The 114,250-nt window shown below is 70.1% G+C and carries 101 protein-coding genes (1 of these 101 cut by a window edge); 47 read left to right on the top strand and 54 right to left on the bottom strand.

All coding sequences use genetic code 11. The features are described 5' to 3' along the window. Positions 1 to 170: 170 nt before the first annotated feature. From NK718_RS13710 to NK718_RS13730, 5 genes are all read right to left on the bottom strand, one after another. On the bottom strand, positions 171 to 1,055 hold the full coding sequence (locus NK718_RS13710; RefSeq protein WP_254743326.1) for an NAD(P)-dependent oxidoreductase: 885 nt from the start codon (positions 1,053 to 1,055) through the stop codon (positions 171 to 173). Positions 1,056 to 1,059: 4 nt separating this feature from the next. Then, entirely contained in the window at positions 1,060 to 1,956 is an 897-nt protein-coding gene (locus tag NK718_RS13715) for a carbohydrate ABC transporter permease (protein WP_254743328.1), read from the bottom strand. Continuing rightward, positions 1,949 to 2,923, bottom strand: a complete 975-nt coding sequence (locus NK718_RS13720) for a carbohydrate ABC transporter permease (protein ID WP_254743330.1) — start codon at positions 2,921 to 2,923, stop codon at positions 1,949 to 1,951. Before NK718_RS13720 ends, NK718_RS13715 begins: the two co-directional genes overlap by 8 nt. Before the next feature lie 100 nt (positions 2,924 to 3,023). Then, positions 3,024 to 4,331 carry an ABC transporter substrate-binding protein gene (locus NK718_RS13725; RefSeq protein ID WP_254743332.1) on the bottom strand — a complete coding sequence of 436 codons (1,308 nt, stop codon included), beginning with the start codon at positions 4,329 to 4,331 and terminating at the stop codon, positions 3,024 to 3,026. Between the two features lie 90 nt (positions 4,332 to 4,421). Then, positions 4,422 to 5,486, bottom strand: coding sequence for an ABC transporter ATP-binding protein (locus tag NK718_RS13730; protein ID WP_254743334.1), 1,065 nt, complete (start codon positions 5,484 to 5,486; stop codon positions 4,422 to 4,424). 209 nt (positions 5,487 to 5,695) lie between these two features. Between NK718_RS13730 and NK718_RS13735 the strand changes: the two genes are divergently transcribed. Both NK718_RS13735 and NK718_RS13740 read left to right on the top strand, forming a co-directional pair. Further along, positions 5,696 to 6,658, top strand: a complete 963-nt coding sequence (locus NK718_RS13735; protein WP_256515622.1) for a 2-hydroxyacid dehydrogenase — start codon at positions 5,696 to 5,698, stop codon at positions 6,656 to 6,658. Between the two features lie 166 nt (positions 6,659 to 6,824). Further along, positions 6,825 to 7,628 (top strand): AprI/Inh family metalloprotease inhibitor, encoded by an 804-nt coding sequence (locus NK718_RS13740; protein WP_254743336.1) that lies wholly within the window; start codon positions 6,825 to 6,827, stop codon positions 7,626 to 7,628. A gap of 33 nt (positions 7,629 to 7,661) precedes the next feature. Here the strand turns inward: NK718_RS13740 and denD are convergent, their stop codons facing one another. Genes denD through NK718_RS13760 form a run of 4 tightly spaced genes read right to left on the bottom strand, consistent with a single transcriptional unit; the run spans position 7,662 to position 12,317 of the window. Next, positions 7,662 to 8,642 (bottom strand): D-erythronate dehydrogenase, encoded by a 981-nt coding sequence (gene denD, locus NK718_RS13745; protein ID WP_254743338.1) that lies wholly within the window; start codon positions 8,640 to 8,642, stop codon positions 7,662 to 7,664. A 23-nt stretch (positions 8,643 to 8,665) separates the two neighbouring features. Next, complete coding sequence (locus NK718_RS13750) at positions 8,666 to 9,412, bottom strand: SDR family oxidoreductase (protein WP_254743340.1); 747 nt, start codon at positions 9,410 to 9,412, stop codon at positions 8,666 to 8,668. Between the two features lie 51 nt (positions 9,413 to 9,463). Further along, the gene (locus NK718_RS13755) at positions 9,464 to 10,195 is read right to left on the bottom strand and encodes a GNAT family N-acetyltransferase (RefSeq protein WP_254743342.1); all 732 of its coding nucleotides are present in this window, start codon (positions 10,193 to 10,195) and stop codon (positions 9,464 to 9,466) included. Positions 10,196 to 10,250: 55 nt separating this feature from the next. After that, on the bottom strand, positions 10,251 to 12,317 hold the full coding sequence (locus tag NK718_RS13760) for an IlvD/Edd family dehydratase (protein ID WP_254743344.1): 2,067 nt from the start codon (positions 12,315 to 12,317) through the stop codon (positions 10,251 to 10,253). Between the two features lie 169 nt (positions 12,318 to 12,486). Between NK718_RS13760 and NK718_RS13765 the strand changes: the two genes are divergently transcribed. Both NK718_RS13765 and NK718_RS13770 read left to right on the top strand, forming a co-directional pair. Then, positions 12,487 to 13,668: a pyridoxal phosphate-dependent aminotransferase gene (locus NK718_RS13765; RefSeq protein WP_254743346.1), complete on the top strand. Its 1,182-nt coding sequence runs from the start codon at positions 12,487 to 12,489 to the stop codon at positions 13,666 to 13,668. Between the two features lie 81 nt (positions 13,669 to 13,749). Further along, entirely contained in the window at positions 13,750 to 14,700 is a 951-nt protein-coding gene (locus NK718_RS13770; protein ID WP_254743348.1) for a hypothetical protein, read from the top strand. Between the two features lie 19 nt (positions 14,701 to 14,719). On the opposite strand, the gene eda is transcribed toward NK718_RS13770, so the two are convergent. From eda to NK718_RS13785, 3 genes are all read right to left on the bottom strand, one after another. After that, a complete protein-coding gene (gene eda / locus NK718_RS13775) occupies positions 14,720 to 15,361 on the bottom strand; it encodes a bifunctional 4-hydroxy-2-oxoglutarate aldolase/2-dehydro-3-deoxy-phosphogluconate aldolase (protein WP_254743350.1) in 642 nt (213 codons plus the stop codon). A gap of 72 nt (positions 15,362 to 15,433) precedes the next feature. Continuing rightward, a complete protein-coding gene (locus NK718_RS13780; protein ID WP_254743352.1) occupies positions 15,434 to 18,595 on the bottom strand; it encodes an efflux RND transporter permease subunit in 3,162 nt (1,053 codons plus the stop codon). Between the two features lie 4 nt (positions 18,596 to 18,599). Next, positions 18,600 to 19,685 carry an efflux RND transporter periplasmic adaptor subunit gene (locus tag NK718_RS13785; protein WP_254743354.1) on the bottom strand — a complete coding sequence of 362 codons (1,086 nt, stop codon included), beginning with the start codon at positions 19,683 to 19,685 and terminating at the stop codon, positions 18,600 to 18,602. A 236-nt stretch (positions 19,686 to 19,921) separates the two neighbouring features. Between NK718_RS13785 and NK718_RS13790 the strand changes: the two genes are divergently transcribed. From NK718_RS13790 to NK718_RS13805, 4 genes are all read left to right on the top strand, one after another. Continuing rightward, entirely contained in the window at positions 19,922 to 21,040 is a 1,119-nt protein-coding gene (locus NK718_RS13790) for a YihY/virulence factor BrkB family protein (RefSeq protein WP_254743356.1), read from the top strand. Between the two features lie 167 nt (positions 21,041 to 21,207). Next, the gene (locus NK718_RS13795; protein ID WP_254743358.1) at positions 21,208 to 21,381 is read left to right on the top strand and encodes a DUF1328 domain-containing protein; all 174 of its coding nucleotides are present in this window, start codon (positions 21,208 to 21,210) and stop codon (positions 21,379 to 21,381) included. Positions 21,382 to 21,567: 186 nt separating this feature from the next. Continuing rightward, positions 21,568 to 21,783 (top strand): hypothetical protein, encoded by a 216-nt coding sequence (locus NK718_RS13800; RefSeq protein ID WP_254743360.1) that lies wholly within the window; start codon positions 21,568 to 21,570, stop codon positions 21,781 to 21,783. A gap of 22 nt (positions 21,784 to 21,805) precedes the next feature. Further along, positions 21,806 to 22,252 (top strand): hypothetical protein, encoded by a 447-nt coding sequence (locus NK718_RS13805; protein ID WP_254743362.1) that lies wholly within the window; start codon positions 21,806 to 21,808, stop codon positions 22,250 to 22,252. 86 nt (positions 22,253 to 22,338) lie between these two features. Here NK718_RS13805 and NK718_RS13810 read toward each other — a convergent pair whose 3' ends face one another. The 15 genes from NK718_RS13810 to NK718_RS13880 form a co-directional block, all read right to left on the bottom strand. Beyond that, a complete protein-coding gene (locus tag NK718_RS13810; protein ID WP_254743364.1) occupies positions 22,339 to 22,761 on the bottom strand; it encodes a potassium channel family protein in 423 nt (140 codons plus the stop codon). A 63-nt stretch (positions 22,762 to 22,824) separates the two neighbouring features. After that, complete coding sequence (locus NK718_RS13815) at positions 22,825 to 24,018, bottom strand: UxaA family hydrolase (RefSeq protein WP_254743366.1); 1,194 nt, start codon at positions 24,016 to 24,018, stop codon at positions 22,825 to 22,827. Continuing rightward, positions 24,015 to 24,329, bottom strand: a complete 315-nt coding sequence (locus tag NK718_RS13820) for a UxaA family hydrolase (protein WP_254743368.1) — start codon at positions 24,327 to 24,329, stop codon at positions 24,015 to 24,017. The genes NK718_RS13815 and NK718_RS13820 overlap by 4 nt, the downstream gene beginning before the upstream one ends. A gap of 10 nt (positions 24,330 to 24,339) precedes the next feature. Further along, a complete protein-coding gene (locus NK718_RS13825; protein WP_254743370.1) occupies positions 24,340 to 25,425 on the bottom strand; it encodes a D-TA family PLP-dependent enzyme in 1,086 nt (361 codons plus the stop codon). A gap of 100 nt (positions 25,426 to 25,525) precedes the next feature. Continuing rightward, positions 25,526 to 25,705, bottom strand: a complete 180-nt coding sequence (locus tag NK718_RS13830; protein ID WP_254743372.1) for a CsbD family protein — start codon at positions 25,703 to 25,705, stop codon at positions 25,526 to 25,528. An 85-nt stretch (positions 25,706 to 25,790) separates the two neighbouring features. Continuing rightward, on the bottom strand, positions 25,791 to 28,886 hold the full coding sequence (locus NK718_RS13835; RefSeq protein ID WP_254743374.1) for an efflux RND transporter permease subunit: 3,096 nt from the start codon (positions 28,884 to 28,886) through the stop codon (positions 25,791 to 25,793). A gap of 3 nt (positions 28,887 to 28,889) precedes the next feature. Continuing rightward, positions 28,890 to 32,009: an efflux RND transporter permease subunit gene (locus tag NK718_RS13840; protein ID WP_254743376.1), complete on the bottom strand. Its 3,120-nt coding sequence runs from the start codon at positions 32,007 to 32,009 to the stop codon at positions 28,890 to 28,892. Further along, a complete protein-coding gene (locus tag NK718_RS13845) occupies positions 32,006 to 33,316 on the bottom strand; it encodes an efflux RND transporter periplasmic adaptor subunit (protein WP_254743378.1) in 1,311 nt (436 codons plus the stop codon). The genes NK718_RS13840 and NK718_RS13845 overlap by 4 nt, the downstream gene beginning before the upstream one ends. Before the next feature lie 61 nt (positions 33,317 to 33,377). Next, entirely contained in the window at positions 33,378 to 34,796 is a 1,419-nt protein-coding gene (locus NK718_RS13850; RefSeq protein WP_371877286.1) for an efflux transporter outer membrane subunit, read from the bottom strand. Between the two features lie 73 nt (positions 34,797 to 34,869). Further along, positions 34,870 to 36,078 carry an MFS transporter gene (locus NK718_RS13855; protein ID WP_254743382.1) on the bottom strand — a complete coding sequence of 403 codons (1,209 nt, stop codon included), beginning with the start codon at positions 36,076 to 36,078 and terminating at the stop codon, positions 34,870 to 34,872. Between the two features lie 102 nt (positions 36,079 to 36,180). Further along, complete coding sequence (locus tag NK718_RS13860; RefSeq protein ID WP_254743384.1) at positions 36,181 to 36,510, bottom strand: hypothetical protein; 330 nt, start codon at positions 36,508 to 36,510, stop codon at positions 36,181 to 36,183. 298 nt (positions 36,511 to 36,808) lie between these two features. Further along, positions 36,809 to 37,591, bottom strand: coding sequence for an NUDIX hydrolase (locus NK718_RS13865; RefSeq protein WP_254743386.1), 783 nt, complete (start codon positions 37,589 to 37,591; stop codon positions 36,809 to 36,811). Positions 37,592 to 37,637: 46 nt separating this feature from the next. Beyond that, the gene (locus NK718_RS13870; RefSeq protein WP_254743388.1) at positions 37,638 to 37,916 is read right to left on the bottom strand and encodes a hypothetical protein; all 279 of its coding nucleotides are present in this window, start codon (positions 37,914 to 37,916) and stop codon (positions 37,638 to 37,640) included. An 80-nt stretch (positions 37,917 to 37,996) separates the two neighbouring features. Then, a complete protein-coding gene (locus NK718_RS13875) occupies positions 37,997 to 39,616 on the bottom strand; it encodes a pentapeptide repeat-containing protein (protein ID WP_254743390.1) in 1,620 nt (539 codons plus the stop codon). Between the two features lie 66 nt (positions 39,617 to 39,682). Further along, entirely contained in the window at positions 39,683 to 41,440 is a 1,758-nt protein-coding gene (locus NK718_RS13880) for an outer membrane protein assembly factor BamB family protein (protein ID WP_254743392.1), read from the bottom strand. A 285-nt stretch (positions 41,441 to 41,725) separates the two neighbouring features. Between NK718_RS13880 and NK718_RS13885 the strand changes: the two genes are divergently transcribed. After that, positions 41,726 to 42,211 carry a c-type cytochrome gene (locus tag NK718_RS13885; RefSeq protein WP_254743395.1) on the top strand — a complete coding sequence of 162 codons (486 nt, stop codon included), beginning with the start codon at positions 41,726 to 41,728 and terminating at the stop codon, positions 42,209 to 42,211. Between the two features lie 12 nt (positions 42,212 to 42,223). Here NK718_RS13885 and NK718_RS13890 read toward each other — a convergent pair whose 3' ends face one another. The 3 genes from NK718_RS13890 to NK718_RS13900 all read right to left on the bottom strand — a co-directional run bounded on the left by NK718_RS13890 (position 42,224) and on the right by NK718_RS13900 (position 45,861). Then, entirely contained in the window at positions 42,224 to 43,465 is a 1,242-nt protein-coding gene (locus tag NK718_RS13890) for a DUF1501 domain-containing protein (RefSeq protein ID WP_254743397.1), read from the bottom strand. A gap of 14 nt (positions 43,466 to 43,479) precedes the next feature. Then, positions 43,480 to 45,273: a DUF1800 domain-containing protein gene (locus NK718_RS13895; RefSeq protein ID WP_254743399.1), complete on the bottom strand. Its 1,794-nt coding sequence runs from the start codon at positions 45,271 to 45,273 to the stop codon at positions 43,480 to 43,482. A gap of 93 nt (positions 45,274 to 45,366) precedes the next feature. Beyond that, complete coding sequence (locus tag NK718_RS13900; RefSeq protein ID WP_254743401.1) at positions 45,367 to 45,861, bottom strand: thermonuclease family protein; 495 nt, start codon at positions 45,859 to 45,861, stop codon at positions 45,367 to 45,369. Positions 45,862 to 45,885: 24 nt separating this feature from the next. On the opposite strand from NK718_RS13900, the gene NK718_RS13905 reads away from it, so the two are divergent. Beyond that, positions 45,886 to 46,668 carry a pentapeptide repeat-containing protein gene (locus NK718_RS13905; protein ID WP_254743404.1) on the top strand — a complete coding sequence of 261 codons (783 nt, stop codon included), beginning with the start codon at positions 45,886 to 45,888 and terminating at the stop codon, positions 46,666 to 46,668. Between the two features lie 40 nt (positions 46,669 to 46,708). On the opposite strand, the gene NK718_RS13910 is transcribed toward NK718_RS13905, so the two are convergent. The 3 genes from NK718_RS13910 to NK718_RS13920 all read right to left on the bottom strand — a co-directional run bounded on the left by NK718_RS13910 (position 46,709) and on the right by NK718_RS13920 (position 49,865). Next, positions 46,709 to 47,440 carry a hypothetical protein gene (locus NK718_RS13910; RefSeq protein WP_254743406.1) on the bottom strand — a complete coding sequence of 244 codons (732 nt, stop codon included), beginning with the start codon at positions 47,438 to 47,440 and terminating at the stop codon, positions 46,709 to 46,711. Beyond that, positions 47,440 to 47,961, bottom strand: a complete 522-nt coding sequence (locus tag NK718_RS13915) for a c-type cytochrome (protein ID WP_254743407.1) — start codon at positions 47,959 to 47,961, stop codon at positions 47,440 to 47,442. The genes NK718_RS13910 and NK718_RS13915 overlap by 1 nt, the downstream gene beginning before the upstream one ends. 104 nt (positions 47,962 to 48,065) lie before the next feature. Continuing rightward, positions 48,066 to 49,865: a pyrroloquinoline quinone-dependent dehydrogenase gene (locus tag NK718_RS13920; protein ID WP_254743408.1), complete on the bottom strand. Its 1,800-nt coding sequence runs from the start codon at positions 49,863 to 49,865 to the stop codon at positions 48,066 to 48,068. Between the two features lie 493 nt (positions 49,866 to 50,358). On the opposite strand from NK718_RS13920, the gene NK718_RS13925 reads away from it, so the two are divergent. From NK718_RS13925 to NK718_RS13950, 6 genes are read left to right on the top strand one after another with little or no spacing between them, the layout of a single operon-like run. Then, a complete protein-coding gene (locus NK718_RS13925; protein WP_254743409.1) occupies positions 50,359 to 51,135 on the top strand; it encodes a MotA/TolQ/ExbB proton channel family protein in 777 nt (258 codons plus the stop codon). After that, entirely contained in the window at positions 51,128 to 51,772 is a 645-nt protein-coding gene (locus NK718_RS13930) for a hypothetical protein (protein ID WP_254743410.1), read from the top strand. The genes NK718_RS13925 and NK718_RS13930 overlap by 8 nt, the downstream gene beginning before the upstream one ends. Positions 51,773 to 51,785: 13 nt before the next feature. After that, complete coding sequence (locus NK718_RS13935) at positions 51,786 to 52,370, top strand: hypothetical protein (RefSeq protein ID WP_254743411.1); 585 nt, start codon at positions 51,786 to 51,788, stop codon at positions 52,368 to 52,370. Beyond that, positions 52,370 to 52,813, top strand: a complete 444-nt coding sequence (locus NK718_RS13940; protein WP_254743413.1) for a cupredoxin domain-containing protein — start codon at positions 52,370 to 52,372, stop codon at positions 52,811 to 52,813. Before NK718_RS13935 ends, NK718_RS13940 begins: the two co-directional genes overlap by 1 nt. A 20-nt stretch (positions 52,814 to 52,833) precedes the next feature. Further along, positions 52,834 to 53,847 carry a PQQ-dependent catabolism-associated beta-propeller protein gene (locus NK718_RS13945; protein WP_254743415.1) on the top strand — a complete coding sequence of 338 codons (1,014 nt, stop codon included), beginning with the start codon at positions 52,834 to 52,836 and terminating at the stop codon, positions 53,845 to 53,847. Beyond that, positions 53,840 to 55,042, top strand: coding sequence for a lanthanide ABC transporter ABC transporter substrate-binding protein PedA1 (locus NK718_RS13950; protein ID WP_254743417.1), 1,203 nt, complete (start codon positions 53,840 to 53,842; stop codon positions 55,040 to 55,042). Before NK718_RS13945 ends, NK718_RS13950 begins: the two co-directional genes overlap by 8 nt. 69 nt (positions 55,043 to 55,111) lie before the next feature. Here the strand turns inward: NK718_RS13950 and NK718_RS13955 are convergent, their stop codons facing one another. The 5 genes from NK718_RS13955 to NK718_RS13975 all read right to left on the bottom strand — a co-directional run bounded on the left by NK718_RS13955 (position 55,112) and on the right by NK718_RS13975 (position 59,654). Beyond that, positions 55,112 to 55,978: an ABC transporter ATP-binding protein gene (locus tag NK718_RS13955; protein WP_254743419.1), complete on the bottom strand. Its 867-nt coding sequence runs from the start codon at positions 55,976 to 55,978 to the stop codon at positions 55,112 to 55,114. Positions 55,979 to 55,982: 4 nt separating this feature from the next. Further along, positions 55,983 to 57,035, bottom strand: coding sequence for an ABC transporter substrate-binding protein (locus tag NK718_RS13960; protein ID WP_254743421.1), 1,053 nt, complete (start codon positions 57,033 to 57,035; stop codon positions 55,983 to 55,985). A 39-nt stretch (positions 57,036 to 57,074) separates the two neighbouring features. Next, positions 57,075 to 57,917 (bottom strand): ABC transporter permease, encoded by an 843-nt coding sequence (locus NK718_RS13965; protein WP_254743423.1) that lies wholly within the window; start codon positions 57,915 to 57,917, stop codon positions 57,075 to 57,077. Between the two features lie 151 nt (positions 57,918 to 58,068). Then, positions 58,069 to 58,881: a lanthanide ABC transporter permease protein PedC gene (locus NK718_RS13970; protein WP_254743425.1), complete on the bottom strand. Its 813-nt coding sequence runs from the start codon at positions 58,879 to 58,881 to the stop codon at positions 58,069 to 58,071. Next, positions 58,878 to 59,654 (bottom strand): lanthanide ABC transporter ATP-binding protein PedB/LutE, encoded by a 777-nt coding sequence (locus tag NK718_RS13975; protein WP_254743427.1) that lies wholly within the window; start codon positions 59,652 to 59,654, stop codon positions 58,878 to 58,880. Before NK718_RS13975 ends, NK718_RS13970 begins: the two co-directional genes overlap by 4 nt. Positions 59,655 to 59,807: 153 nt before the next feature. Between NK718_RS13975 and NK718_RS13980 the strand changes: the two genes are divergently transcribed. Beyond that, entirely contained in the window at positions 59,808 to 60,851 is a 1,044-nt protein-coding gene (locus NK718_RS13980; protein WP_254743429.1) for a LysR family transcriptional regulator, read from the top strand. Positions 60,852 to 60,854: 3 nt separating this feature from the next. Here NK718_RS13980 and NK718_RS13985 read toward each other — a convergent pair whose 3' ends face one another. After that, entirely contained in the window at positions 60,855 to 61,133 is a 279-nt protein-coding gene (locus tag NK718_RS13985; RefSeq protein WP_254743431.1) for a hypothetical protein, read from the bottom strand. Between the two features lie 56 nt (positions 61,134 to 61,189). Beyond that, positions 61,190 to 62,359 (bottom strand): polyphosphate kinase 2, encoded by a 1,170-nt coding sequence (gene ppk2 / locus NK718_RS13990; protein WP_254743433.1) that lies wholly within the window; start codon positions 62,357 to 62,359, stop codon positions 61,190 to 61,192. 226 nt (positions 62,360 to 62,585) lie between these two features. Here ppk2 and NK718_RS13995 point away from each other — a divergent pair, with 226 nt between their 5' ends. The 7 genes from NK718_RS13995 to NK718_RS14025 all read left to right on the top strand — a co-directional run bounded on the left by NK718_RS13995 (position 62,586) and on the right by NK718_RS14025 (position 71,008). Then, positions 62,586 to 63,485 (top strand): LysR family transcriptional regulator, encoded by a 900-nt coding sequence (locus NK718_RS13995; RefSeq protein ID WP_254743435.1) that lies wholly within the window; start codon positions 62,586 to 62,588, stop codon positions 63,483 to 63,485. Between the two features lie 98 nt (positions 63,486 to 63,583). Then, complete coding sequence (locus NK718_RS14000) at positions 63,584 to 64,558, top strand: ABC transporter permease (RefSeq protein WP_254743437.1); 975 nt, start codon at positions 63,584 to 63,586, stop codon at positions 64,556 to 64,558. Further along, a complete protein-coding gene (locus tag NK718_RS14005; RefSeq protein WP_254743439.1) occupies positions 64,555 to 65,475 on the top strand; it encodes an ABC transporter permease in 921 nt (306 codons plus the stop codon). The genes NK718_RS14000 and NK718_RS14005 overlap by 4 nt, the downstream gene beginning before the upstream one ends. 2 nt (positions 65,476 to 65,477) lie before the next feature. Next, positions 65,478 to 66,452, top strand: coding sequence for an ABC transporter ATP-binding protein (locus tag NK718_RS14010; RefSeq protein WP_254743441.1), 975 nt, complete (start codon positions 65,478 to 65,480; stop codon positions 66,450 to 66,452). Next, the gene (locus NK718_RS14015) at positions 66,449 to 67,474 is read left to right on the top strand and encodes an ABC transporter ATP-binding protein (protein ID WP_254743446.1); all 1,026 of its coding nucleotides are present in this window, start codon (positions 66,449 to 66,451) and stop codon (positions 67,472 to 67,474) included. The genes NK718_RS14010 and NK718_RS14015 overlap by 4 nt, the downstream gene beginning before the upstream one ends. Before the next feature lie 13 nt (positions 67,475 to 67,487). Continuing rightward, the gene (locus NK718_RS14020; protein WP_254743449.1) at positions 67,488 to 69,065 is read left to right on the top strand and encodes an ABC transporter substrate-binding protein; all 1,578 of its coding nucleotides are present in this window, start codon (positions 67,488 to 67,490) and stop codon (positions 69,063 to 69,065) included. After that, a complete protein-coding gene (locus tag NK718_RS14025; RefSeq protein ID WP_254743454.1) occupies positions 69,062 to 71,008 on the top strand; it encodes a CocE/NonD family hydrolase in 1,947 nt (648 codons plus the stop codon). Before NK718_RS14020 ends, NK718_RS14025 begins: the two co-directional genes overlap by 4 nt. On the opposite strand, the gene NK718_RS14030 is transcribed toward NK718_RS14025, so the two are convergent. After that, complete coding sequence (locus tag NK718_RS14030) at positions 71,009 to 72,178, bottom strand: CapA family protein (protein ID WP_254743458.1); 1,170 nt, start codon at positions 72,176 to 72,178, stop codon at positions 71,009 to 71,011. Between the two features lie 42 nt (positions 72,179 to 72,220). After that, complete coding sequence (locus NK718_RS14035; protein ID WP_254743460.1) at positions 72,221 to 73,153, bottom strand: LysR family transcriptional regulator; 933 nt, start codon at positions 73,151 to 73,153, stop codon at positions 72,221 to 72,223. Between the two features lie 103 nt (positions 73,154 to 73,256). On the opposite strand from NK718_RS14035, the gene NK718_RS14040 reads away from it, so the two are divergent. The 4 genes from NK718_RS14040 to NK718_RS14055 all read left to right on the top strand — a co-directional run bounded on the left by NK718_RS14040 (position 73,257) and on the right by NK718_RS14055 (position 77,098). Beyond that, positions 73,257 to 73,679: a DoxX family protein gene (locus NK718_RS14040; RefSeq protein WP_254743462.1), complete on the top strand. Its 423-nt coding sequence runs from the start codon at positions 73,257 to 73,259 to the stop codon at positions 73,677 to 73,679. Positions 73,680 to 73,705: 26 nt separating this feature from the next. Then, complete coding sequence (locus NK718_RS14045; RefSeq protein WP_254743464.1) at positions 73,706 to 74,620, top strand: VOC family protein; 915 nt, start codon at positions 73,706 to 73,708, stop codon at positions 74,618 to 74,620. After that, the gene (locus NK718_RS14050; RefSeq protein WP_254743467.1) at positions 74,620 to 75,579 is read left to right on the top strand and encodes a glutathione S-transferase family protein; all 960 of its coding nucleotides are present in this window, start codon (positions 74,620 to 74,622) and stop codon (positions 75,577 to 75,579) included. The genes NK718_RS14045 and NK718_RS14050 overlap by 1 nt, the downstream gene beginning before the upstream one ends. Positions 75,580 to 75,829: 250 nt before the next feature. Beyond that, entirely contained in the window at positions 75,830 to 77,098 is a 1,269-nt protein-coding gene (locus NK718_RS14055; protein ID WP_254743469.1) for a hypothetical protein, read from the top strand. A gap of 552 nt (positions 77,099 to 77,650) precedes the next feature. Here NK718_RS14055 and NK718_RS14060 read toward each other — a convergent pair. Continuing rightward, on the bottom strand, positions 77,651 to 78,064 hold the full coding sequence (locus tag NK718_RS14060; protein ID WP_254743471.1) for a DUF3830 family protein: 414 nt from the start codon (positions 78,062 to 78,064) through the stop codon (positions 77,651 to 77,653). A 108-nt stretch (positions 78,065 to 78,172) separates the two neighbouring features. Continuing rightward, positions 78,173 to 78,760 carry a L,D-transpeptidase gene (locus NK718_RS14065; RefSeq protein WP_503826999.1) on the bottom strand — a complete coding sequence of 196 codons (588 nt, stop codon included), beginning with the start codon at positions 78,758 to 78,760 and terminating at the stop codon, positions 78,173 to 78,175. A 498-nt stretch (positions 78,761 to 79,258) separates the two neighbouring features. On the opposite strand from NK718_RS14065, the gene NK718_RS14070 reads away from it, so the two are divergent. The 5 genes from NK718_RS14070 to NK718_RS14090 all read left to right on the top strand — a co-directional run bounded on the left by NK718_RS14070 (position 79,259) and on the right by NK718_RS14090 (position 84,446). Then, complete coding sequence (locus tag NK718_RS14070) at positions 79,259 to 80,845, top strand: ABC transporter substrate-binding protein (RefSeq protein ID WP_254743473.1); 1,587 nt, start codon at positions 79,259 to 79,261, stop codon at positions 80,843 to 80,845. A gap of 74 nt (positions 80,846 to 80,919) precedes the next feature. Beyond that, positions 80,920 to 81,930 (top strand): ABC transporter permease, encoded by a 1,011-nt coding sequence (locus NK718_RS14075; RefSeq protein WP_256515628.1) that lies wholly within the window; start codon positions 80,920 to 80,922, stop codon positions 81,928 to 81,930. A 2-nt stretch (positions 81,931 to 81,932) separates the two neighbouring features. Then, the gene (locus tag NK718_RS14080) at positions 81,933 to 82,844 is read left to right on the top strand and encodes an ABC transporter permease (protein WP_371877288.1); all 912 of its coding nucleotides are present in this window, start codon (positions 81,933 to 81,935) and stop codon (positions 82,842 to 82,844) included. A gap of 4 nt (positions 82,845 to 82,848) precedes the next feature. Next, positions 82,849 to 83,697, top strand: a complete 849-nt coding sequence (locus NK718_RS14085; protein ID WP_254743477.1) for an ABC transporter ATP-binding protein — start codon at positions 82,849 to 82,851, stop codon at positions 83,695 to 83,697. Further along, a complete protein-coding gene (locus NK718_RS14090) occupies positions 83,694 to 84,446 on the top strand; it encodes an ABC transporter ATP-binding protein (RefSeq protein WP_254743479.1) in 753 nt (250 codons plus the stop codon). Before NK718_RS14085 ends, NK718_RS14090 begins: the two co-directional genes overlap by 4 nt. A gap of 15 nt (positions 84,447 to 84,461) precedes the next feature. On the opposite strand, the gene NK718_RS14095 is transcribed toward NK718_RS14090, so the two are convergent. Both NK718_RS14095 and NK718_RS14100 read right to left on the bottom strand, forming a co-directional pair. Next, entirely contained in the window at positions 84,462 to 86,474 is a 2,013-nt protein-coding gene (locus NK718_RS14095; protein WP_254743481.1) for a glutaminase domain-containing protein, read from the bottom strand. Between the two features lie 42 nt (positions 86,475 to 86,516). Further along, entirely contained in the window at positions 86,517 to 87,251 is a 735-nt protein-coding gene (locus NK718_RS14100) for a FadR/GntR family transcriptional regulator (RefSeq protein ID WP_254743483.1), read from the bottom strand. A gap of 111 nt (positions 87,252 to 87,362) precedes the next feature. On the opposite strand from NK718_RS14100, the gene NK718_RS14105 reads away from it, so the two are divergent. From NK718_RS14105 to NK718_RS14165, 13 genes are all read left to right on the top strand, one after another. Then, positions 87,363 to 88,463 (top strand): ABC transporter ATP-binding protein, encoded by a 1,101-nt coding sequence (locus NK718_RS14105; protein WP_254743485.1) that lies wholly within the window; start codon positions 87,363 to 87,365, stop codon positions 88,461 to 88,463. Beyond that, positions 88,456 to 89,361 carry a carbohydrate ABC transporter permease gene (locus NK718_RS14110; protein ID WP_254743487.1) on the top strand — a complete coding sequence of 302 codons (906 nt, stop codon included), beginning with the start codon at positions 88,456 to 88,458 and terminating at the stop codon, positions 89,359 to 89,361. The genes NK718_RS14105 and NK718_RS14110 overlap by 8 nt, the downstream gene beginning before the upstream one ends. A gap of 2 nt (positions 89,362 to 89,363) precedes the next feature. After that, positions 89,364 to 90,200 carry a carbohydrate ABC transporter permease gene (locus NK718_RS14115; RefSeq protein WP_254743489.1) on the top strand — a complete coding sequence of 279 codons (837 nt, stop codon included), beginning with the start codon at positions 89,364 to 89,366 and terminating at the stop codon, positions 90,198 to 90,200. Positions 90,201 to 90,278: 78 nt separating this feature from the next. Then, positions 90,279 to 91,598, top strand: coding sequence for an extracellular solute-binding protein (locus NK718_RS14120; RefSeq protein WP_254743491.1), 1,320 nt, complete (start codon positions 90,279 to 90,281; stop codon positions 91,596 to 91,598). Between the two features lie 163 nt (positions 91,599 to 91,761). After that, on the top strand, positions 91,762 to 93,306 hold the full coding sequence (arfA, locus tag NK718_RS14125) for an arabinosylfuranosidase ArfA (protein ID WP_254743493.1): 1,545 nt from the start codon (positions 91,762 to 91,764) through the stop codon (positions 93,304 to 93,306). Between the two features lie 304 nt (positions 93,307 to 93,610). Beyond that, the gene (locus tag NK718_RS14130) at positions 93,611 to 94,840 is read left to right on the top strand and encodes an ABC transporter substrate-binding protein (protein ID WP_254743495.1); all 1,230 of its coding nucleotides are present in this window, start codon (positions 93,611 to 93,613) and stop codon (positions 94,838 to 94,840) included. A gap of 88 nt (positions 94,841 to 94,928) precedes the next feature. After that, entirely contained in the window at positions 94,929 to 95,813 is an 885-nt protein-coding gene (locus tag NK718_RS14135; protein ID WP_254743497.1) for a carbohydrate ABC transporter permease, read from the top strand. Beyond that, positions 95,810 to 96,661, top strand: a complete 852-nt coding sequence (locus tag NK718_RS14140) for a carbohydrate ABC transporter permease (protein ID WP_254743499.1) — start codon at positions 95,810 to 95,812, stop codon at positions 96,659 to 96,661. Before NK718_RS14135 ends, NK718_RS14140 begins: the two co-directional genes overlap by 4 nt. Positions 96,662 to 96,681: 20 nt before the next feature. Continuing rightward, positions 96,682 to 98,643, top strand: a complete 1,962-nt coding sequence (locus NK718_RS14145) for a glycoside hydrolase family 127 protein (protein WP_254743501.1) — start codon at positions 96,682 to 96,684, stop codon at positions 98,641 to 98,643. Positions 98,644 to 98,683: 40 nt separating this feature from the next. Then, entirely contained in the window at positions 98,684 to 99,403 is a 720-nt protein-coding gene (locus NK718_RS14150; protein ID WP_254743503.1) for a ThuA domain-containing protein, read from the top strand. A 12-nt stretch (positions 99,404 to 99,415) separates the two neighbouring features. After that, on the top strand, positions 99,416 to 100,636 hold the full coding sequence (locus NK718_RS14155) for a Tm-1-like ATP-binding domain-containing protein (protein ID WP_254743505.1): 1,221 nt from the start codon (positions 99,416 to 99,418) through the stop codon (positions 100,634 to 100,636). A gap of 2 nt (positions 100,637 to 100,638) precedes the next feature. Further along, entirely contained in the window at positions 100,639 to 101,475 is an 837-nt protein-coding gene (locus NK718_RS14160) for a phosphoenolpyruvate hydrolase family protein (RefSeq protein ID WP_254743507.1), read from the top strand. Positions 101,476 to 101,501: 26 nt separating this feature from the next. Continuing rightward, positions 101,502 to 101,945 carry an SRPBCC family protein gene (locus tag NK718_RS14165; RefSeq protein ID WP_254743509.1) on the top strand — a complete coding sequence of 148 codons (444 nt, stop codon included), beginning with the start codon at positions 101,502 to 101,504 and terminating at the stop codon, positions 101,943 to 101,945. On the opposite strand, the gene NK718_RS14170 is transcribed toward NK718_RS14165, so the two are convergent. The 3 genes from NK718_RS14170 to NK718_RS14180 are packed head-to-tail and all read right to left on the bottom strand — an operon-like array spanning position 101,929 to position 105,491. Further along, a complete protein-coding gene (locus tag NK718_RS14170; protein WP_254743511.1) occupies positions 101,929 to 103,827 on the bottom strand; it encodes a phosphoenolpyruvate hydrolase family protein in 1,899 nt (632 codons plus the stop codon). The two genes, NK718_RS14165 and NK718_RS14170, sit on opposite strands and share 17 nt — an antisense overlap. After that, complete coding sequence (locus NK718_RS14175; protein WP_254743513.1) at positions 103,793 to 104,857, bottom strand: Gfo/Idh/MocA family protein; 1,065 nt, start codon at positions 104,855 to 104,857, stop codon at positions 103,793 to 103,795. Before NK718_RS14175 ends, NK718_RS14170 begins: the two co-directional genes overlap by 35 nt. A gap of 1 nt (position 104,858) precedes the next feature. Then, a complete protein-coding gene (locus NK718_RS14180; protein ID WP_254743515.1) occupies positions 104,859 to 105,491 on the bottom strand; it encodes a cupin domain-containing protein in 633 nt (210 codons plus the stop codon). 196 nt (positions 105,492 to 105,687) lie between these two features. On the opposite strand from NK718_RS14180, the gene NK718_RS14185 reads away from it, so the two are divergent. Beyond that, positions 105,688 to 106,233, top strand: coding sequence for a phosphoenolpyruvate hydrolase family protein (locus NK718_RS14185; protein ID WP_254743517.1), 546 nt, complete (start codon positions 105,688 to 105,690; stop codon positions 106,231 to 106,233). A gap of 23 nt (positions 106,234 to 106,256) precedes the next feature. On the opposite strand, the gene NK718_RS14190 is transcribed toward NK718_RS14185, so the two are convergent. The 5 genes from NK718_RS14190 to NK718_RS14210 all read right to left on the bottom strand — a co-directional run. Next, positions 106,257 to 108,758: a cation-translocating P-type ATPase gene (locus NK718_RS14190; protein WP_254743519.1), complete on the bottom strand. Its 2,502-nt coding sequence runs from the start codon at positions 108,756 to 108,758 to the stop codon at positions 106,257 to 106,259. 29 nt (positions 108,759 to 108,787) lie between these two features. Continuing rightward, on the bottom strand, positions 108,788 to 109,771 hold the full coding sequence (locus NK718_RS14195) for an ABC transporter permease (protein ID WP_254743521.1): 984 nt from the start codon (positions 109,769 to 109,771) through the stop codon (positions 108,788 to 108,790). 105 nt (positions 109,772 to 109,876) lie between these two features. Next, on the bottom strand, positions 109,877 to 111,382 hold the full coding sequence (locus NK718_RS14200) for a sugar ABC transporter ATP-binding protein (protein WP_254743552.1): 1,506 nt from the start codon (positions 111,380 to 111,382) through the stop codon (positions 109,877 to 109,879). Between the two features lie 79 nt (positions 111,383 to 111,461). Continuing rightward, complete coding sequence (locus NK718_RS14205; protein ID WP_254743554.1) at positions 111,462 to 112,493, bottom strand: sugar ABC transporter substrate-binding protein; 1,032 nt, start codon at positions 112,491 to 112,493, stop codon at positions 111,462 to 111,464. A gap of 212 nt (positions 112,494 to 112,705) precedes the next feature. Next, positions 112,706 to 114,250, bottom strand: partial view of a penicillin acylase family protein gene (locus NK718_RS14210; protein WP_254743556.1) — the 3' portion only. The gene runs 768 nt beyond the window's last position; the window shows 1,545 of its 2,313 coding nt (coding positions 769–2,313); its start codon lies beyond the right edge, outside the window; the stop codon is at positions 112,706 to 112,708.

Genomic DNA, 114,250 nt, shown 5'->3' on the forward strand with positions numbered 1-114,250 from the left:
CACCCTCACCTCCGGCATCCGCCGGCGGGACGAGGCCCCCGCCGTTCCGCGCCGCCCTTCCGGGCATCGCAGAACAAGCCAAGCCCCGCATCCGGAAGGATGGCGGGCTATAGGCGCGTGGGACGGGCGGACTGGCGTCCGCCCTTTGGGCGCGTGGGGACGGCGAACCCTCAGTCTCCGAGGCCCGCCAGGTCGCGGTAGATCTCGACGACCTGGCTGTCGTCCTTGCCGCCGAGCCCGCCGGCGGAGGCGGCGAGGAACATCTGGTGGGCGACGGCGGCGAGCGGGGTCGTCACCTTCGAAGCGCGGCCGGCGTCGAGCACGATGCCCAGGTCCTTGACGAAGATGTCGACGGCGCTCGATACGACCGGGTCGTCCTCCAGCATGCGCGGCCCGCGGTCGTGCAGCATCCAGCTCGACGCCGCCGCGCCGCCGAGGATCTCCAGCGCGACCTTGCCCTCGATGCCGGCCTTCTCGGCCAGCACCAGCGCCTCGGCGCAGGCCGCGATATGGACGCCGCACAGGAGCTGGTTGACGGTCTTCACCGCCGCGCCCTGCCCCGGCGTCTCGCCGACGTGGAACAGCTTGTCCCCCAGCGCCTCCAGCACCGGCCGGGCGCGGGCGAAGATCTTGGACGGAGCCGCGGCCATGATGGTCAGCGTGCCGGCGGTCGCCCCCTTGGTGCCGCCCGAGACCGGCGCGTCCACCAGCGCGCAGCCGGCCTCGGCAACGCGCTCGGCCAGCGCCTTCACAGCCGCCGGCGGGCAGGTCGCCATCAGCACCACCACCGCGCCGGACGGCAGCGCGGCGAGCGCCCCGCCGTCGATGAGCACGGCCTCCGCCTGGGCGGCGTTGACCACCATCAGGATCAGCATGTCGGCCCCGCGCGCGGCCTCGGCCGCCGAGCCGGCGGCGTGGCCGCCCGCGTCGGGCAGGGCGTCGAGCGCGTCGCGGCGCATGTCGTAGCCCTGCACCCGGAACTGCCGCGCCACGAGGTTGCGCGCCATCGGCAGCCCCATGGCGCCGAGGCCGACGAATCCGACAGTCACGCTCATAGATTCATTCCTTCACCGCGCCGGTCATGGCCGACACGTAGTGCTCGACGAAGAACGAGTAGAGGATCACCAGCGGCAGCGAGCCGAGCAGCGCGCCCGCCATCAGCGAGCCCCAGCGGTAGATGTCGCCGTCCACGAACTCGCTGACGATGGCCACTGGCACCGTCTTGTTCTCTGTCGAGGACAGGAACGTGAGCGCGTAGATGAACTCGTTCCAGCACAGCGTCAGCGAGAAGATGCCGGCCGAGATCAGCCCCGGCACGGCGAGCGGCAGGATGATCTTGGTGAGGATCTGCATGCGCGACGCCCCGTCGATCAGCGCGCATTCCTCCAGCTCGTAGGGGATGGTCTTGAAGTAGCCCATCAGCAGCCAGGTCGAGAACGGAATCAGGATCGTGGGGTAGACCAGCACCAGCGCCATCGGGCTGTCGAACAGGCCGTAGGCCTGCACGATCGTCGCCAGCGGGATGAACAGGATCGACGGCGGCACCAGATAGGCGAGGAAGATCGCCGCGCCGACCCACTGCGCGCCCCGGTAGCGGATGCGCACGATGGCGTAGGCGGCCAGCACGCTCGCCACCAGCGACAGCGCCGTCGCCAGCACCGAGACGTACATCGTGTTCCACAGCCAGACCGGATAGTTCGACTCGAACAGGAGCTTGTTGATGTGCTTCAGCGTCGGGTTGACGACGAAGAACGGGTTGTAGGTGTCGAGGTCGATCAGCTGCTCGTCCGGTTTGATGGCGGTCAGCACCATCCAGTAGAATGGAAAGATCAGCACCACCATGATGAGGAAGAGGGGCACGTACACCGTCACGGCGCGGCGGGACGCGGTGTCCAGGTAGGTCATGCCCTCCGAGGCGTCCGTCAGGTGCGGGCGCGGCGCGGTCGCTTCAGTCATCCTGGCCTCCCTGCTGCCACTTGCGCCGTTGCAGGCCGAACCACGAGATCATGATCGCAACCAGCAGGAACGGCACCATCGAGATCGCGATGGCCGCCCCTTCGCCGAGATTCCCGGCCAGGATGGCGCGCTGGTAGGACAGCGTCGCCATGAGGTGCGTCGAGTTGACCGGGCCGCCGCGCGTCATCGCCCAGACCAACTGGAAGTCGGTGAAGGTGAGCAGCACCGAGAAGGTCATCACCACCGCGATGATCGGTGTGAGGATGGGGAAGGTGACGTAGCGGAAATTCTGCCAGCGGTTGGCCCCGTCCAGCGTCGCCGCCTCGTAGAGCGAGGGCGAGACGGTCTGCAGGCCGGCCAGCAGCGTGATGGCGATGAACGGCACGCCGCGCCAGACATTGGCGAAGATCAGCGACATGCGCGCGTTGTTGGGATCGCCGAGGAAGTTGATGTTGTGGTCGAGCAGCCCAAGATGGCGCAGCGACCATGAGATGATCGAGAACTGGCTGTCGAAGATCCACCAGAACGCGATGGCCGAGAGCACGGTCGGCACCACGAAGGGGATCAGCACGATCGACCGGATGAGCGCCTTGAAGGGCAGGTTCTCGTTGAGCAGCAACGCCAGATAGAGGCCGATCACGAACTTCAGGATCGACGCCACCACCGTGTAGAGCAGCGTGTTGAACACCGACAGCCAGAACACGTTGTCGGCGTCGTCCCACCACGGCAGGCCCAGCCACTCGTAGTTCTCGATGCCGATCCACGCGCCCTCTCGCCCGATCTTGGCGTCCGTGAAGGACAGCCAGAATCCCTTGCCCAGCGGATAGGCGAGGAACAGCATCAGGATCAGCGCGGCCGGCAGCATGAACCAGAAGCCGAGCCAGTTCCGGTTGATCTTGAGGCGGTCGTAGAACCCCGGCCTGTGCAAGTCCGCCCCGGCCAGGCGCCCTGCTGTGTTTTCGGTCATTTCGGACGTCCCCGGCCTGCGGCGATCCGGACGCGGTTCCCCTCCCGCGCCGACGAAAACGGCCGCGCCCCGAAAGGCGCGGCCGCGCATGTCCTCGGCCTCAGCGGAACAGGCGCTTGGCCTGGCGTTCCGCCTGGGCGATGGCGCCCTTCACGTCCTCGCGGCCGGTGCAGTAGTTGGCCACCATGTCCACGAGGATGAAATCGGAGATGGCGGCGGCCGCCTTCTCCGTCACCGGGCCGATGCCGCTGGCCGGCAGGGTGCGCTTGCCGGCGTCGCGGAACACGGTGTTCTTGGGGTCCTTGGTCCAGACCGGGTTGTTGTCGTAGGCGTTCAGCGGCTGGGTGAGATAGCCGGCCGCGGCCTCGAGCCACGGATTGTAGTTCTCGGCCTCCATCAGGAAGGTCACGAACGCCTTCGAGGCCTTCGGGTTCTTCGAGTACTTGAAGATCAGCAGCGGGAAGAGCAGCTGCAGTTCCTGCGGCTTGCCCACCGGGCCCACCGGCCACGCCGCGTGGTCCATGTCCTCGGCGATGGCGGTCATGTTCTGCGCCTTGGCGGCGGCGTAGATCGAGATGCCGTTGGCGGTGAGGTAGAGCTCGCCGGCGAGGAAGGCCTTGTTGTTGGAGGAGTCGTTCCACGACGCCGTGCCGGGCACGAAGGTCTCGTAGAGCTGCTTGGCGTAATCCAGCGCCTTGGCCGTCTCGGGCGAGTTGATGATGACCTTCTCATCCTTGTCGATGAGGTAGGAGCCGTGCGACCACAGCAGCCAGTGGATCCAGCCATTGGCGTCGCCCGTGGCGTGGCCGAGCGCAAAGCCGGACGGCGTGTTGTTCTTCTTCAGCGCGCGGCACAGCTCGAGGAAGCCGGCGGTGTCGCCGGGCACGCCCTTGAAGCCCGCCTTCTGCACGGCGCTGATGCGGTAGTTGATGTAGCCGCCGTTGAACGCCACCGGAACGGCGATCCACTTGCCCTTGCTCTGGCCGGTGGCGACAGCCGCCGGCACCCAGCCGCCGTATTTCTTGCCGAGATAGTCGGCGACGTCGGAGACGTCGGTGCACTTGTCGGGGAACAGGTGCGGCAGCGAGTGCAGGCCCCACACCATGTCGGGGCCCTGCCCCGTGTTGGCGGCGACGGACGCCTTGGGCTGAATGTCGTCGAAGGACTCGTTGGACACGTTCACCTTGACGCCGGTCGCCTTGGTGAAGGCCTCGACGATCTTCATGAACTGCGCGTCCTCGGCCTCGACGAAGCGCTTCCACCGGAGGATCGAGATCGTCGCGTTGGGCTCGGGCTTGAACGGCGACTGCTGCGCCCATGCCTTGGCGAAGTCGAGCAGGCCCGTGGCGCCGGCCGCGCCGAGCGCCGCGCCGGTCTTGATCAGTTTACGGCGATCCATGGAGAACATTGAGCGTATTCCTCCGATGTTGTGAGGCGGCGCATTCGGGGCGCCGCCCTTGCGAAGACGCCGCGCGGCAAGCCGCGCGGCGTCGAAACCTCAGCCGAGGCGCTTGCCCGTCTCGGCATCGAAAACGTGGACCAGCTTGGGGTCCGGGGAGATGCGAATCGTCTCGCCCGGGCCGGCCGTGATGCGCTCGCGGAACACGCACACCAGCTCGGAGCCGGCGACGCGGACGACGACCTGCGTCTCCGAACCGGTCGGCTCCACCACCACCACCTCGGCGGGCAGGCCGTTGGGGTCGAGATGGATGTGCTCGGGACGCATGCCGTAGACGACCGGGCGGCCGTCCGAGCCCTGCGGCGCGATGGCGAGCGGGAAGGCCCCGCCGGCGTCCGTGACCACCGAGGCCGGCGCGCCGGCGCGCACCTTGCCGCGAATGAAGTTCATCGCCGGCGAGCCGATGAAGCCTGCCACGAAGAGGTTGGCGGGGCGGTCATAGAGCTCCAGAGGCGCGCCCATCTGCTCGACGATGCCGTCGTGCATCACGACGATCTTGTCGGCCATGGTCATGGCCTCGATCTGGTCGTGGGTGACGTAGACCGTCGTGGTCTTCAGGCGCTGGTGAAGCTCCTTGATCTCGGTGCGCATCTGCACGCGCAGCTTGGCGTCGAGGTTGGACAGCGGCTCGTCGAAGAGAAAGACCTGCGGGTCGCGCACGATGGCGCGGCCCATGGCGACGCGCTGGCGCTGGCCGCCGGAGAGCTGGCGGGGATAGCGGTCCAGCAGCTTCTCGAGCCCGAGAATGCCGGCCGCCTTGTTGACCCGCGCCTCGATCTCCGACTTCGGCGCGCCGCGCAGCTTCATCGAGAACGCCATGTTGTCGGCGACCGTCATGTGCGGATAGAGCGCGTAGTTCTGGAACACCATCGCGATGTCGCGCTCCTTCGGCGGAACGTCGTTGACGACGCGATCGCCGATGCGGATGTCGCCGCCGCTGATGTTCTCCAGCCCCGCGATCATGCGCAGCAGCGTGGACTTGCCGCAGCCCGAAGGCCCGACCAGGATGACGAACTCGCCGTCGTTGATGTCGATGTTGACCCCGTGAATGACCTGGGTCGAGCCGAATGCCTTCCGCACGTCGCGGATGCCCACTGATGCCATTGAGTCCTCCCTGCTCGCCACGGGCCATGCCACGTTTCGGTCGAGCGTGTTGGAATTGACGGGCGGAGGAGGCCCGCTCGCGCTTGCCGCCTCCGAACCCGCCATGCATCATTGCATGCCGGTCAGGTAAATCAAGAAGCGACCTTGAACCGATTGAAAAGCCGTGTGAAGCAAGGCCAACGTGCAGGCCTATCTCCCGGAGGACCATCTTGAAGACGATCGACGTACTGGCGACCGGCAAGCTCATGCCGCTCGTCATGGAGCAGCTCGAAGCCAACTTCACGCTTCACCATCTCCCGGCCGAGGGCCGGGACGCGTTCCTCGCCGAGGTCGGCCCGCGCATTCGCGGCGTCGCCATGGGCGGCCACGCCAAGGTGGACGGCGCCTTCATGGGCAAGCTGCCGAAGCTGGAGATCGTCGCCAATTTCGGCGTCGGCTACGACTCGGTCGACGCCAAATGGGCCGGCGAGCACAAGATCGTGGTGACCAATACGCCGGACGTGCTGACGGAGGAGGTCGCCGACACGGCGCTCGGCCTGCTGCTGATGACGGCGCGCGACCTGTCGCGGTCGGAGCGCTATCTGCGGGCCGGCCTGTGGGAGAAGCAGGGTCCGTTCCCGCTCAGCACCTCCACCCTGCGCGACAAGACCGTCGGCATCCTGGCGCTCGGGCGCATCGGCAAGGCGATCGCCACGCGCTGCGAGGCGTTCGGCCTGAAGATCGTCTATCACGGCCGGTCCCCGCAGAAGGACGTGCCCTATCGCTACTACGCCAGCCTCGTCGAGATGGCGAAGGATGTCGACATCCTGATCAGCGTCGCGCCCGGCGGGCCCGACACGTTCCACATCGTCGACGCCGAAGTGCTGCGCGCGCTCGGCCCGGCCGGCATCCTCGTCAATATCGGCCGCGGCAGCGTGGTGGACGAGGGCGCGCTCATCAGCGCGCTGCAGAACAAGGTCATTCATTCCGCTGGCCTCGACGTGTTCGAGCACGAGCCGCACGTCCCCTCCGAGCTGATGGCGATGGACCATGTCGTACTGCTGCCGCATGTCGGCTCCGGCTCGGTCCACACCCGTCGCCTGATGGGCCAGCTCATGGTCGACAACCTGACCTCCTGGTTCGCCGGCAAGGGCCCGCTGACGCCGGTGTCCGAGACGCCCTGGCCGCGCTGAGCGCGGCCCTTCGCCCGGGCCGGGCGGCTCGGGCGCATTCGGCCGACGGTCCGACGCACTCGCCCCGCGCGCATCCCCCCAACGGATGGCGCGATTGCGTCGGCGGCTTCATTCGGAGCATTGTTCGGCGAAGGGCGACGCTGTCGCGAAAAGGCGGGGTGAAGGCATGACGGTGGCTTGCGCGCGCGGAACCTGGCGCTGGGCGGTGAGCGCCCTGGGCGCGCTCGTCGTCGCGGGGCTGGCGCTTCCGGCGTTCGCCCAGGAGGCCGCGCGCGGCCAGCCCGTGGCGGGCGACCTGCCGGCCAACGTGATGGACGCGCTCGCCGGCCCGTGGGACCTCACCAATCCGAGGACGCGGAAAACCTGCCGGGTCCAGTTCGGGGCGGGACGCGCCACGCACGGCTACGTGCTCGGCGTGCCGCCGGCCTGCCGCGCAACCGCGCCGGCGCTGGCCCAGATCTCCGGATGGGCGGTGACGCAGGACCGCCGCATCGCTTTTCTCGACGCCTCGGGCCAGGTCGCGACCGAGTTCCGCGCCGAGAAGGAAGGCCGCTACGCCTCGCCCGATCCGGACCGCATGGTGCTGGCGCCCGTCGGCGGGCAGGCCGGCGACCGCGCCAACGCCGTGTCCACCGCGCTCGCCAAGGCGGTGATGACGGACCTTCCGGCGCTCACCCCCGACGTGGTGTTCGGCCTCTATGGCGTGGCGCGCGACAAGTACAAGCCGATCTGCTCGATCGAGCTGACGTCGCGCCCGGCGCCGCGGCGCGGCCAGTACGTGGCGATCCTCTCCGGCGGCTGTCTCGATTCGGGGCTCAAGCTGTTCGACCCCACCTCCTGGTACACCGAGCGCGGCCGTCTGCACCTCGTCGCCCGCAAGGGCCACGAGCAGAGCTTCGCGCAGGGGCCGGACAGGATCTTCGAGAAGAACCCACCGAGCGGCGCGCAGATCTATTTGAAGAAGCAGTGAGGCCGGCCGGCGGCGCGGCCGGCCCCAATCCGCTCAGGCGATCTTGCCGCCCAGCTCGTCCTCGAGATGGACGCGGATGATCTCGTCGAAGGTCGTTTCCGCCACGAAGCCGAGTTCGGTGGCGCGGCGCGCGTCGAAATTGCGCGGCCAGCCTTCGACGATCTTCATGATGGTCGTGTCGGGCTCGCGGCGGATGCGCGCCACGACCTTGTCGCCGCCGACGCGGCGCAGCGCCTCGATCTGCTCGCCCACCGTCGCCGACAGGCCCGGCATCGTCAGCGCGCGGCGCGGGCCGATGCGGGACGTGTCCATGGTCGCGGCATGGACGAGGAAGCCCACGGCGGAGCGCGGCGAGGCATGCCAGTGGCGCACGTCCTCCGGCACCGGCAGCACCGCCTCGTGGCCGGCCAGCGGCTCGCGGATGATGTTCGAGAAAAAGCCGGACGCCGCCTTGTTGGGCGCGCCGGGCCGCACGCAGATGGTCGGCAGGCGGATGCCGACGCCGTCGAAGAAGCCCTTGCGGGTATAGTCGGAGAGTAGCAGCTCCCCCACGGCCTTCTGGGTGCCGTAGGAGGTGAGCGGCGTCGTGAAGAACTCGTCGCCGATCGCCGCCGGGAAGGGCGCGCCGAACACCGCGATGGACGAGGTGAACACCACACGCGGCTTGTAGCCGTCGCCCACCGCCCGGATCGCCTCGAACAGCTTCCACGCGCCGTCGAGATTGATGCGGTAGCCCTTCTCAAAGTCCTGTTCCGCCTCGCCGGACACGATGGCGGCGAGATGGAAAATGATGTCGGGGCGGCCGGCCACCAGCTTCGCCGCCTCGCCGGGCAGGGAGAAGTCCGACGCCACGGTCGTCGTCGCGAATGGGGCGCCCTCCGGCGCGCTCGGCTGGACGATATCGTGCAGCGTCGCCTTGTCGATGGGCTTGCCGCCCAGCCCGCCGTCCCTGACGAGGCGCTGGGTGAGCTTGCGGCCGACCATGCCGGCCGCGCCGATGATGAGGATGTGCATCGTCTGCCTCCCTGCCGCGCCGCTCAGAGCGCGAAGCCGCCGTCGACCAGGAAGATCTGGCCCGTCGTGTAGGCGGCCTCATCGCCGGCGAGATAGACCGCCATGGCGGCGATCTCCTCGGGCTTGCCGAGGCGGCCGATCGGCTGGCGGTCGATGAACGCCTGCCGCACCGCATCGACCGACTGGCCCGAGGTGCTGGCCAGCGTCGAAATGCGGTCGTCCAGCGACGGCGATTCGATGGTGCCCGGGCAGATGGCGTTGGCGCGCACGCCCTTGCGGATGAAGTCGGCCGCGACCGCCTTGGTGAGGCCGATCACCGCCGCCTTGGTCGCTCCGTAGACGTAGCGGTTCGGGATGCCGCGCACCGAGCCCGCGCCGGAGGCGATGTTGACGATGGCGCCGCCGCCCTTTGCCAGCATGCCGGGGAGGAACGCCTTGATGGTGCGGTGCATCGACTTGACGTTGATGTCGAACGAGAAGTCCCAGGCCTTGTCGTCGCACTCGAGCACGGTGCCGTGGTGCACGAAGCCGGCGGCGTTGCACAGGATGTCGATGGGGCCGGTCTCGCGCGCCAGCGCGGCGACGGCCTCGTCGGAGAGCACGTCGAGCTTGCGGACCGTCGCGCCCGACAGTCCGGCGAGCTTGTCGACCGCGATGTCGGTGGCCCACACCGTCGCGCCCTCGCGCACATAGGCCTCGGCGATGGCCCGCCCGATGCCCTGCGCCGCCGCGGTCACGACCGCGACCTTTCCATTCAGCCGTCCTGCCATGGGAGTGTCCCTTTCGATGTCGTTGAGGGCGGGCCGGGCCCGCCGGGCTTGTCAGGTGAGCGGCGCGCCGGCGAAATCGGACAGGCTCCGGCGCTGCCGTCCGTCGGCGTCGAAATTGTCGGGATTCAGCCAGGCCTCGAAGGCGGCGCGCCGCGCCGGCCATTCGTGATCGAGCATGGAGAACCAGGCGGTGTCCCGGTTGCGACCCTTGACGATCATGTGCTGCCGGAACAGGCCCTCGTAGGAGAAGCCGAAGCGCCGCGCAGCGCGCTGGGAGGGCGCGTTGCAGGCGTTGCACTTCCACTCGTAGCGCCGGTAGCCGAGGTCGTCGAAGACGTGGCGGGCGAACAGGTACTGCGCCTCGGTCGCGCCCGGCGTGCGCTGAAGCGAGCGGCCGTAGACGATGTTGCCGACCTCGACGACGCGGTTCGGCGCGTCGATGCGCATCAGCGTCTGGTAGCCGAGCGCGCGCCCGCTGGCGGCGTCAAGAATGGCGAAGAAGAGCGGGTCCGCCGACGCCGCCTTGGCGCGCAGGCTGGCCGTGAACGCCGAGAGATCGGCGAACGGGCCGTCGCCGAGATATTGCCACATCGCGCCTTCGCCCTCGCCGTGCGTCTCGGCGAACAGCTCCGCCGCGTGGCGCTCGGGATCGAGCGGCGCGAGCGTGACGTAGCGCCCGGCGAGCGTCGTGCGTTCCGGCCGCCGGGCGGCGTGCGACGCCACCTCCGGCCCGATCGGCAGACCGGTGCGGGGGTCGGGGACGGAGGCGGTGGACGCGGTCATGAGCAGTCCGGAAGCTCCGGCGCGCCCCTCCCGGCGGGAGAGGCGCACGCGGGGGTCAGTGGTTGTCGCGCGGCGCGCCCTTGGTGTGGGCGACGTCCTGATACTTCACCGCCGGCTTGAGCACCATGCCGGCGCCGAGCTGGTCGACCATCGAGCGCTGGATTTCCTGCCAGGGCGTCTGGCTCTCGGGGTACTTGTAGCCGCCGCGCTTCTGCAGGTCGGCGCGGCGCTTCGCCAGCTCCTCGTCCGAGATGAGGATGTCGGCGGTGCCCTTGCGCAGGTCGATGCGCACGCGGTCGCCCGTCTTCAGCAGCGCCAGGCCTCCGCCCGCCGCCGCCTCCGGCGAGGCGTTGAGGATGGAGGGCGAGCCCGAGGTTCCCGACTGGCGGCCGTCGCCGATGCAGGGAAGGGAATGGATGCCCTTCTTGATCAGCGCTGCCGGCGGCTGCATGTTCACCACCTCAGCCGCGCCGGGATAGCCGATTGGACCGGCGCCGCGCATGAACAGCATGCAGTTTTCGTCGATCTTCAGCTTCGGATCGTCGATGCGGTGGTGGTAGTCCTCCGGCCCGTCGAACACGATGGCGCGGCCCTCGAACGCCTCGGGGTCCTTGGGGTTGGACAGGTAGCGATTGCGGAACTCGTCGGAGATCACGCTGGTCTTCATCACCGCGTTGTCGAACAGGTTCCCCTTCAGCACGATGAACCCGGCGTCCTTCATCATCGGCTTGTCGATGGGATAGATGACGTCGTGGTCCTGCACCGGCCGGTTGCGGCAGTTCTCGCCCATGGTGCGGCCGTTGACGGTCAGCGCGTTCTCGTGGATGAGCCGCTTCTTCATCAGCTCGTTGACCACGGCGGGAATCCCGCCGGCGCGGTGGTACTCCTCGCAGAGATAGTGGCCGGCCGGCTGCACGTTTGCGATCAGCGGGACCTTGTGGCCCACCTTCTCCCAGTCCTCGACGGTGAGCTTGACGCCGATGTGGCGGGCGATGGCGTTGATATGGATCGGCGCGTTGGTCGAGCCGCCGATGGCCGAGTTGACGACGATGGCGTTCTCGAACGCCTCGCGGGTCAGGATGTCGGAGGGCTTGAGGTCCTCCCACACCATCTGGACGGCGCGCTTGCCGGTCTCGTAGGCGATCTGGCCGCGCTCGCGATAGGGAGCCGGGATGGCCGCGCAGCCCGGCAGCGACATGCCGAGCGCTTCCGCCAGGCCGTTCATCGTCGAGGCCGTGCCCATCGTGTTGCAGTGGCCGACCGACGGCGCGGACGAGGCCACGATGTCGATGAACTCGTTGTAGTCGATCTCGCCGGCGGCCAGCCGCTCGCGCGACTTCCACACGATGGTGCCGGAGCCAGAGAGCTCGCCCTTCCAGTAGCCGTTCAGCATCGGGCCGCCGGAGAGCACGATGGCGGGGATGTTCACCGTCGCCGCCGCCATGATGCAGGCCGGCGTCGTCTTGTCGCAGCCGGTGGTGAGCACCACGCCGTCGAGGGGGTAGCCGTAAAGCAGCTCGACGAGGCCGAGATAGGCGAGGTTGCGGTCGAGCGAGGCGGTGGGACGCTTGCCGGTCTCCTGAATCGGATGGACCGGAAACTCGAAGCACACGCCGCCGGCCGCCGTGATGCCCTCGCGCACCCGCTTGGCGAGGTCGAGGTGATGGCGGTTGCAGGGCGACAGGTCGGAGCCGGTCTGGGCGATGCCGATGATCGGCTTGCCGGACATCAGCTCTTCGCGGGTGAGCCCGAAGTTGAGGTAGCGCTCGAGGTAGAGCGCCGTCATGCCGGGATTGTCGGGGTTGTCGAACCAGAGCTGCGAGCGCAGCTTGCGCTCTCCGCCGCCGAGCGCCGCCTTGGAAGGACGCTGCGGGCCGCGCGCCGGGGCCTTGCCGGCTGCGCCCTTGGCGGAAGCCGACGCCTTCGCGACCTTCGACGCCGCGCCGGGCGCGACGACGCCGCCGCCCTTGGCGGGCTTCGCCGCGGCCGCGCGGGCCGGAGCCGCCTTGGCCGGAGTGCTGGCGGACGCACCGCCGGCGGACGCCTTCGCGGCCTTGGCGTTGACGCCCGGCTTGGCGGCCTTGCCGCCCGGCTTTCCGGTTCCCTTGCCCTTGACGGCCATGTCGTCCCCCTTATGCGTTTCCTCGCCTCACCGGTCATTCGAACCGATTTGATTTCGGCGTGACATCAGCCTAAATGCGCGCCGAAATCAATCGTCCGCTGGCGTCGAGCATTGTTCTGAGCGCATGTCAGACAACGCCAAGACCACCGACGTACGCAGGGGGAGCGCCATGTTGCACACCGTCAAGTCGTTCGACCGCATCGGCGAGGAAAACGCCTTCGCGGTGCTCGCCCGCGCCACCGAGCTTCAGCGCCAGGGCCGCGACGTCATCAACCTGGGCATCGGCCAGCCGGATTTCCGCACGCCGGACCACATCGTCGAGGCCGCCATCAAGGCGCTGCGCGACGGCCACCACGGCTACACGCCGGCGACCGGCATCCTGCCGCTGCGCGAGGCGGTGGCGGCGGACCTGCACAAGCGGCTCGGCGTCGAGGTCGATCCCGAACTGGTGCTGATCGTGCCGGGCGGCAAGGTGACCATGTTCATGGCCATCCTGATGTTCGGCGAGCCCGGCGCGGAGATCCTGTATCCTGACCCTGGCTTCCCGATCTATCGCTCGATGATCGAGTTCACCGGCGCGACCCCGGTTCCGGTGCCGATCCGCGAGGCCAACGGCTTCGCCTTCTCCGCCGAGGAGACGCTGTCGCTGATCACGCCGCGCACGCGGCTGCTGATCGTCAACTCGCCGGCCAACCCCACCGGCGGCGTCACCCCGAAGGCGGAGATCGACAAGCTGGTCGAGGGTCTTCGCCGGCATCCCGATGTGGCGATCATGTCGGACGAGATCTATGGCCAGATGACCTATGACGGCCTCGCCCACCAGACGCTGCTCGCCTATCCCGACATCCGCGACCGCCTGATCCTGCTCGACGGCTGGTCCAAGACCTACGCCATGACCGGCTGGCGCATGGGGTTCTCGGTGTGGCCGAAGCGCCTCTATGAGAACGCCCGCAAGCTGGCGGTGAACTCCTACAGCTGCGTCAACGCCTCGGCGCAGTTCGCGGGCCTCGCCGCCCTCACCGGCCCGCAGGACGCGGTGCGCGACATGGTCGCCGAGTTCGACCGCCGCCGGAAGGTGGTGACGGAAGGGCTCAATGCGCTGCCGAACGTGTCGGCGGCCGTGCCGAAGGGCGCGTTCTACGCGTTTCCGAACATCTCCAAGACCGGCTGGAAGGCCAAGCGCCTCGCCTCCGCGCTGCTCGAGCAGGCCGGCGTCGCCACCATCGGCGGGCCGGACTTCGGCGTCCACGGCGAGGGCTATATCCGGCTCAGCTACGCCAACTCGACCGAGAACATCCGCAAGGCCCTGGCCCGGATGGGCGAATTCCTGGCGACGGCGAAGCCGGACTGACGCGGGGGCTTGCGGAAGACGCCGGGCGGCTTCACAAAGCCGCCACCGCCCGCCGTTCCCTCGCCTCCCCGGAGCTCCCGCGTGTCCGCCATCCAGCGCGCCGTCCGCCTCGTCCTCGCCGCCGCGCTCGCGCTGCCGCCGCTCGCCGCCATGGCGCAGCAGAAGGACATGGGCGTCAACGTCGCCGGGCGCAGCAAGCCGACCTTGTGCGCCGAGGACGACAACGTCTACCTCACCTTCTCGAACCCGCGCGTCCGCTACTTCAAGCTGGAGGCCCGGCCGCCGGCGGTGATCGGCTCCATCGCGCAGGACTCGCGCGCGCCGGACTTCACCGACTGCACCATCAAGGACCAGCCGCCCGGGCCCGAGGACAAGGTCGAGCGCCTCGTGCTGTACGAGGACGACGAGCTGATGCTCGTCGGCTACCGGCACTCCGAGTTCTGGCGCAAGGGCGACGTGCCGGTCACGGTCGGCGACCGCATGGAACGCGCGCTCCACCTCGTGCAGCTCTTCGCCAAGACGCCGCGCGGTCCCTACGAATACCTCGTGCTCTACCCGCTCGACGGCTACTGGCGGCTGCGCCCGTTGCCGCCGGCGCGGCTCGACGAGATCGCCTACGGCACGTCGTTCCTGGTCGGCCCAGTCGAGGAGAAGGAGCGCCCGTTCGTGTCTCTGCGCGCGGTCCGCTTCATGCCGAAGATCAAGAGCTTCGAGCTCACCTTCGCCAAGGGGGAGGCCGGCACGGTGCGCGTCGCCGAGCTCGGCGAGAGCGCGGCCTCCGTCGAGGTGAAGCTGGAGGCGGGGACGCGCGGCCGACCCTTCGCCGCGCTGCGCTCGATGTTCGTGATGGAGACCAACGCCGACGCCGCCCACGTCGCCTGGAAGGAGCCGCGCGGCAAGGGCTGGGTGTCGCGCCCCGTGATGGACTTCTACGGCAGCTACGCCACGGAGTTCTGGCTGGGACGCACCGCGCCCTCGCGCCACAACACCAGCGCGCCCGACACGCTGCTGAAGGGCTTCGCGCCCGAGTGAGGCGCGGGACCGGAGCCGGCTAGCCGCGCAGCCCGGCCGCCTCGCGCGACAGCCGCGTCACCGTCGCCCAGTCGCCCGCCTTCACGGCGGCGGCCGGCAGCACCCACGAGCCGCCCACGCACGCCACGTTGGGCAGCGCCAGGTAGGCGCGGGCCTTGGCGGCGTCGATGCCGCCGGTCGGGCAGAAGGTCAGGTGCGGCAGCGGAGCCGCCAACGACTTGAGATAGGCGACGCCGCCCGCCGCCTCGGCCGGAAAGAACTTCAGCACGTGGTGGCCCATCTCGGCCATCGCCATGGCCTCGCTGGCCGTGGCGACGCCGGGCAGCAGCGGCGCCGGGCCGCGCGCCGCGGCCTCCGCGAGCTTCGTCGTGGCCCCCGGGCTGACCAGGAACCGCGCCCCCGCCGACGCCGCCTCCGACACCTGGGAGGGCGTCAGCACCGTGCCCGCTCCCACCACCGCGCCCGGCACGTGCCGGGCCATCGCCTCGATCGCCTCGAGCGCGCTGTCGGTGCGCAGCGTCACCTCGAGCACCGGCAGCCCGCCCGCCACCAGCGCGGTCGCCATCTCCACCGCCTGCGCGGGGTGGTCGACGGTGATGACCGGCACCACGGGCGCGAGCCGAAGGGTGGACAGCAGGAACTCGGTGCGGGCGTCGCTCATCGGGGGCGTCCTTGGTGCGGTCGGTTCCGTCGTGTGGTGAACCGGGATGCGGCCGGCGTCAACCCGCGCGGCTCACTCCGCCGCGGCGGCGGCGGCGCCCTCGGCCCCGACATCCCGCGCCGGCGCGGCCCGCGCGGCCCGGCGCGCGGCGCGGGCCTGCCTGCGCCGCGCGCGCCACGCCGAAAGGTTGGCCAGCGCCATCAGCGCCGCCGGCGTCACCACCAGCGTCAGCACCGTCGCAAAGCCCAGGCCGAACACGATCGCGGTCGACAAATGGATCCACCACTGCGTCGACGGCGCGCCGACCGCGACCTCGCGGTTGACGAAGTCCAGATTGACGCCGAAGGCGATGGCGAGCACGCCGAGCACCGCCGTCACCGCCGTCAGCACCACGGGGCGGGCGCGCTCCCGGCAAGTCTCCACGATGGCGTCGTAGGCCTCCATGCCTTCGCGGCGCAGCCTGTCGTAGGTGTCGATCAGCACGATGTTGTTGTTCACGATGACGCCGGCGTTGGCGATGACGCCGATGCCGGTCATCACCACGCCGAACGCCTGGCCCATCGTCATCAGGCCGATCAGCACGCCGATGGTCGACAGCACGACGGCCGACAGCACCAGCATGACGCTGGAGAACTTGTTGAACTGCGCCAGCAGGATCGCGAAGATCAGGAACAGCGCCGTGCCGAACGCCTTCATCAGGAAGGCGCCCGCCTTCTCGCGCTCCTCGTCCTCGCCCTTCATCCGGAACACCACGCCCGGCCCGAGGTCCATGGCGCGCAGGTCCTTCACCAGCGCCTGCTGCACGGCCGCGCTCTGCACCCCCTCCGCGAGGTTGGCGGAGACGGTGATGACGCGCTGGCCGGCGACGCGGTTGATCTGCCCGACGCGCGGCGTCGCGATGCGCTCGACGAAGTTGCCGACGGGCACGGAGCCGACCGGCGTGTTCATGCGCAGCTCCTCCAGCTCGTCGAGGTTGCGCATGTTTTCCGGGAAACGGACAATGAGGTCGACCGACTTGTCGGTCTCGTTCGGGCGGTACTCGGTGATCTTCAGCCCGTTGGTGACGAGCTGCACGGCGGTGCCGACCGTCGCCGCACTGGCGCCGTACTTGGCCGCCTCGGTCTTGTTGACGCGGATGGTCCAGTCGATGCCCGGCAGCGGCAGGCCGTTGTCGAGGTCGCGGATGTCGGGCCGCTTCTCCAGCAGCGCCGCGACCTTGACGGCGGCCGCGGGCAGCAGGTCGGGGTCGAGCGCGGTGAGCTGCACCTGCACAGGCTTGCCGGTGGGCGGGCCGCCCTTCGGCGCCGTCACCTCGACATTGACGCCCGGAATGTCGGCCGAGGCGGCGCGGATCTCGTCCATGATCTCGTGCGCCGGCCGCCGGTGCTGCCAGTCGACGAACTCGAACTGGATGGTGCCGACCGTGTCTTCGGAGATTTCGCTCGAGCCCTTCTGGCCTTCGCCCGCCCGGGCGTAGACCGTGCGGATCTCCTTCATCGGCAGGATGCGGTCCTCGACGATGCGCACCAGCCGATCCTTCTCGACGAGCGAGAGATTGCCGCGCGCGTGGACCTGAACGAGCCCGTAGTCCGGCTCCACATTCGGGAAGAACTCGACCCCGTTGCCGAAGCGGCCATAGGCGTACTGCACGCCGACCAGCAGCAGCGCGGTCGCGAACAGCGTCGAGAGCGGTCGGCGCAGCGTGGCGCGCACCACGGTCATGTAGACACCGCGCTCGGCGGCGCGCTCGTCGTGCGGCTTGTCGCTGGCCCGGCCCAGCAGCGCCCCGAGCGTCGGCGTGAAGAACAGCGCCACGACCAGCGAGGCCGAGAGCGTCGCGATCAGCGTCAGGGGCAGGTACTTCATGAACTGGCCGACGATGCCTGGCCAGAACATCAGCGGCGAGAACGCGGCGACGCGCGTCGCGGTGGCGGCGATCACCGGGCCCGCCATGCGGCGCGCCGCCAGCGAATAGGCCTGCTTGGGCTGCATGCCCTCCGCCATGCGGCGCTCGGCGAACTCCGAGACGATGATGGCATCGTCGACCAGCATGCCGACGGCGAGGATCAGCGCGAACAGCACGACGATGTTGACCGTCAGCCCCGCCATCTGCAGGCCGAGGATGCCGGTGAGAAACGAGGCGGGGATGGCGATGCCGATGAACAGCGAGGCGCGCCCGCCGAGCACGACGAGCATGATGACGAACACGAGCAGCACCGCCGTGATGACGCTGTTCTGCAGCTCGTGCAGCATGTCCCGGATGGTCTTCGACTTGTCCTGGGTGAACGACACGTCGATGGCGCCCGGCCACGCCTGTCGCAGCTGCGCGACGACGTACTTCACGCCGTCGACCGTCTCGATCAGGTTGGCGCCGGTGCGCTTGGAGACCTCGATGGCGATGGCCGGCTTGCCGTTGACGCGGGTGATCGAGGTCGCGTCCTTGAAGGTGGGGCGCACCTCGGCGACGTCGCCGAGCGCGACGCTGGCCCCGGGCGTCGCCGCCAGCGGCAGCGACAGCACGTCCTGCGGCTTCTCGATGAGGCCGGGCACCTTGACGGCGAAGCGGCCGCTGCCGCCCTCCAGCGCGCCGGCGGTGACCAGCGTGTTGCCCTGCGTGGTGGCGGCGATCAGTTCGGGCAGCGAGATGCCGTAGCTCTTCAGCAGCATCGGCTCGGCGATCACCTCGACCACCTCGTCCCGCGCGCCGCGCAATTCGGCGGAGAGCACGCCGGGAATCTGCTCGATCGCCGTCTTGGCGGACCGGGCGACGCGCAGCAGCGTCCGTTCCGGCACCTCGCCGGTCAGCGCGACGACGAGGATCGGGAACAGCGACAGATTGACCTCGCGCACCGCCGGCTGGTCGGCGTCGCGGGGCAGGTCGCGCTTGGCGTCATCGACCTTGGCGCGCACGTCGGCGAGCGCCTTGGCGGCGTTGAAGCCGGCCTCGAATTCGAGCAGCACGAAGCCGCCGCCCTCGAACGCGGTGGAGCGCATCTCCTTGACGTTGGCGACGGACTTGAGCTGCGTCTCCACCGGCCGCAGCAGCAGGCGCTCGGAATCCTCCGGGCTGATGCCCCGCTGCGACAGCTGCACGTAGACGATCGGCACCTGGACGTCCGGCTCCGCCTCCTTGGGGATCGTGATATAGGCCGAGAAGCCCGCCACGAGCAGGAAGAGCAGCAGCGCCAGCGTCAGCCGCGCGTGCGAGATGGCGAAGTCGACGGGGTTGCGCATCGGTTCAGCTCGCCGCCTGGCCCGTCGCCGGGACCGGCTCGACGTGCTGGCCTTCCTTCACGAAGTCCTGGCCCTGCACGATGATGCGCGCGCCGGCCTTGATGCCGGAGACCCACAGGAATTCCGCCTCGTCCTCGACGAGCGACACCGGCACGAAGGCGACCACGTCGCCCTCGCCCACCACGCGCACGCCAAGCCGCCCCTCGGCCGAGAAGGTCAGCGCCGAGCGCGTGATGCGCGTCGCCGGCGTCGGCGCGAGCCGCAGCGACACTTCGGCGGTGACGCCGTCCGGGATGGCGCCGTCCTGGTTGGGGATGCGGACCTCGACGCGGTAGGTGCGGGTCTGGGCGCTCGCCTTGCTGGAGATGAAGCGCACCGCGCCCTCCACGTTGACGCCCGTGGCCAGGCGAACCGCGGCCCCGTCCCCGACCTTGACCCCGCTCAGCCGGCGCTCGGAGATCTCCACCACGGCCAGCATCGGGTCGAGCGCGATGACCTCGGCCACCGGCGCGCCGGGCTGCATGGCCTGGCCGATGACCGCCGGCAATTCATTGACGATGCCGGTGATGGGAGCCAGCACGGTGCCGCGGTCGCGCTCGGCGATGGCCTGGGCCAACGCCGCCTCGGCGGAGCGCAGGTCCGCCTCGAGCTGCACGAGGTTCAGCCGCGGCAGGTTGCCCGCGTCGATGAGCTTGCGGCGGGCGTCGAACTCGGCATTGCGCTGCTCCAGCCGGGCCCGCGCCTGCAGCACGTTGGCCTCGCGCGCCTCGTCCGAGAGAACGGCGATCGGGTCGCCTTCCGCCACCTTCGAGCCGCGCTGCACCTTGATGTGGGTGACGAAGCCGTTGGCGCGCGCCACCGCCATGGTGCGCTGGTCGGCCTCGGTGCGCCCGGACAGCGTCAGGCGGCGGGCGCGCTCGACGACGTCCGCCGTCGCGACGGCGACGCGGAACGGCTTCGCTTCGGCGGATGGCGTCAGGGCCGACGCCGGCCGTGCGCGTTCGGCCTTGCCCAGGCCGTAATGGCCGGAAGCGATCCACGCGCCGGCGGCGAGCACCAGCAGGACGGCGATCAGGCGGCTCCAGGTCATGGTCGGTCCTTCGGGCGCAAAGGCGCTCGGGCCCGGCCTCGCCGTTCCCGCCGCCACGGCCGCGTCTTTTGAACCCGCGCCGGGCAAACCGCAAGGCCGGCCTCCAAATTCGCCGCCCCGCGACGTGCGCGATGTGCGCCTTCGCTCCCGCGCCCCGCAAGGAAAGCCCCAGGAACAAGGGGAGCGGGCGCACGTTTGGCAGCACGAGACTTTTCAACACTTTGCGGGCCGAACCCATGACCGACCGACCCATCAATTCCCCGCGCGGCCGCCACGGCGGACATTCGTGGCTCACCTCGCTGATCGTCGGGCTCGGGGCCGCGACGCTGTTTTCGCGCGGCGGGGCCGCCCGCCCGGCCCGCCCGGCGCGCAAGGGCCGCGGCGACGCGCACGAGGCCCGCGGCGAGGGCGACCGCGGCCGCTCGGCGACGACTCCGGCGCAGATCCCCGCTCCGGGGTGGAAGGACATCCTGTTTCGCGTCTGGAGCGAGATGCAGGAGGACCGCCTGCTGTCGGTGGCGGCGGGCGTGACGTTCTACAGCCTGCTGGCGCTGTTCCCGGCTATCGCGGCCTTCGTCTCCATCTACGGCCTGGTGGCGGACGCCAGCACCATCCAACAGCATCTCCAGAGCCTCTCCTTCCTGCTGCCGGGCGGCGCCATCGATGTCATCGGCGAGCAGGTCAAGCGCATCGCCAGTCAGGGCAACGACAAGCTTTCCATGGCGCTCGCCTTCAGCGTGCTGCTGTCGCTGTGGAGCGCCAACGCCGGGATGAAGGCGCTCTTCGATGCGCTGAACGTCGTCTACGAGGAGGAGGAGAAGCGCAGCTTCATCCGCCTCAACGCGACCTCGCTGGCGTTCACGGTCGGGGCGATCGTGTTCATGATGCTGGCGATCGCGGGCATCGTGGCGGTGCCCATCGTGCTGAAGTTCGTGGGCCTGGGCGCCATGGCGGAAGCGCTGATCAAGCTCGCGCGCTGGCCGGTGCTGCTGGTCGTCATCGCGCTGGCCCTGTCGGTGATCTACCGCTACGGCCCCAGCCGCGAGCGGGCGCAGTGGCGCTGGGTGACGTGGGGGAGCGCCTTCGCGTCGGTGGCCTGGATCGTCGTCTCGATCCTGTTCTCGTGGTACGCCGCCAATTTCGGCAGCTACAACGAGACCTACGGTTCGCTCGGCGCGGTGATCGGCTTCATGACGTGGATCTGGCTGTCGACGACGGTGATCCTGCTCGGCGCCGAGCTGAACGCCGAGATCGAACACCAGACGGCGGCCGACACCACCACGGACGCGCCGCGTCCGCTGGGCGCGCGAGGCGCGCGGATGGCCGACACGGTGGGCGCGCCCAAGGCAAGCTGACGGAACCTTCGCCGGCGCGGCACGATTGTTCCTCGCGACAGGCGCCGTCGCGCCGAAACGGATCGCGCCCGCCCCGCACGGGGTCGGCGCGGTCTTCCATCAGTCCGCTGCATGCGTCGCGCGAGACGCTTCCCGGTCCCGCGGCATGCCCGAGCGAGGAGACGTCCATGCTGCGTTGGGCCCTGATCTTCTTCGTCATTTCCATCGTCGCCGGCTTTTTCGGATTCTCCGGCGTCTCGGTCGCCACGGCCCGGATCGCCAAGATCCTGTTCGTCGTCGCGCTGATCCTCCTGCTGGTCACGCTCGTGATGGCGCTGATCGCCGGCCAGGCCGTGTTCTGAACCGGAACCCGGACCGCGCGGCCGAGTTGGTGTTGCATACGTCAAGAGAGGGAGAACGACGATGGGTCTTGGAAAATCCGCCCTGCTTTGGCTTATCGGAGTGCCGATCCCGGTGATCGTGCTTCTCTGGCTGTTCATGCGCTGAGCGGGTTCATCCCGCCCCATCGAATTCATCGGGAGACGCATGTGCTGGAGGAAAAGCTGACCACGCACAGGTTCCAGATCGGCCAGGATGTTCGCATCGTGAGCTCGACGGACCTGCGCCTTCAGATGCGGCAGAGCCGGTTCAAGGTGATCCGTCTGCTGCCCGAAACGCCGGAAGGCCAGCCCGAATATCGCATCAAGGGCGAGCACGAGGCGTTCGAGAGACTGGTGCTCGAGCGCGACATCGCGCCGTGCTGACCGGCCGCGACGGAGGCTCGCAATGACCACGTCCACCCATCCCAAGAACGACGCCCTGGAGCAGTGCCTCCGCGAGGCGGAAAGGCACGGACGCGGCGACGCCCAGGCGGGCGCCAAGCAGCGCTCGATGGACGCGCTGATGGAGGTGCTCGACCACTCCGACAACGGTCCGGTGCCGGGCGACGCCCGGCAACGCGTCTACGAAGCCTATACAACCGCGTTCCAGCGCGTCACCAAGCGCGAGAGCCTTGTCGACGCGGCGTCCGAGATGTCGTTCCCGGCAAGCGATCCGCCGTCCTACATGGCCGGCGCGTCGGTGGCCGGGCGGCCGGACAACGATACGCCGACCGAAACCCCCAGCCACAAGCTCAGCGACCCGAAGGTCGCCGAGGAGGTGTCGCCGAGCGACGGCACCGGCACGGGAGCGCAGACGCAGGGCCGCACCGTCCGCAAGGTCGGCAAGGACTGAACCGGTTCGTCACGGATACGGCGCCCGCGCGTCCCCCGCGCCGGGCGCCGTTTTCATTTGGAAAAGTCGGGGGGAAGCGGCGCGGTTCAACCCCGCCCAAACGCCGCGCCGTGGCGCGCCAGCACCCACATCATCACCGCCGTCGACCAGCCGAGCATCAGCACGCCGTTGATGGCGGTGGCGGGACCGATGAGCCGCCATCCCTCCGCCGGAACGATGTCGCCGTATCCGAGCGTCGCGAAATTCACGAAAGCGAAATAGAACGCCAGGTCTGCATCGACGACCACGCCAAACATTCGGTAGGCGGTCGCCCAGAGCGCGATTTGCGCAAGGTGGGCCAGGTTCAGCACTGTCACAACGCCGACCATGCGAACGGCGAAGGCGAGCACCGGCCGCCGCCGCCGCGACAGGTCGCCTTGATCGACCGCCATGACCCCGAGCATGGCCAGGGCCTGCACGACGATGTTGATGGAGGTGACGACCCCACCGAGGAGGATCTGAGCCAGCATGGTCCCCGCGTCCGCTACGCGGCCAGCATAAGCGCGGCGGCCGCGCGCCAGAAGAGGGTCGCCTCACCGGCCAGGCAGGCACTCCGGGCCGAGAGGAGCGAAGCTCTTGTAGGTGAGGATGAACTCCTGGTGGCCCAGCGCTTCCGACCGGGTGGGCTCGCCGGCCGCGACCCGCTTGACGAACTCGTGGATCTCGCGCCCGACCTCGTCCACGGTCGCCCGCCCCTCCAGGATGCGGCCGGCGTCGACGTCCATGTCGTCGCCCATGCGCCGGAAGGTCGCCGGGTTGGCGCACACCTTGATGACGGGCGCCAGGGCCGAGCCGACCACCGAGCCCCGCCCGGTCGAAAACAGGATGACGTGGCTGCCGCAGGCGATCAGCTCGGCGATCTCGGCGTTGTCGTTGATGTTGGGAAAGCCGAAGCGCACTTCGCCATCCGGGATCACGTCGAGCAGATAGAGGCCGCCCGCCGGCGGGACGTCGCCCGGCTTCAGCAGGCCGGCGATGGCGGAATGGCCGCTCTTGGCGTACGCCCCCAGCGACTTCTCCTCGATCGTGGTGAGCCCGCCGTCGGCGTTGCCCGGCGCGAAGCTGGCGTGCCCGAGCGTGGCGTAGTAGCGGGCCGTCTTCTCCATGCACGCGCCGATGGCCGCGCCGAGCGCCGGCGTGCGGGCGCGCTCCGCCATCAGCGACTCGAGGCCGATCAGCTCGCCCGTTTCCTCGAAGATGGCCGCGCCGCCCTCCTCGACGAGGTAGTCGAAGGCGCGGCCCATGGCAGGGTTGGCGGTGAGTCCGCTGGTCGCGTCGGAGCCGCCGCAGATCGTGCCGACCACCAGCTCCGAAGCGCTCATCGGCGCGCGCGGCGTCGCCTTCAGCGTCTCCAGCGCGTCGGCCACCCAGGCCCGGCCTTCCTCGACGGAGCGCCGCGTGCCGCCGGCGGCCTGGATGCCGATCAGGCGCACGGGCCGGCCGCTCTCCCGCACCGCCTCGTAGAGCTCGTGCCGGTTGAAGCCCTCGCAGCCGAGCGACACCATCAGCACCGCCCCGACATTCGGGTGGGTGCACAACGCCTTCAGCATGCGCAGCGAGTAGTCGTTCGGGTAGCAGCCCGGAAAGCCGATGACGTGGACGCCGCGATCGCGATACGGGGCCTGGATCTCCCGCGCAACGTGGTGCGCGCATTCGACGAGATAGACCACCGCGACGTGGTTGCGGATGCCCTTGCGCCCGTCCTGGCGAAGATAGCCCTGGATCATGCCCGCTCGCTCCCCGCCGCCGACGCGTCGAGCGTGTAGGTGGCGATGTAGTCGCTCTTGAGGTTGTGGAGATGGACATAGTCGCCGGGACGAATGTCGCGCGTCGCGGAGCCGATCGGCACGCGGAACTTGACGACCTTCTCGCCGGCCCGGATGGGCCGCACCGCCACCTTGTGGCCGGTGGCGGTGGCGCGCTCCAGCGTCAGGGCGATGTCCCCGGCGCGGACGCTTTCGCCCGCCGCGAGGTCGCGGGTGGCGACCGCGATGTTGTCGCCCGGATCGAGCACGAGCAGTCCGGGATGCGTGTCCATGGATCCTCCCTCAGCGCACGAGGCCGCGCGCGGCGACCGGCAGTTCGCCGACGATCTCGCCGCCCCGCACCGTGACGTAGCGGTCATGCATGTTGGCGACGACGCAGACATGGTTCGGGACGATGCGCACCAGGTCGCCGACCTTCGGCCTGTCGTTGCAGGCGGCGAGGTCCAGGAACCCATGCTCCTCGGCGAAGCTCGCGATGCGGGCCTGCGGATGCTCCAGGATGAGGCCGTACCCGTCGAGCCCGCCGCCGGTGTCGCTCGTCAGCGTCTTGGAGCCGGCGTCCAGAATGCCGCGCTCGGGGCCCGCGCGGCTGACCACCATCGCCAGAACCGTCAGCGCGCAGTCGGCCAGCGTGGCGACGCCGGCCCGCATCATCATGCGGTCGTTGAAGATCGAGGTGCCGGCGCGGTGCTCGGTCACGCCGCGCAGTTGGCCCAGCGTGAGCAGGTTCGGCGTGCCGCCGGAGGACAGGATCTCGATGCCGAGCCCCTCCGCGCGCAGCCCCGCTCCCGCCGTGTCCACGAAGCGCTGCGTCGCCTCGATCCCGCCCTCGGGGGGATAGGCCAGGAACCCGGCGAAGCGCAGGCCGGGGCGCGACGCGATGTCGCGGGCCAGGGCGACGGCCTCGCCCGGCGTCTCTACCCCGGCGCGCTTGCGCCCGGTGTCGATCTCGACCAGCACTTTCAGCTCGCGTCCCGCGATCTCGGCGGCGCGCGGCAGGCCGGCGACGGTGACCGGGTTGTCGGCCGCGACGATGACGTCGGCGCGCCGGAGCAATGCGCCCAGCCGGCCGGTCTTCTCCTCGCCGATCAAATTGTAGCTGATGAGGATGTCGTCGAGGCCGGCCTCGGCCATGATCTCGGCCTCGCCGAGCTTCTGGCACGTGATGCCTCGGGCTCCGGCGTCGCGCTGCATCTTCGCGATCACCGGGCTTTTGTGCGTTTTGATGTGGGGCCGGTTGGCGACGCCGGCTGCGTCGCACAGCGCCTGGACGCGCGCGATGTTGCGCTCAACGACGTCGAGGTCGACGACGAGCGAGGGCGTGCCGTAGCGGCGCGCGATTTCGGACTTGAGCTGGTCTGGAGACATTCGCCGATTCCGCCGGGGGGAGCGGAACCGGACCACAGGGCGCGGCGCGGATCAAGCGCCGGCTAAGTCCCCGGGGCGCGCGGCCCCGGGGACACCCGCCTCAGCGGGTCGACTTGCGGACGGCGTCCTTGACGTCGCCGACGGCCTGGCGGGCTTCGCCCTTGGCCTTGTCCATCTTGCCTTCGGCCTGCATGCGGTCGTCGCCGGTCACCTTGCCGACGGCGTCCTTGGCCGCGCCCTTGGCCTTGTCCATGGCGCCCTTGATGTGCTGCTTGTCCATCGTGTCGTCCTCCTTCGGCTATCCAGCCTCGGCAACGCCTTGGGAGGCCCGTTGTTTCGCGGGTTTGTTCGATTTTGCGCGATGGTCACTCCGCCGGGACGGGCGCTGGCGCGCGGCGCCTCCCCAGCCGTGCGCGGAGCCGGTCGAACAGCACGTAGACGACCGGGGTCGTGTACAGCGTCAGCACCTGCGACAAAGCGAGGCCTCCGACGATGGTGATGCCGAGCGGGCGGCGCAGCTCCGAGCCCGCGCCGGTCGCCAGCACCAGGGGCAGCGCGCCCAGCATTGCCGCCAGGGTCGTCATCAGGATGGGCCGGAAGCGCTCCAGGCAGGCCGCGTAGACGGCGTCCGCCGCGTCGAGCCCGCGCTCGCGCTCGGCCTCCAGCGCGAAATCGACGAGAATGATGCCGTTCTTCTTGACGATTCCGATCAGCATGATGATGCCGATGAACGCGATGATCGACAGTTCCGATCCTGTCGCCTGCAATGCGAGCAGCGCGCCGAGGCCGGCCGCCGGCAGCGTCGAGACGATCGTCAGCGGGTGGATCAGGCTCTCGTAGAGCACCCCCAGCACGATGTAGACGGCGATCAGCGCGGCCAGGATCAGCACGGGCTGGTTGCCCGCCGCCTGCCGGAACGCCTTCGCGTCGCCGGCGAAGTCGGCGCGGATCGACTCCGGCAGGTGCATCTCCTCCACCGCCTTGCGGACGCGCTCCGCGGCGTCGTCCATCGAGACGCCCGGACGCAGCGCGTAGGTCACAGTCACCGACGGGAACTGGCCCTGGTGGTTGACGGAGACCGGCGCCGTGCCGCGCTCGACCCTCGCCACGGCGGCGAGCGGGATCTCCTTGCCGCCCGCGCCGGTGACGTGGATGGCATCGAGGTCCGACGGGTCGCTTCGGTAGTCCTGCCCCACCTCCAGCACCACGCGGTACTGGTTGCGCGGGGTGTAGACGGTCGAGATCTGCCGCTGCGCGAAGGCGTTGTTGAGCGCGTTGCTGATGTCCTGCATGCGCACGCCGAGCCGCGCCGCGGTCGGCCTGTCGATCACCACGTTGGCCTGGAGCCCGCTGGGCTGCGCGTCGGAATTGACGTCGACCAGCCCCTCCAGCCCTTGCAGCCGCGTCGCCACCAGCGGCCCGATGCGCTGCAACTCCTCGAAATCCGGTCCCCACAGCGTGAACTGCAAGGGCGAGCGGCCGCTGCGCGCGCCGATGCGCAGCTCCTGCACCGGCGACATCCAAACCGACAGCCCCGATACCGCGTTGAGCGACTTGCGAAGGCGCTCGACCACTTGCAGCGAGGTCAGCTTGCGCTCCGCCAGCGGCTTGAGGCTGATCCACATGCGGCCGGTGTTGACCGCGCCGCTCCAGCCGCCGCCGCCGACCGACGAGCCCACCCCCGAAACGGCCGGGTCGGCGCGCACGATCTCCGCCGCGCGCTGCTGCAGCTCGGCCATCGCCTGGAACGAGACGTCCGTCGACGACTCGGTGAAGCCGAACACCAGCCCGGTGTCGTCCTGCGGGAAGAAGCCCTTCGGCGTCACGATGTAGAGCTGCACCGCCGCGACCACGGTGGCGGCGAACACGATCATCGCGGCGGGACGGTGGTTCAGCACGGCGCGCAGCGTGCGCGCGTAGAAGCGCAGCAGCGCGGCGAGCGCCGCGTCGGCGATCCGGTCCAGCCGGTTCGGCGGGCGCGGCCGGCGCGGCGTCCAGCGGGCGCAGATCATCGGCGTCAGCGTCAGCGACACCAGCGTCGAGATGGCGATGGCGAAGGCCAGCACCATCGAGAACTCGCGGAAATAGCGGCCCTGGACGCCGCCCATCAGCAGCAGCGGGATGAACGCGGCGACCAGCGACAGGCTGATCGCGACGAGCGTGAAGCCGATCTGCCGGGAGCCGTCCTTGGCCGCCTGCATCGGCGTCATCCCGGCAGCGATGTTGCGGTCGATGTTCTCGACCATGACGATGGCGTCGTCGACGACGAAGCCGACCGCGATGGCCAGCGCCATCAGCGAGAGATTGTCGATCGAGTAGCCGACCGCCCACATCAGCGCGAAGGTCCCGGCCAGCGACAGCGGCACGGTGACGCCGGCGGCCACCGTCGGCGTCAGCCGCCGCATGAAGACGAACACCACGCCCATCACCAGCGCGATGGTGGCGCCCAGCGTCCACTCCATGTCCTCGACGCTGGCGCGGATCGTGCCGGTGCGGTCGGCCAGCACCGAGACCTCGATGCCGGCCGGGATCCAGCGGTCGAGCTGGGGCATCAGCTCGCGGATCTCGTGCACCGTGTCGATGACGTTGGCGTCGGCCTGCTTGGTCACGTTGATGAGGATGGACGGCTCGCCGTTGAACCACGCGGCCGAGCGCGTGTTGCGCACCCCCTCCTCCACCTGCGCCACCGAGGACAGGCGCACGGGATCGCCGTTCTTGCTGCGCACCACCAGATTGCCGAACTGCGGCGGCCGGCGAAGCTGCTCGTTGGTGTCGATCGACCATGACCGTTCCGGCCCGTCGATGGAGCCGACCGGGCCGAGCGCGTTGGTGTTGGCGATGGCGGTGCGGACGGTCTCCAGGCTCAGCCCCATGGCGGCGGCCTGCGCGGGGTTGACGCGCACGCGCACCGCCGGCTGCTCCGCGCCGCTGACGCTGACTTCCCCGACCCCCGCCACCTGCGAAATGCGCTGGGCCAGCACCGAGTCGGCGATGTCGTAGAGGGCGCTCGGCGGCACGGTCTTCGAGGTCAGCGCGAGGATCAGGATGGGCGACGAGTTGGGGTTCGCCTTGCGGAAGCTCGGCCGAGACGGCAGGTCGCTCGGCAGGTCCGTCATCGCCGCGTTGAGCGCGGCCTGCACGTCGCGCGCCGCGCTGTCGATGCCGCGCGACAGGTCGAACTGGATGTAGATGCCGGTCTGCCCCAGCGAGCTGGACGAGCTGATCTCGGTGACGCCGGCGATGGCCCCGAGCCGGCGCTCCAGCGGCGCGGCGATGGTGGTCGCCATCGTCACCGGGTCCGCCCCCGGGCGCGAGGCGGTGACGAAGATGGTCGGCAGCTCCACCGTGGGCAGGCTCGCCACCGGCAGCGCGTGGTAGGCGACGACGCCCACGAGCACGATCCAGATGGCGATCAGCGTCGCCCCCACGGGCCTGTGGACGAAGGTTTCCGAGAGGCGCATGGCCTACTCCGCCGCGTCCCGGGCCGGTCGCGCCGGCCCGTGCGCGTCCGGCAGCTGCGGCCGCAGCCGGCGCTTCAGGCCCTCCATCGCGAGGTAGACGGCCGGCGTGGTGTAGAGCGTCAGCAACTGGCTCAGCAGCAGCCCGCCGACGATGCTGACGCCGAGCGGCACGCGCAGCTCCGCCCCCTGGCCCGCGCCGAGCGCCAGCGGCAGCGCGCCGAACAGGGCGGCCAGGGTGGTCATCATGATCGGCCGGAAACGCAGCAGGCACGCCTGCGCGATCGCCTCGCGCGGGGACAGCCCCTGCTCGCGCTCCGCGTCGAGCGCGAAGTCGATCATCATGATCGCGTTCTTCTTCACGATGCCCATCAGCAGCACGATGCCGATCAGCGCGATCACCGACAGGTCCAGCCCGGTGAGGATCAGCGCCAGCAGCGCGCCGACGCCGGCCGAGGGCAGCGTCGACAGGATGGTCAGCGGGTGGATGGCGCTCTCGTAGAGCACGCCCAGCACGATGTAGATGGTGATCACCGCGGCCAGGATCAGCCACGGCTCGCCGGCCAGCGAGCGCGCGAACTCCGCCGCGTCGCCGGTGAAGCGGCGGATGATCGTGTCGGGCATGCCGATGGCGCGCTCGGCATCCGCGATCTCCGCCACCGCTTCGCCCAGCGACGCATCCGGCGCGACGTTGAAGCTGACCGTGACCGCGGGGAACTGCGCGTCGTGGCCGATCACCAGCGGCGCAGAGACCTGCGTTACTTCGGCGAAGGCGCTCAGCGGCACCTGCGCGCCGCTCGACGACGCCACGAAGAGCTGCGCCAGCGACCCGGTGTCGGACTGGTAGCGCGGCTGCGCCTCCAGGATCACCCGGTACTGGTTGGCCTGCCCGTAGATGGTGGAAATCTGCCGCTGGCCGTAGGCGCTGTTGAGCGTGTCGTTGACCGCCTGCACCGACACGCCGAGCCGCGCCGCCTTCTCGCGGTCGATCTTAACGAACAGCCGCGCCCCGCCCGCCTGCGCCTCCGAGGCGACGTCGCGCAGCGCCGGGCGGCGGCCGAGCTCGCGCGCCAGCCGGTCCGCCCAGTCGGTGACCTCGGCCGTGCTGGCCCCGGTCAGGCTGTACTGGTACTGCGCCCGGCTGGTGCGCGTGGTGATCTGCACGTCCTGCACGGGCTGGAAGGTCACCGACACGCCCGGAATGCCGGCCACCCGCCGCTGCAGCCGGCCGATCAGCTCCGGGCCGGCGGCGTCGCGCTCGCCGCGCGGCTTCAGCACCACGGTGAGCCGCCCGGTGTTCGCGGTGAGGTTGGCGGGCCCGACGCCGATCACCGAAGCGACCGCCTGCACGGCCGGATCGGCGCGCACCGCGTCGGCGACCCGCGTCTGCACGGCGCGCATCCCTTCGAAGGAGACCGTGGGCTCGGCCAGCGTGACGGCGGTGATCAGGCCGGTGTCCTGGACGGGCATGAAGCCCTTGGGCATGGCGACGTAGAGCCACACCGTGGCGGCGAGCGTCGCCGCGAGCGAGGCGAGCATGACGCCCTGGTGGCGCATCGTCCAGCCGAGGCTGGCGCGATAGGCCTCCGTCATGGCTTCGAACGCGCGGTCGAAGGCGCGCAGCGGAAGCCAGCGGCGGCCGTCATGGCCGGCGCGCAGGATGTGCGCGCACAGCATCGGCGTCAGCGTCAGCGACACCACCATCGAGGCCACCACGGCGATGGTCAGCGTCAGCGCGAACTCCCGGAACATGCGGCCGACCAGCCCGGTCATGAACAGCAGCGGGATGAACACGGCGACGAGCGAGGCGGTGAGCGACACCACGGTGAAGCCGATCTCCCGCGCGCCCTCCAGCGCCGCCTGCCGCGGGCTCTCGCCCGCCTCGATGTGGCGGACGATGTTCTCGATCATCACGATGGCGTCGTCGACGACGAAGCCGGTTCCGATGGTCAGCGCCATCAGGGAGAGGTTGTCGATGCTGAAGCCGGCGAGCCACATCAGCCCGAACGTCGCGACCAGCGACAGCGGCAGCGTGACGCCGGCGATCAGCGTGGCCCGCGCGGTGCGCAGGAACAGCAGCACGACGAGGATGACGAGCGCGACGCTCAGCGCGAGGGTGAACTGCACCTCCTCGATGGAGGCGCGGATCGCGCCGGTGCGGTCGTGCACCACGTCGAGCGCCACGGCGGCGGGGATCATCCGCTCGAGCCGGGGCAGCTCCTGCTGGATGCGCTCCACCGTCTCAATGACGTTGGCGCCGGGCTGGCGCAGGATGTCGAGGATGACCGCCGGCTGGCCCTTGTACCAGCCGCCGACGCGGGCGTTCTCCAGCCCCTCCACAATGTCGGCCACGTCGGCGAGCAGCACCGGGGCGTTGTTGCGGTAGGCCACGACGATCTGCCGGTAGGCGTCGGCCGCGCCGATCTGGTCGTTGGCGGCGATGGTGTAGGACTGGTGGACGCCGTCGAGCGCGCCCTTCGGCCCGGCCACGTTGGCGTTGACGATGGCGGTGCGGATGTCCTCCAGCCCGATGCCGTAGCTGGCCAGGCGCGACAGGTCCGCCTGCACGCGCACGGCCGGGCGCACGCCGCCCTGGACGGCGACATGGCCGACGCCGGTCACCTCGCTCAGCCGCTGCACGATCAGCGTGTCGGCCATGTCGCTGAGCTGGCGCAGGGAGTAGGTCGAGGACGACAGCGCCAGCGTCACGATGGGCGCGTCGGCGGGATTCACCTTGGCGTAGGTGGGCGGATAAGGCAGCGTGCGCGGAAGCGTCGAGGCGGCGGCGTTGATGGCCGCCTGCACGTCCTGCGAGGCGGCGTCGATGTCCCGGCCGAGCTGGAACTGCAGCGTGATCTGGCTGATGCCGAAGGCGCTCTGCGAGGTCATCGCCGCCAGCGAGGGGATCTGCCCGAGCGGGCGTTCCAGCGGCGCGGTGACCAGCGCGGCCATCGTGTCCGGGTTGGCGCCGGGCAGTTGCGTCGTCACCTGGATGGTCGGGAAATCGACCTGCGGCAGCGACGAGACGGGCAGCAGCCAGTATCCGATCAGACCGCCCAGCATCACCGCCACGCCGATCAGCGAGGTCGCGACCGGCCGGCGGATGAAGGGCGAGGAAATGCTCACCGCACCGTTCCGGCGCTCGGCGCGGGGGTCGCCTCCGCTCGCGGGCCCGCGTCGGCGGGACGGGCCGGCTGGCCCTGCGCGGCGTCGGGCCGGCGCTGGCCCTGCCCGGACTGGCGCTGCTGGCGCTGCTGGCGGCGCGAGACGGTCGGCGTGGCGTTGGGCTCGGGCAGCGGCTCCGGCGCCGCCACCGTCACCGGCGTGCCCTCGGCCAGACGCGCGAAGCCGGTCGTGACCACCTTCTCGTCGGCGGCGAGCCCCGACGCGATTACCGTCTGCACGTCGTCCTGCTGGCCGACCATCACCGGGCTAACGGTCACCGTCGAGTCCGGCTTCACCACGTAGACGAACGCGCCCTTCGGCCCGCGCTGCACGGCGGCGGTCGGCACCACCACCACGCCCTCCAGCGTGTCGACCAGAAGGCGGACATTGGCGAACGCGCCCGGCCACAGCGCCATGTCGCGGTTGGGGAACTCGGCCTTCAGCCGCACCGTGCCGGTGGTCTGGTCGACGAGGTTGTCGATCACCTGCAGTTCGCCGGATTCGAGCGGGGCCTTGTTGTCGGCGTCCATCGCATCCACCGGCACCTTGCCGGCGCTCCACGCCTTGGTGATGCGCGGCAATTGCTGTTGCGGCACGCTGAACACCACGGCGATGGGGCTGACCTGCGAGATGGTGACGAGGCCGGCCGCGTCCGACTGCTTGACCAGGTTGCCCTCGTCCAGGGCGCGGATGCCGGTCCGCCCGTCGATGGGCGCGACGATCCTGGTGTAGGCGAGGTAGGCCCGGGCGCTGTCGATCGCGGCCTGGTCGGACTTCAGCTGCGCCTCGAGTTGCGCCACCGTCGAGCGCTGCGTGTCGGCCTGTTGGCGGGTGACGGAGTTGGTCTCGGCGAGGCGCACGTAGCGTTCGAGGTCCCGCTTGGCGTTTTCGAGCAGCGCCTCGTTCTGCGCCTTCTTGGCGAGCGCTTGGTCGAGCTGGGCCTGGTAGATCGCGGGGTCGATCTGCGCGAGCACGTCGCCCTTCTTGACGTCCTGCCCTTCGCGGAACAGCACCTTCTGGAGCAGGCCGTCCACCTGCGGGCGCACGGTGACCGTGGCGGCGGGCCGGGCCGTGCCGACGCCGTCGATATAGACAGGGACGTCCGCCAGTCGCGCCGGCGTGGCGAGCACGGACACGGGGTCCTGCGCCTCGCGGCGGCGGTTCTGGCGCTGCGGGCCGAAACCGGTATCGACGAATAGCGGCGTCAGCAGCGCGCCCGCCACGACCAGCGTGACGAGCGGGATGGTGACGCGCCAGGTCCTGGCCATGCGGTTGCGCCCTCCGGGCGAATGGCGGTCGCCCCGGCCGGGTCCGCCTCGATTGGGTATATCACCGAGCCGCGGTTTCCGCGCGCCCCTGCGCGACGGTCCAGCCGCCGCCCAGCGCCTGGTAAAGCGAGACCGAGGCGAGGAAGCGCGCCAGCCGCACCCGCGTCAGCGCATCCTGCGCCTGGAACAGAGTGGTCTGCGTGTTCAGCACGGTGACCAGGTCGACGGTGCCCTCGCGCAGCCGCTGCTCCGCGATATCGTAGGCGCGGCGCGAACTTGCAAGGGACTCGCGCTGCAGCCGCTCCTGCTCGGCGAGCTGGCGCACGGCGATCAGCGCGCGCTCGACGTCGGCGAAGGCGTTGAGAACGGCGGCGCGGTAGGCCTGCAGCAACTCTTCCTGCGCCGCCTCCTGGATGTCGAACTGGCCCTGCAGCCGGCCGCCGTCGAAGATCGGCTGCGCGAGGCCCGCCCCGATGGCGTAGAACGCCGCGCCCGGCTGGAACAGCGAGGTGAGCGCCAGGCTCTCGATGCCGCCCGCCGCAGTGAGGCTGATGGTGGGGAAGAACGCCGCGCGCGCCGCGTTCACATTGGCGTGCGCGGCCTCGAGGCGCGCCTCCGCGGCGGCGATGTCGGGCCGGCGGGCGAGCAGCGCCGAGGGCACGCCCGCCCCCACGCGCGGCACCGCCAGCGCGTCCATGCTGGCGCCGCGCACGCTCAGCCGCTCGGGCGCGCGGCCGACCAGCACCGCCAGCGTGGCGATCTCCTGCTCGATGATCTGGTCGAGCGGCGGGATCTCGGCCCGCAGGCTGGCGACGACGCTCTCCTGCTGGGCGAGGTCCAGCGCCGTGGCGGTGCCCACGGCGAGGCGCTCGCGGATGATGGTGAGGACGCGCGTCGCGCTCTCCAGGTTGAGACGGGCGATCGCCTTGCGGTCGCGCGCGGCGACGATGCGCATGTAGCTCCCGGCCGCCGAGGATGTCGCCGTCAGCGCCACGGTGTCGCGGTCGAACCGGCTGGCGCGGGCGAGCTGGTCGGCGGCCTCCGTCTCGCTGCGGGCACGGCCCCAGAAGTCCAGCTCGTAGCGCGCGGCGAGCGACGTGCCGAAGCGGTTGGCGCCCTCGCTGCCGCGTCCGCTGAGATCGGCCGAACGGCTGCGCGCCGCCGAGGCGGAGAGGTCGAGCGTCGGCAGCAGCGCCGCTCCCACGACGCGGGCCTGCGCGTCCGCCTGGCGGATGCGCGCCACCGCGACCGCGATGTCGAGATTGCCCGCCTCCGCCGCCTCGGCGATGCGCGTCAGCTCGGCCGAGCGGAACGCCGTCCACCACGCCGCGCGCGGCAACGGCGCGCTCGTGTCCCGCGCGGCGCGATACGCGGCTGGCACGTCGAGGGCCGGATCGGGGCGCGGCGTCTCGACGCAGCCGGCCAGGGCCGGCGCGAGGCCGAGCAGGATCGCAAGGACGAAAGGGCGCACGGAACTCATCGCGACTCGGAACAGGCGGGCGTCGGCTCCGATCAATGGGCCGGGAGGCCCGCCGGAGCAAGCCCCGCCACGGTCACGATCGGGCGGGGCGCGCCTTCACCTGGCGCTTCACCGCGAACGCGCTCGTCACCGTCGCGAGCAGCGCGGCGGCGATGAAGGCGAAGGCGAGCGGAATGCGCCCGTGGTCGATGAACAGGCCGATCGCCAGCGGCGAGATCGTGGCGCCGATGTCGAGGCCCGAATAGACGAACCCGAACACCTTGCCGGTCGCGCCCGGCGGCGCGGCGGCGCGCACCAGCATGTCGCGCGAGGGGATGGTCATGCCGGTGAAGAAGCCGGCGATCAGAACGGCGGCGACCAGCACGCTTTGCGGCAGCGCCACGAAGCCGATCAGCAGGGTGAGAACGCCGGCGCTCGCCAGTCCCGCGCCGACGATGCGCTCGTGGCCGGCCGTGCGGTCGGCGAGCCAGCCGCCGAACAGCGCTCCCACGGCGCTGGCGCTGAGATAGATCGTCGTCGCGGCGGCGGCGAAGGCGTAGGTCACCTCCTGCGCGCCGGGCAGCAGCGAGGGCAGGAAGTTCTGCGTCCCCACCTGGGCGACGGACAGCAGGGCGAAATAGAGCAGGCAGGCGAGGATCGGCGCGCTCAGCAGCAGCGACCGGCTCGACTGGCCGTCCTGCCCGAGGTGGCGCGCCGCGGCGCCCACCGTCAGCTCGCGGCGGTCGAGGGCGACCAGCGCCGCGACCACAAGGCCGGCGAGACTCACGGCGAGCAGCGCCGCGCGCCAGCCGAAGCTCGAGGCCAGCAGCAGCATGGTCACGGGCGCGGCGGCCCAGCCGATCGTGCCGGTGACCGTGTGGACGCTGTAGGCGCGGCCGATCCGGCGCGGCGAAATGCGCGCGGTCATCACCGCGTAATCGGCGGGGTGGAAGACGCTGTTGCCCGCGCCCGACAACGCGGCGGCGGGCACGAGAAGCCAGAAGGCCGGCGCGACGGAGGCCAGCAGCATGCCGCCGGCCAGCATGGCGATCCCGGCGGGAAGGACGAGCTGCGGCCCGACGCGGTCCACCACGAAGCCGGCGACGACCTGGCCGACGCCGGACGTCGCGTAGAACGCCGCCACCACCAGGCCCAGCTCGGTGAAGCTGACGCCGAGGTCGGCCCGCATCAGGGGGAACAAAGGCGGCAGCACGAGCTGAAAAAAGTGGCTGACGAAGTGCGCGCCGCCGACCAGCGTCATGATCCGCAGGTCGCCTCGCGCGCCCGCCACCGCCTGGCTCATTCCGATCCTCTGTCTCTTCGTGCGTTCGCCCCCGGCGGAGGTTCTAATGCGAACAAGGCCGCGCAGCCATGCTCTTTCCGCAGGGCGGACGCGCTTTCGAGGTCAGAACGCCATGGGCGGCGCGAACAGGCAGACGAGCGGGCCGGGGAAGCGCTGCTCCTTCCAGCCACCCTTCCGGCAAAGGTGGAAGTCCCGGTCCTCGGAGCGCAGCGCCTCGCGATAGGGCACGATTTCGCCGGTCTCGACCACCATCCAGCCCTTCGGCGTCGAGCGCACCGCGTCGGACGCGACGGGCTTGCAGTCGTCGACATTGCAGCAGGGCTCGCCCGTGAGCGGATGCGAAAAGCCGGTGTACCAGTCGTGGGCGCTGACCGGCGCGGCCGGCCCGGCCAGCGCGGCCGCGACGGCCAGAACGGCGATCGGTCTCGTCATGCGCTCCCCCGGCAGGCGAAGCGAAAGCCGCGCCGAACCGCCACGCTAGAGGATCGGCCGGGAAAGGAAAGACGCCCTTCGCGGGCCGCCCCAAAAAAGAAGGCCGCCCGAAGGCGGCCTGACAAGTCAAGGGAGGAAACGCCCAAAGAGGGCAAGCGACGTCGAAACGTCACTGACGCTTACCTAGTTTGTGCGCTGCGATATTGCAAGCCAAATCGTTTGCAGAGCCGCCCTGCGCAGGGCGATGACCGAAAAATCCGCAGTTCATGCCCGTTTTGGCGTCAGATCGAAGGCGGCCTCAACCCTGGCGTGCAGCCCGTTTCTTCGCCTTCGGCTTACGCTTGGCGGGCTTCGGCCGGGCCGCGCGCTTTTTGCCGGCCTTCGGCTTGCCGGGCTTGGCCTTGGCCTCTGCCGGTCCCGGCGCCGCCTTCGCCCGGGCTTTCGCCTTCTTCGCTCCGGGCTTGACCTTGGTCTTGGCCTTTTGTTCGGTCCCAATGCCGGGCTTGGCGTCCGGCTTTGGCTTGCCCTTCGCCTTCGCCTTCACCTTGACCTTCGACTTCAACCTGGCTTTCGGCTTAGCCTTCGGCTTGGCCTTTGCCTTGGTCTTGACCTTGGGCGCGCGCTTTTTCCGCTTGGCCGGTCCGCGAGCCCGGACGGCGCGCGCGATGATGTCCGTCAGCGTCGGGTCGGCCTCGCAGCGGCGGATGATGTCGCCGAGCAGCGCGTCGTCGACCCGCTCGACCGCCTCGTCCGGCGTGAACCAGGCGCGACGCCGCTGCCGCTGCTCCGGCCATTTCGCCAGTTCCTCGGTCACGAGCAGCGGATAGACGAGGACGGTGCAGAGCAGGCGCTTGCCGCCGCTCAGAATCTTCCAGTAGGTGAACCCGCCCACGGGCCGGGAGCTGACGACGCCGAGCAGCCCGGCTTCCTCGAACGCCTCGCGCGCCGCCGCCCGTTCGGGGGACAAGCCCGCCATGGGCCACCCCTTCGGGGTCACCCAGCGCGCCGTCTCCCGCGAGGTGACCATCATCACCTCGAACTTCCCCTCGCGCCAGCGGAAGGGGAGCACGGCGAACTGCATCGCCGTCACGGCGCGGCCTCTCCGGCGCGAGCCGAGCCGGCGTCGCTCACCTGGCCCGCCGGGAAGCGGCCTTCTGGGCGTCCTCGATACGGCCCAGCTTGTCCTCGATCTTGTCGAGCTTTGCCAGGATCTGGGTCAGGATGTCGGGCACCACGCGCGAGTAGTCGACGTTCTCGCGCGCCGCCTGCGCGGTGGCGCGGGTCGCCTCCACCAGGGCGCGCAGTTCGTCCGTCGAAAGGGTCGCCGCGGGGGGCGTGGTCGTCTGCGCCGTCGCCGCGCCCGCCAGTCCCGCGAGAAAGATCGCCGCAACCCACGCGCGCCTCATGTCAGCCCCCTGATTCGTTTCCGCGAAACGAGCATGGGGCCGGTGGCGGCGGCTCGGCAAGCACGGCTTGCCGCCAGGGATCACTCGTGGATGTCGCCGTCCGGCATTTCGGCCCGGGTGAGTTTCGCGCCCTCGAGCTTCGCCTCGCCGATGAACGCCCGGCGCAGCACCGCGCCGGAGAGGTCGGCCCGGCTCAGGTCCGCGGTGCGCAGGTCCGCCTTGTAGAAATTGGCCTCGACGAGATTGGCGTCGGACAGGTCCGCTTCCCGCAGGTCCGCCCACGGCATCTTCGCCTCGCGCATGGCGGCGTGGACGAACCGCGCGCCGCGCAGATTGGACTTCTCCAGGAAAACGCCGTCGAGCGTCGCGCCGTCCAGCGTCGCCCCGGTCAGGTCAGTCTCGTGCAGGTCGGCCTCCTGCGCTGCCGCCCCGGCGAGATTGGCCTGACGCAGCCGCGCCTGCCCGGCCATGACACGCGGCAGGCGCGCGCCCGAGACATCCGCGCCCGCGAGATCGGCGGCGTAGGCCATCGCCTCCGTCAGTGTCGCGCCGGAGAAGCGGGCGCGCACCGCCTGCACCCTGTTGAGGTTGGCGCGCGACAGGTCCGCGCCGGAGAAATCCGCCTCGCGCAGAACCGCGGCGTGGAGGATGGCGTCGCTCAGGTCGGCCCGCGAAAAATTCGCGCCGGCGGCCTCGGTGCGCTTCAACCGGGCCCCGCGCAGGTCGCAGCCGCTGCAGTCCGCGCGCGCCAGCCGCGCCCCGTGCAGGTTCGCGCCCGCGAGCTTCGCCCCCGCGAGGTTCGCGCCGGCGAGGTCGCGGAAGCGCAGGTCGGCGCCGGCGAGGTCGCACCCCGGGCAGTCTTTCGTGGCAGCGGACCTGAACGCCTCCAGTGGCGTCACCCCCGGCGCGCCGACGGCGGGCGCCCGCGCGACCGGCCCGGAGGCCGGGGCGGAGGGGGCGGCGGCCTGCGCATCGAATGTCGGGTCGGTCAGCTCCACCTTGGCCCAGCTCTTGAACTGGCCGCGCAGCACCGCGCCGGTGTGCGGGTCGGTCTCGTTCTGGCCCGCCTTGCGGAAAAAATGCGCCAGCGTGGTGACGCGGCCCTCGGGCGCCAGCTTCTCGCAGCTGCGCTTGACGAAGTCCGGCCCGATCGCCTCCTCGCCGATGTCGGGCGGCAGGTCGACGCAGGTCCATCCCTCGTGGCCGAACACGGTGCGGACCTCGGTGGCCATGGCGTGGGCGCCCGCGCGGTCGTGCAGCGAGACGCGATCGTCGGTGACGGCGCGCAGCTGCCGCACGACCCCCGAGGCGTCGAACAGCACCGAGACGACGGCCGGATGCACGGAAATGCGCGTGCCGCCGAAATGGTCGGCCATGGCCTTCTGCCCGTGCGCCCGCGCCCAGTATTCGACTTCGTCGTCGTAGCGGACATAGACCTCGCGCAGGCCGTTCGGCTCCGGGCGGCATTTCATGAAATCGGCGAAGCGCGACAGGCGCACCGAGGGCGGGCCGCCGTTGGTGCCGCACGCGAAGTCGGCGAACGCCTCGTCGGGAAGCGCCCCGGCGGTCGCGCCGATGGGAATGTCCCACAGCTCGACGCGCTTCTTGCGGTCCTGCGCCGCGGCCGGCGCATGCGAAAGCGCCCCGGCCAGGACGGCCGCGAGCGCGAGAGACAGGACACATGCGGTCGAGCGCGGCATGGCGTTCGCCGGGTCAGGACGCGGCGGCCCGCCGGGGAGGCGCGAACCTCCCCGGCGGCGTCCGCGTCACAGGCTGAACACGTAGAGCACGGCGGTCGGCTGCATGTTCTTCGCCACATCGGGGTCGCCGCCCTTGGCGAGATAGCCCAGCAGCTCGCCGACCGGGCCGCCGCCCACCAGCAGCGCCACGTACTGCTTGCCGTTGACCGAGAAGGTCATCGGAGGAGCGTTGATCTGCGCGCCGAGATTGATGCTCCACAGCGGCTCCAGCGAGGTGGCGTCCATCGCCTCGAACGTGCCGTCCATCTGGTTCGAGAAGACGAGCCCGCCCGCCGTCGCCAGCGCGCCGCCATACTGCACGAAGGGCGTCTCGCGCTTCTTCGTCACCGTGCCGGTCGCCGGGTCGAGCATCACCACGCTGCCGCGCGCCTGCTCGCCGAGGCGTCCGCCCGAGCCCTTTTCAGGGAACAGCGCGCAGGTCTCGTGCGAGACGGCGTAGAGCTTCTTGGTCTGCGGGTTGTAGGAAACCGGGAAGTAGTTGGTGCCGCCCTGCAGCGACGGGCAGGCCTCCTCGACCTTGCCGCCCGAACCGCCGGGGCGGATGGTCGGCACGTAGCTCTGCACGGCCTTGGTGGGATCGTATTCCACCGGCTTGCCGGTCTTCGGATCGAGGCCCTTCGTCCACGTCACCTTGTTGACGTACTTGCCGCCGTTGACGAACGAGCCGTTCGTGCGGTCGAGCCCGTAATACATGCCGTTGCGGCCGAAATGGGTGACCAGACGACGCTTCTCACCGCCCACCTCGCTGTCGACCAGGACATGCGCGCCCTGCTCGTCATAGTCCCACGACTCGTTGGGCGTGTACTGGAAGTGCCACTTGATATTGCCGGTCGCCGTATCGAGGGCGAGCAGGCTGTTGGTGTAGAGGTTGTCGCCGGGCCGCGCGTCCGGGTCGTAGTCGGGGAAGGGCTGGCCCGTGCCGATATACAGCGTGTCGGTGGAGGCGTCGTAGGTGGCCGTGTTCCACGGCGCGCCGCCGCCGTCCTTCCACGCTTCCTTCTTGGGGTCCTGCCAGGACTCGCTGCCCGGCTCGCCCGGCGCCGGGATCGTGTAGCGGATCCACGCCAGTTCGCCGTCCTTGACGCGCCGCGCCTGGATCCAGCCGCGCGAGCCGCGGTCGCCGTTGGCCGAGGTGATGATGACGAGGTCCTTCACGACGAGCGGGGCGGCGGTCGCCTCCTCGCGCGGGTCCATGATGACCTTCTTCTCCCACAGCACCTCGCCCGTCTCGGCATTGGTGGCGACGAGGCGGCCGTCGAGCACGACCGAGAACACCGTGTTGCCGAGGATCGCGACGCCCTTGTTGTTCGGCGGCTCGCTGCGGATGCTCGACGTCTGGTACTGCGGATCCATGATCCACTCGATGGCCGCGCGCTTGCCGCTGCGGACGTCGAGCTTGTAGACGCGGCTGAAGCCGTCGGTGACGTACATGCGCCCGTCGACGACGATCGGGGTGCCGGTGAGTCCGGCGTACTTGTAGGTGCCGGCGACGCCGAGCGGCGGAGCCAGCGACACCGAGTAGGCGAGCTTCAGGTTCTTGACCGTGTCCTTGTTGATCTGGTCGAGCGGCGAGAAGCGCTGGCCGTCATAGGACCGGTTGTAGGTGAGCCAGTTTTGCGGCTCCTTGTCGGGGTTGAGCAGGCGCTCGAACGTGACGCCGCCGCCGGCGGCCGGGGCCGTCTGGGCGAGAGCGGGAACGGCGGTGGCGAGAAGCACGGCAATCGAGACATGCGCCAGCAAGCCGCTGGGCCGGGAAGTGCGCATCGTTTCCTCCTGTTTGACTCGTTATTGATTTTTTTCTTTCAGCCCGAAGACGTTACGCGCGTGTCGGGTCTGTCCGCAAGAACAACGGGCCCCCTATTCTGCATGACTGGCGCTCATTGCCCAGCAAAAATGTCGTTCGCGAGAGGGAAAATTCCCGATATGCTCCGTTCCAGCACCGCGTTGTCGCGCGCGTGAAAACGAAAACAATCAAGGCGCTCCCTTGCGGGAGCCCGGGGAGGATGGATGTCGCCAACGCTTCAGGCCGCGCCCGCGCGAGCGGCGCGGATGTTTCTCCATGTCGCCGGCCTGCTTGGCCTCGTCGTTCTGGGATGCGCCGCCGCGCGGGCCGAGGCGCCCTCGCCCGAGCAGGTGACGCGCGGCCTCGCCGTCTGGAAGAAATCGGACTGCGCCAACTGCCACGGCTGGGCGGGCCACGGCCGCGAAACCGAGCCGGTGCCGCCGGCCCCCTCGCTGCGCCAGACGTCGCTCGACCAGGCGCAGATCCGCGAGGTCGCACAGTGCGGCCGCCCCTCGACCACCATGCCCTCGCACGACCGGCTCGCCTATACCGACGAGCGCTGCTACGGCATGAACCGCGAGGCGGTGGGCAAGCTGAAGCCGCCGCAGGGCAACTCCCTGCAGCCGGCCGACCTCGACGATGTCGCCGCCTATGTCGCCGTCGCCATCAAGGGCAAGGGCACCGTCACCAAGGGCGAGTGCGAGGCCTACCACGGCGCGGGCGCGGCCACCTGCAAGTACTATCCGGATTAACGCGGCCCGGCGCTACGCCGGGCGCACGAAGCCCAGCGAGTCGAACTCGCCCCCGAGCACTTTCGGCACATCGTCGAAGCCCATCCAGTCGCGCATCAGCGACGCGTAGATGCGCCGGAAATCCGTGGTGTGCACGAGGTTGCCGTCGTCGAGCGCCGTGAGGCTCGGCGGCAGCCCGTACTGCCCGCCGCGCACCGGCTTGCCCAGCACGAAGGCCGGGCCGGCCGTGCCGTGGTCGGTGCCCTGGCTGGTGTTCTCCTGCACGCGCCGGCCGAACTCGCTGAAGGCGAGCACCACCACGTCGTCGCCCCGGCCCAGCCGCTCGACGTCCTGGATGAAGGCGGCGATGTGGTCGGAGGTATAGGTCCACAGCCGGGAGTGGACGTCCGACTGGTAGACATGCGTGTCGAACGCGTTGTTGCGGTAGGCGACGTAGTAGATGCGCGTCGGCATGTCGGCGGCGATCAGCGCGGCGACGCGGTCGAGGCCGAAGCGCACGAGGCCGTAGTCCACCGGCGTCTTGTAGTTGCGCCAGGCGTCGCGGACGAGCGCCTCGGAATCGACGGCGCTGCGCGACACGTCGAACATGAACTGCTCGGCCGGCGAGCGCCCGTCCCCGCGCGCCATGATGGCGGCGAGCGTCTGCGCCTGGTCCGCGAAGGCGGAGCGGCGGAACAGGTTGGGGTCGTCGAACACCAGGGGCACGTGCAGGCGCGAGCGCACCGCCAGCGACTGGTTGGTGTCGATGTTGACGAGGAAGTTCGCCGCGCCGCCAGGATCGAGCTGGTCGGCGAGGTTGCCGAGCCAGCCATAGGTGGCGCCGCTGTTGGGGGCCGCCGTGTGCCAGTACGCCATCGACGAGAAATGCGAGAACGACGGCTGGTCGTAGCCGGCGCCGTGGACGATCGCCAGCTTGCCGTCCCGGTACAGCCGCTCGAAGCCGGACATGGTCTGCTGGAACCCGAAATGCTCGTCGATGCGCCGCAGCCGGTCCGGCTTGATGCCGATGCGCGGGCGGGCGCGGTAATAGGCGTCGTCGCCGTAGGGGACGACCGTGTTGAGGCCGTCATTGCCGCCGGACAATTCGACGACGACGAGGATGCGGTCGTGCCGGCGCGGCTGCGCCGCCGCCGCCGAGGCGAAGAACGGCGCCAGCGTGTAGCCGCCCGCGCTTCCGAGCAGCACGGTGCCGAAGCCCGCCTGCAGGAGGAGGCGGCGCGCGATGGATTGGGAGGAACGTCCGGACCTGTTCACTGGCGGCTCCGTCGTCACGAGAGCTGGTATTCGGGAATGCTCATCACGAGATGCGCGACGCGGCGCAGCGGCTGCTCGAGATAGGTTTCGGCGCGGGCGAGGTCGTCGCCCCCGATCTGCTCCGTCAGGTAGGCGGCCAGCGCCTCGCGGGCGCGCGCGTCGATGGGCCTGTGCAGGAAGCGCGCGAGCAGCGCGTCCACCGCGTCCAGCGCGGTCGCCGCGCCCGCCCCCCGTACCATCGCGACGAGGTCGAGTCGCGGCGGATCGCGCGGCGTCGGGATGACGCGCGCGACCGCTTCCTGCCAGCCCACGAGGCTGGCGTAGCGCGTGTTGAAGTCCTCCGCCGCGGCGACGGCGTCGGCGGCCTTCATCCCGCCTTCGCCCTCGGCCTGCTCGATGGTGGCCGCGCCGATGTCGAGGCCGGCGCGGATCTTCACGTTGACCTGGCGGATCTGGTCGCCCGGGTCGTAGTTCGGATCGACGAACTCGATCAGGTTCGGGAAAAGCACGTCGCGCGCGAAATTGCCGCGCGACAGCAGCACGCCGGGCGTCATCCAGCCCCTCCCCTGCGGCCAGCCGGCCACCGTGGGCGGGTTCAGCAAAATCTGGCCCAGTTCCTCGCAGGTCGCGTGGAAATCGGGAACGCCCGGCAGCGAGGCGAGCCCGAGCTGGCGATAGCAGGTGACCACCAGCTCGACCGGGCTCTTGATGTGCGTGCCGAAGGCGCGCGGGCCGTAGAAATCGCGCGACAGGAACAGCGTGCGCAGCAGCGGCTTCACCTCGTAGCCGGAGTCGCGCAGCAGCGCCCCGAGGCGGCCCGACAGCCCCTCCTCCAGTTCCTCGGCGGCGAAGAACCGGTAGATCTTGGTGGCGATGGTGTCGGCGGTCGCCTTCTGCTCGAGGATGATGCGCAGGATGTCGACGCCATCGAACGGCCCGGTGCGGCCGAGGAACGTCTTGGGCCCGTCGTCATGGCGCGGCGCGTCGACGCGGAACGCGAGGTCGTCGTCGATCCAGCCCGTGAAGGCGCGCGCCGCCTCGCGGATGTCGTGCTCGCTGTAGTGCCCCACCCCCATGGTGAAGAGCTCCATAACCTCGCGGGCGAAGTTCTCGTTGGGCGCGCCCTTCACGTTCTGCCCGGCGTCGAGGTAGACGAGCATGGCGGGGTCCTTGGCGACGCCCTCCAGCAGCACGCCGAAATTCCCGGTCGCCTCGCGGCGCAGCAGTTCCAGCTGCTGCAGCATCTTGCGGTAGTCGCGGATCTTCGACTCGCCGGTGGCGAAGTGGCCGTGCCAGAACAGCGTCATCTTCTCTTCGAGCGGGCGCCGCGTGGCCACCATGCGGTTGGCCCACCAGGCGCCGACCCGGCGGGTTTCGAGCGCGGTGGCGCGCAGCCAGTAGAAGAAGCGGTCGACGACCGGCTGCAGGCGGCGCGGCCCGGCGGGCTTCACCTTCACGCCCATCGCCTCGCCCGTCGTCTCGGCGCGGCGCGTCGCGGCCGGGCGGCTGGGCGGGAAGTCGCGCAGGCTCGGATCCCACAGTCCCGAATGGACGAAGGGCGGCAGGTCGTCGGGAACGGCTTCGTAGTCGACGAGCGAGTCGACCGCCTCGCGCGGCGTCATCCGCGCCAGGCGGGCGACGTCCTCGGGCGTGCCGCCGAAGCCCGCCCGCTCCAGCAAATGCGCGGCGCGATCGTAGCTCCAGTCCGCAGGCGCGATGGGCGAGAGGTCGCCGACCCACGCCTCGGGTCCGGGCCCCTTCCACGCGGACCGGTCGAGCAGCCGGTCGCGAAGCTGCACCGCGGACATGTCGCCTCCCCGTATCTTTTCTGAGGCGAATGTTTCGGCGGCGCGGCGACCGCCGCAAGCTATGGGACCGATTGCAATTCCGAATGACGCGGGTCAGGGCCGGTCGACGAGGATGCCGGCGGCGAGGCGGAAGTCCCAGGGCTTCAGGAACTTGCCCTGCCACAGGCCTAGCTTCTGCTCGCGCGCGCGCTGTTCGGCGGCGACGAAGTCGTTGGTCTCGTCGGTGCGCGCCACGGCGAAGCCGGAGGCGACCATCGCCTCGTTGAGGCTCTTGCCGTTGATCTCGCACAGCGCCAGCTCGCGGCCGTAGCGATCCGGCGGGCGCATCGGCCGGCACGTCGTCTCGCCCTGCGACACCAGCGTTTCGAGCTGCCGCACGGCGGCCGGCCAGCATTCCCACGGCTTGCCGTCGATCGTGCAGTTTTGCTTTCGCTCGACTGACTCCATGCCGAACAACATGATGCGTTTTCCGCCGATTTCGATCACGTCGGCGTCGACGGCCTTGGCCACGCCTGTATAATCGGCGGCGAGACTTGCGGCTGGAGCGGCGAAGACCGCGAACAGGGCCGCGAACAGGGTGGCACGCATAGCAGCTCCTCAGGGGTCGACGGAATGGCAATCACCAGGACGACGCTTCTCAACGCCGCATTCGGATTCGCGCTCGCGGCGGCTCTGGCCGCGCCCGCGCACGCCCAGACGGGCGACCGCGCGGCGTTTCTCGCGGGGACCGTGAAGGACTGTCCGGGCTGCGACCTGAAGGGCGCGAAGCTGAAGCGGCGCGACCTCGCCGGCGCCGACCTGCGCGGGGCCGACCTCAGCGATTCGGTGCTTCACCGCGCCAACCTCGCCGGCGCGAATCTGGACGGCGCGCAGCTCGCCGGAGCGAACATGAACCTCGCCGATTTGCGCCGCGCGTCGATGAAAAAGGCCGACCTGACCAGCGCACTCTTGTTCGAGGCCGACCTCAGCGCGGCCGACCTTTCGGACGCCACGCTCGTCGGCGCGCGCATGGGGCGCGCCCGTCTCGTGCGCGCCGTCGCCGACCGCGCCCGGCTCGAGAACGCCAACGCCGTGGAGGTGCGCGCCGCCGACGCGCGCTTCCGCGACGCCACCATCCTGGCGGTCAACTTCACCAAGAGCGATTTCCAGCGCGCCGACCTGACCGGGGCGAAGGTCGACGGCTCGGCCTTCGTGCAGTGCAAGATGGGCGAGGCCGACTTCACCGGCGCGAGCGCCATTCAGGTCGACTTCATGGCCAGCGACCTCACCGCCGCGGTGATGAACGGCGCGGACTTTCGCGGCTCGCGGCTGGAGCGCGCCAAGATCACCGACACGAAGCGGGAAGGATTGAAGCTGAGCGGCGCGATCCTTCCGGACGGAACCGAGGCGCCGTAGCGGGCGCGGCGCGCCCCGGCCCGTTGCATCGCGCGGGCCGTCACTCCGACGCGAGCGGGAAATCGGCGGCATAGTATTCGAACCGTGTCGAGCTTTCGAAGGCGTTGGCCACCGGCTCGCCGGTGTGGGGGTTCACCGACACCTCGCCGGGCCGCCGGTAGAAGTTGTTGTCGAGCCGCAGCTTCAGCTTCTCGTACAGCTTGGTGCAGCGGCGCTTGACGAAATTGCTGCCGACCGGCGTTTCGCCCTCGGCGGGCGGCAAGTCGACGCACGACCAGTCCGTCGCTCCGAAATTGTGCCGGAGAAAGTTCGCCAGGGTCCAGAAATCCTTGCGGTCGCGGATTTCGTTGCGCGGATCGGTGACGACCCGCACGCCTTGAAGGTTGCCGTCGGCGTCGAACAGCCCCGAGGTGACGACCGGGAAATCGAACACCTGGGTTCCGCGGAAGCGCCGGATCTCGACTTCCATGTCCCACGCCCGGGCCCAGTATTCGAGCTCGTCGTCGTAGCGGAAATAGACCTCGCGCAGCCCGTTGCGGTCGGGCCTGCACTTGCCGAAATCGGCGAAGCCGGAGAGCCGGATCGAGGGCGGCCCGCCATTGGTGCCGCACGCGTACTCGATGAAGTCGGTGGGCTGCTCGGCGGCGGGCTTGCCGATCTTCAGGTCCCACACGTCGCGACGGTCCGGGCGCACCTGCGCCGTCGCGGCGCCCGAAACGGCGAGCGCCGCCGCGACGATCGCGACGGCGACGCGCGCGGCGCGGAGGGGCATCAGCCCTTGCGCTGTTCGATGAGCTTGCACTCGCCGATCTCGCTGCCGAAATATTCGATGCACTCTTCCTTGGTGACGGCGGGATGGCCGATGATCTTGGCCGAGACGTAGTCGGCGACCGCCTGGATCTCGTCCTTCTGCAGAGTCTGGTCGCCGCGCCTCGGCTTGAGCGAGCCGACGTCTTCGGAATTCATGCCGTAGCAACGCTTGTCCGTGTAGGCGAAGCGGTCGTGATAGGGCATTCCGGTGCCGGGGCGGCCGCACTGGATGACCTCCGCCACCTGGTCACGGGTGAGCTGGGAGGTGCGCAGGGTCGGCGCGCCGCCTTCCGAGCGCGGGTCGCCATGGCCGTCTCCGGCCCAGCCGTGGCAGAACGGGCAGCCCGCCTTGGACGAGTAGATCTGCTTGCCGACCGAGACGTCCTGGGCCAGCGCGGCCGATCCGGACAGCATGACGGCGAGAAGGGCGGCGGCGGCCGAGATCGCCGCCGAAACCGCGGATGCGCGCTGAGGATGAAGCAACGTGAACTCCCGGGAGAGGAAAGCCGCCGCCGTCGCGGCCGAGCGATGAGGTGAACGAGCGACCGCACGCCCCGGATGTCCGGGGCGTGCGGCCCGCCTTCCGCTCAGAGCGAGAAGACGTAGAGCATCGAGGTCGTCTGCAGGTCCTGCATCTCGGGATGCGTGCCCAGACGGCCCTTCGGCACGCGGCTGTGGCCGACGAGGATCGCGACATACTGCTTGCCGTTGACCGCGTAGGTCATCGGCGGAGCCGAGATGCCGGAACCGACGTTGAAGCTCCACAGCTCCTTCAGCGACTGGTCGTCATGCGCCGTGATGGTGCCGTCGAGCGTGGCCGTGAAGACGAGCCCGCCGCCGGTGCTGACGACGCCCGAATAGGCCGGGTACTCGAACAGCGTCTGCGCCTTGCGCTCGCCGGTCGTCGGGTCCATCGCGGTGAGGCTGCCGCCCAGCTTCTGGTCTTCGGTGAGGCCGCCGTTCCAGGCGATCTTGCCGCCCGAACGTTCGGCCACGGCCGTGACCTTGATGCAGCCCTCGATGCCCGAGCCGTAGGACAGCCCCGTCTTCGGGCTGTACGAGGTCGGGAACATGTTGACGCCGCCCTGGATGTGCGGGCAGGCGGTCATCGCGCCCTGCGCACGGCGGGACGGAGCGCCGATCTTGTAGGTCTGCAGCTTCTTGTTGGGATCGTACTCGACGGGCTTGCCTGTCTTCGGGTCGATGCCGTCCGTCCAGTTCAGCGTCTTGACGTACTGGCTGGCCTTGATGAACTGCCCGTTCGTGCGGTCCTGGACGTAGTAGAAGCCGTTACGGCCGAAATAGCCGAGCAGCTTGCGGTCCTGTCCGTCGACCTTGGCGTTGATGAGCTGCTTGCTGCCCACCTCGTCGAAGTCGAGGAAGTCGCCCGGCGTGTACTGGAAGTACCACTTCATCTTGCCCGTCTCGGTGTCGAGCGCGAGCGTGGAGTTGGTATAGAGGTTGTCGCCGGGGCGGTATTCCGGATCGTACATCGGCACCGGCTGGCCGGAGCCCCACAGCGTCAGCTTGGTTTCGGGATCGTAGGAGCCCGTCACCCAGAACGCGCCGCCGCCGTGCATCCACGCGTTGTTGTCGCCGCCCCAGGTCTCCGAGCCGGGCTCGCCCGGCGCGGGCACCGAGTAGGTGCGCCACAGCTGCGCGCCGGTGTCGGCGTCCAGCGCCGTCACGTGGTCGCGCGCGCCCTGGTCGCCGCCCGAGCCGCCGACGATGAGCTTGTTGCCGATCACCAGCGGCGGCGCGGTAAGCGCGTAGCCGTTCTTGGGGTCGTCGACCTGCACGGAGCGGACCTGCTCGCCGGTCTCGGCGTTGGTCCAGATCACCTTGCCGGGGCCGGTGACGGAGATCACGAAGTTCTTGTAGAGCGCGACGCCGCGGTTGGAGGGAATCCACACGTCGGCCTTGTTCACGCCGGGGTCCATGACCCACACGATGCGGCCGCGCTTCCCGTCGCGCACGTCGATCTTGTAGACCGAGCCCCAGGCGTCGACGACGTACATGAACCCGTTATTGACCAGCGGAGTGGCCTGCAGGCCGCCCGTCGGGTTGTTGCCGCCGCCGGGCACGCCGCCGATGGCGGTGGTGAAGGCGACCTTCAGGTTCTTGACGTTATCCTTGTTGATCTGGTCGAGCGGCGAGTAACGGGTGGAGTTGTACTCCTTGTGCACCATGAGCCAGTTCTGCGGCTCCTTGTCGGCGTTCAGGAGGCGCTCGTTCGTGACCTCCGAGCTCGCGCCGCTGGCCGCGGCGGGTGTCGCGGCGGCGCCTGGCTTCGCCGGATCGTCGACGGCGAAAGCAGGAATTGTGAAGACGCTGGATAGTAATGCGGTCGCGAATGCGAGGCGTAGCCCGCGATGGCTCGAAGCCATGGCTCATCCCTCCCTGTCCTGATCACGAGGCGTTTGCGCGCCCCGTCTGGTTTGCACCAATCCCTTATTGGGACGCCTCAATCTGCTATCGAGGCCGCGCCCAAGTCAACGACAATCAGACATGATTCAGGCGCAACCCAGCTTCGCCGAAATATCCATCCCCCGAATGGCTGAGGTGATCGGGCGGGCCGACGGCTTTTTCTAAATGAGAAGCACGAAGGATTGATATTTTTCGTACCGACGCAGGCGGAACGCCCTGTTCCAGCAGCCGGCCCCGCTGTGAAGATTGAGGCCGGGCAGGCTTTCGGGCCGCTGGACAAGGGCCGGGACATCGGAAACAGTAGGGCCAAGACACAGATCGCCGGGCGTTTCCACGACCCGCGCGACGGTCAGGCAGGGAGGACAGCCGAGTGGTGACGAGCCCGATCCACGCCGCATTGCGCCCGCGCGCGGCGGCCAGCCGCCGGCGGCGCGGCGCGCCCGGGAGGCGCATGTGAGCGCGTCCCGACAGGCAGGCCTGCTGACAGGCTTCGACCAGGCCCGCGACTATCTCCCATTGCTCCGCCTGATGGTGCTGCTGGGGCTGATCATCTTCGGCATCGTGGTCCTCTACTTCTTCGGGCTGGTGCAGGCGCTGTTCGCCACCGACCGCAGCCACATCTCCTCGCTCATCGTGCTGATCTTCTTCGGCACCACGGCGCATTGCGTGCTGCAAACCGCGATCATCTCGCGCGAGCTGACCTCGGCCCGCCGCGTCGCGGCGATCGTCGAGAGCGATTCGGGGTTCAGGGTCATCAACGGGCGGGCGGTGAGCGCCGACGGCCGCGAGCTGGAGCCCAGCATCCTGACGCGCCACATCCTCAACCTGATCGGCAAGTCGCGCGCCCAGGGCGGTCGGCGGCTCGACCAGGCGATCCTGCTGCGCAACCTCGCCGACCAGCTGCGTCGGCGCGAGAAGCTCGGCTGGTTCGTCGCCGAGGCGCTGCTGCGCCTGGCGCTGCTCGGCACCGCCGTCGGCTTCATCTTCATGCTGATCCCGATCGCCACGCTGAAATCGTTCGACGTCGAGACGCTGCGCACGGCGCTGTCGGGCATGAGCGGCGGCATGGCGGTGGCGCTGAACGTCACGGTCACCGGCATCGGCTGCGCGCTGCTGCTCAAGCTCGAATACTACATCCTCGATTCCTCGATCTCGGAGCTGTTCAACACCATCACCGAGCTCACGGAGGTGCACGTCGTGTCCGTGCTGGAGAGGCCGTCGCATGGATGAGTTCGGGCTCACCGCCGACGGCAGCGACGACGGGACGTTCGTCCCGTTCACGGACATCCTGTTCAACGCGCTGCTCGGCCTGGCGGTGATGGTGTTCATGGCCTTCGCGCTCATCAACCCGGAGGCGAAGACCGGCGTCGTCGACGTCAAGGCCGAGTTCATCGTCACGGTGCAGTGGCCCGACAGCAATCCCGACGACGTCGACACCTATGTCGAGGATCCGCTCGGCAACCTTGTCTGGTACCACTCGCGCGAGTCCGGCTTTCTCGTCCTCGACCGCGACGACCGCGGCAACTACCGCGACACGATCACCGTCAACGGCAAGCAGATCCAGAATCCGCTCAACCAGGAGACGGTGACGATCCGCAAGATCATTCCCGGCGAATACATCGTCAACGTCAGCCACTACATCGCCAACACCACCGAGCCGCTGCCGGTGCGGGTGAAGGTGGAGAAGGTGAACCCCAGGCTCACGGTCGTCTACTACGGAACCATCACCATGGACCACAAGGGCCAGGAGGTGACGGCGGTGCGCTTCAGCGTCGACGCCGAGGGCAACGTGTCCGACGTCAACACGAGGCCCAAGTCCCTCATCCAGGCCGTGCGCAAGCCGAGCGCCGGCAACGCGCCGCGCTGAGGGAGCCCACGCCATGAGCATCGCCATCGCCCCTCTCGTCGCCGCCTACGTCCTCGTCGCCGCGCTGCTGCTGAGCCTCAACCTCACCTCGCGCTGGGCGTGGCCGGTGAAGGCCGGCGCGGTGGTGCTGACCACCGGGTTCTTCGCGCTGTCCTATGTCGGCGCGGTGTCGCTGCTCGGCTGGCCGAGCCGCGCCAAGCTGCCGCCGCACTTCCAGCTCCTCGCCACCAAGGTGGTGGAGCCCGACGCGCACGCCGGCACCGCGGGCGGCGTGTTCCTGTGGATCGATCCGCTCGACGAGCAGAACCTGCCGCTCAACCGACCGCGCGCCTTCGAGCTGCCGTGGAGCGCCAAGCTGTCGCGCAAGGTCTCCGGCGCGCAGGAGAAACTGCAGCAGGGCCAGGAGGTCGCCGGCAAGGCCGAGGCGATCGACGAGAACGACGTGCCGGTGGACGACATCCAGCGCGTCGCCGGGCCGCCCCCGCGCGAGGGCCAGGAGGCGAACGGCATGGACACGGTGCCGTTCTCCGACGACGGCCGCAATCTCCAGTTCGAAGACATGCCTCCCCCGATCCTTCCCGAGAAAGGACCGATCTGATGAACTCGACGTTCCGCCCCACCCTGTCGCGCCGCGCCCTGCTCGCCGCCGGGCTCGGGCTCGCCGGCGCGGGCGTCGCGCGCGCCGAGGGCAACCTCGCCTCCAAGCCCACCAAGCTGGAGCGCCTGGTGCTGACCCAGGACCTGAAGATGTCGGTGAAGGAGTACCAGCTCGTCACCGGCAAGTATTATCGCTGGGAAATCGAGAGCAAGGGGGGCGAGGAGTTCCAGCTGCGCGCGCCGGACCTGTTCCGCAACAGCTGGATCGACCAGATCGTCACCAGCGGCATCGAGGTGAAGCCCTTCGGCGGCGTGTACGGCCTGGAGTTCGACGATCCCGGCGTCACCGAGGTCTGGTTCGTGCCGATCCGCCCCGGCAATTTCGACTTCTACGTCGCCGGGCAGCAGGAGCGCGGCATGATCGGCAAGTTCGTCGTCCGCTGACGGAAGGGACGGGAGCGATGATGCGCGCGCAGTTGTCCGCCGGACGCCGGGGACGCTTCGGCCGGATGGCCGCCGGGGCGGCGCTGCTCGCCGCCGTGCTGGCGTCCGCGCCCGGCCACGCCAAGGGCACCGGGCTCGTCTATGTCAGCAACGAGAAGAGCAACGAGATCACCCTCGTCGACCCCGCCGAGATGAAGGTCGTCGGCGCGATCAAGACCTCGAAGCGCCCGCGCGACATGCACTTCAACAAGGACCGCACGCTGCTCTACGTCGCCTGCGGCGACAGCGACGTGGTCGACGTGATCGACGTCGCGTCGCGCAAGGTCGTCGACAAGATCCCGACCGGGCCGAGCCCCGAGGCGTTCAGGCTGAGCCCCGACGAGGCGACGATCTATGTCTCCAACGAGGAGAACTCGAGCCTCCAGGCGATCAGCCTCAAGGAGAAGATCGTCGTCCACGAGGTGCCCACCGGGGCGGAGCCCGAAGGCGTGGCGATCAGCGAGGACGGCAAGACGATCTACGTCACTTCCGAGGTGGCCGACATGGTCCACGTCGTCAACGCCGAGGACGGCGCGGTGACGGACAACATCGTGGTCGGCACGCGCCCGCGCCGCTTCATCCTGACGCCGGACGGAAAGGATCTGTGGGTGACCTCCGAACTCTCCGGAGAGGTCCACATCATCGACCGCGCCACCAACCAGATCAAACAGGTGCTGAAATTCCTGCCGCCGGGCTTCCGGCAGGTCGACGTGACGCCGGTGGACCTCACCGCCACGGCCGACGGCAAGACGGCCTACGTCACGCTCGGGCGCGCCAACCACATCGCCATCGTCGACATCGCATCGCGCAAGATCGAGGGCTATGTGCTGGTCGGCAGCCGGCCCTGGGGCGTGCGCCTCAGCGGCGACGAGAAGCGTCTCTACGTCGCCAACGGCCTCAGCGACGACCTCAGCATCGTCGACCTCGCCAGCCGCAAGGTGCTGAAGGCCATTCCGGTGGGCCGCGTGCCCTACGGAGTGCAGGTCGATGACTAGCGGCCGCGCCGGGCTCGCGGCGCTCGCCGTGCTGGCGGCGCTGGCCGCCGCGCCGGCTCTCGCGCAGGCCCAAAAGCCGCCGCCCAAGGACCTGCGCGTCGGCTATGTCGCGCTGGCGCAGGACGCCCGCTACGACTCCGACCGCGCCTACGCCCGCATCCCGCTGCGGCCGCTCGGGCGGCCGGTCGCCGGGGCGGAGGTGGCGGTCAAGGAATCGGAGAGCGTCGCCAAGGTGCTCGGCATGCGGCTCTCGCTGGAGCAGGCGAGCGGCGCCAGCGTGCAGGAGCTCGCCGCGACGGTGAAGACGTGGGCGGCGGAGCAGGACATCCATTATGTCGTCACCGACCTGTCCGGGCCCGATCTGAAGGCCCTCGCCGCGGCGGTCGCGGACGCCCCCGTGCTGCTCCTCAACGCCACCGCGCCGGACGACGACCTGCGCGGCGCCGCCTGCCTCGCCAACGTCGCCCACACCATGCCCTCGGACGCGATGCTGGCCGACGCCCTAGTGCAGTATCTGGTCGCCCGCAAGTGGACGACGATCCTCGCATTGCAGGGCTCGCTGCCGGAGGACGCGGCCGCCATCGCCGCCCTGCAGCGGGCCGCGACCCGCTTCGGCGCGAAGGTGGTCGAGGTGAGGCCGTTCCAGCTCACCAACGATCCGCGCCAGCGCGACCAGAACAACGTCGCCCTGCTCACCGGCCGCGCCGAGTACGACGTCGTCTACGTCGCCGACGCCGACGGCGAGTACGCGCGCTACGTGCCCTACGAGACCCAGCGCCCGCGCCCCGTCGTCGGCTCCGCGGGGCTGTCGCCGGCCGCGTGGCACTGGGCGTGGGAGCGCAATGGCGGCCCGCAGCTCACCAGCCGATTCGAGAAGGCGGCGGGCCGGCGGCCTGTGAGCCAGGACTGGGCCGCCTGGGCCGCCGTGAAGGCCGTGGTGCAAGCCGCCGTGCGCACGCGCTCGACCGACTACGCCGCCACCCGCGCCTATCTGCTCGGCGACGCGATGAACCTCGACGGCGTCAAGGGCAACCCGATGAGCTTCCGCGCCTGGGACCGGCAGCTGCGCCAGCCGCTCTTTTTGGCGACCGACAACGCCATCATCGAGCGCGCCCCCGTGCGCGGCTTCCTGCACCGCGTCAACGAACTCGACACGCTGGGCGTCGACGAGCCGGAGACGAAGTGCAAGTCGTGAGCGGCGGGACTGCCGTGCGGCGCTTTGCCGTGCGGCCGGAGGAGACGCGGGCGGAGCGCCGCCGCGTCCTCAGCCCGGCGCGTCGCCGCTGCCGAACAGGCCGGGTTCGGCGCTGGCGAGCACCATCGCCTTGATCTGCTCCCAGAGGTAGTGGCGCAGCTCGACGAACTCGCGGCGCGTATGCACGTCGGTGTCCCAGCGCGGACGGGGCAGGTCGACGTCGAGCACCTCGGCGATGCGGCCGGGATGGCTGCGCATCAGCACGATGCGGTCCGACAGCACGATGGCCTCGTCGACGCTATGGGTGACGAACACCACGACGCCGCGCCTGCGCTCCCACAGGCGCAGCAGCTCCATCTGCATCAGCTCGCGCGTCTGGGCGTCGAGGCTGGCGAAGGGCTCGTCCATCAGCAGGACGCTGGGTTCGGGCGCGAGCGCGCGGGCCAGCGCGACGCGCTGCTTCATGCCGCCCGACAGTTCGTGCGGGTAGGATTCCGCGAAGCGGGAGAGCCCGACGAGCGCGAGGTAGCGCAGGGCGCGCTCGCGCCGCTCGGCGCGGGACAGGCCGGTCTCCTCGAGCCCCAGCTCGACATTGCCGCGAATGGTGCGCCACGGCAGCAGCCGGAACGACTGGAACACGAAGCCGACATCCGGCCCCGGGCGCGGCGGCTTGCCGCCCAGCAGCACTTCGCCGTTATCCGGAGCCAGCAGGCCGTTCATCATGCGCAGCAGCGTGGTCTTGCCGCAGCCGGACGGCCCCAGGATGCTGACGAAGGTGTTGTCGGAGACGTCGAGCGAGACGTCGCTGAGCGCCGTGAACGGATCGCGGCCGTCGCGCGGGCGGAAGGTCTTGGAGACCCCCGCGACGCGCAAGGCGGGCGGAGCGACGTCCCGCGCTCCGCCGAGCGGCCCCTCGGGCCGGGCGTCGTAGGCCACCGGTTCAGCGTCCCGTGTCATCGAGTCCGAGCATGATTCCGACATCCTTCAGCGCCGCGTCGACGGGCCGCGTGTCGACCCACTCCTCCAGCGTCACCGGCCGCAGGTCGCGGAAGTCGGGCCCCTTGTACAGCTCGGCCTGGGTGTAGGCGAGCTGCTTCAGGTTCATGCCGCCGTTGACGCTCCAGCTATCCTTGAACAGCACGGCCAGCTCGTCCAGCGTGGCGCGCGACACGTCGGGCCGCTCCTTGGCCATGGCGTCGGCCCACAGCTTCGGGTTCTTGTGGAAGTCGCGCGCGGCCTCCAGGTTCGCCTTGGTGAAGGCGGCGATCGCCTTGGCCTTGGACTTCGCGACCTCGTCGGTGACGAGGTTGACCTTGCTGATCAGCGGCGCGGCCTTGAAATACTCGGCCTGCGGCACGAGCACTTTCAGGTTGGCGGTGTCGGCCTTCTGCCGCAGGTCCGTCCACACGCCGATCGAGAATGACGTGGCGTCCACGCGGCCCGCCTGCGCGGCCAGCGCCCGCGCCGCCGGGTCGCCGATGGCGACGAGCTCGATCTTGTCCACGTCCGCGCCCAGCGCGCGCAGCACCGCCACGCTGAGCAGATGGTCGACGCTGCCCAGGCGGCTGACGCCGAACGTCTTGCCGGCGAGATCCTTGACCGAGCCGATACCGGCCTTCGAGACGATCATGAACGGGATGGCGCGGTCGGGAGACAGCACCGCCTTGCCCTTCACCTGGCCGCGCGCGATGAGCTGGAGCGTGGTGTCGACCGCGACGTTCGCCATGTCGCCCTGCCCCGCGCTGAGCGCGGCGATGGCCGACGGCGTGGCGCTGACGCGGACCAGCTCCACGTCGACGCCGGCCCTGTCGTAATAACCGGCGGACTTGGCGAGCGTCATCACCGAGTTGGGCACCAGCGGCGTGGTCAGCTCGGTGACGATCAGCCGCAGCTTTTCCTGCGCCTGCGCAACGCTGGCGACACCGAGCGCCAGCGTCGCGGCGAACAGGCCGGCGGCGATGCGCCGCGTGGGTTTGGCGAGGCGGAGGGTCATGGCGTTGTCTCCCTTGTCGTCGTTTCTTAGGGCGGACGTTCAGGACGCCCGCTCCTCCTGGTACTGCCAGCGGTCCATGCGGCTCTCGGCCATGCGCAGCCCCTGCGTGACCAACGCGCCGATCGCCGCGAAGGCGAGGACCACCACGAAGTAATTGTCCATCTGGAACGTGTTGCCGTAGGTCGCGAGCAGCCCGCCCAGCCCGCGCACGGAGGTGTAGAGCTCGGCCACGACGGTGCTGATGAGGCCGATGCCCGCCCCCAGCCGCAGCCCCGCCACGATGGAGCGCAGCGAGCCGGGTAGCATGATCTTGCGAAAGATGGCGAGGTCGCCCGCGCCGGTGGAACGCGCCATCTCGACCAGTTCGCCGTCGCTGCTCAGAACGCCGGTATAGGTGTTGATGAGGATCGGCATCACCGCGCCGAGGAAGATGATCGTGACCTTGGCCTCGAAGCCGAGCCCGAGGAAGACGATGATGAGCGGGATGAAGGCGACGCGCGGCGTCGCGGCGAGCGCGTTGACGAACACGTCGAGCGTCGCGCCGAGGGGGCGGAAGCCACCCATCAGCAGGCCGAGCGGAATGGCGACGGCGGCGGCGAGGCCGTAGCCGGTGAAGAACACCGCGAGGCTCTGCGCCGTCGCGTTCGGAAGCGTACCGTTCTCGATGAGCCGGAGAGCCGCCAGCGCCGTGGCCTGCGGAGTCGGGACGAAATTCCGGCCCACGAACACCGCCACTGCCCACCAGAGGAGGAGCAGCGCCGCCAGCACGACCAGCCGCCACAGCCACACCGGCGCGGCCTTCAGCCCGGCGGGCAAAAGCGCGCGCGCGGCCGAACTCTGGCGGGTCGCCCCGTCGGGCATCGTCTTCGCCTCCCTGTTCATCGTCGTTGACGCCTGTCGTGCGATCCCGGGTTCGCCGCGCCGGAAGACCACAATCCCCGTCGCGTCCCGGCATCGCCGCGCGACCAAATTCGCACAGCGCGACGATCGCAATCGCCTATCGGCGTCATTGGCGTTTCCAATAGCGAAGCGGTCAGGCCGCCGCCTGCCGCGTCCGGGCGATCATGCCGCGCTGCGGATCGTAGCCCACCACGGCGAGCAGGAAGAACAGCGCCGTGCTGCCGGCGACCACCGCGAGCGCCATCCCGTTGAGCTGGCCGTAGGCGGCGAAGCGCACCAGCTCGACGGCGTGGGTGAACGGGTTGACCTGCGCGGCGCGCCAGACCGCCACCGCGCCCGATTCCTCCAGCTTCCACAGCGGGTAGAGCGCCGAGGACACGAAGAACATCGGGAAGATGACGAAGTTCATCGTGCCGGCGAAGTTCTCGAGCTGGCGGATGTGGACCGACAGCGCCAGCCCGATCGCCCCCAGCATCAGGCCGGAGAGCACCAGGGCCGGCAGGATGGTGATCCACCCCGACCACGGGATGGTGACGCCGAACAGCCACGCCGTGACGAGGAACGCATAGGCCTGCACCACCGAGAGCAGCGTGCCCGCCGCGAGCTTGCACAGCAGCGTGTACCAGCGCGGCAGCGGCGCGGTGAGCAGCAGACGCATCACGCCCATCTCGCGGTCGTACACCATCGACAGCGACGACTGCATGCCGTTGAACAGCAGCACGATGCCCATGAGCCCGGGCAGCACGTATTCCTGGTAGGTGATGTAGCTCTCGTAGGGCGGGATGATCGACACGCCGAAGACGTTCTGGAACCCCGCGGCGAAGACGATCAGCCACAGCGTCGGCCGCACGATGGCGGAGAACAGCCGGCCCTTCTGGTGGGTGAACTTGACGATCTCGCGCCACGAGATCGCCACGAGCGCCGCGAGCGCGTGACGCCCGGTCATGGCGCGACCCCCGCCGGTTCGCGCGCGCCGGCCTCCGGCGGGCTGGCCAGCATGGCCATGAAGGCGTCGCCGAACTCCGCCTCGCCGGCGGCGGCGGTCATCTCGCGCGGCGTGCCGTCGAACAGCACGCGGCCGCGGTGCAGCACCACGACGCGGTCGGCCTCGCTGGCCTCGTCGACGAGGTGGGTCGACCACAGCAGGCCGACCTGCCCCTCGTCGCGCAGGCGGGCGACGTGCGCCAGCAGGTCGCGCCGGCTCGGCGGGTCGAGCCCCACCGTCGCCTCGTCCATCAGCAGGAAGGACGGCCTGTGGATCAGAGCCCGCGCCAGCTCGACGCGCCGGCGGTTGCCGCCGCTGAGCTTGCGCGTCGTCTCGCGGGCGAGCCCGGCGATGCCGAAGCGCTCCATCTCGGAGGCGATGCGCTCGCGCGCGACGGAGCCCGGCAGGCCGTGCAGGCGGGCGTGGAACATGAGGTTGGCGTATACGCTGAGCTCGAGATCGAGCGTCGATTGCTGGAACACGATGCCGAGCCGCTTCAAGGCGGAGATGGGGTCGCGGCGCATGTCGAAGCCGCCGACGAGCACCTCGCCGGCATCCGGCACGAACAGCCCGCTGAGGATCTGGAACAGCGTGCTCTTGCCGGCGCCGTTCGGGCCGAGCAGCACCACGAACTCGCCGTTGCGGACGGTGAGGTCCACCCCGGCCAGCGCCTTCACCGGACCGTAATTCTTGCTGACGCCGCGCAATCGCAAAGCGTCTTCGCGAGAGACCATCGGAACTCCAGGTGTTTCCTCCAGCCGCACGACGGCGGCCCGAACGGCGCGGCCTTGTCGCGCCGCTCCCGTCGTGTCCATGATGAAGGCGCGGACGCGATCCGCGCAAGACAAAACGGACCACGCCGAACGGCGGCAGGGAGGACGAGCGACATGAATCAGGCCCGCGCGGCCGGTCCGCGGCTGGCGTCCGCCAACAGCGCGTCCCGCCAGTCGATGACGCTGCACCAGCTGCAGATCTTTTGCGCGGTGGCGCAGACCCGCAACCTCACCCGCGCCAGCAAGCAGCTCGGGCTGGCGCAGCCGTCCATCTCGCAGCAGGTCGCCAAGCTGGAGACCATCTCCGGCGCGCGCCTGTTCAGCCGCCAGGCCAACCGCATGGAGCTGACCGACGCCGGCCAGTTCCTGTTGCGCCACGCCATGCTGATCCTCGCCGCCGTCGACGAGGCCGAGGCGGGGCTACGCGGCTTCGCCTCCGGCGCTCAGGGCATCGTGCGCATCGCCGGCCTCAACTCCGTGCTGCGCACCGTGCTGCCCGCCGCGCTGGCGGAGCTGCGCGCCGCCAACCCGGGTATCGAGGTCGACGTGCAGGAGGCGGCGCCGGCCGAAACGCTGGACCTGCTCTATTCGCGCCGCGCCAGCATCGGCGTCATCGCGCTGGAGTCGGTGGCGCCGAGCAGCCTGTCCTTCATGCAGGCGCCGATCGTCCGCGACCCCTACGTGCTGATCGCGCCGGAACGGCTGGCGCTCGACGCCGTGCGCGACCCCGACGTCGACCTCGACGCGGCCGACCGCGCGACGCTCAACGACTGCATCCAGTTCAACTTCGGCACGCAGCACACGCTGAAGGTCGAGCAGTGGTACAACCACGTGCTGCCGCATCACCGCGTCATCGCGCGCTGCCGCAGCTACGAGGTCGCCATCGAGATGGTGCGGGCGGGCCTCGGCGTCTGCCTCGCCCCGGCGCTGACGGTCAACGCCGTTGCCGGCGGAACCGCCGGGCTTCATCTCTACGCGACCGGCGAGCCGGACCGCGCCACCGTCGCCATGCTGCCGTCGCAGTACAGCCGGCTGGAGCCGGTGCGCAGCACGCTGGCGGCGCTGCAGGCGGCCGGGGCGCGGGTGCGGCTGCCGCCGATCCGCCCCGTTCCGCCGTTCATCGCGGCGGCCGCCGGTCCGACGACGCGCGAGGCGTGACGGTCACTTCTGCGCGGGCGGCGGCTTCTGTCCCGCCGTCTCCGGCGGGGGCCGCACGGCGTTCATGTTGTGCTCGGGATGAATTTCGGGCTCGCTTTCCGGGCTTCCCGCCGCCGCGTTGACGGGGGCTCGGTCCGGAACCGTGCCGACGGCGTCGGCCGGCGGCGCGCCGCCGGCCTGCCCCGGCCGCGTGGCGGCGGGAGCGGCGTCCTGGCCCATGACTGGCGTCGCGAGAGCGGCGAGGCTGACGAGCCCCGCCGCGACGAACACTGGAGAGCGCATCGCGAACCTCCTTCCGACGCCGCTCAACGCGGCGCGGGAGGGCGCGTTCCGGCGTTTCAGCCGGCGCGCTTCAGGTCGGGGTGCGTCACCGCGTCGAGCAGGCCGGTCTTCTGGCCGATCACCGCCGCCGTCGAACCGACGATCAGCGGGTCGGGGCCGCGCACCACGCGCGCATCCTTGTCCGGATAGGGCATCGACGACAGGAAGAACTGCAGCGCGTTGAGGCGGGCGCGCTTCTTGTCGTTCGACTTGATGATCGTCCACGGCGCGTCGGCGGTGTCGGTGTAGAAGAACATCGCCTCCTTCGCCTCGGTGTAGTCGTCCCACTTGTCGAGCGAGGCGCGGTCGATCGGCGACAGCTTCCATTGCTTGAGCGGGTCCGTCTCGCGCGAGCGGAAGCGGCGCAGCTGCTCCTCGCGCGTCACCGAGAACCAGAACTTGAACAGGCGGATGCCGGAGCGCACCAGCATGCGCTCGAGCTCCGGCGTCTGGCGCATGAACTCGAGATATTCCTGCGGCGAGCAGAAGCCCATGACGCGCTCGACGCCGGCGCGGTTGTACCAGGAGCGGTCGAAGAAGACGATTTCGCCGGCGGCGGGAAGCTGCTCGATGTAGCGCTGGAAATACCACTGCGTCTTCTCGCGCTCGCTCGGCTTTTCCAGCGCGACGACCCGCGCGCCGCGCGGGTTGAGGTGCTCCATGAAGCGCTTGATGGTGCCGCCCTTGCCGGCCGCGTCGCGGCCTTCGAACAGGATGACGAGCTTTTCGCCGCTCTGCTTCACCCAGTTCTGCAGCTTCAGCAGCTCCACCTGCAGCGGCAGCACGTTGCGCACATAGGCCTTCTCGGTCATGCGCGTCTTGTAGGGGAACTCGCCGGTCTCGAAGGCGCGGCGGATCGCGTCGGCGTCGTGGCGCATGCCGTTGGAGCCGCGTCCCTGCTTGCCGTGCTCGGGCTTTTCGCTGAGTTCGCGCCCGGCGACCATGATCTGGTGGGCGCCGTTGGCGTCGGCCGGCGGCGCGGAAGCCGCCGCTTCCGCCGCGGCGGGCTTCGCCGGGGAGGCGGCGGACGCCGCGCTGGCCTGGACCACCGCCGACTTGGCGGCAGCCGGCTTGGCTACGCGCGGCTTGCCGGGCGCGGTCTTGGCGGAGACGGTCTTGGTGGAGACAGACTTGTCGGACTTCGCCTTGGCGGCGGTGGAGGATTTCCCGGCCTGGGACTCGGTCATGGAAAGGGCTCTTTCCGCGGAGCGCGGGGCTCCGCCTCGCAAGGGGATGAATGGAACGATCAATGAACGACGTAAGCTTGGCCTCGTGCATTGAGCGAAGTCAAATCCCGAGCCGCGTTTCGCCCTCGGCCTCGGGCATGACGCGGGGCTCCGGCCGTTCGGCTTTGACAGACGCGGCGGCGCGCGGAATCGTTGCGGCCGCCGCCGCGCCGGGAGCAGGCTCGCCTTGAAACTTCGTCAGATCGAAATCTTCCGCGCCGTGATGAGCGGCGGCTCCACCACGGCGGCGGCCGGCATGCTGGGGCTGTCGCAGTCCGCGGTGAGCCGCCAGCTCACCCAGCTCGAGGACGACCTCGGCTTCGAGCTGTTCGAGCGCAGCAAGGGGCGGCTGCTGCCCCGGCCCGAGGCCTTCGCGCTGCGCGACGAGGTCGGCGACCTCGCCGCCATCCTGTCCCGGCTGAAGCGCTACACCGAGGACCTCAAGGCCGGCACGGTGGGCCAGCGCTTCCTCAAGGTCGCGGTGCCGCACTCGCTGATCGGCTCGGTGATGCCGGAGGTGATCGCCGACTACCTGGCGACGCGGCCCGACGCCTCGCTGGAACTGCTCGGCGGCCACTACGACGCCATCGAGCAGATGGTGATGACGCGCGTCGCCGACCTCGGCTTCGTCAGCCTGCCGCCGCGCGACAAGGGCTTCGAGGTGCGCCACCTGCTGCGCTCCGAATCCGCCTGCATCATGCCGGCCGGGCACAAGCTGGAGGCGCGCGAGGTGGTGCGCCCGGCCGACCTCGTGGGGCAGGACCTGATCCTGCTCGGCCGCCAGCGCCCGGCGCGCCACGCCTTCGAGCGGCTGCTGCGGCGCGCCGGCGTGCAGCCGCGCGCCCGCGTCGAGGTCCACTCGGTCGAGGCGACCTGCGCGCTGGTCGGGCGCGGGCTCGGCGTGTCGGTGGTGCCGGCCTTCATCGCGCGGCTGTTCGGCCGGCTGCCGGTGTCGCTGCGCCCGTTCGATCCCTGTGTCCACGGCGAGTACGGCATCGTGACGCTGAAGGGCGCGCCGCTGTCGCGGGCGGCGGAATCGTTCGCGGCGATCCTCAAGGCGAGGCTGACGGAACCCCCCGCCACATAGGGCGATGCGGTTTCCTCATACGATTGCGCCCCCGCGCGACGCCTTGCATTGTTCGCTCCGGCGCCCGGCCCGGGCGCGCCGCCGGAGCCCCCCGATCCATGACGGTGTTCGTCATCCGGAGACTGTTGCAGAGCCTCGTCGTGCTGGCGGCGACGGCGGCCATCGTCTTCGTCGGCGTCTACGCCATCGGCGACCCGGCCGAGATGCTGATCGCGCCGGACGCCACACCGGCCGAACGCGCCCAGGTGGAGGCGTCGCTGGGGCTCGATCGTCCGCTGCCGGCGCAGTTCCTGACCTTCGTCGTCAACGCGCTGCACGGCGACCTCGGCCGCTCCTTCGTCTTCAACCAGCCCTCCATCTCGCTCATCCTCGGCCGCCTGCCCGCGACGCTGGAGCTGGCCTTCGTCGCCATCGTCATCGCGCTGGCGCTCGGCATTCCGCTCGGGCTGCTGGCCGGGCTGAAGCCGCGCTCGGCGACCGACGAGGCGATCATGACCGGCTCGATCCTCGGCTTCAGCCTGCCGAACTTCTGGCAGGGCATGATGCTGATCATGATCTTCTCGGTCTGGCTCGGCTGGCTGCCCTCCACGGGGCGCGGAACGACGGGCACGATTTTCGGCGTCGAAACGAGCCTGGCGACGTGGGACGGGCTTCGCCACCTCATCCTGCCGGCCGTCAACCTGGCGCTGTTCAAGCTGGCGCTGGTGATCCGCCTGACGCGCACCGGCGTGCGCGAGACGATGCCGCTCGACTTCGTCAAGTTCGCGCGCGCCAAGGGCCTCACCGAACGGCGCATCGTGCTCGTCCACGTGCTCAAGACGATCATGGTCCCGCTCGTCACCGTGATCGGCATGGAGATCGGCTCGCTGATCGCCTTCGGCGTCGTCACCGAGACGATCTTCGCGTGGCCGGGCATCGGCAAGCTGCTGATCGATTCGATCATGCGGCTCGACCGGCCGGTCGTCGTCGCCTACCTGCTCGTGGTCGTCAGCCTGTTCATCGTGCTGAACTTCACCGTCGACGTGCTGTACTCGATCCTCGATCCGCGCATCCGGGTGGGGCGCGGCGCATGACGACGCTCGATGCCGCCCCGCGCGCCGTCGCGCCCGCCGAGTCCGACAGCCCGCTGGCGCGCGCCGCCGCGGGGCTGGCGCGCAGCCCCAAGGCGGTGGTCGCCGCCATCGTCTGCGCGCTGCTGCTCCTCACCGCGCTCGTCGGGCCGGCGCTGGCCCCGCAGAACCCCTACGACCTCAACGTCCTCGACATCATGGACGCCAAGCTGCCGCCGGGCTCCGAGAGCATGGCCGGCCAGACCTTCTGGCTCGGCACGGACGGGCAGGGCCGCGACATGCTGTCGGCGATGATCTACGGTCTGCGCACCTCGCTGTTCGTCGGCGTCTTCGCCGGCGTGGTGGCGCTGATGGTCGGCTCGGCGCTCGGCCTGACCGCCGCCTTCCTGGGCGGGCGCTTCGACACCATCGTCATGCGGCTGGTCGACCTCATGCTGGGCTTCCCGACCCTGCTGGTGGCGCTCATCCTGCTCGCCCTGCTCGGGCAGGGCGTCGGCAAGGTCATCTTCGCGCTGGTGCTGGTGCAGTGGGCGATGTTCGCGCGCGCCGTGCGGGGCGCGGCGCTGGTCGAGAAAAACAAGGACTATATCGAGGCGGCGACCATGCTCGGCCTGTCGCGCCCGCGCATCCTGTTCGGCCACCTGCTGCCGAACTGCCTGTCGCCGCTGATCGTCATCGGCACGCTGCAGGTGGCCAACGCCATCGCCGCCGAGGCGACCCTCTCCTTCCTCGGCATCGGCCTGCCGATCACCCAGCCCTCGCTCGGCCTGCTCATCGCCAACGGCTTCCAGGTGCTGCTGTCGGGCCAATACTGGATCAGCGTCTATCCCGGCCTGCTGCTGCTCACGCTGGTGTTCAGCATCAACATCGTGGGCGACCGCCTGCGCGAAGTGCTCAACCCCCGGCTGGCGGAGCGCTGAGCATGGTCGCGGTGCTGCAGGTCGAGGGACTCCAGACGTGGTTCGGCACGAAGGACGCGCCGGTGCGCGCGGTCGACGGCGTCTCCTTCAGCGTGGCGCGCGGCGAGATCCTGGGCCTCGTCGGCGAGTCCGGCTCCGGCAAGTCGATCACCGGGTTTTCGATCCTGGGACTGGTCGATCCGCCCGGCCGCGTCGTCGGCGGGCGCGTGCTGTTCCAGGGCCAGGAACTGGTCGGCGCGCCGCCCGAGACGCTGCGGCGCATTCGCGGCAAGAAGATCGCGATGATCTTCCAGGACCCGATGATGACGCTGAACCCCGTGCTCTCCATCGAGACGCAGATGGTCGAGGCGGTGCTGGCGCACGACGACACGCCGCGCGCCGAGGCCCGCGCCCGCGCCCGCGACGCGCTGGGTCTGGTCGGCATTCCCTCGCCCGAGGAGCGCCTGGGCGCGTATCCGCACCAGTTCTCCGGCGGCATGAGACAGCGCGTCGCCATCGCCATCGCGCTGCTGCACAAGCCGGACCTGATCATCGCCGACGAGCCCACCACGGCGCTCGACGTGACCATCCAGTCGCAGATCCTGTTCGAGGTGCGCCGCCTCGCCGACGCCTTCGGCATGGCGCTGGTATGGATCAGCCACGATCTCGGCGTGGTCGCCAGCCTCGCCGACCGCGTCGCCGTCATGTATGCCGGCCGCATCGTCGAGAGCGGCGGCGTCGACGACATCCTCGACCGCCCCGCCCACCCCTATACGCGCGGCCTGCTCGACGCCCTGCCGGCCACGGCGCGGCGCGGCGAGCGGCTGCGGCCGATCCCCGGCATGGCCCCCGCCCCGACGGCGCGGCCGAGCGGCTGCGCCTTCCGCACGCGCTGCTTCGCCGCCGGCCCGGACTGCGCCGCCGCCGAGCCGGAGCCGACCCGCGCCGGCGAGCGGCAATGGCGCTGCTTCCACCCGCTGGCGGAGGCCGCCGCATGACGCCGCTGATCGAAGGGCGCGGCCTCACGCGGCGCTTCACGCGCGGCCTCGACGTGGCCGAGAAGCTGGCCCGCGCGCTCGGTGCCAACATTCGCGAAGAGGTGGTCCACGCGGTGGAGGGCGTCGACATCGCCATCCGCCAGGGCGAGGTGTTCGGCCTCGTCGGCGAGTCCGGCTGCGGCAAGTCGACGCTCGGCCGCGTGCTCGCCGGCATCCTGCCGCCGACCGACGGCGAATTGCTGTGGCGCGGCCGCGACGTGGCCGGCCTGTCGCGCGCCGACCGGCTGGAGATGCGGCTTGCCGTGCAGATGATCTTCCAGGACCCGATGTCGTCGCTGAACCCGCGCAAGCGCGTCATCGACCTCATCGGCGAAGCGCCGCGCGTCCACGGGCTGGTGCGCGCCGGCGAGGTCGACGACTACGTCGCCTCGCTGATGCAGCGCGTCGGGCTCGACCCCGCCTACCGGCGGCGCTACCCGCACCAGTTCTCCGGCGGCCAGCGCCAGCGCATCGGCATCGCCCGCGCGCTCGCCGTGCGGCCGAAGCTGATCGTCTGCGACGAATCCGTGTCGGCGCTCGACGTCTCGATCCAGGCGCAGGTCATCAACCTGTTCATGGACCTGCGCGAGGAACTTGACCTCACCTACCTGTTCATCAGCCACGACCTCGGCGTGGTGAAGCACATCTCCGACCGGGTGGGGATCATGTATCTCGGCCGCGTCGTCGAGACCGCCGGCGCGGACGATTTCTTCGCGGCGCCCAACCATCCCTACACCGTGGCGCTGCTCAAGGAGCTGCCCTCGGTGAAGGACCGTCGGCGCGACTTCACGCCGATTCGCGGCGAGATCCCCTCGCCCCTCGACCCGCCGCCCGGCTGCGCCTTCCACCCGCGCTGCCCGCGGGCCATGCCGGTCTGCTCCGCCGACCTGCCGGCGCTGAAGCCGGTCGCCGCCGCGCACTGGAGCGCCTGCCATCTCAACGACATGCCGGCCCTGCGGCCGGCCTCGGAAACAGCCGCCTGAGGGAGACCACCGCATGAGCACACCCACCCAACGCCTCGCCGTCGCCGCCATCGCCCTCGTCACGCTCGGCGGGCCGGCGCTCGCCGCCGACCTGGTGATCGGCACCGCGACCGAGCCCTCCGCGATGGACCCGCTGTTCTCGCGCACCGGCCCGAACCAGAACATCGCCATGCAGATCTTCGACCGGCTGGTGCAGCCGGACGTCAATCTCGGCATGCATCCCGGCCTCGCCGAAAGCTGGACGAACCTCGACCCGACCACGTGGCGCGTGAAGCTGCGCGCCGACGCGCGCTTCCACGACGGCAAGCCGGTGACCGCCGACGACGTGGTGTTCTCGCTGGAGCGCGCCCGCAACGTGCCGAACAGCCCCGCGCCGTTCTCCAACAACGTCTCCGGCGTGACCGGGCTGAAGGCGCTCGACGCCACGACGCTGGAGGTGAAGACGGCCGAGCCGACGCCCGACCTGATGGAGCGCATCGGCTTCGTCTACATCCTGGAGCGCGCCGCCGCCGAGGGCAAAAGCCTGCAGGACTACAACAAGGGCGACGGCACGATCGGCTCAGGCCCCTACCGCTTCAAGGAATGGGTTCCGGGCGACCGCGTGGTGCTGACCCGCAACGACGCCTACTGGGGCAAGAAGCCCGAGTTCGACACCGTCACCATCAAGTTCATCTCCAACGACGCCGCGCGCGTGGCGGCGCTGCGCTCGGGGGCCGTCGACCTGATCGACGGCGTGCCGCCGGCCGACCTGCCGACGCTGGAAAAGACGCAGGGCCTCAAGGTCCACACCACCGCCTCGGCGCGCCTGATCTACCTCGCGCTCGACGGCACGCGCGACGAATCGCCGTTCGTCACCGACCTCGCCGGCAAGCCGCTGACGCCGAACCCGCTCAAGGACGTGCGGGTGCGCACCGCCATCGCCAGGATGATCAACACGCCGGCCATCGTCGACCGCGTGCTCAACAAGGCGGGCGTGCCGGCCGGCCAGCTCGTGCCGGAAGGCGTGCAGGGCCACGACCCCGCGCTGAAGCCCATCGCCTTCGACCTGGAGGGCGCCAAGAAGCTGCTCGCCGAGGCGGGCTACAAGGACGGCTTCGGCCTGACGATCCACTCCTCCAACGACCGCTTCGCCGGCGACAAGGACATCGCCCAGGCGCTCGGACAGATGCTCTCGCGCGGCGGCATCAAGGTGAACGGCGTCGTCACCCAGCCCTACAACGTCTATGCCGGCGCGGCGACGAAGCAGACCTTCTCCGCCTTCATCTTCTCGCTCGGCAACACCACGCCGACCTCCGGCCCGGGCCTGCGCAACCTGTTCATGACCAACGACCCGAAGGCCGGGACCGGCGGCTTCAACCGCACCCGCTACTCCAACCCCGCCTTCGACAAGGCGCTGACCGAGGCGCTGTCGACCTTCGACGAGAAGCAGCGGCTGGCCGGCATCCAGGCCGCGACGAAGCTGGTGTTCGCCGACATGCCGATCGTGCCGCTCTACTGGCAGACCGTGTCGTGGGCGTCCAAGGCCAACATCGCCTATGAGGCCAACATGTCCGAGGACACCTCGGCCGCGCTGGCGAGCGTCGCCAAGTGAGCGTCGAAACGATAGGCGCGGACGCGCCGGGCGCGACCTCGGTGGCCGCGCGCCCGGTGGCCGACGACGTCGTCGTGCTGCGCGACGTCATGGTGACGATGCGCGACGGCGTGCGGCTGGCCACCGACGTCTACCTGCCGGCGCGCGACGGCGTGGCGCTGGCGGGGCCGTTTCCCACCGTGATGGAGCGCACGCCCTACGGCAAGACGGCGCGCTCGCGCGCCGAGATCGAGCTCGGCATGGCCGAGCCGATGACGCGCGAGAAGGTGGCGAGCTATTTCGTCCGCGCAGGCTACGCGGTGGTCTACCAGGACTGCCGCGGCCGCTACGGCTCGCAGGGCGAGTTCGTCAAGTATCTCTCCGACGCCGCCGACGGTTCCGACACCTGCGCCTGGATCGTCGCGCAGCCCTGGTGCGCCGGGCGCATCGGCACGATGGGCCTCTCCTACGCCGCGCACACGCAGGCGGCGCTGGCCTCCGTCTCCCCGCCCGGCCTCGCCTGCATGGTGCTCGACTCGGGCGGCTTCTCGAACGCCTACCTGTGCGGCATCCGCCAGGGCGGCGCGTTCGAGCTGAAGCAGGCGACATGGGCCTACAACCGCGCCCACGAGAGCCCGCTGGCGGTCGCCGACCCGCTGGTCGCGGGCGCGCTCGCCGCCGAGGACCTGCACGCCTGGTTCCGCGCCATGCCGTGGAGCGAGGGGCGCTCGCCGGTGCGCTGGGCGCCGGACTACGAGGCCTATCTGCTGGAGCAATGGCGCGCCGGCACGTTCGGCGAGGAGTGGGAGAAGCCGGGCCTGTGGCTCGAGGGCCATTACGACGCCGTGCCCGACATCCCGGTGCTGCTGATGTCGAGCTGGTACGACGTCTACGTGAAGACCACGTTCGACAACTTCGCCGGCCTGTCGCGCAACGGGCGGCGTCCGGTGCAGGTCATCATGGGCGCGGGGCTGCACGGCGACCGCCAGAAGGACCACGCGGGCGACGCCAGCTTCGGCCCCGCCGCGCCCTTCGACGGCAATGTCGCGGAAAGCTGGCTGGGATTCCGCCGGCGCTGGTTCGACCGCTGGCTGCGCGGCGTCGAGAACGGCGTCGAGAACGACCCGCCGGCGCGGCTGTTCCTGATGGGCGGCGGCCCCGGCGACCGCGGCGGCGACGGCCGCATCCGGCTCGGCGGGCGCTGGATCGAGGCGGCGTCCTGGCCGCTGCCGGGCGCGCGCGTCGAGCCGTGGCACATCCACGCCGACGGCTCGCTCGCCCCGGCGGAACCCGCCGCCGACGCCGAGCCGTTCGTCTACGACTTCGACCCCGACGACCCCGTGCCCACCATCGGCGGCGCGCTGACCAGCGGCCAGCCGATCTTCGAGGGCGGCGTGTTCGACCAGCGCGAGAGCCCGCGCTTCTTCGGCTGCACGCGGCACGGCCTGCCGCTCAGCGCGCGCCGCGACGTGCTCGCCTTCGAGACCGCGCCGTTCGGGGAGGACGTGGCCATCGTCGGGCCCATCTCGGTGGAGCTGTGGGTCGCCTCCGACGCGCCGGACACCGACTTCACGGCCAAGCTCATCGACGTCCACCCGCCGTCGGCCGACTATCCCACCGGCTTCGCGGTGAACCTGACCGACGGCATCTTCCGCTGCCGCTACCGCGAATCGTGGCGGACGCCGAAACCCATCGAGGCGGGGCGGCCGTTCCGCATCGTCATCGAGCCCTTCGCCACCGCCGCTTTGGTCAAGGCCGGCCACCGACTGCGGCTCGACATCTCGTCGTCGAACTTCCCGAAGTTCGACGTCAACCCCAACAGCTACGCGCCGGAGGGGCGCGGGCGGACGCGGCGCGTGGCGCGCAACACCGTGTTCTGCGACGCGGCGCGGCCCTCGCGCATCCTGCTGCCCTTCGTTCCCCTCGACACGCTGACGCCGCTGCGCGCGGTGGCGACGGACTGATCAGGCGGCGAGCGACACGCGGGCGCGGTCGGCGTCGGGGAGCCCCGCCGTCAGCCGCGCCAGCATGTCGCCGGCGTCCGCGCCCCGCAGCCTCGCGGGGGCGGGGCTGAGGCCGCCCGCTGCTTCCTCGCCGACCGCAAGCGGCAGCACCTCCAGGCGCTCGCACGCGCCGCCGCCGGAAAAGCGCGCCCGCACCGCCGCGCCGCGGAACACGTCGACGCCGCGCGCCCGGTAGGTGTCGCCCCGGCGCGTGTGGAAGACGCAGTTGCCGAGCCCCATCAGGATCGGCCGGCCCCTGTGGAACGCCAGGTTCTGCAGCACCGGCGCGCCGTGGCCGACCACCATGTCCGCGCCGCGCTCGACGAGGTCCCGGCCCAGCCCGACGAGCCAGTCCGGCGCGCGGGTCCAGTCGGCGTCCCAGCGGTGGGAGTGCAGGCAGACGGCGACCAGCGCCGCCCCGGCGCGCCGCGCCGCCGCCATCGTCGCGGCGAGCCGGTCGAGGTCGCCCGCGTCGACGCGCATGTGGGCGGCGACGCGCGCGCCGCGCAGCACCGGCGTGCCGAACAGGTCGAGCGCGTCGCCCAGCCCCGCCGCTTGGTAGCCGACCGCCGCCCGCGCCGCGGCGCGCGCGGCGTCGCCCAGCTCGCGGTCGAGGGCGCGCAATGCGTCGAACAGCGGCCCCGCGACCTCCACCTCGCGGCGCACGCCGAGCCGGGCGATTCCGGCGCGCCCCGGCCCGGCATAGACGATGTCCGGCTGCGGCCCGAGATCGGCGGCGACGAGCGCGACGCGGACGCCCTCGGCGTCGAGCCAGGCCGGCGCGCCGGCGGCCTGCGCGTCCGCCCCGCTGCCGGCGAAACCCAGGCCGAGCGCCTCGACCACCGCGCGGGTGCGCGCCAGCCCCGGCGGGCCGAGGTCGAAGGCGTGGTTATTGGCGTGTCCGAGCGCGCCGAAGCCGAGGCCGCGCAGGCTAGCCACCGCCTCCGGCGTCGCGAGGTGGAGCGTCTTCGTCTTGGTCGGCCACGCCCCCGGCGTCTCGACGCAGGCTTCGAGGTTGGAGAACGAAGCGGCCCCGCGCAGGAACTCGCGCAGGGCGCTTGCGTCGTCGGTGTCCGTGGCGACCGGTCCGTGGACCAGCAGCTGCCCGGCGCAGGCGATGGCGAGGCTCATGCCGCCCACGCTAGCCGGGGACGCCCTTCGGGTCCACGCGCGCTACTCGGGATCGAGGCCGAGGCCCCGATCCCACGGCGGAAGCGGCCGGTAGGCCTCGGCGAGGAAATCAATGAAGGCGCGCACCCTGGCCGGGGCGAGGCGGCTGGCGGGGTGGACGGCGTAGATGCCGGGCAGCTCCACCGGCGGCTCGTCGAGCGCGATGGGCCGCAGCAGGCCGGCGCGCACCGCGTCGCCGACGAGGAAGGTCGGCTCGTAGATGACGCCCTGCCCGGCGAGCGCGGCGGCGAGCAGCGCGTCGCCGTTATTGGCCTTGAGGTTGCCGGTCACCGCGACGCTGGCATGGCCGTCGCGGCCGAACAGCCAGCGGTTCGGCGACAGCATCCGCGACAGCGTGTAGCTGAGGCAGTTGTGCGCGGCGAGGTCGGCGACGCGGCGCGGCGCGCCATGCGCGGCGAGATAGGCGTCGGAGGCCGCCAGCAGCAGCCGGCAGGGCGCGATGCGGCGCGCCGTCATGCTCGAATCCTGCATCCGCCCGATGCGGATGGCGAGGTCCCATCCCTCCTCCAGCAGGTCGACGAAGCGGTCGGACAGGCCGAGATCGACGACGACGCCCGGATGGCGGAGCGCGAAGGCGGCCATGCGCGGGGCGATCTCGCGCACCCCGAACGACAGCGGCGCGGCGACGCGCAGCACGCCGCGCACCTCGACGCGGTCGGCCGCCGCCGCCTCGTCCGCCTCCGCCACCTCGCCGAGGATGCGCTCGGCGCGTTCGAGGTAGCGGCGGCCGGCCTCGGTCAGCGTCAGCCGGCGCGTCGTGCGGTGCAGCAGCTTGACGCCCAGCCGGTCCTCCAGCGCCGCGATGTGCTTGGTCGCCATGGTCTGCGACATGCCGAGCGCGCGGGCGGCGGCCGACAGGCTGCCGAGCGCCGCCACCTTCACGAAGACCTGCATCCCGGTCAGCCGGTCCAGCATCGCCTCGTTCTCCTGGTGTGAACTGTTATCCCGATACAGCAGATTATCACACCCTGAAGCGCAGGTTATATCAAGGCACGCTCATTCACCCCCGGAGGCTTCCATGATCGACAACCGCACCGCTCCCTTCGCCGCGCTGGCTCTTCGCCTGTCGCTCGGCGTGCTCTTCCTGGCCCATGCCGGCCTCAAGCTGTTCGTGTTCACGCCCGCCGGCACGGCGAAGTTCTTCGGCTCGCTGGGACTTCCGCCCGCGCTCGCCTATGTCGTCATTGCCGTCGAGCTGATCGGCGCGCTGGCGCTGATCCTCGGCGTCTACGCCCGCGTCGCCGCGCTCGTGCTGATCCCGGTGATCCTCGGCACCATCTTCACCGTCCACGGCTCGGCGGGCTTCTTCTTCACCAACCCCAACGGCGGCTGGGAATTCCCGGCGTTCTGGGCCATCGGGCTGCTCGCGGTGGCCTTGCTCGGCGACGGGGCCTATGCTCTGCGCCCCGGCCCGACGGCCCTGCGTTCCGCCACCGCCTGAACGAGGCGAGCAGAAAGGCGACCCACATGTCGGCGCAGTCCTCCACCGCCCCCGTCCACTCCCCGCGCGATTTCGGCTCGCCCGTTCTCGCCGCCGCCCCGCACCGAGTCGGCGTCGTCACGCTCGTCGTGAACGACCTCGACAAGGTTCGCCGGTTCTACGAGGAGACGATCGGCCTCAAGCCGCTCGCCGGCCCGGCGGGCGGGGTGCTGCTCGGCGTCGACGCCGGGCCGCTGCTGGCGCTGCGCCACGAGCCCGGCGCGCGGCGGCGTTCGCCGCGCGAGGCGGGGCTGTTCCACACCGCCTTCCTGATGCCCGAGCGCGCCGACCTCGGCGCGTGGATCGCCCACGCCGCCGCGCGCGGCTGGCGCATCCACGGCGCGTCGGACCACGGGGTCAGCGAGGCGCTGTACTTCGCCGACCCGGAGGGCAACGGCATCGAGCTCTATGTCGACCGCCCGGCCGCCGCCTGGCGGGGCGACGGCCCGACGGTGCGCATGGGCACCGAGGCGCTGGACCTCGACTCGCTCGTCGAGGCCGGACGCGGCCGTCGCTGGAGCGGCTTTCCGGCCGGCGGCACGGTCGGCCACCTGCACTTGCAGGTCGGCGCGCTCGCGCCGGCCGAGCGCTTCTACGGCGAGCTCCTGGGCTTCGACGTGTCGTGCCGCTACCCCGGCGCGACGTTCTTCGGCTCGGGCGGCTACCACCACCAGCTCGCCGCCAATATCTGGAACAGCCGCGGCGCCGAGCCGCGCGCGGACCTCGCCACCGGCCTCGCCGGGTTCGAGATCCTGGCCAAGGACGACGCCACCGTGGCGGCGGCCCGCCGCCGGCTGGACGAAGCGGGCGTAGCGACGGCCGACGCGGACGGCGGCGGCTTCTCCGTTACCGAGCCCTGGGGCGCGCGCGTCACGGTCCGCCCCGAGCGGGACGCCGGCTGATGCTCGTCGACGGCAAGTGGTCGGCCGACTGGCAGCCGGTGCAGGCCAAGGACGCCAAGGGCGGCTTCGTCCGCCAGGCGTCGCAGTTCCGCAACTGGGTGACGCCGAACGGGAGCCCCGGCCCGACCGGCGAGGGCGGCTTCAAGGCCGAGGCCGGCCGCTACCACCTCTATGTCGCGCTGATCTGCCCGTGGGCCTCGCGCACGCTGATCGCCCGCGCGCTGAAGGGCCTGCGCGAGGTCGTGACCGTCTCGGTGCTCGAGCCGGAGCTGACCGACCAGGGCTGGCGCTTCGGCGACGGCTCCGACGCCGACCCCGACCCGCTGCACGGCGCGACATGGCTGCACGAGGTCTACAGCCGGGCCGATCCGCACGTCACCGGCCGCGCCACCGTGCCGGTGCTGTGGGACCGCGCCCGCGACCTCGTCGTCAACAACGAGTCGGCCGACATCGTGCGGATGTTCGATGCCGGCTTCGGCGCGCTGGCCGACGACGCCTTCCAGCTCCGCCCGGAGGCGCTGCGCGCGGAGATCGACGCCCTCAACGACCGCATCTACCCGGCCCTGAACAACGGCGTCTACCGCGCCGGCTTCGCCACAACGCAGGTCGCCTACGAGGAGGCGTTCGCGCAGGTGTTCGCGATGCTGGACGAACTCGAAGCCCGGCTGTCCGGCCGCGACTACCTGTTCGGCGATCGCCTGACCGAGACCGACATCCGGCTGTTCGTGACATTGGTGCGCTTCGACGCCGCCTATCACGGCCTCTTCAAGTGCAATCTGCGCCGCCTCGCCGACTACCCCGCGCTGAGCCGCTTCCTCGAGCGCGTGCTGGCCGTGCCGGGCGTGCGCGAGACGGTGAGCATCGACCACATCAAGCGCGGCTACTACTCGGTGCGCGCGCTCAACCCGCTCGGCATCGTGCCCCTCGGCCCGGCCCTGCCCTTCGCCCACCTGCTCTGACAAGCCCGCGACAATCGGCTCCGCCGCCCGGGTTTGCCGGCCGGCGCGGCTTCGACCCGGCGCGCGCGCTCATTTCGTTCGGCATCGCGCCGGTCGGCCCGGCCCTGCGCTTCGCGCGCTTGTTCCGGCCCGCCCGCGACAATTGGCTCCGCCGTCCGCGTTTGCCGCCCGGCGCGGCTTGGGATTAGGGTGCGCGTTCGCCGCGACGCCCTCGCGCGCCGCGACCCGACGCCCTGTCCACGAGGTGCCGATGCGCGCGCTGCGCCGTCTCATCATGCTGGCGACCCTGTTCGCCGCGTCCTCCGCCACGGCGCAGACAGGGCCCATGGTGCTGCCGATCCCCGGCGGGCCGCAGCCGCAGCCGGACCCGCGCAACCAGGTGATGCCGATGCCGCGCGGCGCGCTGGAGCCGGCCGGCGCGCCGAGGCGTCCCGCCGAGCCCGCCTGGACGATTCCGACCCTGAACGCTCCCGAACCGCCCCGCGCCGCCGCGCCGGCGGCGACGCCGCGCCCGGCGCAGCCGACGCATCCGGTCGCCGTCGCACCGGCCCCGGAGCCCGCGCACCCGGCCGCCGCCCCCGCGCAGCCGGCGCGCGCCCCCACCCCTGTCGAGGTCGCCGCGCCGGCCGCGCCGCCGCCCGCGCCCGCCGCCTCTTCCGCCCCCACCGTCGCCCCACCGCGCGGCCCGGTGCGCGTCATCCTGCCCGGCCCGGCGGGCGCGCCCGCGCCCTCCCAGGTGGCGACGCCGGCTCCGACCCGGATCGAAACGCCGGCCCCCGCCAGGGCCGCCCCGCCGGTGGCCCCGCCCGCCCCGCCGCCCGCCGTCGCGGCGAAGCCCGAGCCGATTGCGCCGGCCCTGCCTGCATTGCCTCCCGCCGTGACCGTCGCACCGCCGCCGGCGGTCGCGGCGAAGCAGGCCCCGGTCGTGGCTCCGCCGGCAACTCCGGCGAGTCCGGCCGTGGCCGCGACGCCTGCCGTCGCTCCGCCACCGGCCGTCGCAGCAAAGCCCGCGCCCGTCACAACTCCCCCGGCTCCTGCCGTGGCGGCCACTCCTGCCGTCGCTCCGGCTCCCGCCGTCGTTGCAAAGCCCGCGCCGGCAGCACCGCCGGCGGCTCCCACCGTGGCGGCGACGCCTGCCGTCGTGCCGCCCCCGGCAGTCGTCGCGAAGCCCGCGCCGGCAGCAACTCCGGCGGCTCCCGCCGTGGCGGCGACGCCTGCCGTTGCTACGCCGCCTGCCGTTGCAACAAAGCCCGCGCCGGCAGCGGCTCCGCCGCCTGCGGTCGCTGCAAAGCCCGCGCCCGTCACAACTCCCCCGGCTCCCGCCGTGGCGGTCGCTCCGGCTCCGGCCGTCGCCGTGAAGCCCGCGCCGGTAGCGGCCCCGAAGCCCGCTCCGATTCAGACGTCGACCGAAATCGCCGCGAAACCCGCGCCCGAGCCCGCCGTCGAGCGTCCGCCCGCGCGGCGGACGAACCCGGCTTCAGCGATGCGCGGCATCTGCGCCACGCCGAGCTGCTCGTAGCGACGGCGGGGCCCCTCCGGCCGCCCTTGGGTGTTGCGGGCCCCCGGCCCGCCCGTTCCCGGACCGGTGCAGCGAAGCGGAACCGGATCCGGGACCCAGCGCACGATGTTCGCGCTTCAGCGCGTCCGGTTGAAAAGGCTTTTGAAGCGCCGCTTCGCGGCAGCATCCCTGCGCTGGGTCCCGGACACCCCTCCGCTGACGCTCCGGGGTTCCGGGAACGGGACGGGCGGACGAGGTCCGCCCTTTTTGGCTGCGGGCGGACTGGCGTTGCGCCCGTGGGGGTTGCGGGCCTCCGGCCCGCCCGTCCCCGGAGCGGTGCAGCGCCAGCGGAACCGCATCCGGGGTCCAGCGCACTATGTTCGCGCGTCAGCGCGTCGACCTGAAAAAGCTGATGAAGCGCCGCTTCGCGGCAGCATCCATGCGCTGGACCCCGGACCTGCCTCCGCCAAGGCTCCGGCATTCCGGGGACGGGCGGACGAGGTCCGCCCTTTGGGTTCCGGGAGGGAAGGGGCGGACCGGCGTCCGCCCTTTGCGCTCAGGCTCCGCCCGCCCTCAGGCGAGGTCGAAGCGGATGTCCTGCTGGCCTTCCAGCAGAACCTTGCGGCCGAGCGTGTAGAGGTTCTCGAGCCCCGAAGTCAGCGTGATGAAGTGGTTGCCCGAGAGCTGGCCGGCCTTGGAGGCGAAATTGACGTAGCCGTAGGCCAGCAGGATCTCGGTCTCGCTGACGCCGCCGGGATAGAGGATGATCTGCCCGGGCGACGGATAGCAGGTGTTGTTCTCGTAGCCGACGCCGAAGTCGAGATCGCCGAGCGGCATCCACACGCCCTCGCCGCTCCAGCGGACGTGGATGATCTTGCTGATGAAGGGCAGGCGCTGGCGGAACGCGGCGCACGTCTTGGGCGCCAGCTCTTCCTCCAGCCTGGCCTCGAACGTGTACGGACCGGCGGTGACCACCAACTTGGACATTGTCGTTTCCCTTTCGCGTGTCGCGTCCGGGCGAGGCGATCCCCGTCCCGGCGCGTGCGGTGACGGTTTCACCTCGAACGCGGCCGGCGTCAATGGGGAGCGGCCCCGTCAGGGCTTCACGACCACCGGCGCGCCGAGCGGGACGCGGGAGTAGAGGTCGACGATGTCGTCGTTGGTGAGCCTGATGCAGCCGCTCGACACCGCCTGGCCGATGCTCGACGGATCGTTGGTGCCATGCAGGCGGAAATGCGTGTCGCTTCCGTCCCGGTAGAGATACAGGGCGCGCGCGCCGAGCGGGTTGTCGATGCCGCCCGGCATGCCGCCCGCGTAGGCGCGGTACTCGGGGATGCGGCGCATCATGTTCTCGGTGGGCGTCCAGGACGGCCATTCGGCCTTGCGGCCGATGACGGCGGAGCCGCGGAAGTTCAGCGCCTCCTCGCGCCCCACGCCGACCGCGTAGCGGATCGCCCGCCCGCCGGGCTGCACGAGGTAGAGCCGACGCGCGTCCGTCCGCACGATGACCGTGCCCGGCTTGTAGGGGCCGGAATAGGCGACCTCCCGACGGGCCAGGTCGCCGGACCCGAAGCCCATGTCGAACCCGCCGCGCGGGCCCCCGGCGCACGCCGCGCTCAACAGCCCCAGCACGACCGCGCCGATCAGGTGGAAGGCCCGCCTCATCCCATCCTCCGCATTCATCACGCAGCGCCGCCGCTACCCGACCCGGGGCCGCGCGCGCTCCTATTGAACCCGATCCCGCGCGCGCCGCCCAGCCCAAGCTGATTGTCGCGATACACGCACCGGTTGAATAGTGAGTGATCGCCGACCGTTGATTTTAGGTTGAAACGGGCAGAGCATTCGGGCGCGCCGGACGGTCGCGCGCAGTCGGGAGACGTCGATGCCCTGCCCGGGCCGCGCCGTTCCTGGAATTCGCCGGAACACCGGCGGAACAGGAGATTCCGGAGTTCGGCTGCGGAACAGGCGGTCTTCTCGGCGCGATCATCGCGGCGAAGTCGCCCGGAACAGCCGTGGGAATCGACTGTTCCAAAGTGTTCGCAGAGAGGGCGCGGCAAAGACCGGCGTTGCGTGCGATGCGTCGGATCATCGTACAATCACATTAATCGCACTTGCCTCGACAGGCGGCGAAACGCATTGTCGTCCAGACCATCCGGAAGCGATGGAGCATGGAGGAACATCATGGTGAGGCGCACGCTGGCCGCCGGGCTGGTCTTTGGCATCGTGACCGCGGCCGCTTCGACGCTCCAGGCGGCGTCGCCGCCCAACATGCTGGTGATCGGCACCGATCTCGCTGCGATCCCCTCGCTCGACCCCGCCGCGATCAACGCGCGGACCGTGTCGGAAGTGGTCTCGAACCTCTACGACAACCTCGTCCAGCTCGCTCCCGACGACATGCAGACGATCCGCCCGATGCTGGCGGAGAGCTGGACGGTCGCGCCCGACAAGCGCTCCATCACCTTCAAGCTGCGCGCCGGCGCGACCTTCGCCAGCGGCAACCCGATCACCGCGGAGGACGCCGCGTGGTCGATCCGCCGCGTCATCAAGATGGGGCAGGTCGGCGCCACCGACATCGCGCTGTGGGGCTATACCCCTGAGAACGTGGACAAATTCATTCGCGCCAGCGACGACCGCACGCTCGTCGTCGAGCTGCCGGAGCCCGTCACGACCGACCTCGTCATCTATTCGCTAGCGGGCTCGTCGCTCGGCATCATCGACAGCAAGGTCGCGATGCAGCACGAGAAGAACGGCGACCTCGCGCGCGACTGGCTGAAGGCGAACGCCGCGCCGAGCGGGGCGTACTCGCTCACCCAGTGGCGGCCGAACGACATCCTCATCTGCGAGGCGCGGGCCAACTACTGGGGCGGCGCGCCGGCGATGAAGCGCGTCATCATGCGGCACGTGCCGGAGTCCGGGAACCAGCGCCTGCAACTCATGGCCGGCGACATCGACGTCGCCCAGTATGTCGGCTCCGGCGACCTCGAGGCGCTCGCCAAGGAGAAGGTCGTCATCGACCAGGTGCCGGGCTTCGGCTTCTACTACATCGCGCTCAACATGAAGGACCCGGACCTCGCCAAGCCGCTGGTCCGCCGCGCCTTCCAGCACGTGCTCGACTGGAAGGCGCTGGCGCAGACCAACATGCGCTTCGCCGGCTTCCCCTGGCAGTCGATCATCCCCAAGGGCATGGCCGGCGCGCCCGCCAATCCGCTGCCCGGCTACGAGTTCGATCCCGCTCTCGCCAAGAAGCTGCTGGCCGAGGCCGGCTACCCGAACGGGCTGAAGAAGAAACTCTTCCCCGCCGGCCCTGTCCACCTCCAGAACACCGAGGCGCTGCAGGCCAGCGCCAAGCTCGCCGGCATCGAGCTCGAACTCGTGCCGGGCGAGCACACGCCCGATTTCCGCGCCCGCAATTTCGAGGTGCTGATGGGCAATTCGGGCGCGCGCCTGCCCGATCCGTTCGGCACCGCCGTGCAATACGCCTACAATCCCGACAACCGGGATTCGGCCAAGCTCGGCGGCTATTACCTGTGGCGCACCGCGCTCGACGCGCCGGAGCTGACCAAGCTCGTCGACCAGTCGAAGTCCGAGACGGACCCCGCCAAGCGCAAGGCGCTGTTCGAGCAGATGGACAAGATCTATCGCGAGATGGACCCGTCGCTGATCGTGCTGTTCCAGCGCACCGATCCCTACGTGCTGCGCACCAACGTGAAGGGCTATTTCGGGCACCAGACGTGGTCGACGCGGTGGTCCGGGGTGACCAAGGAGTGAGCGCGGCGCACGGGCCGACCCTCCATACGGCGTCCCCGGCCGACGACCCCGAAGACGACCGCGTCCGCCGCTTTCTGGCGGGGCTCGGGCGCGTCGCCGGCCGCCTGCTGTCGATCGCGCTGACGCTGCTCGGCCTGCTGCTGCTCACCTTCACCATGGGACGCCTGCTTCCGGCCGACCCGGTGCTGGCGGTGACCGGCGCGGAGGTGAACAAGGCGACCTACGACCGCGTCTACGCGGAGCTCGGCCTCGACCGGCCGCTGTGGGAGCAGTTCGCCTCCTATGTCGGCAACGTGCTGCGCGGCGACCTCGGCGTCTCCGCCACCACCGGCCACAGCGTGCTGTCCGACCTCGGCCACGTCTTCCCGGCGACGTTCGAACTCGCCGTCTTCGCGGTGATCACCGGCGTCGCCATCGGGCTGCCGCTCGGCATCGTCGCGGCGGTCAATCGCGGGCGGCTGATCGACCACGTGGCGCGCATCATCGGGCTCGCCGGCCATTCCGTGCCGATCTTCTGGCTCGGCCTGATGGCGCTCTTCGTGTTCTACGCGAAACTGCACTGGGTCGACGCGTCGGGCCGCCTGTCGGTGTTCTACGAGGGCATGCTCGAACCGGTGACCGGCCTGCTGCTGCTCGACACCGCGATGGCGCGGGACTGGGACATGTTCCGCGACGCGGTGTCCCACATCGTCCTGCCCGGCCTGCTGCTGGGGTACTACTCCGTGGCCTATATCAGCCGCATGACGCGCAGCTTCATGCTCGAGCAGTTGAACCAGGAATACGTGATCGCCGCCCGCGCCAAGGGCCTCTCGACGGCGCAGGTCGTCTGGCGACACGCTTTCAAGAACATCCGCGTGCAGCTGCTCACCATCGTGGCGCTGACGCTCGGCGGCCTCCTCGATGGCGCGGTGCTGGTGGAAACCGTGTTCGGCTGGCCGGGCCTCGGCCAATACCTCACGCGCGGCCTGACGATGAACGACATGAACGTGGTGATGGGAGCGGTGCTGCTCACCGGCGCGATGTTCATGGCCATCAACCTGATATCGGACCGGCTCTACCGGATCCTCGACGCCCGGACCCACTGAGCATGTCGGCATCCTCCCCCGCCATCGACGACGGCCCCACACGCGGCCCGGCGCGCAGCGCGTTGGACGCCGCGCTGAAGCAGGTCGCGGCAGGCTGGGCCTCCTATCGCCGCCACCCACTGGGCATGGTCGGGCTGGCGCTGATCGCCGCCCTGCTGGCGACGGCGCTGCTGGCCCCGCTGATCGCCCATGTCGACCCTAACGCGCAGGATCTGCGGCAGAGGCTGTTGCCGCCCTCGGCCCTGCACTGGTTCGGCACCGACCATCTCGGCCGCGACGTGTTCGCGCGCGTCGTGTACGGCGCGCGGACCACCGTGCAGATCGTCGCGCTGGTGACCGTGCTGGTCGCCCCGCTCGGCCTCGTCATCGGCACCGCCAGCGGCTACGCGGGCGGGCTGGTCGACGAGGTGCTGATGCGCGTCACGGACATCTTCCTGTCCTTCCCCGGCCTCGTCCTCGCGCTGGGCTTCGCGGCCGCCCTCGGGCCCGGGCTGACCAACGCCGGCATCGCCATCTCCCTGACCGCGTGGCCGCCGATCGCGCGCCTGGCGCGCGCCGAGACGCTGAGCCTGCGCAACGCCGATTTCATCGCCGCCGTGCGGCTGCAGGGCGCGACGCCGATGCGCATCGTGCTGCGCCACATCCTGCCGCTGTGCATTCCCTCGGTGATCGTGCGCGTGACGCTGAACATGGCGGGCGTCATCCTCACGGCCGCGGGCCTCGGCTTCCTCGGCCTAGGCGCGCAGCCGCCGCTGGCGGAATGGGGGTCGATGGTGTCGACGGGGCGGCAGTTCATGCTGGACAGCCCGTGGGTGGTGGCCGCGCCGGGCCTCTCCATCGCGGCGATCAGCCTTGCCTTCAACCTCGCCGGCGACGCCCTGCGCGACGTCCTCGATCCGCGAAACGAGGCCTGACGACATGTCCGCGCCGCTCGTCTCGGCCCGCAACCTCACGGTGCGCTTCGCCACGCAGAAGGGCCCGGTCGACGCCGTGCGCGGCGTCAGCTTCGACCTCGGTCGGGAGAAGATCGGCATCGTCGGCGAGTCGGGCTCCGGCAAGTCGACCGTCGGGCGGGCGCTGATGCGCCTGCTGCCGCGCTCGGCGACGGTCGCGGCGGACCGCCTCGTCGTGTGCGACACGGACGTGCTGGCCGCCGACGAGAAGATCATGCGCCGCATCCGCGGCCGGCGCATCGGCCTCATCATGCAGGATCCCAAGTACTCGCTGAACCCGGTCGTGCCAGTCGGGCTGCAGATCGCCGAGACGTTCCGCCTGCACAGCCCCGCCCATGCCGGCGCGCGCGCCGCGCGGGAGGCGACGCTGGCGCTGCTGCGGCAGGTGCGCATCCACGACCCGGAGCGCGTGGCCGGGCTCTACCCGCACCAGATCTCGGGCGGCATGGGCCAGCGCGTCATGATCGCGATGGTGCTCGCCGGCGGACCCGAGGTGCTGATCGCCGACGAGCCGACCTCCGCCCTCGACGTCACGGTGCGGATGGAGGTTCTGTCCCTGCTGGACGAGCTGGTGGCGCGCAAGGGCCTGGGGCTGCTGTTCATCAGCCACGACCTCAACCTCGTGCGGCGCTTCTGCGACCGCGTCCTGATCATGTATGCGGGCCGCGTCGTCGAGGCGCTGAAGGCGTCCGAGATCGACCACGCGAAGCACCCCTACACGCAAGGGCTGCTGGCCTCCCTCCCATTGATCCGCCAGCCGCGGGAGATCCTGCCGACGCTGGTGCGCGACCCAGCCTGGCGGGAGAGCGCATGATCGCCGTCCGCGACCTCGTCGTCCGTTTCGACCGCAAGGGGGCGCCGGCCGTCGCCGGGGTGAGCTTCGCGATCGAGAAAGGCGAAACGTTCGGGCTCGTCGGCGAGTCCGGCTGCGGGAAGTCGACCGTTCTGCGGGCCATCGCCGGCCTCGTGCCCGGCCACTCCGGCGACGTCCTGCTCGATGGCCGGCCCGTGCCGGCGCGGCGCGACCGTGCGTTCTACTCGCGGGTGCAGATGGTGTTCCAGGACCCCTATGGCTCGCTGCACCCGCGCCAGACCATTGCCGCGCAGCTCGCCGAGCCGCTGCGCAATTTGGGGCTGAACGGCGGACCGGCGCGCGTCGACCGCGCGCTCGAAACAGTCGGGCTCGACCCCGCCTTCCGCTGGCGTTTCCCGCATGAACTGTCGGGCGGGCAGCGCCAGCGCGTGGCGATCGCCCGCGCGCTGATCGTCGAGCCCGAAGTGCTGTTGCTCGACGAGCCGACCTCGGCGCTCGACGTCTCGGTGCAGGCCGAAATCCTCAACCTTCTGACCGAGCTCCGACGCCGACGCGGACTGACCTACCTGCTGGTGAGCCACGACCTCGCCGTGATCTCGCACATGTGCGGCGAGCTCGCGGTGATGCAGCGCGGCCGGATCCTGGAGCGGCTCGACGTCGAGCGCCTGCGCGCCGGAACCGTCGAGCACCCCTATTCCGCCGAGCTGCTCGCCGCGAGCGAAGCCTATGGCGAGCTGCGCCCCGCCTGAGCCGGGCGCGCGGCGTCAGCCGCGCGGGGTCGCCCACTCCTCGAGGAAGCGGATGAACAGCCCGCCCACAACCGAGCGGGCCTGGAAGCCGATCTTGCGCCCGCTGTCGGTGAGGTAGAGGTCCGACATCGGCACGCGGTTCCGCGTCTCGTTCGCGTAGCGCACGATGCGCTCCACGCAGTCCTCGAAGAACTCGCGGTCGTCGGCCAGCGAGGCGGCCCACAGCATCCACTCGGGCTTGGTGATCGTGCCGCGATTGTCCAGCGGAAGACCGTAGAGCTCCACCTTGGTGCGGTAGAACGCCAGCTCGCGGCGCATCTCCTCCTGCGGGAAGACGTCGAGCCCGAGCAGCCGGTCCCACACAAGATTGTACTTGATGCTCCACGAGCCGGGCTGGTCGAACGCCAGGCGCGTGCCGTCTCCGTCGCGCGAGTTGAGGATGTGGCGCGCGAACTCCTCCGCGACGCCGCGATAGCGGCTGGCCTCCTCCGCGTGGCCGAGCATCCCCGCCATCATGGCGTAGCAGGCGAGGCCCATCGCCGCCTTGCCCGACAGGTTGACGTTGTGGCCGAGCACGCCCGAGAAATCGTCGGTGCAGAGCTGGTCGCCCGGATTGTACCCGGTCTCAACAAGGTAATCGGCCCACTGGGTCAGCAGCGTCCAGTGCTGGCGCGCGTAGTCGGCCCGGCCTTCGGCCCGGGTCAGCGCTCCGACGAGGATGAGCATGTTGCCGCATTCCTCGACCGGCATCTGCGTCTCGACGATGTCCTGCGTCTTGTCCTTGTCCCAGTTGCGGTAGGTCTGGCCGTTGGCGAGCGGATAGGTGCCCAGGTCGTGCGCGGCGAAGGGGTAGGGCCAGTCCGGGCCGGAGCAGTAGGGGAAGTAGGGATCCAGCATCGCGCGGATCAGCGATGGGTTGTAGGCGAGGAACAGCGGCGCGGACGGATAGGTCACGTCCACGGTGGCGATGCAGCCGTTCGAGAAGTTCTCCTTCGAGAACAGGAGCGGCTCGCCCGAGGGGCCTTCCGCCAGCTTGTGGGCGGCCAGCGCGTGACGCCAGGTGAGCGCGAGCAGCGAGGCGTAGCCCTCGCCGCCGAGCGCGACGGCGCGCGTCCTCAGCTCGGCCTCGAAGGCGATGGCGCGGGCGCGCACCGTCTCCCGCTCGGCCCAGGCCTGCTCCAGCATCGGCAGCGCCTCCAGCCCGTTGCGCCGCCACCACGGACGGAGGCGGCGATGGAAAAGCTCGATCGACCACTCGTCGTCATAGGCGACCATGACGGTCTGGTCGGCGGCTTCGCCCGGCTCGACGGACAGGTCGAAGGTGAGCGCCATCACGGCGTCGGCGTTGTAGTCGACCTTGCGCGGGGCGGTCTTCAGCCCTTTCTCCGAGGCGCGGCCCGTCTGCACGAAGCTGTCGCGCGAAATGTCGATGTCGCCCACCGTGGCGACGACATCGCCCGCCGGCCCGGCCAGGAAGGCGCGCCCCCAGTCGATGCGCCGATGGTCGCCGCAGGCGGCGAGCACCGCCTGGTTCTCCGAGCGCAGCGAAGCCGCGGCGAGCTTGTCAGTGCCGCAGCGGTCCCAGTACACCCGCTCGTGCGGAAGGTTGACCGCCCATTCGCCGGTCATGTCGACATAGACCTCGATGCGGTGCGGCCGCCCGTCCAGGCCGCGCGCGGCGGTGCGCAGATAGGTCACCGGCCGCGACAACAGGTCGAGGTCGTCGACCAGGAGCGGAGTCAGGAACTCGACTTCGAGTTCGACGGCGCCGCAGCGGAATTGCGCGACGGTGCGGGTCGCCTCGACGACGCAGGAGGTCTGGGTCGCCGCGCGGGCCAGCCACTCGTCGCCACCCAGGAAACGGTAGGCGACGCCGTCGACGCGCACGACGCCGTAAAGCGCCATCTTGGAGCCCGTCCAGTGGCGGGGCCAGTCGTCCGTGAGCCTGTCGGCGAAGCACCAGACACTAGTGTGCGGGTCGATGGTGACGAGCGGAATGGCGGGCGGCCGGGTGACGGTGGCGGGCATGGGGTCCTCGGGACGTTTCCAGGTTGATCGGGCCGCGCCGGTTCAGGCCGGGCGGCTTGGTGTTGGCGCGCCGATGCGCGCGTCGATGTTCCTGCGGGCCAGGGAAATGAGATCGCGCATCGTTCGCGCGGCGTCGTCGCCGCGCCCCTCGACGATGCAGTCCGCGATGTCGCCGTGCATCGCGAGCTCGTTATCCGGCAGTCCGGGCCGGTCCCGCAGCAGCCCAAACGACACGCGCAGCGCTGTCTTCACCGCCTGGCCCAGCGTGATGAAAAACCGGTTGTGCGTGGCGTCGACGATGGCCATGTGGAATTCAAGATCAGCCTCCATCACCAGCGACGACGTTTCGCGACAGGCGGCCATCTCGTCGAACGCGGCGCGGATGCGCGCGTGATCCTCAGGCGAGGCGTGCCGTGCGGCGACACGGCAAGCCTCGGGCTCGAAGCACTGCCGGATCTCGTGCAGCTCCTGAATCAGCGCCGTGTCGAGGCCGGCCTCGAGCCGCCAGGTCAGGAGGTCGGCGTCGAACTGGCTCCACCGGCTCGTCGGCAGCACACGGGTGCCGGCGCGCGCGGTCCCGACGATCAGGCCCTTGCCGTGCAGGCGTTTGAGCGCGTCGCGGATCGTGGTGCGGCTGACGCCGTACCTGTCGCAGAGCTCGGCTTCGGTCGGCAGGGTCGCGCCGGGCTCCAGTTCACCGGACACGATGCGCCGCCCGAGCAGGGCCGCGACCTGCGTGCCCAGGTTCCCCATCACCTTGCCGCCCGTTTTCACCACGTCGCCCGCTCTAGCCGAATGCCGAAACTCGTGTTGACCAGCTAAGCGCGCGGCTTTAGCCTCGTCAATAAGTCATACAATATGACAATCGCTTCCAGGGAGGGAGCGCCTTTGACGAGTATCGTTCTGAAGCGCGTCTCGAAGAAGTTCGGGACGACGTCGGTCATCAGCGACCTGTCGCTCGCCATCGACCCCGGCGAATTCACCGTCTTCCTCGGCCCGTCCGGCTGCGGGAAGTCGACCCTGCTGCGCATGATCGCCGGGCTGGAGGATGTGACCTCCGGCGAAATCGAGATCGAGGGCCAGAGGATCGACCGCGCCCCTCCCGGCGAGCGCGGCGTCGCCATGGTCTTCCAGAACTACGCGCTCTACCCGCACATGAGCGTGCGCGAGAACCTGTCCTTCGGGCTGAAGAACATCGGCATGCCCAAGGCGCAGATCGACGAGCGCGTCCAGGCCGCCGCCAGGATGCTGGAGATGGACGCGCTGCTCGAGCGCCGGCCCAGCCAGTTGTCCGGCGGGCAGCGCCAGCGCGTCGCAATCGGCCGCGCCATCGTCAAGGAGCCGCGCGCGTTCCTGTTCGACGAGCCGCTCTCCAACCTCGACGCCGCGCTGCGCTCCCGCACTCGCGTCGAGCTGTCGCGCCTGCACCAGCGCATGAAGGCGACGATGATCTTCGTGACGCACGACCAGGTCGAGGCCATGACGATGGCCACGCGCATCGTGGTCATGAACCAGGGCCGGGTCGAGCAGGTGGGCACGCCGCTCGGCATCTACCGGCGGCCCGCCACGCGGTTCGTCGCCGGCTTCATCGGCTCGCCGGCCATGAACTTCCTGAAGGTGGAGCCGGCCGCTGGCGAAGGCGGCATGGCCGCCGTGCGGCTCGGCGACGGCACGGTCGTACAGACCGACATTCCGACGGCCGGCCTCGAAGCCGTGCCGGCCGAGCTGGGCGTGCGCGCCGAACACGTGACGACCGGCGGCGGCATTCCCGCGACGGTCGACGTCGTGGAGCGCCTGGGCGACCGCACGCTGGTCTATTCGCGCCTGCGCAACGGCGCGGCCGTCGTCTACGAGGACGAGGGCGACAGCCCGGTTTCCGTCGGCGACGCGGTGTCGCTCGGTTTCCGGCGCCAGTTCCTCCATTTGTTCGACGCCTCCGGAAAGGCCCATCAGGCGCCGACGCTGGAGGGAGGCCCGCGCCATGGCTGAGGCGGCGGCTCTCTCGAGGCCGGCCGGCGTCGTCGGTCGGCGGACCTGGGCGAACGGGCTGTTCGTGCTGCCCTTCTTCCTGACCTTCCTGGCGCTGATGGTGCTGCCGCTCGGCGTCGGCATGTGGCTGAGCTTCCAGGACTACGACATGCTCGGCGGCTATGGCGGTTCCGTCGGGTTCGAGAACTTCACCCGGCTGTGGGAGGACAAGATCTTCCTGCGCTCGGTCCTCAACACCGTCTACTTCGTCTGCCTGTCGACCCCGGCGTTCGTGGCGTTGGGGCTCTTCCTCGCCATCTCGCTGAACGACACCTACCGTCGCAGCGCCGTCCTGCGCTCGATCTTCTTCGGCTCCTCGGTGCTGTCGGTCACCATCGTCACGCTGATCTGGCGGCTGGTCTACATGCCGGAGCGCGGCCTGCTGGCCGTGTCCGCCGGCGCGGTGGGGCTCTCCTCGCCGAGCTTCATGACGACGGAATCGCTGGCCATGCCCGGCATCGCCATCGTCACCGTGTGGTGGATCATCGGCCTGCCGATGATGCTCTTCCTGGCGGCCCTGCAGCAGATTCCCCGCGAGGTCTACGAGGCCGCCGCGCTCGACAACGCGTCGCGCTGGACCACCCTGACGCGGATCACGTTGCCGTCGATCCGGCGCACCATCGTGCTCGTCGCGGTGATCGAGGTGATCCTGCAATTCCAGATCTTCGGGCAGGTCCACCTCATCACGAATGGCGGGCCGAACAACGCCACGCGCCCGATCGTGATGTTCATCTACGAAGCGGGCTTCCGCGACTGGTCGCTCGGCTATGCCGCCGCCGCCTCGCAGGTGCTGTTCGTCCTCATGCTGGCCGCGTCCTTCTTCCAGATCTGGATCGGCCGCTCGAAACAGGAGGATTGAGCATGCGCGCCTCCATCCAGGGACGTTTCGGCGACCGGCTGATCCTCGTGGCCGTCGTCGCGCTGGCGATCTGCTGGCTCGCGCCGATCTTCTGGGTCATCGGCCTGTCGTTCAAGCCGAACGACGTGATCATGAAGACCACGGGCGGCCTGCTGTCGCCGCCGTTCACGCTGAAGAACTACACCGACATCATCGCCACCTCGGCAGTGTTCGGCTGGATGCTGAACAGCGCCATCGTGGCGACCGGCCAGACCCTGCTGACGCTGGCGCTCTCGACGCTGGCCGGCTACGGCTTCGCGCGCACCGACTTCCCCGGCAAGCGGCTCGTGTTCGTGGCGGTCCTGGCGGGGCTCGCGGTGCCCGAGCAGGCGATCATCGTGCCGCTGCACACGATGTTCGCCGAGGCCAACCTCCACAACACGTATTTCGGGCTCATCGCGCCGCGTCTGGCCGTGCCGTTCGGCGTCTTCCTGATGACGCAGTATTTCCGCGGCATCCCCGCCGAAATCGAGGAGGCCGCGATGCTCGACAACGCGTCGCGCTTCAAGATCTTCCTGCGCATCGTGCTGCCGCTGTCGATCCCGGCGCAGGCGACGCTGGGGATTTACACCTTCCTTCACGCCTGGAACGAGTATTTCTGGCCGCTCGTCTCCGCCACCAAGCCCGAGATGTACACGCTGACCATCGGGCTGGCGGCGACGCAGACCAACTTCGCGCAGACCGAGGGCATCGGCTTCCTGATGGCGCAGGCCGTCTTCGCCGGGCTGCCGGTGCTGATCCTCTACCTCTTCTTCCAGCGCCACATCGTGACCGCCGTCAGCGGAGGCTTCGCGAAGTAGCGCCGGACTTCTCAACCGGTCCGGGCGTCGGTGGCGCCCGGCGCCGGACATGACAATCCACCGCCGGGAAAAACGCTCATGACGATCAAGAGAGCCCTGCTCGCAGGCCTTGTGGCCGCCGCCGCCTCAACGGGCGTCCAGGCCCAGCAGAAGACCGAGATCACGCTCGCGCGCTTCTTCGGAGCGTGCGACGCCGACTACGGCACGAACACCGACCTGACCAAGGCGCGCGGCGAATGCGGCATGATCACCACGCTGGTGAACGTGTTCAACGCGACGAACAAGGACAACATCGTCGTCAAGCCCCAGATCATCGAATGGGGCCCTTACTACCAGCAGCTGACGGCGCGGCTGGCCGCCAGGGACGTGCCCAACGTCGCGGTGATGCACACCTCGCAGATCGGCGACTTCGCGCGCATCGTCGAACCGCTCGACGACGCGTTCAAGTCGGTCGGCATCGACGTCAGCGACTTCACGCCTCACGCCAAGACGGGCGTCACCGTCAACGGCAAGGTCAGCGCCCTGCCGTGGGATACGCATTCCTGGCTGTGGCACATCAATGTCGGCATGTTCAAGAAAGCCGGCCTCGTCGACAGCGCCGGCCAGCCGATCATCCCGAAGTCCGTCGACGAGATGATGGCCCAGGCCGCCAAGATCAAGGAAGCCACCGGCAAGCCCTACTTCACCATGGGCACGCTCGCCTCCGGCGACGCCGGCAACGGCGCGCGCGGCTTCTACACGCTGCTCTACACGCAGGGTGGCGACCTGTTCGCCAACGGCCCCGAGAAGCCCGACTTCAACACCCCCGAAGCCAAGAAGGCCTTCGAGTTCTTCGAGGCGGTGACCAAGGCCGGCGCGATCACCAAGGGCCTCGACGGCGCGGCCGCGCTCGGCGCGTTCCTCAACGGCGACGCGGCGGTGATGATGACGGGCACCTGGCGCATCGACGACTTCCTGGCGGCTTCCGCCAAGCCGGATTCGGCGCTCAAGGACGGCTACGCCGCCCGCATCTTCCCCAACATGTTCAAGCAGGACGTGGTCTGGGCCGACAATCACAGCTGGGTGCTGCTGCGCGGCGGCAATGACGACAAGACCCGCAAGGCCTCGCTCACCTTCATGAAGTTCCTCTGGGACAACAACATCAACTGGGCGCGCGGCGGCGGCCACCTCCCCGTCCGCCAGTCCGCGATGGCCGAGTATTCCAAGCTGCCCCAGCGCGAGAACGTCGTGAAGATCTCCCAGATCGGCAAGGCGATGCCGAAGGAGGTCCGCCGCCAGTTCGGCTTCCAGTCGATCGTCGGCGAGGAGGTCAACAACATCATCAACGGCGGCAAGTCCGCCGCGGCGGCCGGCAAGGACGCGCAGGAGCGCGCCGACCAGCTTCTCAAGAACCGCTGACATCGAAAGCCCGGGGGCTTCGGCCCCCGGGTTCTTCGCCTCACCCGAACGCCGGCGCGGTTCACGCCGCTTCCCCGCCCCAAGCATCGCCGCGCCGACCCCCGTCCGGTCGGTCGCGGAAGGATGCGCCGCCACGATCCGACGAGCCCGGAAAGAGACGCAGATGAGACAAGCCTCCGTTCTGATGGATCGCGACTTCGCGATCGGCCACACCGACCCGCGCCTGTTCGGCGCCTTCGTCGAGCATCTCGGGCGCTGCGTCTACGGCGGCATCTTCGAGCCGGGCCACCCGACCGCCGACGAGAAGGGCTTCCGCGGCGACGTGCTGGAGCTGGTGAAGGAGCTCGGCCCGACCATCATGCGCTATCCGGGCGGCAATTTCGTCTCCGGCTATAACTGGGAAGACGGGGTGGGCCCGGTCGAGCAGCGCCCGGTCAGGCTCGACCTCGCGTGGTTCTCGACCGAACCCAACACGTTCGGCACCAACGAATTCATGGACTGGTGCCGCGCCGCCCAGGTCGAGCCGATGCTGGCCGTCAACCTCGGCACGCGCGGCGGAGACGCGGCCCGCAACCTCGTCGAGTACTGCAACCATCCCGGCGGGACCTACTGGTCCGACCTGCGCCGCCAGCACGGCTGGGAGCAGCCGCACGGGATCAAGTTCTGGTGCCTGGGCAACGAGATGGATGGCCCGTGGCAGATGGAATACAAGACCGCGACCCAGTACGGACTCGTCGCCAAGGAAGCGGCGAAGATGATGCGCTGGATCGATCCGACCATCGAGCTCGCCGCCTGCGGCTCGTCCGGGCGCAACATGCCCACCTTCGGGCGGTGGGAGGACGAGGTGCTCGAGCATACGTTCGAGCACGCCGAGTACATCTCGCTGCACACCTACCTCAACAACTACGCGCAGGACACGAAGGCCTTTCTCGCCTGCCCGGACCTGATGGACCAGTTCATCGAGGAGGTCGTCGCGGTGGCCGACGGCGTCGCCGCGCGGCGGCGCTCGAACCGCCGCATCATGCTGAGCTTCGACGAGTGGAACGTCTGGTACCGGACGCGCCGCAACCGGAAGGATCGCGTCAAGGAGGGCTGGCCCGTCGCGCCGCCGATCCTGGAGGAGATCTACACGATGGAGGACGCGCTCGCCTTCGGCGGCGCGTGCATCTCCCTGCTGAACCACGCCGACCGGGTGAAGTCCGCCTGCCTCGCCCAGCTCGTCAACGTCATCGCTCCCATCATGACCGAGACCGGCGGGCCGGCCTGGCGGCAGACCATCTTCCACCCCTTCGCCCAGATGAGCCGGCTGGGACGCGGCAAGGTGCTGCGGACGCAGGTGACGAGCGACACCTACGAAGCGACCTACTACGACCCGCGCGGCGCGCAGGACCTGTACTTCCCGATTCCGGCCGTGCCCTACCTGAAGGTCGCCGCCGTCGCGGACGAGCAGAGCGGCGGCCTCTCGCTGTTCCTGCTGAACCGCGACCTCGACCAGGAGCTCGACGTCTCCATCGACGCGCGCGGCTTCGCGTCTCTGGCGGTGCGCGAGGCGCTGGAGCTGCGCCACGACGACCTCCGCGCCGCCAACAGCAGCGCGCGGCCGGATCACGTCGCCCCGGCCCCGCTCGCCGGCGTGCGGGTGGAGGGCGGCCGCATCCGCGCCACGCTGAAGCCCGCCTCGTGGAACGTCATCAGCCTCGCGCCGTGACGATCTGAAAACAAGCGCCGGCGGACGCCTCAGCCGTCCGCCGGCGCGCGGCTCTCACTCTCTCGCCGAGAGCGGCGCGCTCGCGCGCGCCTGCGTCCTGGCCTCTCCGGCCGCCTGCCCGGCGCGCCCGTTGCGCCGGACGTGACGCGACGCCGACCCCTCCGCCCCAAGGGACCCCGCGGATACACCGAACTCCCCATTTTTACCCAAGAGGGGGCAACGGCTCGTTGCGGCCTGGCCGCCGGGAGGGGAGTTTGACAGGCGGGGTCATAACACCAAGCAAGCCCCACAACGGAGGAACGCCATGCTCAAGCAGTTAGCGCTCGCCCTTGCGGGCACGGTTTGCTTCGCCCTGACGCCGGCCTCGGCGCAAACCAAGACGGTCACCCTCTGGCATCCGTTCACGCTTGAAACCGACATGATCTATGGCGGCATCAAGTCGTTCAACGAATCCCAGAGCGAGTACAAGATCGACGCGCGCATCGTGCCGGGTCCCCAGATCGCGACCGAGCTCATCAAGGCCATCGCCACGGGTTCGGTCCCGGATCTCGTCACGCTCGACAATCCGGTCGTCGCCAGCTTCTCCGCCCAAGGCACGCTGACCGATCTCACCGACCTCGTGTCGAAGTCCACCTACATCAAGCCGAACGTCTATTTCGAGGGCCCCTGGGCGTCCGGTCTCTGGAAGTCGAAGATCTATGCGGTGCCGCGCGACGCCAACACGCTGGCGCTCTGCTACAACGCCGACATGTTCAAGGCGAAAGGCCTGGACCCGAACAATCCTCCCAAGACGTGGTCGGAACTCTCCGCCGCCGCCGAGAAGCTGAAGGACCCGGCCAAGAACGTCTACGGCTTCGGCTTCAGCGCCGTGCAGGGCGAGGAAGGCGTGTTCCAGTGGCTGCCCTTCCTGCACCAGGCCGGCGGCTCGGTCAGCAAGCTCAACACGCCGGAGGCCGCCGAGGCGCTGAAGTTCTGGGCCGACATGGTCAAGAACGGCACGGCGTCGAAGGACGTCATCAACCAGCGCCAGTACGAGGTGACAAACACGTTCATGGCCGGCAACAGCGCCATGGTGCTGTGCGGCCCGTGGGAGCTGCCCCGTCTGCAGACCGACGCGAAGTTCGATTGGAAGCTCGCTTTGCTGCCCGTGAAGGACGGCAAGAACATCAAGGCCTCCGCGCTCGGCGGCTACGATTGGGTTGTGCCGAAGGGCGCGCAGCAGGTCAACGGCGCCTTCAAGTTCATCGAGTTCATGTCCAACCCGAAGATTCTCAACGAGGGTTGGGCGACCGGACGTCTCGCGCCGCGCAACGACGTGGTGGTGCAGAACCCGCTCTGGCCGCAGGCCTACTCGATCTACCGCGAGCAGCTCCAGAGCGCCCGCGCCCGCGGCCCGCACCCGCAATGGCCTGACATCTCCAAGGCGATCCAGACCGCCATGCAGGAGGCGCTGACGGGCACGAAGCCCGCCGACCAGGCGCTGGCGGAAGCCGCCAAGAAGATCGAGCCGATCCTGGCGAAGACGCCGCTCTGATCGCCCGCCGGCTTTCGCCGATCCGTAACGACGACGCCGGTGGCGGCCCAGCCGCCGCCGGCCCCCCTTGGCACCGCGGAGACCTGTGATGCTCGCAACGCGGACGGCGCTGCTCCACGTCTTCCTCTTCGTCCCGATCGCGTATCTGCTCGCGTTCGTCGGCTTCCCCATCGTCTACAACGTCATCATGAGCGTGCAGGAGGTGAACCTCGGCAACATCGCCGACCTCGTTCGCCCGTTCGTCGGCCTCGACAACTATCGCGAGGTGATGGCCGACGCCTCGTTCCGAAAGGTCTTCATCAATTCGCTCGTCTTCGTGGGCGTCAACGTCGTCGCCCAGGTCTCCATCGGGCTGGGCCTCGCCATGTTCTTCGCCCAGCGCTTTCCCGGGGCCTCGTTTCTGCGCGGATTGCTGCTGGCGTCCTGGATGCTGCCGGCGCTGGTGGTCGGCGCGCTGTGGAAGTGGATGTTCGCGACCGAGTACGGCGTCGCCAATTTCGTCCTGCGCGCGCTCGGCCTGATCGGCTCGCCGGTGCACTGGCTGTCGGACCCCGCCGTGGCGCTGACCTCCGTCACTATCGCCAACATCTGGTTCGGCATGCCGTTCAGCATGATCCTGATCGCGGCCGCGCTGACGAGCGTGCCTCTCGAGCTCTACGAGGCGGCCGCCCTCGACGGCGCCGGCGCCACGGCGCGCTTCCGCTACATCACGCTGCCGGCCATCCGCCCGGCGCTGCTCGCCATTGCGTGCCTGGTGACGATCTACACGATGCGCGCCTTCGACCTGATCTTCGCGATGACGCAGGGCGGCCCGCTCGACGCGAGCAACGTGCTGCCTCTCCTCAGCTACCAGTTCTCGTTCCAGCAATTCCAGTTCGGCGTCGGCTCGGCGATCGGCACCTTCGCGTTCGTGATCGTGTTCGGCGTCGCGCTCGTCTACGTGCGGACGCTCAAGAAGGAGGGCGGAGAATGAAGCAGCCTCGCTTCCGCCGCCTCGGCGCCCTGCCGCTCGCCGGCATCCCCCACGCGGTCTTCGCCACCGCCTTCGTGCTGCTCTACCTGTTCCCGATCTACTGGATGTTCATCTCGGGGCTGAAGTCGACGGCGGAGATCTTCGCCAATCCGCCGACCTTCGTGCCGCGCCAGCCGACGCTGGCCTCGTTCGAGTACATCTTCCTGCGCGAGAACGTGCTGCGCTACCTGCGCAACAGCCTCGCCATCGCCATTCCCGTGACGGTGCTGACCCTGCTGCTCGGCTCGATGGGCGCCTACGCGATGAGCCGCCTGCGCGGACGCCTCGTCGACGTCGCCCTGGTGCTCGTGCTGCTGCTGCAGGTGTTCCCCGAGGCGCTGCTGGCGACGCCGATGTTCATCATCTTCAAGTCGCTCGGCATCCTGAACACCTTCGCCGCCGTCATTCTGGCGACCGCGTCGAAGACGCTCTCCTTCGCGCTGGTGATCCTGCGGCCGATGTTCCGGCAGGTGCCCTACGAGCTCGAGGAGGCGTCGTTCGTCGACGGCTGCACACCCCTGCAGACCTTCCGGCTCATCGTCCTGCCGATCATGCGCGTGCCGCTGATCGTCGTCGGCACGCTGAGCTTCGTGCAGGCCTACGGGCAGTTCGTCTACGCCATGACGCTGATGAGCCAGCAGGAGCTGCAACCCGCGACGGTCGGCATCTACAGCTTCGTGGGCGCGGAATACGCCGACTGGCACCGCGTGATGGCGTTCTCGTCAATCTTCGTGCTGCCCATCCTGGTGCTCTTCCTCTTCCTGCAGCGCCGCATCGTCGCCGGCCTCACCGCGGGGGCGCTGAAATGACGTCGAAGGACGCGACCGCCATGACTTCTCCCACCCGCCTCGCTTCGCTCGCCTGCGGCTGCCTGCGTCCTCCCGGATTGGGGAAGGTGCGGATGGGCGGCTTCTGGGCCGACCGCATCGAGGCCACCCGCGCGCGCACGGTGCCGATCCTGCACCGGCGTTGCGAGGAGGCGGGCATGTTCGACCAGATCGACCCGCATCGCCCCGTGCCCGAGCAGCGCATCCCCTTCAGCACGGCTTTCGGCGGCAGCGCCGTCCGCCCCGTCGGCGGCAACGTCACGGCGCAGATGTACTGGGACTCCGATGTCGCCAAGGTGATCGAGGCCAGCGCCGCGTGCCTGGCCGGCAAGCGCGATCCCGAGCTCGAGGCGATGGTCGACCGCATCGTCGACATGTACGCCGACCTGCAGGCCGAGGACGGCTACGTCAACAGCTGGTTCCAGCGCATGCAGCCGGGCAAGCGCTGGCTGAACCTGCGCGACTGCCACGAGCTCTACTGCGCCGGCCACATGATCGAGGCGGCCGTCGCCTATTTCGAGGCCACCGGGAAGCGCAAGTTCCTGGACGTCGTGCGCCGCTACGCCGACCACATCATCGAGCGCTTCGGCCCCGAGCCCAGGCGACCCGGCTATTGCGGGCATGAGGAGATCGAGCTGGCGCTGGTCAAGCTGGCGCGCGTCACGGGCGACCGCCGCTATCTCGACCAGGCGCGCTACTTCATCGACCAGCGCGGCCAGAAGCCTCGCTTCTTCGAGGTCGAGGCGAGGGAGCGCAACGAGCCGCCCGAGGCCTTCGCCCACCGCGCGCCGGACTACAACCAGTCCCACGTTCCGGTGCGGGAGCAGACCAAGGTGGTCGGCCACGCCGTGCGGGCGATGTACCTCTATTCCGCCATGGCCGACCTCGTGACCGAGTTCGGCGACGATGGGCTGCGCCGCACGCTGGAGACGCTGTGGGAGGACCTGACCTCCAAGCGCCTCTACGTCACCGGCGGCCTCGGCCCCTCTCCGGACAACGAGGGCTTCACGCGCGACTACGACCTGCCCAACGAAAGCGCCTACGCCGAAACCTGCGCCGCCGTCGGCCTCGTCTTCTGGGCCAGCCGCATGCTGGGCGTGTCGCCGGACGCGCGCTACGCCGACATCATGGAGCAGGCGCTCTACAATGGCGCGCTCTCGGGCATGTCGCTCGACGGCTCGCGGTTCTTCTACGAAAACCCGCTCGAAAGCCAGGGCGACCGGCATCGCTGGGAGTGGCACCGCTGTCCGTGCTGCCCGCCGAACCTGGCGCGCCTCGTCGCCTCGATCGGCTCGTTCCATTATGGCGTCGGGGACGACGCCCTCGCGGTTCATCTCTACGCGGAGAACGACGCGGAGCTTTCCGTCGCCGGCCGGACGGTCCGCGTCTCCCAGCGCACGTCGTATCCCTGGGACGGTGCGGTGCGCATTCGCCTCGGCCTCGACGAGCCCTCCGCCTTCACGCTGCTCCTGCGCATTCCGGGCTGGTGCGAAAGGCCCACGCTGCGCATCGCGGGCGAGGCCGTCGACCTCTCCGCCGTGACGCGCGACGGCTACGCCTGGGTCCGTCGCGAATGGCGCGACGGCGACACGGTCGAGCTCGACCTGCCGATGGACGTTCAGCGGCTTTATGCCCACCCCGACGTCCGCGCCGACCGGGGCCGCGTCGCGCTGCGGCGCGGGCCGGTGCTCTATTGCGCCGAGGCGGTCGACCAGACCGCCCCGGTCCACCGCATGAGCCTTCCGAAGACCGGGACGCTGTCTGCGCGCTTCCGTGCAGACCTGCTCGGCGGCGTCGCCGTGGTCAGCGGACCGGCCGAGACGGCGAGCGCCGCCGGCTGGGAGGGCCGCCTGTACCGGCGCGAGCCGGCGGCCGCCGAGCCCGCGACCCTCACGGCCATCCCCTATTTCGCATGGGACAACCGCGCCCCCGGCGAGATGTCGGTGTGGCTGCACGAAGCCTGACGAGGGGCGATCCGCAACCCTCTCCCTGGAGTGAACCGCGATGCGAGTGACCGTCTGGAACGAGTACCGGCACGAGAAGCAGAACCCCGTCGTCAGCGGGATCTATCCCGAAGGCATCCACGCCGCCGTCGCCGCCGGCCTTCGCGCCAACGGCGTCACGGACGTCCGCACGGTGACGCTCGACGACCCGGACCAGGGTCTCCCCCCGGACGTGCTCAACGGCACCGACGTGCTGGTCTGGTGGGGTCACCGGGCCCACGACGAGGTTTCGGATGCTCTCGCCGCCGCGGTTGCGGCGCGCGTCAATCTCGGCATGGGACTGGTGGTCCTGCACTCGGGCCATTTCTCCAAGCCGTTCAAGCGCCTGATGGGCACCGAATGCACGGTGCGCTGGCGCGCCGACGGCGAGTTGGAGCGCATCTGGACCGTCGACCCCGCCCACCCCATCGCGCAGGGCGTGCCGGCCTATTTCGAGCTGCCGCGCGAGGAGATGTACGGCGAGCCCTTCGAGGTTCCGCCGCCGGACGAGCTCGTCTTCCTGAGCTGGTTCAAGGGCGGCGAGGTGTTCCGCAGCGGGTGCTGCTACCGGCGCGGGCGGGGACGCATCTTCTATTTCCGTCCCGGACACGAGACCTTCCCGACCTACCACGACGCCACGGTGTGCAAGGTGATCGCCAACGGCGTGCGGTGGGCTCGTCCGGCCGTGATCGAGGCCGGACCGATGCTGAACGTCAAGATGCCGCCCATCGAGGCGATCTGACCGGAGAGCGCGATGGCGAGCCGCATCTTCATCGCCGGCACGGCCGACACCAAGGCGGCCGAACTCGCCTTTCTCGGCGAGATCGTGCGCGCGGCCGGCCTCGACCCGCTCGTCGTGGACCTGTCGACGACGCCACACGCCGCGAGGGTGGACATCCCCGCGAGCGAAGTGGCGGCCTGCCACCCGAACGGCGTCGAAGCGGTGTTCACCGGCGACCGGGGCAGCGCCGTGGCGGCGATGGGCGAGGCGTTCGCGGCATTCATGGCGGCGCGGCGCGACGATGTGCTCGCCGCCCTCGGCATCGGCGGATCGGGCGGCACGGCCATCGTGGCGCAAGGCTTCCGCGCACTGCCCGTCGGGACGCCCAAGCTCATCGTCTCGACCGTCGCGTCGGGACAGGTCGCGCCCTACGTCGGCCCGAGCGACATCGCCATGATGTACTCGGTCACCGATCTCGCCGGACTCAACCGGATCTCGCGCGTCATCCTCGCCAACGCCGCGCACGCCGTCGCCGGCATGGCCAAGGGCCGGCTGCAGGCGACCGGCGGCGACGCGGCGGCGGAGACGAAGCCCGCCATCGGGCTCACCATGTTCGGCGTCACCACGCCCTGCGTGCGCCAGGTGACGGAGGCGCTTCAGGACCGCTTCGACTGCCTCGTGTTCCACGCCACCGGGACCGGCGGGCAATCGATGGAAAAGCTCGCCGACTCCGGCATGCTCGCCGCCATCCTCGACCTGACCACCACCGAGGTCTGCGACTTCATGATGGGCGGCATCATGGCGTGCACGCCCGACCGCTTCGGCGCGGTCGCCCGCTCTCGTGCGCCCTATGTCGGATCGTGCGGGGCGCTCGACATGGTCAATTTCGGCGCGCCCGACACCGTGCCGGCGCGCTACGCGGACCGGCTGTTCTACCGGCACAATCCGCAGGTGACCCTCATGCGCACCACGCCCGAGGAGAACGCGCGCATGGGCGCGTGGATCGCCGGGCGGCTGGGCGCGTGCGAGGGCCCGGTGCGCTTCCTGATCCCGGAGAAAGGCGTGTCGCTGCTCGACGCGCCGGGCCAGCCTTTCCACGATCCACAGGCCGACGCGGCCCTGTTTTCCGCGCTCGAAACGCACTGGAAGCCGGGCCCGAGACGCCGGCTGGAGCGCGTGCCGTTCGCGATCAACGACCCCGGCTTCGCCCAGGCTGTCGTCCACCACCTCGACGCCGTGCTCGCAGAGACATGACCATGCGATTCGACAGAGCGGGCCTCGTCGCCCGGTTCCACGACATGATCCGCCGGGGCGAGCCCATCATCGGCGGCGGCGCCGGCACGGGGCTGTCCGCCAAGTGCGAGGAGGCCGGCGGCATCGACCTCATCGTCATCTACAATTCGGGCCGCTACCGCATGGCCGGGCTCGGCTCCCTGGCGGGGCTGCTCGCCTACGGCAACGCCAACGAGATCGTCCTGCAGATGGCGTCGGAAGTGCTGCCCGTGGTGAAGCACACGCCGGTGCTGGCCGGCGTCAACGGCACCGACCCGTTCTGCCATTTCGACAGCTTCCTCGACAGGCTGAAGACGCTGGGGTTCGCCGGCATCCAGAACTTCCCCACCGTCGGGCTGATCGACGGCGTCTTCCGCGCCAATCTGGAGGAGACGGGGATGGGATACGGGAAGGAGGTCGACCTCGTCCGCCTCGCCCGCTCCAAGGACATGCTGACCACGCCCTACGTCTTCAATCCGGACGAGGCGCGCGCGATGGCGGAGGCCGGGGCCGACATCGTCGTCGCCCACATGGGCCTGACGACGGGCGGCGTCATCGGCGCGGAGACGGCGCTGAGCCTGGAGGACTGCGTCGCGCCCATCAACGCCATGGCTGAGGCCGCGCGCGCGACCAGGCCCGACATCATCGTGCTGTGCCACGGAGGTCCGATCTCGGGGCCTGACGACGCGCGCTTCATCCTCTCGCGGTGCCCGGGCTGCCACGGCTTCTACGGCGCGAGCTCGATGGAGCGCCTGCCCAGCGAGATCGCGCTGACGGCGCAGACCAGAAGCTTCAAGGCCATCACCCGCGAAAGCGCGTGAACACGACAACAGCGAAAGGGACGGACATGGCGAAGGTTTACGTCAGCGGCATCATCGACGCCCCGGTCGATGCGGTGTGGGCCTATGCGCGCGACTTCAACGGCCACGGCGAATGGCACCCGCTGATCGCCGAGAGCCACGTGGAGGAGGGGCTGCCCAGCGACAAGGTCGGCTGCGTGCGCAACTTCACGCTGAGCAATGGCGGCAAGCTGCGCGAGCGGCTGCTGTCGTTCAGCGATCTCGACCGGCGGTTCACCTACAACATCATCGTCTCGCCCATGCCGATCCAAAACTACATCGCAACCTTCGGCGTGAAGCCGGTGACGGAGGGCGGCAAGACGTTCGTGGAGTGGATGGCCGAATTCGACGTCGCGCCGGAAGACGAGGCGCGCATTCGCCAGCAAGTAGGCCGCGACACGTTCGCCGCCGGCATCCTGGCGCTCGAAAAGGCGGTCAAGGCGCGTCTTTGACGCCGGCGGAAGCGGACCGCCGCCCGCCAGGCTTCAGCAGGCCGTGCGCGCGCATCTTGTTGTAGAGCGTCTTGCGGGACATGCCGAGATAGTCGGCCGTGCGGCCTCGGCGAAAGCGGTTGTGCTTCAGCGCGTCGAGGATCCACTCCTTCTCCGAGCCGGACGGAGCCAGGACCGGCGCGTCCGGCCGTCGGGCAGCCTCCAGCGGCGGCAGATGCTGCGGGCCGATGACGTCGCCCGAGCAGGCGAGCGCGGCGCGCTCCAGCGTGGCGTGAAGCTCGCGCAGGTTCCTCGGCCAGTGATAGGCGGCGAGCGCGCGGAAGGCGGTGGGTTCCAGCGACTTGCGGGCCCCGCCGGCGCGCGCCTCGATGAGGCCGAGCGTCTCGTCGATCAGCGCCGGAAGGTCGTCGGCGCGGTCACGAAGCGGCGGCATGAGGATCGAGAAGCGGCCGAGCCATTCGGCGAAGCGCGGGTCCATCGCCTCCGGGGGAAGATCGCGCAGCGGCCTGCGGGCGATGGCGATGATCCGCACGTCCAGCGGCAGGGGCGTCTCGCCGCCGACGCGCCAGTACTGTCCGGCCTCCACCGCCTGCATCAGCGCGCGCTGCACCGCGACCGACATGTCTTCGACATGGTCGAGGATCAGCGACGATCCGCGCGCGAGTTCGAGCCAGCCCATGCGGGTCCGCCCGACCGAGGGATGCGCGCCGGCCATGCAGCCCAGCAGGTCGAGCGCCAGCCGCTCGCCGGGCGGGTCGGCGCAATTGACGGTGATGACGTCCCGGCCCTTGCGGGCGCTGAAGGCGTGGATGGCCCGCGCGACCTCGCGCCGGCCGGTTCCGTCCTCGCCGAGCACGAGCACCGGATGGTCCGTCGTCACCAGCTTGCCGAACAGCGCGCGGGCGTCCTCGATGGCCGGGGAATGTCCCCACAGGCAGCGCGGGAACGAGCGCCGGTCGATCCGCCGCTCCATGCCGTCGATGCGCTGGCGAAGCGACCCGATCGCCTTGAAGGCGGCGGTGACGACTTCGATGGCGCTTTCCGACGGCACCCGGTCGATGGTGGAGCCGCCGACATAGCCGTCCACCTGGGCGACCATGCAGAGCTCCTCCAGCTGGCGCGGACTGACGATGGGACCGCCCTCGACCACGCAGCGCGTGCGCGGGGAGGTCGTCTGGACCAGCCGCGCGATGGCGGCGACCGACAGGGCGGCCTCCTCGATGCGGACTCCCGAGGCGGCGCCGAGGACGCCGCCCATGTTCCAGCCCAGGTCGATGTTGATGAGGTCGACGCCGCATTGCGCGGCGGCGACGGCCTCTTCCCGCGTGTGGATATAGGCGAGCGTCGCCAGCCCCCGCTCGCGCGCCTTTCGAAGAAGGTCGAGCTCGCGTCCGAAACCCACATCTTCCGCCTCGATAAAGGCGCGGAATTCCCCATCGATCAGGACTGCGCTCGGAAAATTCGCGACGCCTCGGAATCCGGCGTCGGCGACCCGCGACAGCAGCCGGTCGAGGTCGAGGCGAGGGTCGAAGCACGACGCGCCGAAATAGACCGGCACGGAGGCGCGGGGCAGGATCTCCGCGCAGGCGAAGCTCATCACGAACTCGTTGCTCTCGCGCATCGGCAGCATGGCGGCGATGGACGGCTCGCCCATGTTGCGCATGCGCCCGGCGCTGAGCGCGATCAGGAAATCCGCTCCGCCGCGGATGGCCGACTGCGCGGCCATTCCGGTGCCGATCGCCGCGCCGACGAGGAAGGACGATCCGGCGCGGATCGCCTCTTCCTGCTCAAACAGCGCGGCCGAGACGCCGCCCGCCCGCCCGGTCTCGCGGGCGGCGGCGGCCGCTTCAGCCGAAGGACCGGATATACTCCTGGACGTCAATGGTCTGGCCTTTGCGCGCGCTCTCGATGCCGGCGAAGATCAGGGCGGCGGCATGGAGATTGGCTTCGACGTTGGTTTCCATCTCGGGTCCGCCGTCGAGCCACTTGCAAAACTTCTCGATCAGCCACGTGTTCAGCCATTTCGGCTGGGTGATCAGCTGGATCTTCTGGCCCTGCCCCTCGCGGCAGCGCTGGCGCACGAGGTCGCTGCGCGAGAAGATCTCGATCTCGCGGTTGTTCAGGATGGCCGACCCGAACTCGCAGTCGACGCGGACATATTCCTTGGTCCAGTCGTTCAGGCCCACCGCCGAGCTGGACGAGCCCTCGTAGACTCCGCGCGCGCCGTTCAGGAACGTCATCATGACGATGCCGTCCGTGTCGCCGGCGTACTTCGCCCACTCGGGCTTCCAGGTGGAGGCGGTCAGCGTCTTGCACTGCGCGCCGGCGAAGTCCGCGACGAGGTCGAGGTGGTGCACCGCGCCCTCGATCATCAGCGGGTCCTGCATGGTGTGGCGGAACAGCGCCCCCCAGGCCATGTGCTCGCGCAAATCGGCGGCGTAGCGGCAGCTCACCGTGTTCACCCGGCCGAGCTGGCCGGACCGGATGATCTGGCGCAGCGTCGTCTTGTCCTGGTCGAACCGGTGGCTCATCGTCACGGCCATCTTGCGGCCGGCGTCGCGGACCTTGCGGACGATGCGGGCCGAGGCCTCCATCGTGTCGGCGATCGGCTTCTCGCACAGGATGTCGACGCCGAACTCGATGGCGACGTCGACGATGGCCTCGTGGAAGCCGGGCGGCACCACGATGGTGCAGAAATCGGCCTTGTGCGCGGCGAAAGCCTTGCGCGGGTCCGTGTAGCAGGCGTCCGCGGGCAGCTTCAGCGCGTTGCGCCCGAATTCGAGGGCCTTCGGGTCGACGTCGACCAGGGCGACGACCTCGATGGTCCGGTCCGCGACATTGGCGGCGAGGAACTCCGTGCACCAGCGGCGGCCGAACGTGCCGACGCCGACATGGATCACTTTCTTGGTCATCTCAGACCCTTTCAGGATGGGGCGTCGCCGGCCCGTGCGTGTGGTTCCAGAGGTGGCCGATGCGCTTGCGCCCCTCCAGCGTGGTCTCGAAGAACACCGCCTTCACCGGCAAGGGCGCATGCGCCATGTCGTGATGGTGGCCCATGCCGATGGTGACGCAGTCCCCCGGCCCCATCTCCATGTGCTGGTCGCCGACGACGACGGTCGCCCTGCCCTCGAGCAGGATCCAGTACTCGTCGCAGTCGTGGTAGTGCGAGTCGATGCGCGTCGTCTTGCGATAGGGCACCGGGTCGCCCTTGTCGGCGGGATCGGCCTCGTCCTTGACGCGGAAGATGCCGCAGCCGGCGAGGTCGTCGCCCCAGTGGCCGCTCAGGCGGACCACCTGCGCGTCGGGCGTGCAGGCCTCGAGCCGATAGTCGGGAGAGGGCAGCAGCTCGATATCGAGAAACTGGCCTTCCTTGAGGACCATCGACCCGCCCCCGTGGACGAGGCGCGTCGTGCCCGCCGTGCCCATCACGCGTTCGCGCGCGGCGTCGCGGCGGCGCGTCGCGGAACCTCCGCCGAGGTCGATAATTTCGAAGTCTTCGAGCTCGCACCATGATGGCGGCGCGTCATGGCTCCTGATGACCGGCAACCGGCGTCCTCCCGTCGTGTTCGCTCGCCTTCGGCGATGTCGGGCGCAGGCTGCGCAATCGCGGGCCGCGCCGAAACCTCGGTCGCATGCGGCATTGAGTAATACAGGGTAATGAGGGGAAGCGCGCGCGGCAAACTCGACGGTGGCGAATTGAGCACGACCGTCGACCGATTAGTCTGGAGGCCTGGGAGGCAGCATGAGCGATTGGGCGGGACGAGCGGCGCCAATCTTCGATCACATCCCGGAGGCGACCGAGCCGCCGCCGGACGGCCCCGTGCTGGTCTGTCCCTGGATGGCGGGGCTCACCCTCCCCTCGGGCCCGTGGCTCGCTGTCCTGCCGATCCACGACGCCAACGCCTGGATCGACGACGACGCGTGGCCGGGTCCGCCGGCCGCCTTCGCCGAGCGTCTCTATTTCGGCATCTACGCTCAGGACAGGCTTCGGGCGGCAGACAGGATGCTGGCCCGGCTCGCGGCCAAGGGCGTACGCGGCCTCGTCAACCTGCCGACCGTGTCGTTCTTCGACGGCTCCGCCGCGGCGAACCATCGCGCGCTCGACTTCACCCCACAGCGCGAGTTGGAGTTCCTGCTGCGCGGGCGCGACGCCGGCTTCCGCGCCGGCTTCTGCACGCGCGCGCCGGAGGCCCTGACGGAGGCCGAACGCGCCGAGCTGGATTTCCTGCTCGTCCCGGAGCGGACCGGCGGACCGCTCCTCCTCGCACGCGCCTCCGGCGACCGCTGACGCCGGGGCGCGGAACGGCGGCGTCAGGGCGAGAGGGACCGGGCGCGCGCCAGCGCCTTCACCAGTTCGAGGACGACGACGAGGGTTGCGGCGCCGGCGACGATCATCGCCAGGTCGGCGACGTGAAGCGGGCCGAACTTCAGCAGTTCGCGCGCGGGCTGCCACCACAGTCCGAGCGCCAGGAAGCCGAAGAGCGCGGTCACCACGCCGACAAGCGGGCGATTGATCCTGGTTACGATCGCGAGCGAAGGTGAAAAGGAGCGGTTGACGACGACGAGCCCGAGCACCGCCGCCATGAGCGTGCAGAACACGAAAGCCCGCAGTTCGTCGACCGCCATGTCGGCCCGGGCGCCCCCGAACAGCATCGTCGCGACCAGCCCGAGGGCGGCGACGCCCTGAAGGCCGCCCCACGCGACAAGCCCCGACGAGAACAGCGGCGCGTCGGGCGGCCTTGGCGGCCGCCGCATGATTCCATCCTCTTCCTCCTCGGCCTCGAAAACCAGCGTGCAGACCGGGTCGATCACCATCTCCAGCATGGCGATGTGAACGGGGCCGAGTATAACCGGCAGCCCGGCGAGCAAAGGCAGCAAGGCGAGGCCGGCGATGGGAATGTGGATCGCCACGATGAAGGCCATGGCCTTGCGCAAATTATCGTAGATGCGGCGTCCGAGCCGGACCGCTTTCGCGATGGAGCTGAAGTCGTCGTCCAGAAGGACAATGGACGACGCCTCCCGGGCGACGTCGGAGCCGCGCCCGCCCATGGCGATCCCGATATGCGCCGCCTTCAGCGACGGCGCGTCGTTGACGCCATCGCCGGTCATCGCGACGACTTCGCCCGACGCCTTCAGCGCCTCGACGATGCGCAACTTCTGCCGCGGCATGATGCGGGCGAATATCGTCGCCTCGCGCAGCCGCGCCGCGAGGTCGGCGTCGCTGAGCGTTTCAAGCTCGTCTCCCGTTACGATCGCGGCGGCGGGGATGCCCGCCTGCCCCGCGATCGCCCGGGCCGTGGCGGGATAGTCGCCGGTAATCATCACGACTCGGATGCCCGCCGCCCGGCATTCCCGCACGGCCGCCGGCACGCTCGGACGCAGCGGATCGGCGAGGCCGACGAGCCCCAGCAAGGCGAAGCCGACCGCGTCCTGGCTGTCCGGAAGGTCGCCGTCCGCGCATGTGGCGCGCGCGACCGCGAGGACGCGCAGGCCGCGCGCCCCCATGTCTTCGACCGCTTCGGACAGCGTGGAGAGCGCATGGGCGTCGAGGAGACACAGCCCGAAGATCGCCTCCGGCGCTCCCTTCGCGGCCAGCAGCACAGGCCGATCCTCGGCCAGCCTCCAGGCCTGGGTCATGGCGAGAAGGTCGGGGCGCAGCGGATAGGACTTCACCAGCCTCGGCGCAGGATCGCGCGGCGGTCCGGCGGCGTCATGGATAGCCCTCTCCATCGGATCGCTCGGCTCCGGCGCGCTCGCCAGCGCCCCCGTGCGCACCAGTTCACCGAGCCGCGCGTCGCTCGCCTCATCCCCGGTGGGCGGCTCCCGGCCGATCCCGTCCGCCAGACGCAGTTCCGCGACGCGCATCCGGTTCTCGGTGAGCGTGCCGGTCTTGTCGGTGCACAGCACCGTGGCCGAGCCCAGCGTCTCGATGGCGGCCGCGCGCCGCGTCAGCACCCTGGCCTGCGAGATGCGCCATGCGCCCATGGCCAGAAACACGGCGATGACCACCGGAAACTCCTCCGGCATCATGGCCATCGCGACCGCGATGCCGGCGAGGATCGCATCGAGCCAGCCGCCCCTGAACGCCGCCGACAGCAGCACCACGGACACGGCGACGCCCGCGCCGAGAACGGCGAACGCGGTCACCACGCGCCGGGTCTGTGCCGTCAGCCGGGGCGACTCCGTCCCGATCGTCGCGAGGGACTGGCCGATCTTGCCGATCTCGGTACGCGGCCCCGTGGCCGTGACCTCGGCTACCCCCGAACCGCGCGTGACGAGCGTTCCGGCGAACACGGACGCCGCCCTTCCGCCGCCGGACCCGGCGACGGCCCCAGGGGCCGGGCCCTCCTTGTCGACCGGCACGGATTCGCCCGTGAGCAGAGACTCGTCGACGGCGAGGTCGCGCGCTTCGATGAGGACAGCGTCCGCCGCCACGCGGTCGCCCTCCGTGAGCACGAGCACGTCCCCACGCGCCACCTCGCGACCCGCGATCCGCGTCCTCACGCCGTCGCGCACCACGAGGGCGCGAGGGCTGGTGAGGTCGCGCAGCGCCTCCAGCACCCGCTCGGTGCGCGCCTCCTGAACAACGGTGATGCCGACGGAGACGACCGCGAGCGCCGCCATCAGGACGGCCTCGCCGAGATCGCCAAGCAGCAGATACGCCGCGGCCCCGCAGAACAGCAGGGCCAGCATCGGCTCGCGCAGCACATCGGCCGCGATCCGCAGCGTCGTGCGCGCGCCTCCGCGGGGGAGTTCGTTGAAGCCGTCCCGCCGCAGCCGGCGCGCGGCCTCCGCTTCGCTCAGACCGTTCACATGCCCGTCTCGGTGGAAAGACGACGCCGCTAGCCGGCGGCCGTCTCCTCGCGGAGGCGTTGAGCGTAGACGTTGATCACCAGCGCCGCGAGCAGGATCAACCCGCGGATGAGGATTTTCAGGAAGCTGTCGATCTGGATGTGGTCGAGCCCGTTGTTGAGCACGCCCAGCACGCACAGGCCGACGATGGTGTTGCCGATGCCGCCGCGTCCGCCGAACAGGCTGGTGCCGCCAACCACGACGGCAGCGATGGCGTCGAGCAGGTAGCTGTCGAACTCGTTCTGCTGGGCGCTGCCGAAGTGGGCGACTCCCAGCATGCCGGCGACGCCGGAGCACACGGCCGAGATCACCATGACACTGCCGATGATCAGCTTCACGTTGACGCCGGAATATTCCGCCGCCTCGCGGTTGCCGCCGACCATGAAGACGTAGCGGCCGAAGCGCGTGTAGGTCAGCACCAGGTGCCCCGCGAGCAGGAACACGGCGAGCACGATCACCAGCCAGGGAACGCCGCCGATGCTCCCGGAGCCGAGCGTCGTCACGAGGTCCGGCACGGCGTAGGCGATCTGGCCGCGCACGAGCAGCGCGCAGATGCCGGCCCCGATCTGCATCATCGCCAGCGTCATGATGAAGGACGGGATGCCGATGCGCGTCACGCCGAAGGCGTTGACGACGCCGAGCGCGGCGCAGGCGATCAGCGACACCAGGATCGCCGCCCAGCCCGGCAGCGGCACGTTCGGGATGTTGACGTAGCTCTCCTGCAGCGTGAGGTAGGCCACCAGGATGCCCGTCGCGTTGGCGATGGCCGCCACCGAGAGGTCGATCTCGGCGCACAGGATCACGAAGGTCAGACCCACCGCGATGATGCCGGTGACCGAGATCTGCGTGAGGATGTTCGAGGCGTTGTCGAGCGAGGCGAAGGACGGGCTCGCGACGGCGAAGAACACCAGCAGCACGATGAGGGTGGCGAAGGGGGCGATGTTGCGCATCTGGTTACGCAACACCCTGCCCATGGCGGAGGGTCGGCGCGCGGATCCGGACTCGGTGGCGGGAGATGTCATAGGGCGGAAGTCCTCGCGCTGAATAATTCGGGCCGGCGTCCTTTGGCGGTGGGTCTGTCAGGCCGCCTCGAGCAGCCGGTCCTTGCTGATGGTCTCGCTCGCGAACTCGCGAACGATCCGTCCCTTCTTCATCACGAGGATGCGGTCGGCGAGCGACAGCACGGTCTCGGGTTCCGTCGACACCACCACCACGCCCATGCCCCGGTCGCGCAGCGCGCGGACGATCTGGACGACGTCGTCCTTGGCGCCGACGTCCATGCCGCGCGTCGGCTCGCTGAGCACGAGCACCTTGGGCGGGTGGGTGAGCCACTTGGCGAGCGCCACTTTCTGCTGGTTGCCGCCGGACAGCGAGCCGAGCGGGATGTCGACGCTGCCGGGGCGGATGTTCAGGCTGTCGACATGGCCCTTGGCGATGGCGCGCTCCTCCGCCGGCCGGACGAACAGCCGCGAGATGCGGTCCAGCACGGCGATGGAGACGTTCTTGAAGACGGGCTCGTGATGGAACAGCATGGCGCGCCGGCTCTCCGGCACGAAGGCGATGCCACGACGCTTGGCGTCGGTGGTGTTGGCGAGCCGGCGCGTCTCGCCGCCGATGGCGAGCGTGCCGGACGAGGCGTGGACCTTTCCGAACAAGGCGCGAGCCAGCTCGAGCTGGCCGCAGCCCATGAAGCCGTAGATGCCCAGCACCTCCCCGGCGCGAACGTCGAGCGACACGTCGGCGAAGGCGCGGCCGAGCGTCAGCCCGCGCGCGGAGAGCACGACCGGCGCGTCCGGACGCGAGTGAAGCGAAATGGCGCCGACATAGCTCTCCTCGAGTTCCTCGTGGCCGCCGCCGATCATGCGCTCGATGACCCAGCCCTTGTCGATGCCCTGCGTGGCGTGCGTCACCACGCGCCGCCCGTTGCGGAAGATGGTGACCGTGTCCGAGATCGACAGGATGTCGTCGAGGAAGTGGGAGATGAAGATGATGCCGCGCCCGCTGGCGCGCAGCCGGCGCAGCACCTCGAACAGTATCTGCACCTCGGGCGGAGACAGCGCCGAGGTCGGCTCGTCGAGGATCACGATCCGCGCCCCGGAGAACAGCACGCGGGCGAGCTCGATGAGCTGCTGCAGGCCGATGGGCAGCGACCCGATCCGCTCGCCTGGATCGACGTCGATGCCCAGACTCTTCAACTGCGCGCGGGCGCCCTCCATCATCGCGGGCCAGTCGATCAGGCCGGCGCGGTTCACCGGCTGATGGCCGAGATAGACGTTCTCCGCCACGCTGAGGTCGGGAACGATGGACAGCTCCTGGTGGACCATGCCGATGCCGGCGGCGAGCGCATCGCGGGCCGAGCGGAACCGGACCTCGCTTCCGTCGATGGCCATGCGCCCGTCGAAGTCGGAATGCACGCCGGCGATGATCTTCATCAGGGTCGACTTGCCGGCCCCGTTCTCGCCGACGAGGCCGTGGATCTCTCCCGCCCGCAGCGTGAAGTCGACGTCGCGCAGCGCGGCGACGCCCCCGAAGGATTTCGAGATCCCGGTGAGTTCGAGCAGAGGCGGCGCGTCGGCGGTGGCCATTGGCGGCTCCGGCTGGAGGAACCGGCGGGGTGCGCCCCGCCGGTCGTCTGCGTCGTCCGGCCGGGCCGGACGGCGATGCTCAGATCAGGAAATGATCCTGCATCCACTGCATGCCGGCGGCGTTCGCCTTGGTGACCACGGGGCCGTCCGTGACGATGTTCTTCGGGATGCCGGCGCCGGTCTTCTCGCCCGACACCACCGCCGCCACGCCGGCGATGATCGCGCCGCCATGGATGCGGCAGGACGGGTTGCGCACGGTCGCGAACATGCGGCCCTCGGACACCGCCGAGATCGCCGGCGGCATGGCGTCGACGCCGCCGATCAGGATGTTGGTCCGGTTGCGGGCCTTCATGATGTTGGCCGCGGCCAGCGCCATGTCGTCGTTGTGGAAGAACGCCGCGTCGATCTGCGGGTACTTCGTCAGGTAGGTCTCCCACAGGCGCGAGGCCTTGGTGACGTCCCAGTCCGCCGGCTGGGTGTCGAGCACCTCCATGCCGGGGTTGGCCTTGATCACCGACTCGAAGCCGCGCGCGCGGCCCTGCGCCCCGGTGTGGCCGAGCGCGCCCTGCGTCATGATGATCTTGCCCTTGCCGCCGAGCTGGGCGACCAGCGCCTGCGTCACCGCCGCGCCCATGAACTCGTTGTCCGGGGCGAGGAAGGCGTGGACGTTGATCTTGTCCAGCGGCGCGATCAGCGTATCCATGTCGATCACCGGGATGCCGGCGTCGATCATCTTCTGGACCGGCTGCGTCAGCGTGCCGATTCCGAAGGCCTGGATGGCCACGAAGTCCCACTTCTGGGACGCCATGTTGTCGATGGCGGCGCGCTGCTTCACCGCGTCGAGCTGGCCGTCGAACCACGTCACCTCGACATTGAACAGCTTGCCCCAGTATTCCGCGGCCTGCTTGCCCTGGGCGCACCACGTCGCCTGCAGTCCGGCGTTCGAGAAGGCGGCCTTGAGGGGCTTTTCCGAGCGGCCGGCGGCCGCGATTTCGGCCGCCAGGACCGGGTTGATGCCGAAGCCGCCGAGAAGAGCGGCCGCGCCGCCGGCCGAGGCTGTCGCCACGCGAATGAAGTCGCGCCGCGACTGCGGCGTCACGTCCTTGATCATCGTTTCTCTCCCGTTGCGGCTCGTCGTCTCGGTCGCGCGGAGCGCGAATGGCGGCGGCCTGTCGCCTTGGCGTCGTCCGCCCGATGGGGCGACGCTGCACGATCCTAGGTCCACCCGACGCGCCTTGGCAATCGTGCGCCGACGCATGCGTCCCGCGCGATTTTTCGGGCTCCGGGGCAGCCCCTCCGCCGGCGCGCACCGCCCCTAACGGCTCAGCCGGGAAAGACCCGGATGAGGGTCTTCGTCACCGCCTGGACTGCCTGCGCCGAATAGGACAGCGGAACGTAGTCGCCGCGCGCCCACAATTCCGCGAGGTCGCCGTAGTGGGGCGAGCGCGGATCGCCGGACTGGCCGGGCGCATTGATGCAGACGCTGCGGTCCCAGTCCCCGACATCCATCACGAGGCGCACCGACGCGCCCGCGATGACGCGGAAGTCGCTCGGGCGATAGCCCGCGTGCATCGGCGTCGAGGCGCTGCCGCCCTTCGGCAGGGGACCCACATCGAATGCGCGGTCGGAGCGGACCGGCGACAGCGCGTGCTCGAAATAGCCGTGGTGCAGGTCGCCCCAGCGCCAGGCCGAGGGATCGGGCCCGAGCCGCGCCGCCGCGTCGTCGTAGGCGGCGGCGATGGTCCGGCGCACGAGGCCGTCGCGATCCGGCAGGAGGCCCGGCCGTTCGACAAGCGGGACCAGCGTGTCGACGTCGCCGGGCAGCAGCAGCTTGCGCGTGTTGGGATCGGGGCAGGCCGTCTCAAGCAGCGCCGGCTTGAGGTGCTTGGTCCACCACAGCTCGAACAGAGCGGCGGGCGCGCTGTCCGCGTCGAGGCGGCAATCCCATCCCGCGAACACGGCGCGGGCGGGGCCGAGGTCGTGTCCCGAGACCGCCGCGAGGATGCGCCGCGCGGGCAGGGAGACGGCGTCTGTCTGCAGCGCCCGCGACTCCGCCAGGTCGTGCGGGCGCGTCTCTCCCAGCGCCTCGCGGATGCGGCCCGCGCGCGAGCCGTCGACCCATTCGTGGCCGATGCGCCGCGCATCGTGGTCCCAGTCCGGCGGCAGGTTCATCTCGTTCGCCGTCGCGACGAAGCCCTGAGGCGGGTCGACCAACTCGGGCATTTCGGACTGGTCGAGAAAGCCGGCCCACTCGAAGCGGCCGTCGCCGGGCACGGGAAGCAATCCGGTCCAGTTGGGCCTGATCGGCGCGTAGCCCGCCGGCGTCCAAGCGATGTGGCCCTTCACGTCGGCGTAGACGTGGTTGGTCGACGGCGCGCCCCAGCTGCGCATCGCCGCGCGGAACTCGGCGAAGCTCGTGGCGCGCATCGAGGCGAGGCTCGCCATGTAGGCGGCGGAGCCCGGCTCCCACCACACCGAGCGAAGCGCGAGCGCGAGGCCGCGCGCGGAGTCCTCGTGGATCACCGGGCCGTGGCGCGTGAACTTCAGCGCCAGCTCCTGGCGTTCGCACCCCTTGACCTCGAACGTCTCGGTCAGCACCCGCATGGGCTCGAAGCCGTCGCCGTAGCGGTAGGCATCGCCCTGCGTCTCGTAGACCATCACGTCTTCCTGGTCCGCGCCGAAGATCGTGATGCCGAAGGCCGCCGTCCCGTTGTGCCCCAGCGAGATGCCCGGGGCGCTCGGCTCTCCCGCCCCGATCAGGTCGAGCCCCGGCGCGGTGAGGTGCACGATGTAGCGTAGCGAGGGGATGGCGTGCGAGCGGTGCGGATCGCTGGCGAGGATCGGGCGGCCGGTGTCCGTGAGGTCGCC

Source organism: Alsobacter ponti, from assembly GCF_024294805.1.
GTDB lineage: Bacteria > Pseudomonadota > Alphaproteobacteria > Rhizobiales > Beijerinckiaceae > Alsobacter > Alsobacter ponti.

Coding starts and splice junctions, on each gene's coding strand:
- NK718_RS13860 (WP_254743384.1), bottom strand. CDS start 36,510: ATGACGAGACCGATCGCCGTTCTGGCCGTCGCGGCCGCGCTGGCCGGG.
- NK718_RS14020 (WP_254743449.1), top strand. CDS start 67,488: ATGAGCACACCCACCCAACGCCTCGCCGTCGCCGCCATCGCCCTCGTC.
- NK718_RS13805 (WP_254743362.1), top strand. CDS start 21,806: ATGACCACGTCCACCCATCCCAAGAACGACGCCCTGGAGCAGTGCCTC.
- NK718_RS13755 (WP_254743342.1), bottom strand. CDS start 10,195: ATGACCGCGTCCACCGCCTCCGTCCCCGACCCCCGCACCGGTCTGCCG.
- NK718_RS13760 (WP_254743344.1), bottom strand. CDS start 12,317: ATGGCCGTCAAGGGCAAGGGAACCGGAAAGCCGGGCGGCAAGGCCGCC.
- NK718_RS14135 (WP_254743497.1), top strand. CDS start 94,929: ATGCTCGCAACGCGGACGGCGCTGCTCCACGTCTTCCTCTTCGTCCCG.
- NK718_RS13960 (WP_254743421.1), bottom strand. CDS start 57,035: ATGACCCTCCGCCTCGCCAAACCCACGCGGCGCATCGCCGCCGGCCTG.
- NK718_RS14010 (WP_254743441.1), top strand. CDS start 65,478: ATGGTCGCGGTGCTGCAGGTCGAGGGACTCCAGACGTGGTTCGGCACG.
- ppk2 (WP_254743433.1), bottom strand. CDS start 62,359: ATGACCGAGTCCCAGGCCGGGAAATCCTCCACCGCCGCCAAGGCGAAG.
- NK718_RS14040 (WP_254743462.1), top strand. CDS start 73,257: ATGATCGACAACCGCACCGCTCCCTTCGCCGCGCTGGCTCTTCGCCTG.
- NK718_RS13945 (WP_254743415.1), top strand. CDS start 52,834: ATGCGCGCGCAGTTGTCCGCCGGACGCCGGGGACGCTTCGGCCGGATG.
- NK718_RS13900 (WP_254743401.1), bottom strand. CDS start 45,861: ATGCGTGCCACCCTGTTCGCGGCCCTGTTCGCGGTCTTCGCCGCTCCA.
- NK718_RS13825 (WP_254743370.1), bottom strand. CDS start 25,425: ATGTCTCCAGACCAGCTCAAGTCCGAAATCGCGCGCCGCTACGGCACG.
- NK718_RS14160 (WP_254743507.1), top strand. CDS start 100,639: ATGCGATTCGACAGAGCGGGCCTCGTCGCCCGGTTCCACGACATGATC.
- NK718_RS13830 (WP_254743372.1), bottom strand. CDS start 25,705: ATGGACAAGCAGCACATCAAGGGCGCCATGGACAAGGCCAAGGGCGCG.
- NK718_RS14030 (WP_254743458.1), bottom strand. CDS start 72,178: ATGAGCCTCGCCATCGCCTGCGCCGGGCAGCTGCTGGTCCACGGACCG.
- NK718_RS14085 (WP_254743477.1), top strand. CDS start 82,849: ATGTCCGCGCCGCTCGTCTCGGCCCGCAACCTCACGGTGCGCTTCGCC.
- NK718_RS14035 (WP_254743460.1), bottom strand. CDS start 73,153: ATGCTGGACCGGCTGACCGGGATGCAGGTCTTCGTGAAGGTGGCGGCG.
- NK718_RS13725 (WP_254743332.1), bottom strand. CDS start 4,331: ATGTTCTCCATGGATCGCCGTAAACTGATCAAGACCGGCGCGGCGCTC.
- NK718_RS13730 (WP_254743334.1), bottom strand. CDS start 5,486: ATGGCATCAGTGGGCATCCGCGACGTGCGGAAGGCATTCGGCTCGACC.
- NK718_RS14000 (WP_254743437.1), top strand. CDS start 63,584: ATGACGGTGTTCGTCATCCGGAGACTGTTGCAGAGCCTCGTCGTGCTG.
- NK718_RS13785 (WP_254743354.1), bottom strand. CDS start 19,685: ATGACCTGGAGCCGCCTGATCGCCGTCCTGCTGGTGCTCGCCGCCGGC.
- NK718_RS14175 (WP_254743513.1), bottom strand. CDS start 104,857: ATGACCAAGAAAGTGATCCATGTCGGCGTCGGCACGTTCGGCCGCCGC.
- NK718_RS14070 (WP_254743473.1), top strand. CDS start 79,259: ATGGTGAGGCGCACGCTGGCCGCCGGGCTGGTCTTTGGCATCGTGACC.
- NK718_RS14145 (WP_254743501.1), top strand. CDS start 96,682: ATGACTTCTCCCACCCGCCTCGCTTCGCTCGCCTGCGGCTGCCTGCGT.
- denD (WP_254743338.1), bottom strand. CDS start 8,642: ATGCACATCCTCATCATCGGCGCGGCCGGCATGGTCGGCCGCAAGCTC.
- NK718_RS14065 (WP_503826999.1), bottom strand. CDS start 78,760: ATGAATGCGGAGGATGGGATGAGGCGGGCCTTCCACCTGATCGGCGCG.
- NK718_RS13980 (WP_254743429.1), top strand. CDS start 59,808: ATGAATCAGGCCCGCGCGGCCGGTCCGCGGCTGGCGTCCGCCAACAGC.
- NK718_RS14005 (WP_254743439.1), top strand. CDS start 64,555: ATGACGACGCTCGATGCCGCCCCGCGCGCCGTCGCGCCCGCCGAGTCC.
- NK718_RS14060 (WP_254743471.1), bottom strand. CDS start 78,064: ATGTCCAAGTTGGTGGTCACCGCCGGTCCGTACACGTTCGAGGCCAGG.
- NK718_RS13905 (WP_254743404.1), top strand. CDS start 45,886: ATGGCAATCACCAGGACGACGCTTCTCAACGCCGCATTCGGATTCGCG.
- NK718_RS13845 (WP_254743378.1), bottom strand. CDS start 33,316: ATGGCCAGGACCTGGCGCGTCACCATCCCGCTCGTCACGCTGGTCGTG.
- NK718_RS14205 (WP_254743554.1), bottom strand. CDS start 112,493: ATGATCAAGGACGTGACGCCGCAGTCGCGGCGCGACTTCATTCGCGTG.
- NK718_RS13985 (WP_254743431.1), bottom strand. CDS start 61,133: ATGCGCTCTCCAGTGTTCGTCGCGGCGGGGCTCGTCAGCCTCGCCGCT.
- NK718_RS13810 (WP_254743364.1), bottom strand. CDS start 22,761: ATGCTGGCTCAGATCCTCCTCGGTGGGGTCGTCACCTCCATCAACATC.
- NK718_RS14090 (WP_254743479.1), top strand. CDS start 83,694: ATGATCGCCGTCCGCGACCTCGTCGTCCGTTTCGACCGCAAGGGGGCG.
- NK718_RS14055 (WP_254743469.1), top strand. CDS start 75,830: ATGCGCGCGCTGCGCCGTCTCATCATGCTGGCGACCCTGTTCGCCGCG.
- NK718_RS13935 (WP_254743411.1), top strand. CDS start 51,786: ATGAGCATCGCCATCGCCCCTCTCGTCGCCGCCTACGTCCTCGTCGCC.
- NK718_RS13855 (WP_254743382.1), bottom strand. CDS start 36,078: ATGAGCCAGGCGGTGGCGGGCGCGCGAGGCGACCTGCGGATCATGACG.
- NK718_RS13820 (WP_254743368.1), bottom strand. CDS start 24,329: ATGGACACGCATCCCGGACTGCTCGTGCTCGATCCGGGCGACAACATC.
- NK718_RS13780 (WP_254743352.1), bottom strand. CDS start 18,595: ATGCGCAACCCCGTCGACTTCGCCATCTCGCACGCGCGGCTGACGCTG.
- NK718_RS13965 (WP_254743423.1), bottom strand. CDS start 57,917: ATGAACAGGGAGGCGAAGACGATGCCCGACGGGGCGACCCGCCAGAGT.
- NK718_RS14140 (WP_254743499.1), top strand. CDS start 95,810: ATGAAGCAGCCTCGCTTCCGCCGCCTCGGCGCCCTGCCGCTCGCCGGC.
- NK718_RS13750 (WP_254743340.1), bottom strand. CDS start 9,412: ATGGCAGGACGGCTGAATGGAAAGGTCGCGGTCGTGACCGCGGCGGCG.
- NK718_RS13815 (WP_254743366.1), bottom strand. CDS start 24,018: ATGATCCAGGGCTATCTTCGCCAGGACGGGCGCAAGGGCATCCGCAAC.
- NK718_RS14200 (WP_254743552.1), bottom strand. CDS start 111,382: ATGGCCACCGCCGACGCGCCGCCTCTGCTCGAACTCACCGGGATCTCG.
- eda (WP_254743350.1), bottom strand. CDS start 15,361: ATGAGCGACGCCCGCACCGAGTTCCTGCTGTCCACCCTTCGGCTCGCG.
- NK718_RS13975 (WP_254743427.1), bottom strand. CDS start 59,654: ATGGTCTCTCGCGAAGACGCTTTGCGATTGCGCGGCGTCAGCAAGAAT.
- NK718_RS13835 (WP_254743374.1), bottom strand. CDS start 28,886: ATGCGCCTCTCGGAAACCTTCGTCCACAGGCCCGTGGGGGCGACGCTG.
- NK718_RS13950 (WP_254743417.1), top strand. CDS start 53,840: ATGACTAGCGGCCGCGCCGGGCTCGCGGCGCTCGCCGTGCTGGCGGCG.
- NK718_RS13970 (WP_254743425.1), bottom strand. CDS start 58,881: ATGACCGGGCGTCACGCGCTCGCGGCGCTCGTGGCGATCTCGTGGCGC.
- NK718_RS14080 (WP_371877288.1), top strand. CDS start 81,933: ATGTCGGCATCCTCCCCCGCCATCGACGACGGCCCCACACGCGGCCCG.
- NK718_RS14050 (WP_254743467.1), top strand. CDS start 74,620: ATGCTCGTCGACGGCAAGTGGTCGGCCGACTGGCAGCCGGTGCAGGCC.
- NK718_RS14110 (WP_254743487.1), top strand. CDS start 88,456: ATGGCTGAGGCGGCGGCTCTCTCGAGGCCGGCCGGCGTCGTCGGTCGG.
- NK718_RS14115 (WP_254743489.1), top strand. CDS start 89,364: ATGCGCGCCTCCATCCAGGGACGTTTCGGCGACCGGCTGATCCTCGTG.
- arfA (WP_254743493.1), top strand. CDS start 91,762: ATGAGACAAGCCTCCGTTCTGATGGATCGCGACTTCGCGATCGGCCAC.
- NK718_RS13710 (WP_254743326.1), bottom strand. CDS start 1,055: ATGAGCGTGACTGTCGGATTCGTCGGCCTCGGCGCCATGGGGCTGCCG.
- NK718_RS13865 (WP_254743386.1), bottom strand. CDS start 37,591: ATGCAGTTCGCCGTGCTCCCCTTCCGCTGGCGCGAGGGGAAGTTCGAG.
- NK718_RS14195 (WP_254743521.1), bottom strand. CDS start 109,771: ATGGGCAGGGTGTTGCGTAACCAGATGCGCAACATCGCCCCCTTCGCC.
- NK718_RS13870 (WP_254743388.1), bottom strand. CDS start 37,916: ATGAGGCGCGCGTGGGTTGCGGCGATCTTTCTCGCGGGACTGGCGGGC.
- NK718_RS13920 (WP_254743408.1), bottom strand. CDS start 49,865: ATGGCTTCGAGCCATCGCGGGCTACGCCTCGCATTCGCGACCGCATTA.
- NK718_RS13715 (WP_254743328.1), bottom strand. CDS start 1,956: ATGACTGAAGCGACCGCGCCGCGCCCGCACCTGACGGACGCCTCGGAG.
- NK718_RS13895 (WP_254743399.1), bottom strand. CDS start 45,273: ATGTCCGCGGTGCAGCTTCGCGACCGGCTGCTCGACCGGTCCGCGTGG.
- NK718_RS13795 (WP_254743358.1), top strand. CDS start 21,208: ATGCTGCGTTGGGCCCTGATCTTCTTCGTCATTTCCATCGTCGCCGGC.
- NK718_RS14150 (WP_254743503.1), top strand. CDS start 98,684: ATGCGAGTGACCGTCTGGAACGAGTACCGGCACGAGAAGCAGAACCCC.
- NK718_RS14165 (WP_254743509.1), top strand. CDS start 101,502: ATGGCGAAGGTTTACGTCAGCGGCATCATCGACGCCCCGGTCGATGCG.
- NK718_RS14185 (WP_254743517.1), top strand. CDS start 105,688: ATGAGCGATTGGGCGGGACGAGCGGCGCCAATCTTCGATCACATCCCG.
- NK718_RS13940 (WP_254743413.1), top strand. CDS start 52,370: ATGAACTCGACGTTCCGCCCCACCCTGTCGCGCCGCGCCCTGCTCGCC.
- NK718_RS13720 (WP_254743330.1), bottom strand. CDS start 2,923: ATGACCGAAAACACAGCAGGGCGCCTGGCCGGGGCGGACTTGCACAGG.
- NK718_RS14015 (WP_254743446.1), top strand. CDS start 66,449: ATGACGCCGCTGATCGAAGGGCGCGGCCTCACGCGGCGCTTCACGCGC.
- NK718_RS13790 (WP_254743356.1), top strand. CDS start 19,922: ATGACCGACCGACCCATCAATTCCCCGCGCGGCCGCCACGGCGGACAT.
- NK718_RS13850 (WP_371877286.1), bottom strand. CDS start 34,796: ATGAGTTCCGTGCGCCCTTTCGTCCTTGCGATCCTGCTCGGCCTCGCG.
- NK718_RS13910 (WP_254743406.1), bottom strand. CDS start 47,440: ATGCCCCTCCGCGCCGCGCGCGTCGCCGTCGCGATCGTCGCGGCGGCG.
- NK718_RS13930 (WP_254743410.1), top strand. CDS start 51,128: ATGGATGAGTTCGGGCTCACCGCCGACGGCAGCGACGACGGGACGTTC.
- NK718_RS14120 (WP_254743491.1), top strand. CDS start 90,279: ATGACGATCAAGAGAGCCCTGCTCGCAGGCCTTGTGGCCGCCGCCGCC.
- NK718_RS14045 (WP_254743464.1), top strand. CDS start 73,706: ATGTCGGCGCAGTCCTCCACCGCCCCCGTCCACTCCCCGCGCGATTTC.
- NK718_RS13740 (WP_254743336.1), top strand. CDS start 6,825: ATGACGGTGGCTTGCGCGCGCGGAACCTGGCGCTGGGCGGTGAGCGCC.
- NK718_RS14130 (WP_254743495.1), top strand. CDS start 93,611: ATGCTCAAGCAGTTAGCGCTCGCCCTTGCGGGCACGGTTTGCTTCGCC.
- NK718_RS14095 (WP_254743481.1), bottom strand. CDS start 86,474: ATGCCCGCCACCGTCACCCGGCCGCCCGCCATTCCGCTCGTCACCATC.
- NK718_RS13765 (WP_254743346.1), top strand. CDS start 12,487: ATGTTGCACACCGTCAAGTCGTTCGACCGCATCGGCGAGGAAAACGCC.
- NK718_RS13875 (WP_254743390.1), bottom strand. CDS start 39,616: ATGCCGCGCTCGACCGCATGTGTCCTGTCTCTCGCGCTCGCGGCCGTC.
- NK718_RS13885 (WP_254743395.1), top strand. CDS start 41,726: ATGTTTCTCCATGTCGCCGGCCTGCTTGGCCTCGTCGTTCTGGGATGC.
- NK718_RS14155 (WP_254743505.1), top strand. CDS start 99,416: ATGGCGAGCCGCATCTTCATCGCCGGCACGGCCGACACCAAGGCGGCC.
- NK718_RS13880 (WP_254743392.1), bottom strand. CDS start 41,440: ATGCGCACTTCCCGGCCCAGCGGCTTGCTGGCGCATGTCTCGATTGCC.